Here is an 81,729-nt window from a genome sequence, read left to right on the forward strand (position 1 = left end):
CGCCGGCCAGCAGGCAGCGGGCCTCTTCCAGCGACACCCGTAAGGTCAACGCGACCTGGTCGGGTAGCCAGCGGCCCACCGGTGTGACCGCCCGGGGGTCGGCGCCCGGTGGTGCGGCGCTGCTGCCGGGTGGGTGCCGGTCGGCGAACGCTGCCAGCATCCGGGTCCGCAACGCCGAGGCCCATCGCTCGATCCGTTCGGCGCCCTCGACGACGTCGAGCACCTGGGCGTCACTCAACAGCTCAGGGCTGTCGCCGGCGAGTTGGCAGTCCAGTGCCAGTGCGAACCCCACCGGCAGGGTCGGATCCACCACCACGACCGGCTCGCTGTTCTCGTCTCCGCACAGCAGGGCGCACAGGTCGCGGGTCATGCCGTGCGGGCAGGGATCGGCGGCGACCGCCTCGGGGCTGAGCAGCGCACCGTCGATATCGACCATGTGTTCGATTCTATCGGGTTGGGCTGGTTGTTCTCTAGAAGAAAGTCCGAGAAAAATCCACTCAGGACGGCATCCGTGGACCTCATCGGAAGGCAGCTCCGAAGTGGATCCCGGCGATGGCACGACGAGGAGGCCGGACCGGCGCCGGTGACTCCTCCGCCGCGCCGCCGGGATGCCGCCGCCCGGACCGCGGACCCACCGCGTGCGCACACCCGATGACGACCGGACGGCATCCGCGCCGAGGGGCACGAAGCGGGGTAGCCGGGGCACCCCGCCACCGCCCGACCCGGCACCGGGCACTACGCCGCCGCCCGACGCGCCGGCGGGTCACCGCGCCGCCACCGACCCTCCACCGGGCCGCCGGACCACCACCCGGACCACCGACCCACCACCGGAGGCAGCGGAGCTGAACCCCCGGAGCCAGCGGAGCAGACCCCACCCGAGCCAGCGGAGCAGACCCGCCGACGGCCCGGAACAGCCGGACCGACGCGACCCGACCGGAGCCCCGGACCACCCCGCGGTCACACCCGGGCCACCGGCGGCTCGACCCCCACCCCCCGACGACCGGGCGCCGACGCGGCCAGCACCCCCACGACGACCACCACCCCGGCGACCAGCTCCGGCAACGACGGCCGCTCCCCCAGCAGCAGGACGGCGAGCCCCATCCCGACGACCGGCACCAGCAGCGAGTGCGGCGCCACGACGCCTGCCGGGTAGCGGCGCATCAGGACCGTCCAGATCCCGCTCCCGACGACCGTCGCGACCACCGAGAGGTACAGCAGCGCGACCAGGCCGGGCAGCCCGTCCCGGGTGAACACCTCGGCCGTCGCCAGCCAGCCGGTCGCCGGACCCTCGACCACCGCCGACGCGGCGAGCAGCGGGATCGGCGGGACCACCGTCATCCACAGGGTCAAATGCAGCGGATCGACCGCCTCGCCGTCGCGCTGGGCCAGCCGGTTGCACAGGTTCCCGGCGGCCCAGCCGAGCGCGCCGAGCAGGGTGAGCGCGACCGGGAGCAGCGCGGCCGTCTGTGCCCGCAGCAGCGCGATCGTCGCCAGTCCGGCGACCGCGACGCCGATCCCGATCCACTGCCGCCGCCGGACCCGCTCCCGCAGCAGCACCGCGCCCAGTACCAGGGTGAACGGCCCGGACGCCTGCAGCACCAGCGAGGCGAGCCCGGCCGGCATCCCGGCGTACATCCCGAGGAACAGGAACAGGAACTGCAGGGTGCCGAAGCCGAGCCCGTAACCGATCAGCCAGCGCAGCGGCACCGCGGGCCGCGGGATCAGCAGCACCGCGGGCACGGCGAGCACGAGCATCCGCAGACCCGCGAGGAAGACCGGCGGGAAGTGCTCGAGGCCGACGTGGATGGCGATGAAGTTCGCACCCCACAGCACGGCGACGACGACGGCGAGGCCACGGTCCCGGACGGTCATGCCCTCGACCCTCCGTCACCGGCGACCGTGCAGTCCAACGCCGAAATATGAAATGACCTTGTAGCATTGCTTCATGGACGTCCGGCGCCTGCGGATCCTGCGCGAGCTCGCCGACCGGGGCTCGGTCACCGCCGTCGCGGCGGCCCTGAACTACACCCCGTCCGCGGTCTCCCAGCAGCTCAAGGTGCTGTCCCGGGAGGCCGGGATCGCCCTGACCGTGCCGGACGGGCGCGGGCTGCGGCTCACCGAGGCGGGCACGGCCGTGGTCGCCGGCGCCGAGGACGTCCTGGCCGCGCTCGGCCGCCTCGACGAGACCCTGGCCGGGCTCCGCGAGCGCCCGCTCGGGACGGTCCGGGTCGTGCTGTTCCCGTCCGCCGCCCGGCTGCTGCTGCCCGGCCTGCTCCGCCGCGCCGCCGCGCACGAGGGCCTGTCGCTGTCCTGCCGCGATCTCGACCTGCGCCCGGAGGAGGTGCCGGCCGCCGCAGCCGGCGTCGACGTGGTCGTGACCCACCACGACGAGCGGCTCGATCCGTTCACCGGCGGGCGGCTGCGGGTCCGGCCGCTGCTGCGCGAGCCGCTGGACGTCGCGCTGCCGATCCGGCATCCGCTGGCCGCCCGGGCCGAGGTCGGCCTGGACGACCTGGTCGACGAGGGCTGGATCGGGGTCGGCGTGGGCTGGCCGGTCGACGACGTGCTGCGCTCGGTCGGGCTGGTCACCGGCACCACCCCGCAGGTGGTGCAGCGGATCAACGACTTCTCGGTCACCGAGGAGCTGGTCGCCGACGGGCACGGCGTCGCGCTGCTCCCCCGCTACTCGACCGACCACCGGGACGGCACCCGGCTGGCCCTGCGCCCGCTGGCCGGGGTGCGGGCGGCCCGGCTGGTGCACGCGGTCGCCCGTGCCGACGCCGTCGAACGTCCGGCCGTCCGGCTGGTGCTCGACGAGCTGGCCGCCGAGGCCGACGCGGTCCGGGCCCGCGCGGGCTGAGTCCCAGCCGGCCGAGCCCGAGCAAGCCGGGCCCGGGCCGGGTACGTCCGGGCCGAACCCCGGCAGGCCGGGTCCGAGCAATCCGAGCCCGAGCCGAACCCCGGCAGGCCGGGTCCGAGCAATCCGAGCCCGGGCCGAACCCCGGCAGGCCGGGTCCGAGCAGGCCGGGCCCGGGCCGAACCCCGGCAGGCCGGGCCCGGGCCGGGTACCGCCGGGACGGGTCCCAGCAGGCCGGCGCGAGCGGTCCGCACGCGCTCAGAGCAGCCGGGTCACCTTGTTCAGGCCGTTGTAGCGGACCGGCGTGATCCGGACCGACGCGCCCGAGTACGGCGCCTCGATCATCATCCCGTCACCCAGGTACATCGCGATGTGGTGGGTGCGGCCGTTGCGCGCCCAGGACAGCATGTCCCCGCGGCGCATGTCCGAGATCGGGACGAGCCGCCCGGCGTTGGCCTGGTTCCCGCTGTAGCGGGGCAGGTCGATGCCGACCCCGGCGAAGGCGTAGAGCATCAGACCCGAGCAGTCGAAGCCGACCTTGCGGAAGTCGCCGTGCGAGTCGGCGACGCCGCCGTCCCGGATGCCACGCGTCGGGCCGCGCGCGTTGCCGCCGCCCCAGGCGTAGATGGTGCCGATCCGCGACGTCGCCCGGTCGATCACGGTCTCGATCGCCGCCGAGCCCGATCGCGGCCCGGGCGCCGGGCCGGCCGACGGGCCCCGGTCGGGTGCGGTCTGCGCGCGGCGGGACTCCTCCTCCTGGGCGACCCGGGCGCGGGCCTCGTCGCGGGCCCGCTGCTCGGCCTCGGCCCGCAGCCGTTCCTGCTCGGCCTGCCAGGCCAGGTACCGCTGGCGCTGGGCGCGCAGACCGGCGTCGGAGTTCGCCGCCTCGTCCAGCCGGGCCTGCACGTCGGCACGCTCGGCGCGGACCGCGTCCAGCCTGCCCTGCTGCTCGTCCGCGGCGGCCGCGGCGGACACCAGCGCCTGGTCGGCGGCGGCGGACGCCTCCTCGGCGGCGGCCCGGCGGCGGTCGGCCTCCTCCTGGGCGGCGCGGGCCAGCGAGTCGGCGTTGGCCTGCGCGATCCGGGCCTGCTGCAGTTGCTCCAGCACCGACGCCTGGTCCTCGCTCAGCGCATCGGTCAGCCGCGCCCGGTCCATCAGGTCCTGCGGGTCGGTCGCCCGGGACAGCAGGCCGAGCGGGCCGAGATCGAGACCGTGCGTGTAGACGTCGCCGACGAACTCGTCGAGCCGGGTGCGGGCGTCGTCGACGGCCCGACCGGCCTCCTCGGTCGCCGCCCGGGCCTCCAGCGCGCGGGCGGCGGCCGCGTCGGCCTCCCGGCCGGCGGCGTCGGCGGTGTCGCGCGCCTCGAGGGCCTCCTGCCCGCGCGCGGCGACCTCGATCTGCAGCTCGTCGAGCTGCGCGTCGAGCTCGGCGAGCCGCGCGGTCAGCCGTCCGACCTCGGCGGACCGGTCCTGCACGCTCTGCCGGCTGCGTTCGAGCTCGTCGTCGTCGGGGTTCGGCGGCGGCGGGGGCGGCTGCGCGGGCAGCGACCCGGCGCCGGCGGCCCCGCCCGCCGTGGGCGCCACGGCCGCGGCGCCGACCGCCGGGGTTCCCAGCAGCAGTGCGGTCAGCAGCACCAGCACACCGGCGGCGAGCGGGGTCCGGCGACGGGGCCCGCGGGCGGGCCGGAGCACCGACGGCTCGCGCGTCACGGTTCGTCCTCCCGGGGAGCGGGTGCCGCGCCCGGCGGGGAGCGGTGCGGTCGGCGGAAGCCTGCCACTCCCGTCACGCGAACACCGTGCGACACACCGGACCCGCACCCGACGGTCCGCCTCCCGGGGGACCCCGGGCCCCGGGAGGGACGACGACCACACCCGCCTCGCGCTCTTTATAGGACAGGCGTACTATTTGGGACAGCAGGGTCCACGCTGCCGCGGACGAGGCGGTGCGCGAGACTCGGACACACGCCGGTGAGCCCCCCGACCTGCGAGCGGGCCGACGCTCACCGCACCGGACGCAGAACGCCCACCACCACGGGAGGACCATCAAGTGGCCAGCACCGACAGCTTCGGCGCCAGAGGACAGCTCGACGTCGGCGGCACCGGTTACGAGATCTTCCGGCTCTCCGCGGTGGAGGGCTCGAAGCGCCTGCCGTTCAGCCTCAAGGTCCTGCTCGAGAACCTGCTCCGCACCGAGGACGGCGCGAACGTCACGGCGGACCACATCAACGCCCTGGCGAACTGGGACCCGCAGGCCGAGCCGGACACCGAGATCCAGTTCACCCCGGCCCGGGTGATCATGCAGGACTTCACCGGCGTCCCCTGCGTCGTCGACCTGGCGACCATGCGCGAGGCGGTGACCGAGATGGGCGGCGACCCCGCCAAGGTCAACCCGCTCGCCCCCGCCGAGCTGGTCATCGACCACTCGGTGATGATCGACTTCTTCGGCACCGCCGACGCCTTCGAGAAGAACATCGAGTTCGAGTACGGCCGCAACAAGGAGCGCTACCAGTTCCTGCGCTGGGGCCAGGGCGCCTTCGACGAGTTCAAGGTCGTCCCGCCCGGCACCGGCATCGTGCACCAGGTCAACATCGAGAACCTGGCCCGCGTCGTCATGCCGCGCAACGGCCAGGCCTACCCGGACACCCTGGTCGGCACCGACTCGCACACCACGATGGTCAACGGCATCGGCGTGCTCGGCTGGGGCGTCGGCGGCATCGAGGCCGAGGCCGCGATGCTCGGCCAGCCGGTCTCCATGCTGATTCCGAAGGTGCTGGGCTTCAAGCTGACCGGCGAGATCCCGACCGGCGTGACCGCCACCGACGTGGTGCTGACGATCACCGAGATGCTGCGCCGCCAGGGCGTCGTCGGCAAGTTCGTCGAGTTCTACGGCGCCGGCGTCGGCGCCGTGCCGCTGGCCAACCGCGCCACCATCGGCAACATGAGCCCGGAGTTCGGCTCCACCGCCGCGATCTTCCCGATCGACGACGAGACCGTCCGCTACCTCAAGCTGACCGGTCGCTCCGAGGAGCAGATCGCCCTGGTCGAGGCCTACGCCAAGGAGCAGGGCCTCTGGCACGACCCGGACCACGAGCCGGTCTACTCCGAGACGATGGAGCTGGACCTGTCCACGGTGGTCCCCTCGATCGCCGGCCCGAAGCGCCCGCAGGACCGGATCGAGCTGTCCGCCGCGAAGCCGGCGTTCCGCAAGGCCGTGCAGGACTACACCAACGACGACGTCGCGCCGCTGACCGGCGTCGACGAGTCCAGCGACGAGTCGTTCCCGGCCAGCGACGCGCCGGCGCACACCTTCGCCGACGGCGAGCCCGCCCCGGTCGTCCAGTCCGCCGCGACCGGCTGTGAGGGCCGTCCGTCCAAGCCGGTCACCGTCCGCTCGGAGACCCGCGGCGAGTTCGTGCTCGACCACGGCGCCGTGGTGATCGCCTCGATCACCTCCTGCACCAACACGTCGAACCCGAGCGTGATGCTGGGCGCCGCGCTGCTGGCGAAGAACGCGGTGGAGAAGGGCCTGGCCGTCAAGCCGTGGGTGAAGACCTCGATGGCGCCCGGCTCGCAGGTCGTCACCGACTACTACGAGAAGGCCGGCCTCTGGCCCTACCTCGACAAGCTCGGCTACAACCTGGTCGGCTACGGCTGCACCACCTGCATCGGCAACTCCGGCCCGCTGCCGGAGGAGGTGTCGGCCGCGGTCAACGAGAACGACCTGACCGTCGCGTCGGTGCTGTCGGGCAACCGGAACTTCGAGGGCCGGATCAACCCGGACGTCAAGATGAACTACCTGGCGTCTCCGCCGCTGGTCATCGCCTACGCGCTGGCCGGGACGATGGACTTCGACTTCGAGGCCCAGCCGCTCGGCCGGGACTCCGAGGGCAACGACGTCTTCCTGCGCGACATCTGGCCCTCCACCGACGACATCAACGCGGTCGTCGACTCCTCGATCACCTCGGAGATGTTCACCAAGAGCTACTCCGACGTGTTCCGCGGCGACGACCGCTGGCGGGCGCTGCCCACCCCCGAGGGCCGGACCTTCGAGTGGGACCAGCAGTCCACCTACGTGCGCAAGCCCCCGTACTTCGAGGGCATGACGACCGATCCGGAGCCGGTCACCGACATCTCCGGCGCCCGGGTGCTCGCCCTGCTCGGCGACTCGGTCACCACCGACCACATCTCGCCGGCCGGTGCGATCAAGCCGGGCACCCCGGCCGCGGTCTACCTGGACGAGAACGGCGTCGAGAAGAAGGACTACAACTCCTTCGGCTCCCGGCGCGGCAACCACGAGGTGATGATCCGCGGCACGTTCGCGAACATCCGGCTGCGCAACCAGCTGCTGGACGCGATCGTCGACGGCGGGGTCAGCGGCGGCTACACCCGGGACTTCACCCAGGACGGCGGCCCGCAGGCGTTCATCTACGACGCCGCGCAGAACTACGCCGCGCAGGGCACCCCGCTGGTCGTGCTGGGCGGCAAGGAGTACGGCTCCGGCTCGTCGCGCGACTGGGCGGCCAAGGGCACCGCGCTGCTCGGCGTGAAGGCCGTCATCGTCGAGTCGTTCGAGCGGATCCACCGGTCGAACCTGATCGGCATGGGCGTCGTCCCGCTGCAGTTCCCCGAGGGCGAGTCCGCCTCGAGCCTGGGCCTGGACGGCACCGAGACCTTCGACATCGCCGGCATCACCGAGCTGAACGACGGGAAGACCCCGAAGACGGTGCAGGTGACCGCGACGAAGGAGTCCGGCGAGACCGTGGTGTTCGACGCCAAGGTGCGCATCGACACCCCCGGTGAGGCGGACTACTACCGCAACGGCGGCATCCTGCAGTACGTCCTGCGGGGCATGCTGAAGAGCTGACGCGCTCGACCACCACCGCGGAGCCCGTCGTCCCCCGTGGGGCGGCGGGCTCCGTGCATCCGGCAGTGCGTCCGGTAGCGCTACGGATCCGGACGATCCGCCGACGGACGACCCTTCCCGGCATGTCCACCTCGCTCCCGGGTCCGTGGCGGCGCCTCCTCGACGAGGCCCGCGCCTACCCGTCGCCGCACAACTCCCAGCCGATCGTCGTCCGGGTGCTCGACGCCGGCCGCGCCGAGCTCCTCTACGACCTGGAACGCGGGCTGCCCGCGGAGAACTTCGGGATCCCGTTCGGCCAGGTGTGCGCCGGCGTCTACGTCGAGTCGCTGGCGACCGTCGCCGCCGGGCACGGCTGGTCGGTGGCCGCCGAGCTGCGCGACGACGGGCTCGACTTCGACGCCGCCGCCCGCCATCAGCCGCTCGGCACCCTGGAGCTGGGTCGGGCCGCGATCACCCCACGGGCGGAGGCCGACCTGGCCGCGTTCCGGCGGCGGCGCACCTCGCGCCGGCCCTACCAGGACCTGCCGGTCGATCCGGCGGTGCTCGCCGAGGCCGGCGCGCTCGCCGCGGCCGCCGGCCACGACTTCGGGCACACCGCGCAGCGGGGGCTGGTGGACCGGCTGGTCCGGATCAACCAGGAGACCCTGTTCGACGACCTGCGCAACGACGCCGTGCACGCCGAGATCCTGGCCTGGATCCGCACCTCGGACCGCAGCGCCGAGGCGACCCGCGACGGACTGTCCGCGCGCACCCTGCTGCTGCCCGGCCCGCTGCTCGGCTTCGCGATGCGGCACCGCGGGATGTGGGACCTGCCGCTGGCCGGGCCGCTGCTGCGCCGGATCTACCTGAACACGATGCGCGGGGTGCGCGAGCTCGGCTGGCTCACCGGCCCGTTCGGCTCCCCGCTCGACCACGTCGCGGCCGGCCGGCTGTTCCTGCGGATCTGGCTCGCGTTCACCAGGGCGGACGTGTACCTGCACCCGTTCGGCACGGTGATCACCAACCCGCGCTCGCACGCCGCCTTCACCGACGCCGCCGGGATCGTCGAGGACGGGGCCGGCGGCGAGCACCTGGCCTGGATGCTCTTCCGCTACGGGCACAGCGCGGAACCACCGCGGGCGCTGCGCCGCGAGCTGCCCGAGATGCTCCTCGACCGGGACGGGAGCACGTCGTGGGACCGCTGACCTGGCTGCAGGAGACCGTCGTCGACCTGCTGGCCCGCCGGCCGGGCACGCACCGGCTGCTGCTGGCACCGGGGTTCGAGCCGCTGCGCAGGCGGCTCGGCGAGCGCCGGGCGTACCGCACCTTCGAGCGCAGCGCCCGGCTGGTCCCGGCCTACCGGAGCTTCCTGGCCGCACACGGCGCGCCGCGCCGGCTCCCCCGGGACCGGCGCCGGGCGGCCGCGGCGTTCGCCGCACTGCCGGTGACGGACAAGGACTCCTACATCCGGCCCTACTCCATCGCGGACCGCTGCGTGCGCGGCCGGATCCCGCGCCGGGGCGTCGTCGTCGACGAGTCGTCGGGTTCGTCGGGGGTGCCGACCAGCTGGGTGCGCGGCCCGGTGGAGCGGCGCGCCTCCCGGGAGCTGCTGCGGGTCGGGTTCCAGCGCACCGCCGCCGGGCTGCGCACGCCGCCGTTCGTGATCAACGCCTTCTCCCTGGGCGCCTGGGCGACCGGGATGAACGTGTCCGCGGCGCTGACCGGCGTCGCCGTCGTCAAGTCGGTCGGGCCGGACCCCGACAAGATCATCAACACGATGCGCGAGTTCGGCCCGGACTTCACCTACGTGATCACCGGGTACCCGCCGTTCCTGAAGGGACTGTTCGACGACGACCGGCTCGACTGGTCCGCCTACGACATCGTCTGCGCGTTCGGCGGCGAGGGCATCAGCGAGGGCATGCGGGACCGCATCCTGCGCACCGCGCACTCGGTGATCGGCGCCTACGGGGCGAGCGACCTGGAGATCTCGATCGCCACCGAGACCGGGTTCACGATCGCGCTGCGCCGGGCGATCGCCGCCGATCCGGCGCTGTCGGCGGAGCTGACCCGCCAGGACGAGTACGGCGTGCTCCCGAACATCTTCCAGTACAACCCCTACGCCTACCTGATCGAGACCAGCGACGACGGCGAGCTGCTGATCACCCTCACCCGGCCGCAGAACCTCAGCCCGCGGATCCGCTACAACATCCACGACCGCGGGCACGTGGCGCGGATGCGGGACGTGCTGCCGGTGCTCCGCCGGCACGGCCTGCGTGAGGTGCTCGACGCCCGGCTGCTCGACCTGCCGCTGCTGTTCCAGTACGGCCGCAGCGACTCCTCGGTGGACTTCAACGGCGCGGTGGTCCCGCCGGACGGGCTGCGCGACGCGGTCAGCGCCGATCCGGAGCTCCTGGACGCGATCGAGAACCACCGGCTGGTGTCCTACGAGGACGACGCGGGCGACCGGCGGCTGCACCTGGCCCTGCAGCTCGCGCCCGGCCGCGAGCTCGCCGACCGGACCGGCGCCGCCCGCCGGGTGGTCCGCGCGCTGCGCCGGTCCAACGCCGACCTGCACAACGCGATCCGCACCTGCGCGCCCGGGACGGAGCCGACGGTCGGCTTCTACCCGCACCGGACCGGCGTGTTCGCCGACGACGGGGCCACCCTGAAGAACAGCTACGTCCGGTTCCTCGACGCCGCCGGGGCCCGCGCCGCAGGGATCGACGTGCAGTGGACCGCCGAGCGCGCGGGCTGACGCCGGGCCACGCCGGACCCGCCGAACGCGCGGGCTGACGCCGGGCCACGCCGGACCCGCCGAACGCGCGGGCTGACGCCGGACCCGCCGGCGCCGGGTCGCTCAGATCCGGGCGCCCAGCTCGCGGGAGATCCGGCGGGCGGCGTCGACGGCGGCCCGGCCGTGGTCGTCGAACACCGCCTCGGTCATCCGGACGGTCGGCCCGGACACCGACAGCGCCCCGGCCGGGCGGCCGTCGGCACCGAGGATCGCGGCGCCGACCGCCGCGATCCCCTCGCTGAGCCCCTCCGGATTGACCGACCAGCCCCGGGCCCGGATCTCGGCGATCCGGGCCCGCAGGGTGCCGGCGTCGGTGACCGTCCACGGCGTGCTCGGCGCCAGCTCGCCGCCGGACAGGTACGCCTCGACGACGGCGTCGGTGCACGCCGCGAGATAGGCCTGGCCGGTGGCCGAGGCGTTGAGCGGGATCCGGTGCCCGAGCGGCAGGAACGCGCGCAGCCGGTGTGCGGTGTCCAGGCGCTCGACCAGCACCAGCTCGCGGCCGTCGGGCGCGGCCAGGTGCACCGTCTCCCCCGAGGTCAGCTGCAGCTCGTGCAGCACCGGGAGCGCGCGTTCGCGCAGCTCGCCCGAGTCGCGGGCCTGGTTCCCGACGGCGAACGCGCGGTAGGTCAGCGACCAGCGCGAGGTCTCGTCGGCCCGGCACCAGCCGACCTCCGCCAGGGTCAGCAGGGTGCGCTGCACGGTGCTCTTGGGGAGACCCACTCCCCGTGCGAGCTCGGACAATCCGACCGGTTGCTGCTCCCCCACCGCCTCCAGCACCCGGATCGCCGAGACCACGCTGTTGGTCGCCGCCATCCCTTGACCCCCTCGAACGAGCGACATACCGTCCTGGCTCAACGGTCCACTGTGCAGACCACTGTGCCACCTGGTGGACCGATCGACAAGGCTACCAACGGAGGTAACCCCATGGCGGTGCAGATCATCGCGCTGCTGACGTTCGTGGCGGTGTTCGTCATCGCGGAGCTGCGGCGCTCGCACATCGGCATCGTCATGTTCGCGGCGGCGGCCGGGATGGGCCTGCTCGTCGCCGGGCTGGCGCTCGACGACATCGTCGCCGGCTTCCCGATCGACATCCTGATCCTGCTGGTCGGCGTGACCTACTTCTTCGGGATCGCCAAGGCCAACGGCACCATCGGCCGGCTCGTCGACCGGGCGCTGGTCCTCGTCGGCAGCAACACCGCCGCCCTGCCGCTGACGTTCTTCCTGCTCACCGCGGCGGTGTCGGCGATGGGCTCCCCGCTGGGCGGCCTGGTCATGGCCCCGATCGGCATGTCCGTGGCGCACCGGCGCCGGATCGACCCGATGCTGATGGGCCTGGCGATCGGCACCGGGCTCTCGGCCGGGGCGTTCGCACCGACCTCGCTGTTCGGCATCGTCACCTGGGGCACCGCCAACACCGCCGGGATCGCACTGAACCCGCTCACCCTGTTCGCGGTCGCGGTGATCGTGAACCTGGTCCTGCTGGCCGCGGCCTACCTGATGTTCGGCTCGCGCAGCCGCGCCCGCACCACCGTGAGCACCGCCGCCGGGGGTGCTGTCGCCACCGGCGGCGAGGACGAGCCGGAGGCCGGCGAGGAGCGGCCCGCCCGTGAGCCGTTCGAGACCATCCACCTGGTCACCGTGGTCGCCATGCTCGGCCTGATCGCGGCCGTCGTCGTGCTCGCGATCGTCGGCAACAACCCGGACGTCGGCGTGCTCGCCTTCGCCTTCGGCGCCGCGCTCACCCTGATCGACCCGGACAACGGGCGCAAGGCGCTCAAGGAGATCGACTGGTCGACCGTGCTGCTGGTCGGCGGCATCATCACCTACGTCGGCGTGCTGCAGGAGATCGGCGCGGTCGACCTGCTCGGCGACCTCGCCGCGATGATGACCGTCCCGCTGCTCGCCGCCCTGGTCATCTGCGCGGTGGGCGGGCTGGTCTCGGCGTTCGCGTCCACCACCGGCATCCTCGCCGCGCTCGTCCCGCTGGCCATCCCGCTGATCGAGCAGGGCGGCGTCGCGGGCTGGGCGCTGATCTGTGCGCTCGGCGTGTGCTCGTCCATCGTGGACGTCTCGCCGTTCTCCACGGTGGGTGCGACCCTGGTGGCGACCACCGTCGATCCCGACCAGCGGCCGCGGATGACCGCCCTGCTCACCCGCTGGGGCCTGTCCATGGTCGTGATCGGCCCGGTCGTGCTGGTCGGCACGCTGGTGCTGCCCGCGATGGCGTTCCAGTGACAGGGCCTGCCAGTGCCAGGGCCTGCCGGTAACAGGGCCTTCCAGTGACCTACCCAGACCGTACGGAACCGGAGAGATCGTTGCTGCTCACCTCACTCACCGCCGCCGAGGACCTCGAGCGCGCCGTCACCGTCGGCGAGGAGACGCTGTCCCGGGCCGAGCTGGTCGACCGGGCCGGCCGGTTCGCCGCCGGCATCCCGGACGACGGCCCGGTCGCGGTGCACGCGACGGCGTCGGCGGACACCGTCGTCGCGATCACCGGCTGCCTGCTCGCCGGGGTGCCGGTGGTGCCGGTCCCGCCGGACTCCGGGCCCGCCGAGCTGCGGCACGTGCTGCGCGACTCGGGCGCCACGTCCTGGTCGGGCGCGCGGCCGGACGGGGTCGATCTCCCGGTGGTCGTCCCGGGCGGCGGCGCTGTGCCGCCGCGCGAGACCGATCCCGAGGCGACCGCGATGCTGCTCTACACCTCCGGGACGACGGGTGCGCCGAAGGGCGCGCAGCTCTCCGGCCGGGCGATCGCGGCCGGGCTGGACGGACTGATCGAGGTCTGGGACTGGACCCCGGACGACACCGTCGCGCACGGCCTGCCGCTGTTCCACGTGCACGGGCTGATCCTCGGCGTGCTCGGCTCGCTGCGGCTGGGCTCGCGGGTGGTGCACACGGTGAAGCCGCAGCCCGCCCGGTACGCCGCGGCGGACGCGTCGATGTACTTCGGCGTGCCGACCGTGTGGAACCGGATCGTCGAGGACCCGGCGTCGGCGCGGGCGCTCGGCGGCGCCCGGCTGCTGGTGTCGGGCAGCGCGCCGCTGCCGGCGTCGCTGTTCGAGCGGATCGCTGGGCTCACCGGGCAGGCACCGGTCGAGCGCTACGGCATGACCGAGACCATGATCACGCTCAGCGCACACGCCGCCGGCGAGCGCCGGGCCGGCTGGGTGGGCCTGCCGGTCCCCGGCGCCGAGACCCGGCTGCGGCCCGCCGACGACGACGCGGGCAGCACCGTCCCGGACGACGGCGAGACCGTCGGCCGCCTCGAGGTCCGCGGGCCGATGCTGTTCTCCGGCTACCTGAACCGGCCGGACGCGAACGCCGAGACCAGCGCCGGCGACGGCTGGTTCCGCACCGGCGATCTCGCCGTCCGCGACGCGGGCGGGTTCCACCGGATCGTCGGCCGGGAGTCCACCGACCTGATCAAGTCCGGCGGCTACCGGATCGGCTCCGGCGAGATCGAGGCGGTGCTGATGGACCACCCGGCCGTCGCCGAGTGCGCGGTCGTCGGGGCGGCCGATCCGGACCTCGGGCAGAAGATCGTCGCCTACGTCGTCGGCGAGGGTCCTGGCCAGGCGCTGATCGACCACGTCGCCTCCCAGCTGTCCTGGCACAAGCGCCCGCGCGAGGTGGTGTTCGTCGAGGCGCTGCCGCGCAACCCGATGGGCAAGGTGCAGAAGAAGCTGCTGGGCGGATGAGTGCGGTGCCGGCTCAGTAGCTGCGCGGGAGGCCGAGGACCTGGGTGCCGATGTGGGCGAGCACCAGCTCCTCGGCCACCGGGATGTTGCGGGCGATCCGGGCGTCCCGGAACAGCCGCTCCACCGGGTACTCCTTCGAGTACGCCATCCCGCCGAAGGTCTGGAACGCCCGCTCCGCGGCCTCCCAGCCGACCTGCGCGCCGGTCAGCTTGGCGATGTTGGTCTCGGCGTGGCAGGGCAGGTCGTTGTCGAACAGCCAGGCCGCCTTGTAGGTCATCAGCCTGCCCAGCTCGGCCTTCGCCCTGATCTGCGCCAGCGGGAACTGGATGGCCTGGTTGGCGCCGATCGGGCGGCCGAACACCACCCGCTCCTTCGCGTACCGGACGGCGACGTCCAGCGCGGCGTCCGCGGTGCCCACCCCGCCGGCCGCGGCCAGGATCCGCTCCGGGTTGAGCACGTCCCACAGCACGGCGAAGCCGTGGTCGATCTCGCCGATCACGTTCGCGGCGGGCACCCGGACGCCGTCGAGGAAGACCTGGCTGGAGGTCACCACGTTCGAGCCCATCTTCGGGATCGGTGTCCAGCGCAGCGTGCCGGCCTCGGCGGCCTGCCGCACGTCGACCAGGAACAGGGTGAAACCGGCGGTGCGCGGCGTCGCCTCCCCGGCCGGCACGGTCCGGGTCACCGCGATCATCCAGTCCGCGTTCTCCAGGCCGGAGATCCAGATCTTCTGCCCGTCGAGCACGAAGTCGTCGCCGTCGCGGACGGCCCGGGTGCGGATCGACAGCGCGTCGCTGCCGGCGTCGGGCTCGGTGAGACCGAGGCAGAACTGCACCTCGCCGGCCGCCAGCCCGGGCAGCAGCGCCCGCTTCTGCTCCTCGGTGCCGTGCCGGGTCAGCGTGGTCGCGCCGAAGCCGGGGGTCAGGATGTAGAGGAAGATCCCGCCGGTGCCGCCCGAGGCGGCCAGCGTCTCGCAGGCGACGGCCAGCTCCAGCATCCCCTGCCCGCCGCCGCCGTACTCCTCGGGCACGGTCAGGCCCAGCCAGCCGCCGTCGGCGAGATCGCGCCACGCCTCCCAGGGGAACCGGTGCTCCTCCTCCAGCCGGGACCAGTAGGTGTGGTCGTAGCGCGCGCCGATCGCGCGCACCCCCTCCTGCACGGCCTGCGCGGTGTCGGGGAGCGTGAAGTCCATCGTGGCGGTTCCTCTCGGGCCGGCGGGCGGCGCGCCGGTCGTCGTCGGGCCTGGGCGGGCCCAGCATGCTCCGGATCGGCCCGTGCCGGAAACCGGTGGTGCACCGGGCCGGCGGTCCCTGCTCGCCGCGCGGCACTGCAGGGTCTAGCTTTCGCGCCATGCCCGGTGCGCACTCGCCCTCGGAGGATCGTGGCCACGACCGCGGGATCGGGGTCAACCCGGTCTTCGCCGCGGAGCCGGTCGACATCCCGCGGTTCACGATCCCCGACGGCGGCCTCGATCCCGAGATCGCCTACCAGGTGGTGCACGACGAGCTGATGCTCGACGGCAACGCGCGGCTCAACCTGGCCACCTTCGTCACCACCTGGGCCGAGCCGCAGGCGGAGCGGCTGATGGCCGAGTCGCTGGACAAGAACATGATCGACAAGGACGAGTACCCGCGCACCGCCGACCTGGAGCAGCGGTGTGTGCGGATGCTCGCCGATCTCTGGCACGCGCCCGATCCCGGTCGTGCGGTCGGCTGCTCGACCACCGGGTCGTCGGAGGCGTGCATGCTCGGCGGGCTGGCGCTCAAGCGGCGCTGGCAGCACCGCCGCCGTGCGGCCGGGCTGCCCGCGGACCGGCCGAACATCGTGATGGGGATCGACGTCCAGATCTGCTGGGACAAGTTCGCGAACTACTTCGAGGTCGAGCCGCGCCTGGTGCCGATGTCCGGCGACCGGCTGCACCTGGGCGCCGACGAGGCGCTGGCCCGCTGCGACGAGAACACGATCGGCGTGGTCGCCGTCCTCGGGTCCACCTTCGACGGCAGCTACGAGCCGGTCGAGGAGCTGTGCGCCGCACTCGACGACCTGCAGGCCCGGACCGGGCTCGACGTCCCGGTGCACGTCGACGGCGCCTCCGGCGCGATGGTCGCCCCGTTCTGCGATCCGGACCTGGTGTGGGACTTCCGGTTGCCCCGGGTGGCGTCGGTCAACACCTCCGGGCACAAGTACGGCCTGGTGCATCCCGGCGTCGGCTGGGCGGTCTGGCGGGACACCGACGCGCTGCCCGAGGACCTGGTGTTCCGGGTGAACTACCTGGGCGGGGACATGCCGACCTTCGCGCTGAACTTCTCCCGCCCGGGCGGCCAGGTGATCGCGCAGTACTACCAGTTCCTGCGGCTGGGCCGGGACGGCTACGCCCGGGTGCAGGGCACCTGCCGGGAGATCGCGACCGGGTTGGCCCGCCGGATCGAGGAGACCGGCGCGTTCCGGCTGCTCACCGACGGCTCGCAGCTGCCGGTGTTCGCCTTCACCGTCGCCGACGGCGAGCCGTTCTCGGTGTTCGACGTATCGGCGGCGCTGCGCGAGAGCGGCTGGCTGGTCCCCGCCTACACCTTCCCGGCCGACCGGCAGGATCTCGCCGCGCTGCGGATCGTGGTGCGCAACGGGTTCAGCCACGACCTGGCCGGGCTGCTGCTCGACGACCTGGAGCGGGCGCTGGAGCGGCTGCGCCGCCAGTCCGCGCCGGTGCGCGGCGCCGACGGGGCCGGGTTCGCGCACGGAACGCGTTCGTCACCGGCCTGAGCCGCTGCTAGCGTGCCGGGTGCGCCCCCGATGGGCCCAGCGGAAGGAGCACGAACCCCGCCGACGCCACGCGTCGGCCACCCGCACGGGCCCGCGGGCGCAGCGCTCCTTCACGTCTCCCCCGTGGTGCCCGCACCCACCTCGTGAGGAGAGCCATGCCCTGCACGTTCAACCACACCATCGTCGCCGCCCGGGACCGCGCGGAGTCGGCGGCCTTCTTCCGTCGCGTGTTCGAGGCGGCGGACGCCCCGTCCTGGGGGCCGTTCACCAATCTCGCGCTGGACGGCGGCGTGCTGATCCAGTTCGCCGATCTGCCGGCCGACGCGTTCCCGCAGATCCAGCCGCAGCACTACGCCTTCCTGGTCGACGACGCGCTGTTCGACCGGGCGTACGCCCGGCTGGTCGCCGACGGCGTCGAGCACTGGGCCGACCCGCAGATGCAGCGGACCGGCGAGATCAACCACGGGCACGGCGGGCGCGGGGTCTACTTCCGCGACCCGGCCGGGCACTTCCTGGAGATGATCACCAGCCCGTACCTCTGAGGCGCGGCGGGCCGTCCGCGGCTGCCCGGGGCCGCTCAGCGGCGGCCCTGTTTCGCCTGCTGCACCAGCTCGTACACCTGCCCGCGCAGCTCGGCGAAGCGTGCCGCACCCCGGGTGGTGAGCTGGTCGCGCTCGGCGGGCAGGTCGACCGGCACGTCGGCCAGCACCACGGTCGGCGCGTGCGAGAGCACCAGCACCCGCTGGCCGAGGTAGACGGCCTCGTCGATGTCGTGGGTCACGAACAGCACGGTGACGCCGAGCCGCTTCCAGAGGTCACGGACCAGGTCCTCCAGCTCGGCCCGGGTCTGCGCGTCGACCGCGGCGAACGGCTCGTCCATGATCAGCAGTCGCGGCTCGTAGGCGATCGCGCGGGCGATCGCGACCCGCTGCTGCATGCCGCCGGACAGCTCGTAGGGGTGCTTCTCCCCCGCCGCGCCGAGCCCGACGGCCTCCAGCGAGGTGTCGACCAGCCGGGTCCGCTCCGCCTTCGGCAGACCCTTCTCGCGGAGCGGGAGGTCCACGTTCTGCCGGACGGTCAGCCAGGGGAACAGGCTGCGCCCGTACTCCTGGAACACCACGGCCATCCCGGGCGGCGGCTCGGTGACCCGGGTGCCCTCCAGCAGGACGTCGCCGGAGGTGGCGCCGAGCAGCCCGGCGATGCACTTGAGCAGCGTCGTCTTGCCCGCGCCGGAGGGCCCGACGATGCAGAGCAGCTCCCCCGGTGCGATGTCGAAGGTCAGGTCCCGGATCGCCTCGGTCTCCCGGCCGGCCCCGTAGTAGATCTTGCGCAGCCCGTGCACGGCCAGGATCGGCTCGGTCAGCTGTGCTGCGGAGGTCGTGGAGGTCATGCTCAGCCCTTCTCCCGGTCGGCCCGGCGCGCCCCGTCGTACCACGCGAGCGCGCGGGACTCGACGAGACGGAAGATCATCGACAGCAGCACCCCGATCAGGCCGAGCAGGATGATCCCGCTCCACATCTCGGGGATCGCGAACTGCCGCTGGAACTGCACGATAGTGAAGCCGAGGCCGTTGCTGGCCGCGAACATCTCGGAGATGACCATCAGGATGATGGCGATCGACAGCGACTGCCGCGCGCCGGCCGCGATCTGCGGGCTCGCCGCGGGCAGGATCAGCCGGCGCAGCCGGGTCAGCGGCCGCAGCCGGTAGACCCGGGCCGTGTCGCGCTGCACCTCGTCCACCCCGCGCACGCCCTCGACGGTGTTCAGCAGCACCGGCCAGAGCGCACCGGACACGATGACGACGATCTTCATCCCGTCGCCGATGCCGGCGAACAGGATGATGATCGGCACCAGGATCGGCGGCGGCAGGGCGCGGAAGAACTCCAGGGCCGGTTCGAGCAGCAGCCGCAGCCGCCGGAACGAGCCGATCGCGATCCCGGCGCCGATGCCGATCACCAGGGCGAGCGCGTAGCCGACGGCGAGCCGGCCCAGGCTGGGCAGCACGTCCTGGGCGAACCGGCCGTCGAACCAGGTGCCGGGGAACGCGGTGAGGATGGACTGCAGCGAGGGCCAGTAGAAGCTGCTGCTGTTCGCGGTCGCGATCCACCAGATCGCGACCAGGACGAGCGGGAGGCCGAGCACCCGCAGCGTGGAGCGCAGTGCGCCGGTCATGCCGCCACCTCCCGCCGGACGGACGGGTGCCAGCGCAGCGCGCGCCGCTCGACGAGCCGGGCGCCGAGATTGACCAGCACCCCGATCGCGCCGGTGACCAGCACCAGCGCGTACATGACCTCGACCGCGCCGGAGCTCTGCGCCACCGCGATCTCGCGGCCCAGCCCGGGCGAGCCGATGATCAGCTCGCCGGTGACCTCCAGGATCAGGGCGACCGCGGCCGCCAGCCGGAAGCCGGTCATCACGTAGGGCAGGGCGGTCGGCCAGACCACGGTGCGGACCCGGGTCCAGGGCCGGAACCGGTAGGACCGAGCGGTCTCCCGGGCGACCGGGTCGACGTCGGCGACGCCGTAGAGCACCTGGACGAGCACCTGCCAGAACGCGGCGTACACCACGAGCAGCAGGGTGGACCGCATGTCGGTGCCGAACAGCAGCACGGCCAGCGGGATCAGCGCGACCGAGGGGATCGGGCGCAGGAACTCGATGGTCGAGCCGGTCACCGCCCGCAGCACCGGGGTGGTCCCGATGACGATGCCGACGGCGGTCCCGGCGAGCAGCGCGATGGCCAGGCCGGTGCCCCAGCCGAGCAGGGTCGATCCGAGCGCCGACCAGAACGCGGGCTCGGCCGCCTGCCTGCCGAGCTCGGCCAGCATCGCGCTGATCGGCGGCAGGTAGCGGGAGTCGACCAGCCCGGTGCGCGGGAGCAGCTCGGCCACCGCGACCAGACCGGCGATGCCGACGAGGCCGAGCAGCGGATCGATCCGCAGGCCCCGGCGGGGCCGTGGCGCGGGCGCGGCCGTCCCGGTGCCGGGTGGCGGGAGGCCGGTGACCGAGCTGGTCACGACTGCGGCAGGACCATCGAGGCCGCGTCGAACGGCGCGTCGATGATCTGGAAGCGGTGCATCAGATCGGCGATCCGCTGCACCTGGTCGGTGTCGAGCTCGATCTCGAAGCGGGGCATCTCGATCTCGGCGACGACCTCGGCGGGCACCTGGGTGTAGGTCGGGACGAGCTCGACCAGGGTGTCCCGGTCGTCCTGCAGCGCCTCGGCGGACGCGGTCAGGGCCCGGCGGAAGCTCGCGATCGCCTCCGGGTTCTCCTGGGCGTACTGCTCGGTGGTCAGCCAGCCGGCCACCGGCATGTCCGCGGACGCGCCGGAGAACAGCGGGAACAGCTCGCGGGCGCCGCCGGCCAGCGCGCTCGCCCGGAACGGCTCGACCTGCCAGATCGCGTCGACGTCGCCGCGGTCCAGGGCGGCCTGCATGTCCGGCAGCGGCAGCTCGACGAACCGGATGCTCGCCGGATCGACGCCGACGCCCTCCAGGTGGGTCTGCACGCCGACGGTGCCGATGTTCTCCAGGTTGTTCACCGCGACCGAGCCGCCGGCCAGGTCGGCCGCCTCCTGCATCGGCGAGTCCTGCGCGACCATGATGCCGTGGTCGGTGTTGCCGATGTCGTTGCCCGCCACGAACCGGACCGGGAGGCCCTGCTGGGCGGCGAGGATCGCCGAGGTGTAGTTGCCGTAGGTGATGTCGTACTCCCCCGCCATCAGCGACGGGATGGCCTGCGCGCCACCGGCGGTCTGCATCAGCTCGACCTGCATGCCCTCGGCGTCGAAGGCGCCGCTCTGCTCGGCGTGGACGACCGATGCGGTGTGCACGAGCGGGAAGTAGCCGATCCGGACCGGGTCGTCGGCACCGCCCGTCCCGGAACCTCCGGTGCCGCAGGCGGAGACCGCGAGCGCGGTGGCCGCGGTGAGCGCGAGGGCGCCAAGACCGCGGCGTGAGAGACGGTGAAGCAAGGTCGTGTCCCCTTTTCGACGTCGTCGTCGGGACGGCGCCGGCGGAGTGCGCCCGGCCGTCCGTGGTGGTGCCGGGGAGCATGGTCGACTCGGCTCCGCGGTCGACACAGAACTTTCAATCAATGAGATTGATACTGAGTTGTCTCACGTGTCGGTTTCGGCGTGCGCGCGCCGCAGGACGAGCCCGATCTCCATCGCGACGGCGCGCAACGCGGGGAGGAAGCCGAAGACCCGGTCGTCGTTGGGCACGATCACCGACAGCGCGGCGACCGGTGAGCCGTCGGCCTCGCGCACCGGCACGGCGAGACCGCAGGCGACGTGCTCGACCCAGCCGGGCGAGGTGACGAAGCCGTTGCGGCGGGCCTCGGCCAGCGCGGACCGCAGCCGGTCCGGATCGCCGATCGTCCGGCGGGTGTAGGTCGGCAGCGGCCCGGCGAGCGCCTCCTCCTGGCGTTCCGGATCGGCGTGCGCGAGCAGCAGGACGCCGGGGGCGGTCGCGGTGGCGGGCATCCGGCCGGCCACCCGGGACAGGTTGACCACCGCGCCCGGGGCGGAGAGCCGCTCCAGGAACAGGATGTCCATCCCCTCCAGCACGCTGAGCTGCGCGTGATGGCCGACCAGGTTCGTGAGGTCCTTGAGGAACGGCAGCGCGACCTGGCGCAGGGTCAGCGTCGGCGACGCCCGCAGGCCCAGCTCCCACAGCCGCAGGCCGATCTGCACGGTCCGCCCCGGGCCACGGGAGAGCAGGCCGTGCCCGGTCAGCTCGGCGACCAGCCGGGACGTCGTCGAGATGTGCAGCCCGGCCCGCCGGGAGATCTCCGAGACGCTCAGCGTCGTCTCGCCCGGCGAGAAGGCCTCGAAGATCCGGACGGCGCGGGCGAGCACCGACTCCCCCGTCGGAGTGCGTGACACGCCGGGATTCTGACACGGGCATTCCCGTCGAATGAAACTCCGCTGTTCGGGCCGGTGGCCCGCCACGCACCATCGCCGGGGAACGGCGAACGGTCGACGAGGCGGGGAGTGACCAGGTGGGATCGGACGAGCAGGTGGCCGGGGCGATCGGGCGCAGGCTGGCGGAACTCGGCGTGACCGACGTGTTCGGGGTGGTCGGGAGCGGCAACTTCCACGTGACGAACGCGCTGGTCGCCGGGGGTGCGAGCTTCGTGGCCGCGCGGCACGAGGCCGGCGCGACGGTGATGGCCGACGCGCACTCGCGGGTCACCGGCAGGCCGGCCGTGGTCTCGGTGCACCAGGGCCCCGGGCTGACCAACGCGGTCACCGGGATCGTCGAGGCGGCGAAGAGCCGGACCCCGCTGCTGGTGCTCACCGGCGCGACCGCGCTGCCCGACGTCACGAGCAACTTCGTGCTGGACCAGACCGCCCTGCTGCGCGCGGCGGGCGCCGTCGTGGAGACGGCCACGACGCCGGCCACCGCGGTGCAGGAGGCGGTGCGCGCCTACCGGCGGGCCCGGGACGGGAACACGGTGGTGCTCCAGCTCCCGCTGGACGTGCAGGACGCGCCGTGCCCGCCGGCCGCGGCCGCGCCCGGGCCGCCCGAGGTGCTGGTCGAGTCGGAGCCCTCGGCCGAGGCGGTCACCCGGCTCGCCGATCTGCTCGCCGGTGCCCGGCGGCCGGTGCTGCTCGGCGGGCGCGGCGCGCGGAACGCGCGCGGCCCGATCGAGGAGCTGGCCGACGCGACCGGTGCGCTGCTCGCCACCTCGGCGGTGGCCCGCGGGCTGTTCGCGGGCAACCCGTGGAGCGTCGACGTGTCCGGCGGGTTCGCCACGCCGACCGCGGCCGAGCTGCTCGGCGGGGCCGATCTGCTGGTGTCGTTCGGCGCCTCGCTGAACCAGTGGACCACCCGGGGCGGCTCGCTGCCCGGGCCGGGGACGACCGTCGTCCAGGTCGACCGGGACCCGGCGGCGATCGGCGTGCACCGCGGCGTCGAGCTCGGGGTGGTCGGCGACACCGGGCGCACCGCCCGCGCGCTGCTCACCGAGCTGGCCCGGCGCGGCGGCCCACCGTCGGCGCAGCGCACCCCCGAGCTGAAGGCCCGGATCGCCGGCGGCCGCTGGCGCGACGTGCCCTACCCCGACACGGGGACGGACACCCTGATCGACCCGCGGACCGTGACGATCGCGCTGGACGACCTGTTGCCGGCCGACCGGACGCTCGCCGTGGACGGCGGCAACTTCGTCGGCTACCCGAGCATGTTCCTCGACGTCGGGCAGGACGGCTTCGTCATGCCGCTGGCCTTCCAGTCGATCGGCCTCGGGCTGGCCGCCGGGATCGGCGCCGCCGTCGCGCGGCCGGACCGGGTGACCGTCGCCGCGGTCGGCGACGGCGGCTTCATGATGAGCCTGGTCGAGCTGGACACCGCCGTCCGCGCCCGGTTGCCGCTGGTCGTCCTGGTCTACGACGACGCCGCCTACGGCGCGGAGGTCCAGCACTTCGGCCCGTCCGGGCACCCGACGGACCTGGTCGAGTTCCCGGACACCGATCTCGCGGCGATCGCCCGCGGCTTCGGCTGCGACGCCGCCGTGGTGCGCTCGGTGCCGGACGTGACCGCGGCCGTGACCGGTTGGCTGGCCGGCCCGCGGGACCGCCCGCTGGTGCTCGACGCGAAGATCACCGCGTTCCCCAGCTGGGTGCTCGCGCACTCGTTCGAGGATCACTGATCCCGGTCCGCGGGCGCGCGCCCGGCGCTCAGCGTGCGGCCGATCCCCCGGGCGGCGGCGAGCAGCACCGGCACGTGCCCGTGCGCCCGGCCGTCGTTCGGGACGATCACCGACAGGGCCGCGACCACCTCGTTCAGCGCACCCCGGACCGGCACGGCGACGCCGGCCGCGTCCGGGTGCAGGTGGCCGGGCAGCACCGCGTAGCCGGTCCGCCGGACCGCGGCCAGCGCCTCGCGCAGCGCCTCCGGGGTGCCGACGCTGTGCGGCGTGTAGCGCTCCAGCGGCCCGGCCAGGATCCGGGCCTGCAGCTCGCGCGGCGCGTGCGCGAGCAGCACCTGCCCGGACGACGACAGGTGCAGCGGGATCCGGCCGGCGATCCGGCTGTAGTTGATGATCGCGTCCCGCGCCGAGAGCCGTTCGACGAACAGCACGTCGGTGCCGTCCAGCACGCCCAGCTGGGTGTGCTGGCCGACGACGGCGTGCACGTCCTCCAGGTAGGGCAGGGCGGCGTCGCGCAGCGACATGGTCGGCGACGCGCGGGCCGCCAGCTCCCACAGCCGGACGCCGACCCGCACCTCGCGGTGCGGCCCACGCTCCAGCAGGCCGTGCGTGACCAGCTCGGCGACCAGCCGGGACGCGGTCGCCACGTGCAGCCCGCTGCGGCGGGCGATCTCGGAGACCCGCAGCTCCGGCTCGTCGGGGGTGAAGGCCGCGATCACCCGCACCGCGCGGGCCAGCGACGACTCCCCGGTGGCGGCTCTGGACACGACGCGATCCTGCCAGCTCTCTCGTCCATTGAGAAGTTGCTACTCCGGCGGCCGGTCGTCGGCGGAACCTGATGACGACGACGAGGAGGTCGGGTGAGCGATACCCAGGTGTTCGAGACCGGATCGGCCGGGCCGGCGGCGCGGAGCGACGCGGAGGCCACCACCCTGCGGGTCGCGGCGAAGCGTCCGCGGGCCGACGGCGTGGTGGAGCTGGAGCTGGTCCCGCCCGCCGGACGGCGGTTGCGGGACTGGGCGCCCGGCGCGCACATCGACCTGCAGCTGCCGAACGGCATGACCCGCCAGTACTCGCTGTGCGGGGACCGCTGGGACCCGCACCGCTACCGGGTGGCGGTGCTGCGCGAGCCGGACGGCCGCGGCGGTTCGGCCGCCGTGCACGACGAGCTCGCGGTGGGCGACGAGATCGGCGTCGGCGGGCCGCGGAACAACTTCCCGCTGGTGCCCTCGGAGCAGTACCTGTTCGTGGCCGGCGGGATCGGGATCACCCCGCTGCTGCCGATGGTCGTGCAGGCCGATCTGCTCGACGCCGACTGGCGGCTGCTCTACGGCGGCCGGAGCCGCAGCTCGATGGCGTTCCTGGACGAGCTGGCCGGCTACGGCGACCGGGTCGTCGTCGCCCCGCAGGACGAGACCGGGCTGCTCGACCTGCCCGGGTTCCTCGGCCGGCCGCGGCCCGGCGTCCGGGTGTACGCCTGCGGGCCGGCGCCGCTGCTCGCCGCGACCGAGGCGGCCTGCGCGGACTGGCCGGAGCACACCCTGCGCACCGAGCGGTTCGTCGCCGCGGAGCCGGCCGCACCGGCCCGCCGCACACCGTTCGAGATCGAGCTGGCCCGCACCGGCGTGACCGTGCAGGTCACCCCGGAGCGGACGGTGCTCGACGCGGTCGCCGAGGCCGGGGTGGACGTGCTGTCGTCCTGCCGCCGCGGGGTCTGCGGCACCTGCGAGACCGAGGTCCTGGCCGGCGAGCCGGACCACCGCGACGCCCTGCTCACCGATCACGAGCGGCAGGCGGGCGACTGCATGTTCATCTGCGTGTCCCGCTCCCGCAGCGACCGGCTCGTGCTCGATCTCTGATCTCCCGACCCGCGGAGGCACCATCGTGACCACCACCAAGACCACCACAAAGACCAGCACACCGACCGGCACACCGGCCGGCGCGTCCGCCGTGGCCGGGGGCGCCGTGCCGCCCACCGACGACACCGACCCGTTCTCGCACGAGGTGCTGGAGGACCCGATCCCGCTGCACACCGCGCTGCGCGACGCCGGCCCGGTGGTGCACCTGACCCGGCACGACGTGTACGCGTTCGCCCGCTACGAGCAGGTGCACGCCGCGCTCGTCGACTGGCAGGGCTTCCAGTCGGCGGCCGGGGTCGGCCTGTCCAACTTCCGCTACGAGAAGCCGTGGCGGCCGCCGAGCCTGCTGCTGGAGGCGGACCCGCCGCGGCACGACGCGCCCCGCCGGGTGCTCGGCGCCGTGCTCGGCCCGCGCGAGCTGCGCCGGCTGCGCGCGGGCTGGCTCGCCGACGCCGAGGCGCTGCTCGACGAGGTGCTGGCCGGCGGCGACGAGTTCGACGGCGTCCGCTCGCTCGCCGAGGCGTTCCCGCTGCGGGTGTTCCCGGACGCCGTCGGGATCGGGAAGGACGGCCGGGAGAACCTGCTGCCCTACGGCGACTTCCTGTTCAACGCCTTCGGCCCGCACAACGACCTGGTCGCCGCCGGCGCGCCGCGGGCGGGCGAGCTCGCGGCCTGGGTGAACGCCCAGTGCGCCCGGGACGCGCTGAGCGACGACGGCTTCGGCGCCCGGATCTGGGCCGCCGCCGATCGCGGCGAGATCACCCACGAGCAGGCCCCGCTGGTGGTCCGCTCGCTGCTCTCGGCGGGCGTCGACACCACCGTGCACGCGCTGTCCGCGGTGCTCTACGCGTTCGCCACCTCCCCCGGGCAGTGGGAGCGGCTGCGCGAGCGGCCCTCGCTCGCCCGGGTCGCCTTCGACGAGGCGATCCGCTGGGAGTCGCCGGTGCAGACCTTCTTCCGGACCGCGACCACCGACGTCCGGGTCGGCGACCACGTGATCCCGGAGGGCAGGAAGATCCTGATGTTCCTCGGGTCCGCCAACCGGGACCCGCGCCGCTGGACCGACCCGGACGTCTTCGACCTGTCCCGGGATCCGTCCGGGCACGTCGGGTTCGGGATGGGTCTGCACCAGTGCGTCGGGCAGCACGTCGCCCGGCTGGAGGCGGAGGCGCTGCTCACCGCGCTGGCGTCGCGGGTGCGCGGCATCGAGCTCGCCGGCCCGACCGTGCGCCACCACAACAACACCCTGCGGGCCTGGGAGTCGATGCCGCTGCGCATCCGGCGGTGAGGCGGGCGGGCCGGGCGGGATCGCGTCAGATCGCGCCCAGCCCGACCGCGGCGAGCGTGCCCGCCGCGCCCAGGCCCAGGACCAGCCCGATCACCGCGTTCGCCCGGCGGGCGGCGCCACCGGCGTCGTCCCACCCGCGCCAGTGCGCCATCGCCACCCCGAGGCCCGCGCCGAAGGCCAGGCAGCCGAGCATCCAGGGCACGACCAGCCACCAGGACACCCCGCCGCTCATGAAGGCGATGGCCAGGAAGAACAGCCCGCTCCCCGCGGTGCCGGCGAACTCGACCCGGTTCACCCGGCGCCGGTGCCCGGGCCGGCCGCCGAGCGCACCGAACAGCGTGGTCAGGCCGCCGAGCAGCGGGAGCAGCGTGCCGACGACGATCGGGAGCCCGTCCCGGACGAGCCCCGCCGTGCCGCCGCCGGAGCCGGGGAACGGCGAGGGAGCCTCGAGCAGCCGCACGGCGAGCGCGTCCACCGGGCGCCCGGAGTTGCCGAACACCACGACCGCGTCGCCGGTGGCCGGCTCGGCGAGCACGGTCGTCCAGGTGCCGGAGACGCCGCCGTTCTTCCACAGCAGGGTGCGCCCGCCGGCGTCGAGCACCTCCCAGCCGTAGCCGATCCGGCCGAGATCGGAGTCGGCGCGCGGCTGCGCGGCGAGCGCCACCGGTGACGACGGGTCGCCGGTCGCGGCGGCGTAGCGGACCAGGTCGTCGACGGTGGACCAGACGCCGATGCCGGCGGGCGCGTCGCCCGCGCCGAGCCAGACCGGCTGCGGGCGGCCGGCGAGATCGTGCGAGCGGGCCGCACCGGGCGGCGGCGCGTCGAGCACCGCGGTCCCGGTCATGCCGAGCGGGCCGGCGACGATCTCGTCGACCAGCTGCGGGTACGGCGTCCCGGCGCGTTCGGCGAGCGCGTGACCGAGCAGCGCGCTGCCCAGGTTGGAGTAGTGGTGCTCGCCGCGCCCGGACAGCTCGGCCCGGTCGGCGGCGGCCAGGATGTCCGCGACGTCGTTGCCGTAGGGGTTCGCGCCGACGGCGCCGCGGGCGAACTCGGCGAGCCCGCCCGGGGTCCGCGGCAGCCCGGCGTGGTGGGTCGCGAGCTCGGCGAGCGTGACGTCGCCCGCGCCGCCGGGCCGCCACGGGTGGCCGGGCAGCACGTCCCGGACCCGCTCGTCGGACCGCAGCTCACCGCGCCGCTCCAGCTCGGCGAGCACCGCCCCGGTGACGGTCTTGGTCACCGAGCCGATCTCGAACGGGGTGGCCGCGCCGACCGGCTCGCCGCGGCCGTCGTCGCCGATCCCGGCGACGGTGACCCGCCCGTCCCGGACGACGGCGGCGACCAGCCCGTGCCGGCCGGCCCCCGCCTCGGCCCGCAGCCGCTCGGCCAGCGCCGGATCGCCGGTGGTCTGCGGGCCGGGCGTGCTCGGCGCCGGTGCGAGCAGCCAGCCGAGCAGCCCGGCGACCAGTGCTCCGGCCGCCGCGGCGGCGAGCGCCCGCCGGGGGCGGACGGCGGGCGGGGACGGAGGACCGGCGGCGACCATGCCCCTACGTTATTCCGTAATTACGTCTGAGCCAAGTCAGATGGCGGTGAGCAGGCTCAGCGCGAACCGCCGGTCCGGGTCGATCCAGCGCCGGGTCGGCTCGAAGCCGGCCGCCGTGACGAACTCGTCGACCACCTCGGTGCGGAACTTGGCGGAGATCTCGGTGGCCATCTCCTCCCCCGCCAGGAAGCGCACGTCCAGGTCCAGCGCCCGCACCCGGACGTGCATGTCCCGGGAGGCGCGCAGCCGCATCTCGATCCACTCGTTGGCGGCGTCCCACAGCGCGACGTGCTCGAACGCGTCCACCTCGAAGTTCGCGCCCAGCTCGCGGTTCAGCACGTAGAGCACGTTGCGGTTGAACTCGGCGGTGATCCCGGCCGCGTCGTCGTAGGCGGGCACCATCACCGCCGGGTCGGTGGCCAGGCCGGTGCCGAGCAGCAGCTGCTCGCCGGGCGCCAGGACGCCGCGCACGTGGGTCAGGAACTCGTGCCGCGGCCCGGGCAGCAGGTTCCCGATGGTCCCGCCCAGGAACGCGATCATGCGCTTGCCGCCGGGATCGGCGCCGGGCAGCCGATCGAGGTCGCGGGTGAAGTCCCCGACGACGCCGTGCAGCGCCAGCGACGGGTAGTCCCGGTGCAGCTCGTCGACGGCGCCGCGCAGCGCCGACTCGCTGACGTCCTGCGGCACGTAGCGGCGCAGCGTCCCGGCCGCGGCGAACGCGTCGAGCAGCAACCGGGTCTTCGTCGAGGACCCCGATCCGAGCTCGACGACGGTGTCCGCCCCCGAGGAGCGGGCGATGTCGGCGACCGAGTCGGTGAGCAGCGCCCGTTCGGTGCGGAACGGGTAGTACTCCGGCAGCTCGGTGATCTTCTCGAACAGCTCGGAGCCGCGGGCGTCGTAGAACCACTTCGGCGGCAGCTCCTTGGGCCGCGCGGTCAGGCCGCGGGCCACGTCGGCGCGCAGCGCGGCGTCGGCGTCGGCATCGGTGAGGTGGACGTCGAGCTGGATCAGTCCGGGAGTGGACACACTGCTCCTCTTGTCGGTCACCCGCGGGCTCGTGGCCCGGTCAGCGGGTACAGGTCGTGGTGCCCGGGCCGGGCCACCACCAGGTGCCGGTCGGGCACCTGCGTCCAGTCGGGGAACTCGTGGGTGGGCTCGGACGCGACCGTGGTCGCGCCGTCGTGGCCGCGCACGGCCAGCGCGTGCCGCCAGGCCGTCGCCCAGATCGTCGCGCCGTCGGTGAGCAGCAGGTTCAGCCGCGAACCCGGCGCGTCCCGGTCGACGGCCGCGCAGGTGCCGGCGAGCACGTCGGCCGGATCGTCCCCGGCCCGCAGCCGGGCCCGGACCAGCGCCCACAGCACCGCCGAGTCGGTGGGCGCGTCCAGGGTCATCAGGTCGGTCACCGGCAGCCGGGCGGCGGCACCGGCCAGCGAACCCGGCCAGTCCCGGACGACGCCGTTGTGGCTGAACAGCCAGCGCCCGTCGGTGAACGGCGCGGCGGCCGTCTCCACCACCGGCATGCCGACGGTGGCCGAGCGGATCGCGGCCAGCGCGGCACCGGTGCTGGTCGCCCCGGCCAGCGCGGCGAACGAGGTGTCCCCCCACAGCGGGCGGGCGGACCGGACCCGGGCCGGTGCGGCGGAACCCGCCGGGTACCAGCCCGCGCCGAAGCCGTCGGCGTTGATCGTGCCGCCGCCGCGCATGTCGGCCGGCGCGTAGGACTGCCGGAGCAGCCCGTGCTCGGGTTCCAGCAGGATCTCTGCCAGGGTGCGCGGCGGGCCCAGGTACGCCAGGTGCCTGCACACCGTCAGAGATCGGGGCCGGCGTCGCGGGCGAGCCGGAACCCGGAGAAGATCTGGCGGCGCACCGGGTGGTCCCAGTTGCGGAAGGTGGCCCGGATCGCGGACGGATCGGTGCCGAACGAGCCGCCGCGCAGCACCGCGTAGTCGCCGCCGAAGAACACCTCGGAGTACTCCGGGTACGGGAACATCCGGAACCCGGGGTACGGGTGCCAGCCCGAGTCGCACCACTCCCAGACGTCGCCGAGCAGCTGGTGCACGCCCAGCGCCGAGGCGCCCGCCGGGTACGCCCCGGCCGGGGCCGGCCGCAGGTGCCGCTGGCCCAGGTTGGCGTGCGCGTCGGTCGGCCCGTCGTCGCCCCACGGGAAGCGCCGCGACCGGCCGGTCGCCGGGTCGTACCGGGCGGCCTTCTCCCACTCGGCCTCGGTCGGCAGCCGCTTCCCGGCCCACCGGGCGAACGCCTGCGCCTCGTGGAAGGTCACGTGCACGACCGGCTCGTCGGCCGGGACCGGCTCGACGACGCCGAACCGGCGCCGCCACCACGTGCCGTCGGCGTCCCGGGACCAGAACCGGGGCGCGGTGAGGTCCTCGGCGATCCGGTGCGCCCAGCCGGCGTCGGTCCACCAGCGCGGGTCGTCGTAGCCGCCGGCGTCGACGAACGCGGTGTAGCGGCCGTTGGTGACCGGATAGGCGTCGATCACGAAGGCGGGCAGGTCGACGGTGTGCGCCGGCCGCTCGTTGTCCAGCGCCCACGGCTCGGCCGAGGTGCCCATCTCGAACGGGCCTGCCGGGACGGCCACCTCGGCGGTGTCGTCGACCGGCGCGGCCGGGCGCGGCGGCGGCGGGGCGTCGAGCACCGGGGCGCCGGCCCGGAGCTGGTGGGTGGCGAGCATCGTCTCGTCGTGCTGCTGCTCGTGCGCGACGATCATCCCGAAGGCGAAGCCGTCGTGTTCCAGCGGCCGGCCGCGCAGCGGGCTGCGGTGCAGCGCGTCGAGCGCCTTGTCCCGGACCTCGCCGACGTACCGGCGGGCCTCGGCCGGGGTCAGCAGCGGCAGTTCCACCCGGGACGAGCGGGAGTGCTGGAAGGCGTCGTAGAGGCCGTCGATCTCGGGGCGCAGCGGTTCCCGGCCGCCGACGTCGCGGACCAGCCAGAGCTCCTCCTGGGAGCCGATGTGCGCGAGGTCCCAGACCAGCGGCGACATCAGCGGGGAGTGCTGTGCCTGCAGCTCACCGTCGTCGAGATCGGTGAGCCGGGTGCTGCGCTCACGGGACCGGTCCAGCAGCGCGGCCACCCGCTCGCGGAGCAGTTCGGGGGTCTCCCCCGGCCCGGCGGGACCGGTGACGTGTGCGGGCCGGGCCCGCTCCGGCGGTGCCGGGTCCGGCCGGGCGGTTTCCGTGCGGGTCACGTCGGACTGGGTCACCTCACACCTTCCTGGATGCGTGCGGGATTCCGGGCCGGGTCGCCGGACGCGTCCGGTGGGACGTCGCCCAGGTACAGCCCCGGGGGGAACGGCACGGCGGTGGTCGCCGCGCCGTCGATCGTGTTCTCCAGCGGGTAGATGTCGTCGGCCGGGCAGCGGCCGCGCAGCACCCGGTGCTCGGTCACCTCGCGCAGCCGCGACAGCAGCGGCCCGGGGGCGTCGACCAGCGGATGCCCGCCGGCCGAGAGCACGTCGTGGGCGAGCGGGAACAGCGCCGCCGCGGCGGCGCCCAGCGCCGGATCGGCGAGCGCGTCGCGGGCGGCGGGCACCCACGCGTCCCGGACCGGCGCGCAGATCTCCCGCACCCGGTCGACCACAGCGTCCGACGAGGTCAGCGCCAGCAGCACGGCGGTCGGCAGCGCCCAGTCGTCGCCGGGCTGGCCGTCGACGTAGCGCACCTCCAGATGCCCGTGCGGCCGGACCGGCGGGAACAGCGTCGAGATGTGGTAATCGAGATCGGCCTCGGTCGGCGGCCGCTCCAGGACACCCTCGGCGACCCGGCCGGACACCCAGTCGGCGAACGTGACCCCGGACGGGACCGCCCAGGTGCCAGTGCCGCGCACGCACAGCAGCGGGGTGTCCAGCACCCGCCGCGCCCAGGTCGCGGCCGGATCCGGGTCGGTCACCGGCGGCGGCGCGGTGCGGCCCGGATCGAGGCTCAGCCAGCACGCCTGCCGGGACGACTTCCAGCCGGTGCGCCTGCCGTGCTGGACCGGCGAGTTCGCGAACGCCGCGACCAGCACCGGGCCGAGCTCGTGCAGCACCGCCCAGCGCTGCGCGATCCGGTCGGCGGGACCGGCGTCCAGGCAGACCTGGACCGCGGCGGTCGAGCACATGCCGCTGCGGCCGTGCGGGCCGACCCGGTCGAACACCGACTCCATCGCGGCGTACCGCGGGAGATCGAGCAGGCGCTGCGCCGGGCGGACCGGATCGGCGGCGCGGTCGTGCGGCGCCAGTCCGTGCCGGGCGAGCAGGTGATGGAGGTGCGCCGCGTCCGCGGTGACGTCTCCCACCAGCGGGAACAGCCCGTCCGACGGCGGGCTGGAGATCTCGATCTGGCCACCGGGCTCGACGGTGACGATGCCCCCGGCCGGCAGCGGCCTGCCGTGCGAGGACGGGTTCAGGGCGGGTGGGGTGTGCGCGCCGAGCGCCGCGCGCAGGAGGTCCAGGTCGACCGGCTCACCGGGCCGGTCCGGGTGGTGGAGCATCCACTCGATCTCGACTCCGACCAGGGCCGGGGGCCCGTGCTTGAAGCACACCGATGCCACGTAGGCCTCGGCCGCGGCTCTGCTGCGGAGCCGGCCGTCCCCCCGTGCGACGCTCTCGTCGTCCGCTGTCACCACGACGACGCTACCCCCGCCGGGTGACGGTCGCAGGTCGCCGAGAGGGTAAGCGACGCCACGTCGCGTCACTCCCCGGCAAGCCGGACAAGCGTACGGAATACTGGGGTCATGCCCCGCGTCAGCACGGACCAGCTCGCCGCCCGGCGCAGGCAGATCCTGGACGGTGCCCGGACCTGTTTCGCCGACCACGGCTACGAGGGCGCCACCGTCCGCCGTCTGGAGCAGTACACCCGGCTGTCCCGCGGAGCGATCTTCCACTACTTCCGGGACAAGGAGGCGCTGTTCCTGGCGCTCGCCGAGCAGGACGCCACCCGGATGGCCGACGTCGTTGCCGAGCAGGGCCTGGTGCAGGTCATGCGCGACCTGCTCGACGCCGACTCCGACCGCAGCTGGCTCGGCACCCGGCTCGAGGTCTCCCGGCGGCTGCGCACCGAGCCGGAGTTCCGGGCCCGCTGGCAGGAGCACTCGGTGGCGCTCACCGCGGCCACCCGGGCCCGGCTGGAACGGCAGGCCGCCGCCGGCGCGCTGCGCGACGACGTGCCGGTCCCGGTGCTCGCGCAGTACCTGGAGCTGGTCCTGGAGGGGCTGGTGTCGCACCTGGCGATGGGCCTGCCCACCGACGACCTCGACGCCGTCCTGGACGTCGTCGAGAACGGGGTCCGGGCGGTCACCCGCACTCCCTGATGCGGCCCGGCGGCACCGCCAGCATGATCGGGTGCATGCCGTTCCCGTTCCATCCCGCCGGCGACGACCCGGTCCCGGCCGCCGTCCGCGGCTTCGCCAGGGCACATCCCGACCTGGTCGAGCTGCACACCGATCCCGTCCACCTGGTCGCCCGCAGGCGGTCCCCGCAGCGCCGGGTCGGGCTGGTGTCCGGCGGCGGTTCCGGGCACGAGCCGCTGCACGCCGGGTTCCTCGGCCGCGGCATGCTCGACGCCGTCGCCCCCGGCGCCGTGTTCACCTCCCCGCACAACAAGGCGGTGCTGCACGCCTCCCGGGCGGCCGCCGGCCCCGACGGCGTGGTGCACGTGGTCAAGAACTACACCGGGGACCGGATCAACTTCGGGATCGCCGCCGAGCGGCTGCGGATGGAGGGCATCGACGTCCGCCGGGTGCTGGTCGACGACGATCTCGCCACCGACGGGCTGGACACCGCCACCGGCCGTCGCGGGACCGGCGCCACCGTCGTCGTGGAGAAGATCCTCGGCGCGGCCGCCGACACCGGCACCGGCCTGGACCCGCTCGCCGAGCTGGGTACCGCCGTGGTGGCCGCGTCGCGCAGCCTGGCCGTCGCCTCCCGCGCGCAGAGCTCGGCCCGCACCGGCGAGCCGGCGTTCGCGCTCGACGGCGAGCTCGACTACGGCGTGGGCATCCACGGCGAGCGGGCCCGGCGGTCGATCCCGCGGCCGCCGACCGAGGAGCTCGTCGGCCGGATGCTGGACGAGATCGTCGGCGGCCTGCCGGACGGGGACCCGGCCGCGGTGCTGGTCGTCAACGGGATGGGCGGGACCTCCCTGCTGGAGCTGTACGTGCTGGCCGAGCTGGCGTCGGCCGGCCTGGCCGAACGCGGGCTGGAGCCGGCCGGGCTGCTGGTCGGCACCTTCGTCCCGGCCCTGGACATGGCCGGGTTCTCGCTGACCGTGACCCGCCTGCGGCCGGACTGGATCCCGCTCTGGGCCGCCCCCGCCGAGACCCCCGCCTTCCCGCGCGCCACCACGGAGGACCAGTGAGCCGACTCGACCAGGACGCCGTCCTCGACCGTTTCGCCCGCGCCGTCGAGGACGGCCACGCCGCGCTCACCGATCTCGACCAGCACTCCGGCGACGGCGACTTCGGCGACAACCTGCGGGCCGGGGTACGGCAGGCGGTGCGGCTCGCCGAGGGCCGCCGGCGCGGGTTCGCCGCGCTCGGCGAGGTGTTCCTCGACGAGGTCGGCGGCACCAGCGGGCCACTGCTCGGGCTGCTGTTCACCGAGATCGCGCGGGCGCTGGGGACCGTGCAGTCGGCCGGCGGCGATCTCGCCGCGCTGACCTCCGGCGCCCGGGACGGGCTGACCGCGATCCAGCGGGTCGGCGAGGCCCGCGAGGGGGACCGGACGCTGGTCGACGCGCTCGCGCCCGCGGTGAGCGCGCTCGGTCACGGCTACGCTGCCGCGGCGACGGCGGCCCGGGAGGGCGCCGAGCGGACCGCCGACCTGACCGCGCGGCACGGCCGGGCGTCGTACCTGGGTGAGCGGGCGCGGGGCAGGCCGGATCCGGGCGCGGTCGGGGTGGCCCTGCTGTTCTGGGCGGTCGCGACGGTCGCCGAGCCGGACGCGGCGGCGCCGAACCCGCTGGACGGCGTCTGAGGCCCGGGCCCGGGTCAGCGGGTCGTCGGCGCCGTCTCCGGCGCGAACTGGGTCCGGTGCAGGGTGGCGTACCGGCCGCCCGCGGCCAGCAGCTCGTCGTGGGTGCCGGTCTCGACGACCCGGCCGGCCTCCAGCACCGCGATCCGGTCGGCGGCCCGGACGGTGGACAGCCGGTGCGCGATCACGATCGCGGTCCGCCCGACGAGCGCCTCGGCGAGCGCCTCCTGCACGGCGACCTCGGACTCCGAGTCCAGGTGCGCGGTGGCCTCGTCGAGGATCACCACCCGCGGCCGGGCCAGCAGCAGCCGGGCGATCGTCAGCCGCTGGCGCTCGCCGCCGGAGAGCCGGTAGCCCCGCTCGCCGACGACGGTGTCCAGGCCGTCCGGCAGCGCGGCCATCAGGTCACCGAGCCGGGCCCTGCGCAGCGCGTCGAGCATCTCCTCGTCGGTGGCCTCCGGGGCGGCGTAGCGCAGGTTCCCGCCGATCGTGTCGTGGAACAGGTGCCCGTCCTGGGTCACCATCCCGACGGTGCGGCGCAGCGTCGCGAAGCCGAGGTCCCGGACGTCGACACCGGACAGCTCGACGGCGCCGGAGTCGACGTCGTAGAGCCGCGGGACCAGGCCGGCCAGCGTGGACTTGCCCGCCCCGGAGGTCCCGACCAGTGCGAGCAGCCCGCCGCCGTGCACGTGCAGGTCGATGCCGTGCAGCACCTCGGTGTTGATCCGCCGGTCGAGGACCGCGACCTCCTCCAGCGACGCCAGGGACACGTCGGCGGCGTTCGGGTAGGTGAACCGGACGTCGCGCAGCCGTACGTCCACCGGCCCGTCCGGCAGGGTCCGCGGGCGCTGCGGCTCGGTGATCGACGGGACCAGGTCGAGCACCTCGAAGACCCGCTCGAACGCGACGAGCGCGGTCATCACGTCCACCCGGGCGTTCGCCAGCGCCGTCATCGGCGTGTAGAGCCGGGTGAGCAGCAGCCCGAGCGCGACGACCGTGCCGGCCGGGATCTGCCCGGTCACCGCCAGGTAGCCGCCGAGCCCGTAGATCAGCGCCTGGGCCAGCGCGGACACCAGCTGCAGCGCGGTCACGAACAGCCGGGACACCATCGCCGACCGGACGCCGATCTCGCGGACCCGGGCGACCTGCCCGCGGAACACCCCCGCCTCCTCGGCCGGGTCGCCGAACAGCTTCACCAGCGTCGCGCCGGGGGCGGAGAACCGCTCGGTCATCTGGTTGCCCATGGTGGCGTTGAGCTCGGCCGCCTCCCGGCGCAGCTCGGCCAGCCAGATGCCCATCCGGCGGGCGGGCAGCACGAACACCGGCAGCAGCAGCATCGCGAGCAGCGTGACCTGCCAGGCCAGGCCGAGCATCACGGCGATCGCCAGCACCAGCTGGATGGTGTTGGCCAGCACCGTGGACAGGGTGCTGGTGATCGCCGTCTGGGCGCCGATGACGTCGTTGTTGAGCCGGCTGACCAGCGCCCCGGTGCGGGTGCGCGCGAAGAACGCCAGCGGCATCGCCTGCACGTGCCGGAACACCGCGACCCGCAGGTCGGCGATCAGGCTCTCGCCGAGCCGGGCCGAGAACCAGCGGCCGGCGAGCCCGACCACCGCCTCCAGGACCGCCATCCCGGCGATCGCACCGGCGATCACGATGATCACCCGGGCGGCGTCCGGGATGTCGTTGGCGGCGACGATCGTGTTGACCACCCGCCCGGCCAGCAGCGGGGTGAGCACGCCGATCACCGCGGTGACCGTGGTCAGGGCCAGGTAGCCGGCCAGCCAGCGCCGGTAGGGCCGGACGAAACCCCAGATGCGGGGCCAGGTGCCCTGCGCGATGGAGCCGCGGCGGATGGACTGTGAGTCCGCTCCCCGGATGACCCCGCGCATCAGGGTGAGCGGGCGATCCAACGATGTTCCCCTTCGCCGGTGGTGGACGGCGAGGGTTCACGTTACGACGGGGATGATCCGCCGGCGCGCCGGCTGTGCCCGGTCCGGCCGTCGGGCCGGGTCCCGGCGTGCGACGACGCCGTACCGGGGCCGTGTCGGGCCCGGTCGGCGTCGCCGGTGGTCGTGTGCGTCCGTACGGTCCGCCCGCTGCTCGACGGACCGGTGGACGGCTACTTCTTCTTGGTGCGGGTGGCCCCGCCGCGACCGCGCAGGGTCACCCCGGTCTCGGAGAGGACGCGGTGCACGAATCCGTAGGACCGGCCGGTCTGCTCGGCGAGCGACCGGATACTGGCGCCCTTCTCGTACTTCTTCTTCAGATCGGCCGCGAGTTTCCCCCGCTGCGTCCCGGTGATCCGGGCGCCCTTCTTCAGCTCGGCCATGGGCCCTCCTCATCCCCACCGCGGATGCCCCCGCGGACCGCCGCATCCGGCGCGACGATCAGGCCATGATGATCCAGATGATGATTTCTGGCCAGAACGCGGAAAACGCGATCGGTGAGCGGTTACCCCGAATGGCGCACACGCTTCGGTGACCAGTCGGGAGTTCGTCCACCCACCAGCAGAATGGTGTCACCCGTTGGAATCCATCTCGCACCATTCCGGCCGTTGCCGGTCACGGAGCCTCATCAAGATCGACGATCTTGGTGCTCCGGACGGGTGATCACGGGCCCGTGCGACGACCGGTCGGCCGACGCGCCGGTTCAGGCGAGCTGGACGAGCTCCAGGTAGTCGGCCGACCAGTGGTCCTCGGTCCCGTCCGGCAGCACGATCACCCGGTCCGGCTCCAGCGCCTCCACCGCGCCCGGGTCGTGCGTCACCAGCACGACGGCGCCCTCGAACCGGCGCAGCGCGTCGAGCACCTGCTCGCGGCTCGCCGGGTCCAGGTTGTTCGTGGGCTCGTCGAGCAGCAGCACGTTCGCCGCCGACGACACCAGCCCGGCCAGCGCGAGCCGGGTCCGCTCGCCACCGGACAGCGTGCCCGCCGGCTGGTCGAGCTGCTCGCCGGAGAACATGAACGAGCCGAGCAGGGTGCGCAGCTGCTGCTCGGGCGAGTCCGGCGAGGCGTGCCGGATGTTGTCCCAGACCGACGCGTCCATGTCGAGGGTGTCGTGCTCCTGGGCGAAGTAGCCGGTCCGCAGCCCGTGCCCGGGCACGACCTCGCCGGAGTCGGCCGCCTCGGTGCCCGCGAGCAGCCGCAGCAGGGTCGTCTTGCCCGCGCCGTTGAGGCCGAGCACGACCACCTTGGTGCCGCGGTCCACCGCCAGGTCGACGCCGGTGAACACCTCCAGCGAGCCGTACGCCTTGGTCAGCCCCTCCGCGGTGAGCGGGGTCCGGCCGCACGGGGCCGGGGTGGGGAACCGGATCCTCGCCACCCGGTCGGCCTGGCGCTCGTCGTCCAGCCCGGCGAGCAGCTGGTCGGCGCGCCGCGCCATGTTCTTCGCGGCGACCGCCTTGGTGGCCTTCGCGCCCATCTTCGCGGCCTGCGCGTGCAGCGCCGACGCCTTCTTCTCCGCGTTGGCGCGCTCCCGGCGGCGGCGCTTCTCGTCGGTCGAGCGGGCCTCCAGGTAGCGCTTCCAGTCCATGTTGTACTGGTCGGCCTCGCCGCGGGTGGCGTCGAGGAACCACACCTTGTTGACGACCGCGGCCAGCAGGTCGGTGTCGTGGCTGATCACCACCAGGCCGCCCTCGTGGTTCTGCAGGAACGAGCGCAGCCAGGTGATCGAGTCGGCGTCGAGGTGGTTGGTCGGCTCGTCGAGCAGCAGCGTGGTCGCCGACTGCGAGCCGCCGTCGGAGGCGGCGAACAGGATGCGGGACAGCTCCACCCGGCGCCGCTGCCCGCCGGACAGCGTCCGCATCGGCTGGGCGAGCACCCGGTCCGGCAGGCCGAGGTGGGTGCAGATCCGGGCGGCCTCCGACTCCGCGGCGTACCCGCCGAGCGCCGAGAACCGCTCCTCCAGCCGCCCGTACTCGCGGACCGCCTTCTCGTTCTCCGGGCCGTCGACCAGCTCGGCCATCGCCGTCTGGGCCTTCTCCATCTTCGCCAGCAGCGTGTCCAGGCCGCGGGCGGACAGCACCCGGTCCTTCGCGGTGATCGACAGGTCGCCCTCGCGCGGGTCCTGCGGCAGGTAGCCGATCGGCGAGTTGGAGCGGACGTCGCCGGAGTAGGGCTCGCCCTCCCCCGCCAGCACCCGCATCGAGGTCGTCTTCCCGGCGCCGTTGCGGCCGACCAAGCCGATCCGGTCGCCGGGCTGGACCCGCAGATCCGCCCCGGAGAGCAGGATCCGCGATCCGGCGCGGAGTTCGAGGGCGTTCGCGGTGATCACGTGGAAGGGCTCCAGACGGAGTCGTCGGGGTGGGCGCTGAGAGTTCGGGAGCGACGGGGCGGGCACACGGGTGCCCGGCGACACCGGCTACTCGATCAGGACCACTCCGCCAGGCTACCGGCCCGGGCGACCCGTTTCCCCACGTAGGGTCGGCTCCCATGACCGATCTCACCTTGTCCGGGCGGACCGCCCTGGTCACCGGCGGCTCGCGCGGCATCGGGTACGGCATCGCGGCGGGCCTGCTGGCCCGCGGCGCGTCGGTGACGATCACCGGCCGGCGCGAGCCCGAGCTGGACGCGGCCGCCGCGGCGCTCGCCGACGGGATCGGCGGCGACCGGTCGCGGGTGCTCGCCGTGCCGGGCAACGCCGGCGACGAGGACCACCGCGCCGAGGTCGCCGACCGGACCGTCGCGACGTTCGGGTCGCTCGACATCCTGGTCAACAACGCCGGGATCAACCCGCAGTACGGCCCGCTGGTCGACGCCGACCTGGCCGCGGTGCGGAAGATCTTCGAGGTGAACGTGGTGGCCGCGCTGGGCTTCGTGCAGCAGGCGCACCGGGCCTGGATGGGCGGGCACGGCGGGTCGGTGGTCAACGTGGCCTCGGTCGGCGGGCTGCGGCCGACCGGCGTGATCGGCGCCTACGGCGCGTCCAAGGCCGCGCTGATCACGCTGACCGAGGAGCTGGCCGGGCAGCTCGGGCCCGGGATCCGGGTGAACGCGGTCGCCCCGGCGGTGGTGAAGACCCGCTTCGCCGAGGCGCTCTACGCGCACGACGAGGAGGGCCTCGCCGCCGGCTACCCGATGAAGCGGCTCGGGGTGCCCGCCGACGTCGCCGAGGCCGTCGCCTTCCTGGTCTCCGACGCCGCGTCCTGGATCACCGGCGAGACACTGCGGATCGACGGTGGCAGCCTGGTCTCCGGACGGCACGTCTGACGGGAGGGTTCGGGGTGCGCACCGAGGCGGGTGACGGGGCCGGGACCGGCCCGGTTCTCGACGTGCTCGTGCTGGGCGGCGGGCCGGCCGGGCGGGCGCTCGCCGGGGCGTGTGCCGGGCACGGCCTGCGGACCGCGCTCGCCGATCCCGCACCGGACCGGCCGTGGGACGCCACCTACTGCGCCTGGCCCGAGGAGCTGCCCGCCGACCTGCCCGGATCGGCGGTGGCGGCCCGGCCGCGGGCCCGCGCGGTGCTGCCCGGTGGCACCGCGCGCGACCTGGGCGCCTACGCCGTGCTCGACACCGCCGGCCTGCGCGACCACCTGGACTCCCGGCTCGGCGCGGTCACCGTGCTGACCGGGCGGGCCGACGCCGGGGACGTGCGCCGCACCGGCGACCGGTACCGGATCGCGCTCCGGTCGGCGGGCGGCGGGTCCGGTGGCCCGGCGGGCGGCGGCAGGGGAAACGCGGGCCCGGCGGGCGCCGGCAGCGGCAGCGCGGCGGGCACCGGCAGCGGCAGCGCGGACCCGGCGGGTACCGGCAGCGGCGGTGCAGCGGCCACCGGCAGCGCGGGCGCGGCGGCGCCCGTCGTCGATGCCGCACTGGTCGTCGACGCGACCGGCGCCCCGTCCCGGCTGCGCCCCCCGCCCGGCCCGGCGACCGAGCAGACCGCCTACGGCGTCGTCGTCGGCGAGGACGCCGCCCGGCCGGTCGTCGCACCGGGCGAGGCGGTGTTCATGGACTGGCGCTCCCCCGCCCCCGCACCCGCACCCGGCTGGACCGACTGGCCGACGTTCCTCTACGCCGTGCCCTACGGCGACGGGACGGTCCTGCTGGAGGAGACCTCGCTCGCCCGCCGGCCCGGCCTCCCGCTCGCCGAGCTGCGCGAACGGCTGGCCGCCCGGCTGGCCGGGCTCGGCGTCCCGGTCCCCGGCGACGCCCCGGTGGAGCGGGTCCGGTTCCCGGTCGACTCGCCGCGGGCCGCGGCGCATCCGGTGCCGTTCGGCGCGGCGACCCCGCTGGTGCACCCGGCGACCGGGTTCAGCGTCGCCCCGGCGCTGCAGCTGGCCCCCGCGGTGGCCGCGGTGCTGGCCCGCCGGCTGCCGGACGGCCCGGACGCGGCGGCGGCCGCCGTCGCGGCGCTGCTGTGGTCACCGTCGGCGCGGATGGTGCACCGGCTGCGCCGGCACGGCCTGCGGACCGTGCTCGACCTGCCCGCCCGGCTGGTGCCCGGCTTCTTCGACGCGTTCTTCGCCGGGCGCAGCGGCCGCGCGTTCCTCACCGGCCGCGACGACCTCGGCGGGACGCTGGCCGGGATGGCGGGCGTGTTCCGGGCCGCGCCCGCGCCGGTCAAGGGACACATGCTTCGTTCGGCCGTACGGTTTCACCCGGTCGGGTGATGACCGGCGGCCGTGCCGATCGGTTGAGCGGGGTACCGGTAGTAACATCGGGGTACTCAGCGTCGAGGGGCCGCCCGCACCGGGCGGGTGCGGTCCCGCTCCCCATCGGAGGCTGCCCATGCCCGCATACAAGACCATCGTCGTCGGGACCGACGGCTCGTCGACCTCGTTCGCGGCCGTCGAGCGTGCGGCCGGGGTCGCCGCCGACAGCGGCGCCACCCTGGTCATCGTCTCCGCCTACACCCCGGCCAGCCGGGAGGACACCGCCGCCGCCGAGGACGCGCTGAAGGACGAGGCGTACCTGGTCACCGGCTGGACACCGGCCGAGGAGGCGCTGCGCGAGGCCGCCGACCGGGCGGCCGCGGCCGGCGCCCGGAACGTGACCACGCACGCCGAGGACGGCGCCCCGGTCGACGTGCTCCGCAAGGCCGTCAAGGACCACCACGCGGACCTGCTGGTGGTCGGCAACCGCGGGCTCAACACGTTCTCCGGGCGGCTGCTCGGGTCCGTCCCCGCCGACGCCACCCGGCGCGCCGGGGTGGACGTGCTCGTCGTGCACACCACCTGATCCGTGTCCGACGAGCGTCCCCCCGAGCGCAGGCCGCTGCCCGATCCCGCGCAGATCGACTGGAGCGAGATCGAGGCACCCGTCCTCGACGAGTTCATCCTCGGCGCCCCGCGCGAGTTCACCCGGGACGAGCTCGTCGAGGCCACCGGGCTCGACCCGGAGGAGTCCGGCCGGCTGTGGCGGGCGCTCGGCTTCCCCGATCCGGACCCGGACGACCGCGTGTTCACCCGGGTCGACCTGGAGGCGGCGCGCAAGGTCGTCGACCTGACCCGCGAGTGGCTGCCCGAGCACGGCCCCCGGGAGGCCGTCGCCCGGGCGATCGCCCAGTCGCTGTCCCGGCTCGCGGAGTGGCAGGTCGGGATGCTCGCGCAGGTGGCCGCCGCGCACGTCGGCGAGCTGACCCCACGCGACGCCGCCCGGCTCGCCGCCGAGGTCCTCCCCGAGCTGGAGAGCCTGCAGTCCTACGTCTGGCGGCGGCACCTCGCGGCGACCGCGGTCCGGTGGACGGCGGGCGCCCAGCGCTCCGACACCGAGCTTATCTCCGCCGACACCTGGCCGCTGTCGGTCGGGTTCGCCGACATGGTCGGCTTCACCCGCACCACCCGCCGCCGGTCGATGGCCGAGCTCGGCGAGATGATCGAGCGGTTCGGCGCCGTCACCAACGAGGTCATCGCGAACGGCCGCGGCCGGATCATCAAGACCGTCGGCGACGAGGTGCTGTTCGCGACCGAGCATCCCGCCGACGCCGCGGCGATCGCGCTCGGGCTGCGCGACCGGGTGCGGACCGAGCCGTCGCTGCCGTTGCTGCGGATCGGGATCGCGCACGGGATGGTGCTGGCCCGCTACGGCGACGTCTACGGCGAGGTCGTCAACGTCGCCGCCCGGCTGACCTCCGAGGCCCGCCCGGACACCGTGCTGGTGGACCGGGAGATGCACGAGTCCCTGCGCGACGATCCCCGCTTCGACCTGCGGCGGATCGCCACCCTGCACACCCGCGGCTACACCCACCTGCGCGCCTGGGCGCTGCGCGGTGCCCGGGAGCGCTGAGGTCACCCGTCGGGGACCGCAGTTGACCTCAACCCCGGTTCAGCAGACAGGGTCGCCGGTATGACCAGCACCCCGGCGGTCCGGCCGGCCGCATCCGGCACATCCACGACGAGCCCGGCGCGCGCACCTGACGGCCCGCCTGCCGACGAGCTGCCCCCGGACGTGGTCGCGTACCTGGACCGGATCGGTGTCGCACCGGGCCCGCCCGACGTCGCACTGCTGAGCCGGATCGTCCGGGCCCACGTCGCGACGATCCCGTTCGAGAACCTCGATCCGTTCACCGGCACCGAGCCGCCGGTCGAGCGGGCCGGCATCGTCGCGAAGCTGGTGCACGGCCGCCGCGGCGGCTGGTGCTTCGAGCACAACCGGCTGCTGCACGACGTGCTCGGCGACCTCGGGTACCGGGTCACCCCGCTGGTCGGCCGGGTCCGGCTGGGCCTGCCCGACGGCGCACCGCCGACGATGCGCACGCACCGGCTCACCCTGATCGAGATCACAGCGACCGCAGGAGACACAGGGGGCACCTTCGTCGCCGACGTCGGTTTCGGCGGCACCGTTCCCTCGGAGCCGCTGCGACTGGTCAGCGGCACCGCCCAGCCGACGGCGCACGCCGAGCACCGCTTCCGGACCGACGGCGCGGGCACCTGGACCCAGCAGCGGCGCGGCGGCGGGGAGTGGCTCACCCAGTACACCTTCGACCTGACCCCGGTACCGGACATCGACTACGCGATGGGCTCCTGGTACCTGACCCACCATCCGGGGTCGCACTTCCGGACCGGGCTGGTCGCCGCGTACTCCGGCGCCGACCGGCGCGCCACGCTGGCCGGGACCCGCTACACGCTGCGCCGGACGGACGGCCGCACCGAGGAGCGGGAGCTCACCACATCGGCCGAGGTGATCCGGGTGCTGGAGGCCGAGTTCGGCATCGACACCTCGGGGGTCGCCGGACTGGAGCAGCGGATCCGCACCGCCCACCTCGGCTGAGCCCGCTCATGCCACGAGCGGGCCACCCGCGGCGGTGATCGCCACGGGAGGCCCGCTCGTCGGGGGGTGCTGCGGGTCAGACCCGGAAGCCGAGGGCGCGCAGCTGCTCGCGGCCGTCCTCGGTGATCTTCTCCGGGCCCCACGGCGGCATCCAGACCCAGTTGATCCGGATGTCGGAGACCAGCCCGCCGTCCGGACCGGCGGTGAGCGCGGAGCGGGTCTGCTCCTCGATCACGTCGGTCAGCGGGCAGGCGGCGGAGGTCAGCGTCATGTCGATGACCGCCGTGTCGCCGTCCCGGTCGATGCCGTAGACGAGACCCAGATCGACGACGTTGATGCCGAGCTCGGGATCAACGACGTCCTTCATCGCCTCCTCCAGCTGGTCCTGGGTGGCGCCCTCGGCCGGGGCCGCAGGCGGCTCGGGCATCCCGGCCGCCCCGCGGACGACGTCGGTGTCCTGCTCGGTGGTCTGCTGCTCGGTCGTGTCGCTCATGCCGGAGATCCCTCCGTCGTTGATGCCGCCGCGTCGGCGGTGTCGATCGTCGCGTCGGTGCGGGAGACCGCGTCCTTGAACGCCATCCAGCCCAGGAGAGCACACTTCACCCGGGCCGGGTACCGGGCGACGCCGGCGAAGGCGACGCCGTCGCCGATGACGTCCTCGTCCGGCTCGACCTTGCCGCGGCCCTGCGCCATCTCCTGGAACGCCGCCATGACCTTCCACGCCTCGCCGACCGGCCGGCCGACGACGAGATCGTGCAGCACCGAGACCGATGCCTGGCTGATCGAGCAGCCGAGGCTCTCGTAGGACACGTCCCGGACCACCGTCGCCGTGTCGTCCAGGGTGACCCGCAACGTCACCTCGTCCCCGCAGGTCGGGTTCACGTGGTGGGTCTCGGCGTCGTAGGGGTCGCGCAGACCGGACCCGTGCGGGTCGCGGTAGTGGTCCAGGATGATCTCCTGGTACATCTGCTGCAGCTGCACGTCGGTCACACCGTCCCGAAGAACTTCTGGGCGGCCCGGACCCCGTCGGCCAGCGCCTCGACCTCGTCGAGCGTGTTGTACACGGCGAACGACGCGCGGGCGGTGGCCACGATCCCGTAGCGCCGGTGCAGCGGCCACGCGCAGTGGTGCCCCACCCGGATCGCGATCCCGCGGTCGTCGAGCACCTGGGACAGGTCGTGCGCGTGGATGCCGTCCACCACGAACGACACCGCTCCCCCGCGCCCCTGCACCGAGGTGGGTCCGACGATCCGCACACCGTCGATCGCGGACAGCCGGTCGAGTGCGGCGGCGGTGAGCTCCGCCTCGTGCGCGGCGACCGCGTCCATCCCGATGCTCTCGAGATAGTCGACGGCCGCGCCGAGCCCGACCGCCTGCGACGTCATCGGCACGCCGGCCTCGAACCGCTGCGGCGGTGCCGCGTAGGTGGAGCCCTCCATCCGCACCATCTCGATCATCGACCCGCCGGTGAGGAACGGCGGCAGCTCCGCCAGGAGCTCGCGCCGGCCGTACAGCACGCCGACGCCGGACGGGCCGAGCATCTTGTGCCCGGAGAACACCGCGAAGTCGACGTCGAGCGCGTGCAGGTCGACCGGCATGTGCGGCACCGACTGGCAGGCGTCGAGCACGGTCAGCGCGCCGACCGCGCGGGCCCGGCGGACCAGCTCGGCCACCGGGGACACCGCCCCGGTCACGTTCGACTGGTGGGTGAAGGCGACGACCTTCGTGCGCTCGGACAGCTCGAGGCCGTCGAGGTCGATCCGGCCGTCGTCGGTCACCGGGTACCAGCGCAGGGTCGCCCCGGTCCGCCGGCACAGCTCCTGCCAGGGCACCAGGTTCGCGTGGTGCTCCAGCTCGGTGGTGACGACCTCGTCGCCGGGGCCGAGCGCGAACCGCTCCGACTCCGGGCCGAGACCCTCCCGGACCGAGGCGTTGCCCATGCCGTAGGCGACCAGGTTGATGCCCTCGGTCGCGTTCTTCACGAACACGACCTCGTCGTCGTCCGCTCCGACGAACGCCGCGATACGCGCGCGGGCGGACTCGTAGGCGTCGGTGGCCTCCTCGGCGAGCTGGTGCGCGCCCCGGTGGACGGCCGCGTTGTGCCGTTCCAGGAACGCCCGCTCGGCGTCGAGCACCTGGCGCGGACGCTGCGACGTCGCGCCGGAGTCGAGGTAGACCAGCGGCCTCTCCTCGCGCACGGTGCGCGCGAGGATCGGGAAGTCCGCCCGGATCCGGGCCACGGTGTCGGCGTCCAGGCCGCCCGTGGTCCCGGTTCCGTGGGTGAGGGTCATGATCAGACCGCCGCGGCCTTGGTGAACCGCTCGTAGCCGCTGCGCTCGAGCTCGTCGGCCAGCTCGGGACCGCCGGACTCGACGATCCGGCCGCCGGCGAACACGTGCACGTGGTCGGGCCGGATGTGGTTCAGGATCCGGGTGTAGTGCGTGATCAGCAGGACGCCGGTCTCGCCGCCCTCCCGGTACCGGTTCACGCCCTCGGAGACGACGCGCAGGGCGTCGACGTCCAGGCCGGAGTCGGTCTCGTCCAGGATGGCGATCTTCGGGTGCAGCAGGCCGAGCTGCAGCACCTCGTGCCGCTTCTTCTCGCCGCCGGAGAAGCCCTCGTTCACCGAGCGGTCGGCGAACTCGGCGGAGATGTCCAGGTCGGACATCGCCTCCTTGACCTCCTTGACCCAGGTGCGCAGCTTCGGCGCCTCGCCGCGCACCGCGGTGGCCGCGCTGCGCAGGAAGTTCGCCATCGACACGCCCGGGACCTCGACCGGGTACTGCATGGCGAGGAACAGGCCCGCCCGGGCCCGCTCGTCGACCGCCATGTCCAGGACGTTCTCGCCGTCCAGGAGCACCTCGCCCGAGGTGATCGTGTACTTCGGGTGCCCGGCGACCGCGTAGGCCAGTGTGGACTTGCCCGAGCCGTTCGGGCCCATGATCGCGTGCGTCTCGCCCGCGCGGACGGTGAGGTTCACCCCGCGCAGGATCTCCTTCGGACCGTCCTCGGTCTCGACCGAGGCGTGCAGGTCCTTGATCTCCAGAGTGGACATCTGTGGGTGGCTCCGTACTTGGTGTGGTGGTCAGGCGCCGGTCAGGGCGAGCTCGGCCTCGACGGCCGCCTCGAGCCGCTCGCGCAGCTCGGGAAGGGTGATCTTGTTCAGGACCTCGCCGAAGAAGCCGCGGACGACCAGGCGCCGGGCCTGGTCCTCCGGGATGCCGCGGCTGCGCAGGTAGAACAGCTGCTCGTCGTCGAACCGGCCGGTGGCGCTGGCGTGCCCGGCGCTCACGATCTCGCCGGTCTCGATCTCCAGGTTCGGCACCGAGTCGGCCCTGGCGTGCTCGGTGAGCACCAGGTTCCGGTTGAACTCGAACGTCTCGGTGTTCTCCGCGGCGGCCCGGATCAGCACGTCGCCGATCCACACCACGTGCGCGGAGTCGCGCGAGTCGCTCTGCAGCGCGTTCTTGTAGAGCACGTTCGACTTGCAGTTCGGCACCGAGTGGTCGACCAGCAGCCGCTGCTCCAGGTGCTGGCCGGCGTCGGCGAAGCCGAGGCCGAGCAGCTCGGCGTCACCGCCGGGGCCGGCGTAGCCGACCGTCGACGAGACACGCACCAGGTCGCCGCCGAGCTGCACCGTGGTCGCGCGCAGCGTGGCGTCGCGGCCGATGCTGAAGTGCTCGGAGCCGACGTGCACGGCGTCGTCGTTCCACTCCTCGGTGACCACCAGGGTCAGCTGGGAGCCGTCGGCCAGCACCACCTCGGTGTTGTCCGCGAGCACCCCCGAACCCCGGTGCTCGACGACGACCGTCGCCCGGGTGTGCGGGGTGGTGCGGATGTGCAGGTGGCCGGCCGCGGTGGCGCCCTCGCCGGGGCCCTCCACGACGACGGTCACCGGCTCCGGCTCGCCGTCCAGGGTCACCAGGGTGGCCTCGCCGAAGGCCGACCAGGCGGCTGCGGCGACCCGGTCGAACGGGACACCGCCCTCGCCGATCCGGGCGTCGTCGCGCCCGACCTTCTGCACGGTGACGCCCGCGGTCTCGGTGACCGTGACCGGCGCGACCGCCTCGAACGCGGCCGAGCCGTCGTGCAGGCCCTTCAGCCTGCGCAGCGGGGTGAACCGCCAGTTCTCCTCGCGGCCACCGGGGACCTCGAAGGCGTCGACGTCGAACGACCGGAACCGCTCGCCCGCCGAGGCGATCGGCACCTCGCCCTGGCCCTCCTTGGCGCCCTTCAGCTCGGGCGCGAGGCCGGCGACATCGCCGCTGACAACTTCACTGGCCGTCATCCGACGGAACCCTCCATCTGCAGCTCGATCAGCCGGTTCAGTTCCAGCGCGTACTCCATCGGCAGCTCGCGGGCGATCGGCTCGACGAACCCGCGCACCACCATGGCCATCGCCTCGTCCTCGGTCAGACCGCGGCTCATCAGGTAGAAGAGCTGGTCGTCCGAGACCTTCGAGACCGTGGCCTCGTGGCCCATCGACACGTCGTCGTTGCGGATGTCGACGTAGGGGTAGGTGTCCGACCGGGAGATCGTGTCCACCAGCAGCGCGTCGCACTTCACCGTCGAGCGGGAGTTCTTCGCCCGCGGGTTGACCTGGACCAGGCCGCGGTAGGACGTGCGGCCGCCGCCGCGGGCGACCGACTTCGACACGATCGTGGACGACGTGTTCGGCGCCAGGTGCACCATCTTGGCGCCCGCGTCCTGGTGCTGGCCCTCGCCCGCGAAGGCGATCGAGAGGACCTCGCCCTTGGCGTGCTCGCCCATCAGCCACACGGCCGGGTACTTCATGGTCACCTTGGAGCCGAGGTTGCCGTCGACCCACTCCATGGTCGCGCCCTCCTCGGCCTTGGCGCGCTTGGTGACCAGGTTGTAGACGTTGTTCGACCAGTTCTGGATCGTGGTGTAGCGGCAGCGGCCGCCCTTCTTGACCACGATCTCCACCACGGCCGAGTGCAGCGAGTCGGTCTTGTAGATCGGCGCGGTGCAGCCCTCGACGTAGTGCACGTAGGCACCCTCGTCGACGATGATAAGCGTCCGCTCGAACTGGCCCATGTTCTCGGTGTTGATCCGGAAGTAGGCCTGCAGCGGGATGTCGACGTGCACGCCCGGCGGGACGTAGATGAACGATCCGCCCGACCAGACCGCCGAGTTCAGCGCGGAGAACTTGTTGTCCCCGGACGGGATGACCGAGCCGAAGTACTCCCGGAACAGCTCCGGGTGCTCCTTCAGCGCGGTGTCGGTGTCCAGGAAGATGACGCCCTGCTGCTCGAGGTCCTCGCGGATCGAGTGGTAGACGACCTCGGACTCGTACTGCGCCGCGACACCGGAGACCAGCCGGGCCTTCTCCGCCTCCGGGATGCCCAGCTTGTCGTAGGTGTTCTTGATGTCCTCGGGCAGGTCCTCCCAGGTGGCGGCCTGCTTCTCCGAGGAGCGGACGAAGTACTTGATGTTGTCGAAGTCGATCCCGGACAGGTCGGAGCCCCACCGCGGCATCGGCTTCTTGCCGAAGATGTCGAGCGCCTTCTGCCGGAACTCGAGCATCCACTCGGGCTCGCTCTTCAGGCGGGAGATGTCGGCGACGACCTCGGAGGACAGGCCACGCTTCGCGATGGAGCCCGCCTCGTCGGAGTCGGCCCAGCCGAAGTCGTACCGGCCGAGCGCCGCGATCGTCTCCTCCTGGGTGAGCTCGGTGCGCACATCAGGAGTGGTCGTCATACGGACTGCCTCCCTTTCGGGGACCGTGGTGGGAGGAGGTCCCGCCGTCGGCGGGGTCTCCTTCTTCGTGCGCCTGCCGCACCTGCGCCGTGGGTTGCCGATCCACGGTGGCCGGGCGGTGGGCCTGTTGCTGCACCGGCCGGTCGCGCTGCTCGGGGGGCCGTGGGTCCCCCGCCGCGGGCCGGCGCCTGTCGTGGTGCGTCGCCCGCCCGAGGTGTTCGGGATCCTCGAGCGGGACGTGTGTGGTGCACGCGGCGTCGCCGCGCGCGATCGTCGCCAGCCGCTGCACGTGGGTACCCAGGAGATCGGCGAAGGCACGCGTCTCGGCCTCGCAGAGTTCCGGGAACTCGGTGGCGACGTGCGCCACCGGGCAGTGGTGCTGGCAGAGCTGCACGCCGAGCCCGCCGCGGCGGGTCTGTGCAGCGTAGCCGCGGGCGCTCAGCACCCGGGCCAGCGCCTCGGCGCGGTCCTGCGGTGCGGCGGGTGCGGTGACCGAGTCCATGTCGGCCCCGAGCAGGTCCCGCACCCGGCGGCGGGCGAACGCGTCGACCGCCTGCTCGCCCGCCGTCTCGGCGAGGAACCGCAGCGCCGAGGTGGCCAGGTCGTCGTAGCCGTGCCCGAAGCGGACCCGGCCGGTGTCGGTGAGCAGGTACTCCCGGGCCGGACGGCCGCGCCCGCGCGGGCGGGCCGATCGCGCCGGCGCCCGGACCTCCGCCTCGCCGTCGGCGATCAGCGCGTCCAGGTGCCGCCGCACGGCGGCCTCGGTCAGGGTGAGCTCGCCGGCCACGACCGCGGCCGTGACCGGACCCTGCTCCATCAGCACCCGCGCCACCGCGGCCCGGGTGCCGGTACCGGACCCGGGCAGCACCGCGTCGGACCCGTGCCCGCAGGCCGGGTCCTGGCGCGTCTGCGCGGTCCGGTTCGTTTTCACAACACCAGTGTTGCGGATATACCCGCAGTCGGCAAAACCGCCCCCGCTCCGGGTGACCGGGCTCACCCCTCCGTCCGGTCGCGGCCGGTGAGGACCGGTACCCGGTGCCGGGAGGTGCCCCCATTAACCTTCGTGGTCATGGTGACGCCCGAGGTCGCCCCACCCGGGCGCGACGACTCCCCCAGGAGCGCGGAGCCGTCGGCCGATCCGGACGGGCCCCGCTCCCGGAAGCGACCGGCGACCCGGCGCGGACTGCGTGACCAGGCCCGGATCGCGCGGCGGCTCGGCCTGACCGGCGCGATCCTGATGGGCATCAGCGCGCTGGGCTCCGGCGCGTTCCCGGTGCCGAACCCGCTGCACGGCCTGCGGGTGATCGGGCTGCCCGCCCGCAACGTCACCCTCGCGATCGCCGTCACCTACGCCGGCCTGCTGATGGTCGTCACGGCCTGGCTCTGGATCGCCCGGATGCTCACCGCCCGCGGCGCCCGGCACCCGGCCCCGGAGCGGCGCGAGCTGGGCCGCACCGCGCTGCTGTGGGGGCTGCCGCTGGCGCTGGCGCCGCCGATGTTCTCCAAGGACATCTACAGCTACCTGGCGCAGAGCGCGACGCTGGCCCGCGGGATCGACCCGTACTCGATCGGCCCGGCGCAGGCGCTGGGCATCGACGATCCGCTGACCCGCGGGATCCCGACGATCTGGCGGGACACCCCGGCCCCCTACGGCCCGCTGTTCCTCGGGCTGGGCCGGATCATCACCGCGCTGTCCGGCGAGAACGTGGTGCTCGGGATCATCGAGCACCGGATCCTCGCGCTGCTCGGCGTCGCCCTGCTGGTCTGGGTGCTGCCCCGGCTGGCCGCCCGGTTCGATCTCGACGCCGGGCTGGTGCTGTGGCTCGGCGCCGCGAACCCGCTGGTGCTGTTCCACCTGGTCAGCGGGATCCACAACGAGTCGATCATGATCCCGCTGATGCTGCTCGGGCTCTACGTGATGCTCGGCCGCGACGACACGGTGCAACCCTGGTGGAAGATCACGCTGGGGGCGGCGCTGCTGGTCGCGGCGGCGTCGGTCAAGCTCCCGGCGCTGGTCGCACTCGGCTTCGTCGGCGTCTACCTGATCCGGCGGCGCGGCGGGCGCCTCGTCGACTGGGTGGTGATGACCAGCTGGCTGACCGCCGTCGCGGCGGTGGTGTTCTCGTTCTTCAGCTTCGCCACCGGGCTGGGCTTCAACTGGCTGCGCGGGCTGTCCGCGCCCAGCGAGATCCTCAGCTGGATGTCGGTCAGCACCGACGTCGGCCTGCTCGCCGGGCAGGTCGGCCGGCTGGCCGGGCTCGGCGACCACACGACCGCCACGCTGACCCTGGCCCGCGGGCTGTTCGCGATCCCGATCGCGGTCATCGTCGTCGTACTGCTGCTCGCCTGCCTGCGCGGGCGGGTCGATCCGGTCACCGCGACCGGGGCCGCGCTCGGCGCCGTCGTGCTGCTCGGCCCGGTCGTGCACCCCTGGTACCTGTTCTGGGCGCTGCTGCCGCTGGTCGCGACCCGCGCGATGCCGCACTACCGGCGCGCGATGCTGCTGCTGTCGGCGTTCCTCGCGCTGGTGGTGCCGCCGACCGGGGCCGACTTCATCTTCCGCGGGTTCCAGCTGCCGCTCGCGGTGATCGCCGGGCTGGTCATGTTCGCGCTGTCGCTGCTGGTGGTGCGGCACGTGCTGCGCGCCCCGGCCGGTACGGCCGCCGCACCGGAACCGGAACCGGCCCGGTGAGCGCCGCGCTCGAGGTACGCGACCTGGTCGTCCGCTACGGCCCGGTCACCGCGGTCGACCGGGTCGACCTCGATCTGGCCCGCGGCGAGGTGCTCGCGCTGCTCGGCCCGAACGGGGCCGGGAAGTCCAGCACGGTCGAGGTCTGCACCGGCTTCCGCCGGGCCGACGCCGGTACCGTCACGGTGCTCGGGCGCGACCCGGGCGACGAGGCCGTCCGGCCGCGGGTCGGGGTGATGCCGCAGGGCGGCGGTGCCTACCCGGCCGTGCGCACCGGCGAGATGCTGCACCTGGTCGCCGCCTGCGCGGCGCACCCGATCGATCCCGACCACCTGATCGACGTCCTCGGGCTGCGGCCGCGGGCCGGCACGCCGTTCAAGCGGCTCTCCGGCGGGGAGCAGCAGCGGCTCGCACTCGCCTGCGCCGTCGTCGGGCGGCCGGAGCTGGTGTTCCTCGACGAGCCGACCGCCGGGCTGGACCCGCAGGCCCGGCACCTGGTCTGGGAGCTGGTCCGCGCGCTGCGCCGGGACGGGGTGGGCGTCCTGCTGACCACCCACCTGATGGACGAGGCCGAGCAGCTCGCCGACGACGTCGTCATCCTGGACAGCGGCCGGATCGTCGCGCACGGCTCCCCCGCCCAGCTCACCGCGGGCGACCAGACCGAGCTGCGGTTCCGGGCCCGCCCCGGGATGGACACCGCGGGCCTGGATCTCCGGCTCCCGCACGGCTACGCGACCAGCGAGACCGCGCCCGGCCGCTACCGGGTGCAGGGCCGGATCGATCCCGCCGCGCTGGCCGCGATCACCGCCTGGTGCGCCGACCAGGGGGTGCTCGCCGACGACGTGCAGGTGGTGCGGCGCAGCCTGGAGGACGTCTTCCTCGACCTCACCGGACGGGAGCTGCGCTCGTGACCGAACGGTTCCCCGCCGGGACCTTCGCCCCCGATCCGGGCCGCGGCGACACGCTGACGATGCTCCGCGCGCAGGGCGGCCTGGAGACCCGGCTGGCCCTGCGCAACGCCGAGCAGGTGCTGCTCACCCTGCTGATCCCGGCCGCGCTGCTGGTCGGGCTCACCCTGATCCCCGCGCTGCCCTCGCCGGAGCCCCGGATCAGCTGGTTCCTGGCCTCGATGCTCGCGCTCGCGGTGATGAGCTCGGCGTTCACCAGCCAGGCGATCGCGCTCGGCTTCGACCGCCGCTACGGGGCGCTGCGCAGGCTCGCCGCGACCGCGCTGCCGCGCTGGCTGCTGGTCTGCGGCCGGCTGGTCGCGGTCGCCGTGGTGGTGCTGCTGCAGGTGCTGATGCTGACGGCGCTGGCCGCCGCCCTCGGCTGGACGCCCGCCGGTGCCCGGATCGACGGCGTGCTGGTCGCGGTGCTGCTGGGCGCCGCGGCGTTCGGCGCGCTGGGCATCCTGCTCGGCGGGACGCTGCGTGCCGACATCGTGCTCGCGGTCGCCAATGTCGTGTGGTTCGTGCTGCTGCTGGCCGGCGGGATCCTGGTCCCGGTGGCCGACCTGCCCGGCCCGCTGTCCGCGGTGGCGCCCTGGCTGCCGTCGGGCGCGCTGGCCGACGCGCTGCGGGCCGCACTCGGCGAGGGCCGGTTCCCGGCGATCGGGTCGCTGCTGGTGCTCGCCGGCTGGGCGGTCGCCGCCGGTCTCGCCGCGGCCCGGCTGGTCCGCTGGCGCTGATCCTCCCCGCGCCGGAAGAGGGGTCGTCGATCGACCTCGGTCGGCCGCGGTCGTGACTTCCGGGGGATCCGGTTCGTCCGGTTCACCGTCATGATCGGGTCCGGCCGGGGCCGTCCACCGCCCGGCCGGACGACGAGGAGGCACCCGGCCATGACCCACGAGACCGAGCGCGCGCCGCGGCCGGCGACCGGCCGGCTGCTCGCGCCGGACCTGGCGCGGGGCGCGATGCTGCTGCTCATCGCGATGGCCTACGCCGGGGTGTACGCCGCGGTGCCGTTCGGCACCGCGACCGCGGGTGCGGCGCCGGTCGACCGGATCGCGGCCGTGCTGACCACGCTGCTGCTGGACAACCGGGCGTTCCCGATGTTCGCGATCCTGTTCGGCTACGGCCTGGCCTGGTCGGTGGCCCGGCAGCAGCGCGGCCGGGGCGGCCGCGAGGTCCCCGGGCCGGAGATCAGGCGGTCGGTCCGCCGCCGGGGCCTGTTCCTGGTGCTGTTCGGGCTGGTGCACGCGATCCTGGTGTTCCCCGGCGAGATCCTCGCCTCCTACGGCCTCGCCGCGCTGCTCACCGGATGGCTGCTGTTCCGGCCGGACCGGACCGTCCGCCGGGCCGCGCTGTGGTTCGCCGCCGGCTACGCGGTGACCGTGCCGCTCGGCATGATCGGCCTCTGGTCGATGACCGCCTCCGGCGCCGCCGCGGAGGTGATCCCGGGCTACACCACGGCCGGTGACTGGATCGCCCGGATCGTCGGCGCCCCCGTCACACCGCTCTACGTCGGGTTCGCCTATCCCCTGCTGCTGCTGGTCGTGCTCGGCTACCTGGCCGCCCGGGCCGGCCTGCTCGACGACCCGGCGGCGCACCGCCGCACGCTGGGCCGGATCGCCGTGGGCGGTGTCACGGTGTCCGTGCTGGGCGCGGTGCCGGCCGTCCTGATTACCACCGGGGTGCTCGTCCCGGGCGGGGTGACCGGCGGCCTGCTGCTCGCCCTGCAGGTGCTGACCGGGGTCGCCGGTGGGGCCGGGTACGCGGCGGCGTTCGCGCTGCTCGGGCTGCGCCTGCAGGACCGGCCGGGCCCGCTGGCCGGCGCGGTCGCCGCGATGGGCCGCCGCTCGCTGACCTTCTACCTGCTCAACTCGGTGCTGGTGGCGGTCGTGCTGCATCCCGATCTCGGCGGCCTCGGCCGGTACGTCGGCAACGCCGGTGCACTGCTCGCCGCGGTCGCGGTGTGGCTGGTGTCGCTGCTGGTCGCGGCCCGGCTGGAGGCCGCGGGCCGGCCGGGACCCGCGGACGCCCTGCTGCGCCGGCTGGTGTCCCGGTAACCGGACGCGGCAGCCGTTCTTCTACCATTCGTAGTGTGTCCAGCGTGACCGGTCTCCTCCGCCGTGTGCCGTCCACCCCGCCGGTGCTGATGCGCCGGCTGTCGATCGCGAACCTGGTCGCCCAGATCGGGATCGGGGTGACCGGCTCGGTCGTGCGGGTCACCGGTTCCGGGCTGGGCTGCTCGACCTGGCCGCAGTGCGAGCCGGGCAGCATGGTGCCGGTCTCGCACGCCGAGATCGCGCCGCTGCACATGTGGATCGAGTTCGGGAACCGGCTGCTCGGCATCCTCGTGGTGCTCACCGCCGGGGCGACCCTGCTCGCGGCGCTCTGCACCCGGCCGCGCCGGCGCCGGCTGACCGCGCTCGCGCTGGCCATGCCGATCGGCGTCGTCGCCCAGGCGGTGATCGGCGGGATCACCGTGCTCGCCGGGCTGGCCTGGTGGACGGTGATGCTGCACTTCCTCGCGTCCATGGTGCTGGTCTGGTTCGCGGTGCTGCTGGTCACCGCCACCACCGAGGACGACGGCCCGGTCACGTTCACCGTCCCCGCCGCCGGTCGCGGCCTGGTGCTGTTCTCCACCGCGGTGCTCGCCGTGCTGCTGGTCGCCGGCACCCTGGTCACCGCGGCCGGTCCGCACGGCGGCGACCCGGACACCCCGCGGCTGGCCGTCGACATCCCGCTGCTCACCCAGATCCACGTCGACGCGCTGTTCCTCTACCTCGGCGTCCTGGTCGGCATCGGCTTCCTGTTCCGCGCGGTCGGTGCGCCGGCCGCGCTGAACCGGCGGTACGCGACGCTGATCGCCGTCGTGCTCGCCCAGGGGGTGCTCGGCAGCGTCCAGTACGCGCTCGGGGTGCCGGAGCTGCTGGTGTCGCTGCACGTGCTGGGTGCCGGTCTGGTCACCGCGGCCGCGGCCTGGATGTGGGCCGGCACGGCCACCCGCCCGGCGCCGCCCGCCCCGCTCCCGCGCACCGCGGATCCCGCCCCCGGCGGCCGCCCGCTCGCCGGGGCCTCGGCCGACGCGCCCTGACCCGTCCCGGCCGCGCGCCGCTGCGCGCTGCGCACCGGTCCGGCACGGGCCCTGCACGGCCCTGCACGGCCCTGCACGATGCTCCCGTCGTACGGCACCCTGGTGACATGACGTCCGATCCCCCGGCCGATCCCCCGGGCCGCCGGCTGCGCCGCGGCGGGATCGCCGCCGCGCTCACCGCGGCGGTGGCCGTCGCGCTCACCGCGGGCCTGGTCACCGCCCGCGCCGCGGCCGCGCCCGAGCTGCCGCCGGTGACCGCCGAGGAGCTGGTCGCCTCCGTCATCGGGGCGGAGCCGGTCGCGCTCGCCGCGACCGTCTCGGTCGACAACCGGCTCGGCCTGCCCGCGCTGCCCGGCGCCGGATCGGACCTGCTCGCCGAGGGCACCTCGACCGCCCGGGTCTGGTCGGACGGCGCGGGCGGCGGCCGGGTGGCGCTGCCCCGTCCGGACAGCGAGCGCACCTACGTCCGCGGCGGCGGCACGACCTGGGTCTACGACTCCGCCGACCGGGTCGCCACCCGGATCCCGGCGCACGCCGACCGCCCGGAGCGCGCCGGGACCGATCCGCAGGCCGCCGCCCGGGAGATCGTGGCGGCGCTGCGCGACACCAGCACCGTCGCCGTCGACGGCACCACCGAGATCGCCGGCCGCCCGGCCTACACCCTCGTCCTCACCCCGCAGCCGGGCGAGCGGACGGTGCTGCGCGAGGTGCGGGCGGCGGTCGACGCGCAGACCCGCACCCCGCTGGAGCTGACCGTGCTCGGCGCGGGCACCGATCCGGTGCTCCGGATCGGCGTCGACGAGATCGGGTTCGGCCCGCAGGATCCGGCGCTGTTCACCTTCACCCCGCCACCCGGCGCGCAGATCGAGGACGCGCCACCGCCCGCCCCGGCCCCGGCACCGCCCGAGGGTGCCGCACCGGCGGTCGTCGGCGACGGCTGGGACACCGTCGTCGTGTGGACGGGCCCGCTGCCGGAGGACGCGAGCGCCACGATCGCCGGGATCGGCACCCCGGTGTCCGGGCCGTGGGGCACCGGCCACCAGGTCACCACGAACGCGGGCTCCGCGATCGTCACCGACGACGGCCGGTTCGCCGCCGGGGCGGTCGGCACCGACGTCCTCGGCGCCGCGCTCGACCGGTGAGCGGCGGTCGATGAGCGCGGTCCCGTCCCCCGCCCCGGACGGGCCCGCCGCCCGGGTCCGGGAGCTGCGCAAGGTGTTCGGCCGGGTCACCGCGGTGGACGGCGTCGATCTCGACGTGCCCGCCGGGTCGGTGTTCGGCATGCTCGGCCCGAACGGCTCGGGCAAGACCACGCTGATCCGGATGCTGCTCGGCCTCACCCGGCCCACCTCGGGCACCGTGCAGCTGCTCGGCCGCCCGGTGCCCGGCGGGCTGCCCGCCGCGCTGCCCGACGTCGGCGCGCTCGTCGAGGGGCCCGGGTTCCATCCGTTCCTGTCCGGCCGGGAGAACCTGCGCCGGGTCGCGGCGCTCGAACCGCGGCTGACCGGCCCGGCGATCCGGCCCGCGGTGGACGCCGCGCTGGAGCGGGTCGGGCTCGCCGGGGCGGCCGGGCGCCGCTACCGCGGCTACTCGCTGGGCATGAAGCAGCGGCTCGGGCTGGCCGCCGCACTGGTGGTGCCGCGCCGGCTGGTCGTGCTCGACGAACCGACCAACGGGCTCGACCCGGCGGGCACCCGGGAGATCCGGGCGGTGGTCGCCGACCTGCGGCGCTCCGGGGTCACCGTGCTGCTGTCCTCGCACCTGCTGTCGGAGGTGGAGGCGGTGTGCACGCACGTCGCCGTGCTCAAGCGGGGCGCGCTGGTCGCCTCCGGCGAGCTGCACCGGCTGCTCGACGCGGTCGCCGGCGGCTGGGAGATCGGCACCACCGACGTCGGCGGCGCGCTGCGGGTGCTGCGCGGGGCCGGGGCGAGCGCGCGGGCCGACGACGGCGGGGTGGTCGTCGACGACGGGCCGCCGGCGCCGGAGCTGTTCGCAGCGCTGGTGCGGGCCGAGGTCCCGGTGCACGGGCTGCGCAGGCAGCGCCCCGACCTGGAGACGCTGTTCACCCGGATCACCGAGGGGGACGGGTGAGCGGCGCGGTGCCGGTCCGCCCGGTCCCCTGGTCGCGGCTGCTCGGCGCCGAGCTGCGCTGGGTGCTGCGGCGGCCCCGGACGCTGGTCGGGCTGGGCCTGTTCGCGCTGGTCCCGGTGCTGATGGCGGTCGGCATCGCGCTGTCCGACGGCCCGTCGCGCAGCCTGCTGTCCCAGGTGACGGGCAACGGGCTGACCCTGCCGGTGGCCGCGCTGTCGGCGCTGCTCACGCTGCTGCTGCCGCTCGCCGTGGCGGTCGCCGCGGCCGACGCGATCGCCGGCGAGTCGCAGCACGGCACCCTGCGCGGGCTGCTGCTCGCCCCGGTCGGGCGGCTGCGGCTGGTCGTCATGAAGGCGTTCGGGGTGCTGGTGGTGGCGGTGCTGGCGGTCGCCGCGGTCGTCGTGTCCGGCACGGTCGCCGGCTGGGTGCTGATCGGGCCGCCGGTGGTGCCGCTCGTCGCGGGTGACGGGGGTGCGCTGGTCAGCCTGTCCGGATCGGTGCTGCCGCTCTCCGACGCCGCCCAGCGGATCGGGCTCGCCGCGCTGTGGACGCTGGGCCAGCTGGCCGCGATCGGCGCCGTCGCGCTCGCCGTGTCGGCCTGCACCGAGCATCCGCTGGTGGTGCTGTCGTCGGTGCTGGGCGGGCTGATCCTGACCGGGGTGCTCGCCGCGATCCCGGCGCTGGAGCCGCTGCGCCCCTACCTGATCACCACCGGCTGGGACGCCGTCGCCGACGTGCTGCGCGATCCGCTGCCCTACCGCGGGCTGGCCGCGAGCACCCTGGTCGCACTCGGCCACCTGCTGGTGGGGGCGGTGGTGCTGACCGTGCGGATGCGGCGCCGGGACGCCTGAGGGCATGATCGTCGGCAGCCACCGACCACGACGACGAGGAGGAGTGCGCATGCGAGCGGTACGGGTGACCAGGGCCGGCGGACCGGACGTGCTGGAGGTCGCCGACGTCGAGCCGCCGGCTCCCGGACCGGGTGAGGTGCTGGTCGAGGTGGGCGCCGCCGGCGTCAACTACATCGACACCTACCAGCGTGAGGGCATCTACCCGATCGAGACCCCGTACGTGCCCGGCCTGGAGGGCAGCGGCCGGGTGACCGCGCTCGGCGAGGGCGTCGAGGGGGTCGCGGTGGGCGACCGGATCGCCTGGGCGGAGACGCTGGGCAGCTACGCCGAGCAGACCGTCGTCCCGTGGGCGAAGGCCGTGCCGGTGCCGGAGTCGATCGCCGACGACGTCGCGGTCGGGGCGCTGCTGCAGGGCATGACCGCGCACTTCCTGGTCAACGACTGCCGCCCGCTGACCGGTGGCGAGACGGTGCTGGTGCACGCCGCCGCCGGCGGGGTCGGGCTGTTGCTCACCCAGCTGGCGACCGCCAAGGGCGCCCGGGTGATCGCGACGACGTCCAGCGCGGAGAAGGCCGAGCTGGCCCGCGGCGCCGGTGCCGCCGAGGTGATCGACTACACCCGGGTGGACGATCTCGCCGCCGAGGTCCGCGGGCTGACCGGCGGGACCGGCGTCGACGTCGTGTTCGACAGCGTCGGCCGGACCACCTTCGACGCGAGCCTGGCCGCGCTGCGCAGGCGCGGCACGCTGGTGCTCTACGGCGCCGCGTCCGGCCCGGTCCCGCCGGTCGACCCGCAGCGGCTCAACTCGGGCGGCTCGCTGCACCTGACCCGGCCGAAGCTGTTCGACTACGTCGAGACCACCGAGATCCTGCGGGCCCGGGCGGCCGCCGTCTACGCCGAGGTCGCGGCCGGCCGGCTGGACGTGCGGATCGGGCACCGCTACCCGCTCACCGAGGCCAGGACCGCGCACGAGGACCTGCAGGGGCGGCGCACCACCGGGAAACTCCTGCTGCTGCCCTCCTGATCGGCGGATCGGCCGGGAGCGGGGGCACCCGGGATGCTATGAACCGGGGGTGCCGACGGACGACGCCCCGAAGACCCCGTTCCACGATCTCGACGCCTACGTCGCGCTGCCCCGCCTCGGCGGGCTGGCGCTCTCGCCCGACGGCTCCCGGCTGGTGACCGGCGTCGCCGAGCTGGAGTCCGACGCGACCCGCTACCGGACGGCGCTGTGGGAGGTCGACCCGGACGGCGGGACACCCGCCCGGCGGCTGACCCGGGGCGCCGCCGGCGAGTCGGGTCCGGTGTTCACCCCGGCCGGTGACCTGCTGTTCCGGTCGTCGCGCCCGGACCTGGACGCCGGCCAGGAGACCGATCCGGCCACCGCGCTGTGGCTGCTCCCGGCCGGCGGTGGCGAGGCCCGCCAGATCGGCGGCCGGCCGGGCGGGATCGCCGACGTCGCGGTCGCCACCGGCGCCGGGACCCTGGTGGCGTCGTCGCCGACGCTGCCCGGCGCGGTGACCGCGGCCGACGACGAGCAGCGGCGGTCGGCCCGCTCCGACGCGAAGGTCACCGCGATCCTGCACACCGGCTACCCGGTGCGGCACTGGGACCACGATCTCGGCCCGGCCGGGAACCGGCTGCTGGTGGCCCCGGCGGACGGCGACGGGCCCGGCGAGTCCGGCTGGACCGATCTCACCCCGGCGCCGGGCCGGGCGCTCGACGAGACCGCGTTCGACGTCTCCCCGGACGGCTCGACCGTCGTCACCGGCTGGCACCGGGCGCACGGCCACGGCAGCTGGCGGCCCGGGATCGTCGCGATCGACACCGTCACCGGCGAGCACCGCGATCTGCTGTCCGACGACGGCCACGAGTACGGCGACCCGCGGATCAGCCCGGACGGCCGGACGGTCGTCGTGCGGCGGGAGCGGGTCTCCACCCCGCAGGTGGCGCCGCGCACCGATCTGGTGCTGGTGCCGCTGGCCGGTGGCGCGGCCCGCCCGGTCGCCGAGGGCTGGGACCGCTGGCCGACCTCGGTGCGCTGGACCGCGGACTCGTCGGCGCTGATCGTCACCGCCGACGACGGCGGCCGCGGCCCGCTGTTCCGGATCGACCTGGCGCCCGGCGCCGACACGGTGACCCGGCTGACCGGCGACCACGGCTGCTACACCGATCCCTGCCCGTCGCCGGACGGCCGCTGGGTGTACGCGCTGCGCAACGCCGTCGACGCGGCACCCGCGCCGGTCCGGGTGGACGCGACCGCCCGCGACGGCGCACCGGTGCAGCTGCGCGGCCCGGTGCCCGCGGTGCAGCTGCCCGGCGGGCTCACCGAGGTGGAGACGACCGCACCGGACGGCACCCGGCTGCGCAGCTGGCTGGTGCTGCCCGACGGCGCCGGGCCGGACCGGCCGGCGCCGCTGCTGCTGTGGATCCACGGCGGCCCGCTGGCCAGCTGGAACGCCTGGGCGTGGCGGTGGAACCCGTGGCTGCTCGCCGCCCGCGGCTACGCGGTGCTGCTGCCCGATCCGGCGCTGTCCACCGGCTACGGGCAGGACTTCGTGCAGCGCGGCTGGGGCCGGTGGGGCGGGCCGCCCTACGAGGACCTGATGACCGCCACCGACGCCGCGCTGGCCCGCCCGGACGTCGACGACACCCGGGTCGCCGTGATGGGCGGCTCGTTCGGCGGGTACATGGCGAACTGGATCGCCGGGCACACCGACCGGTTCGCCGCGATCGTCACGCACGCCAGCCTGTGGGCGCTCGACCAGTTCGGCCCGACCACCGACCACGCCGAGTACTGGCTGACCGAGATGACGCCGGAGATGGCGGAGGCGAACAGCCCGCACCGGCACGCGGACGCGATCGTCACCCCGATGCTGGTGATCCACGGCGACAAGGACTACCGGGTGCCGATCGGCGAGGGCCTGCGGCTGTGGTGGGACCTGGTGTCCCGGCAGCCGGATCCGGCGGCGAACCCGCACCGGTTCCTGTACTTCCCGGACGAGAACCACTGGGTGCTCTCGCCGAACCACTCGATCCTCTGGTACCGCACGGTGTACGCGTTCCTCGGCGAGCACGTGCTCGGCGAGCCGTGGGAGACGCCCGAGCTGCTGCGGTGAACGGCCGGGCACGCGGGGAGCAGCCGGGCCGGGCCGGATCGGCGGTGGCCGCGCTGGTCGACGTGCTGATCGAGTACGTCGCCCCCGGCGACGGGACCGTGTGGCACGCGACGCTGGTGGACGTGCTGGGCACCCTCGGCCACTCCCCCGCCGCGGTCCGGCAGGCGGTGTCGCGCACCGTGCGCGAGGGCGGGCTCACCACCGCGCGGCACGGCAGGCACTCGCAGGTCCGCATCACCCCGCAGCTGCGGGAGACCCTGCTGCAGGGCTCCGTCGATCTCGCCCCGGACGCCCCGGGCGGGCCCGGTGACGGCTCCTGGGACGTGGTCGTCGTCGGCCCGCACGCCGACCGGCGGGCCCGGGACCGCTCGCGCTCGGCGCTGCTGCTGGCCGGCTGGGGCCGGCTCGGCGACGGCGTGTGGCTCGCGCCGCGCAGCCGCTACCTGGATCTGGTGCTGGCCGCGCTGGAGTCCGAGGGGGCCGCCGTCACCGCGCTGCGCTCGCAGATCGTGCACCCGGACGCAGCGGCGGTGGTCGCCGGGGCCTGGGATCTCGACGCGGTCGCCCGGCACTACGACGCGCTGCTCGCCGGGTTCGCCGATCGCACCGCGGACGGGCCGGCCGGCTGCTTCGCCGCCTGGACCGCGCTGAGCCGGGCCTGGCGGGACTGCGCGCTGGCCGATCCGGGACTGCCGGAGGACGCGCTGCCCGCGGACTGGCCCCGGGAGCGGGCCCGGGAGCTGGTGCTGCGGTGCCGGTCGGCGTGGCGGCCGGCCGCGCACGGCCACTTCGCCGACCGGGCCCGCCGGACCGGCCCCGGGGACGGCTGACCGGCTGCATCACCGTCATGTGACACGTTAAGCGTCTAACGACTATCCTGATGTCACACCAGCGACATCGGGAGCGCCCATGACCACCCTCGCCGACGCACCGTCCGCGGTCCGCCACTGGATCTCCGCCGAACGGTCCCCGGAGGCGGCCGGCGGCCGCCGCGACCTGCTCGCCGACACCGCCGTCCTGGAGTTCGGCGCGCACCGCGTGCAGGGCGCGGATCCGGTGCTGGAACGGATCGGCCTGATGATCCCGCCGGGCTGGCTGGGCGACGCGGAGTGGAGCCTGGTCTCCGCCACCGGCGCGGAGGCCACCGTCCGGGCGACCGGCCCGGCCGGCGCCCCGCTGCCCAGCCCGGGCGGCCCGATGAGCGCCTTCGACATCCGGTTCGTGCTCGACGACGACGGCCGGATCGCGCTCATCGCGCCGCAGCCGCACCATCCCGAGCCGCCCGGGCTGGCCGCCGCGCCGGAGCCCGGCGACGTCGCACCCGGGCTGGTCCTGCCCAGCACCGACGGGACCGAGACGGTCCTGGACCCGGCCGCCGCGACGGCCACCGTGGTCGTCTTCACCTGCAACCACTGCCCGTGGGCGCTCGGCTGGCACGACCGGCTGCAGCAGGTCGCCCGGGACACCGCCGCGCGCGGCGTCCGCTTCCTGCAGGTCAACGCGAACGACCCGGCGGTCAACCCGCGCGACGGGCTCGACGTCTCCCGGGAGCGGGTCGCCGCAGGCGAGTTCGCCGGCCCCTACCTGGTCGACGCCGACCAGTCGGTCGCCCGCAGCTGGGGCGCCCGCAACACCCCCGACGTCGTCGTCCTCGATCCGGCGGGCGTCGTCGCCTACCACGGCGCCCCGGACGCCGACGCCACCGATCCGGCGCTCGACGCGGCCTGGCTGCGCGCCGCGATCGACGCCGTGCTCGACGGCCGCACCCCCGATCCCGCCCGCACCCCGGTCGTCGGGTGCTCGATCAACTGGAGCCGTCCGTGACCGCACCCGCCGCCGCACCCGAGGCCGTCCGCGGCTGGATCGACGCCGACACCGCCGCCGACCCGGCCGCCGCCCGCCGTCCGCTGCTCGCACCGGAGGTGGTGTTCGAGTTCCCGCCCACCCCCTCGGTCGGGCCGGACGCGGTGCTCGCCCAGTCCTCGATGGTGATGCCGCCCGGCTGGCTCGGCGACGACGTCGAGTGGGCCCTCCCCGAGCCCGGCGCCGATCCGGTCGTGCTGCGCGCCACCGGCCCGGGCGGCGGCCCGGTGCACGTGCGGGTGCCCGGGCTACCGGTGCCGCCGGAGCCGATGGCCGCGATGGACCTGCTGTTCTCCCTCGACGGCACGGGCCGGATCGCCCGCATCACCGGCCGGGCACACCACGTGCACCCGCAGGGCACCGCCCGCGCGCTGCGACCCGGCGACCCGGCGCCCGGCTTCGTGCTGCCCGACGTGCACGGCACGCCGGTCCCGCTGCGCAGCGGCACCTCCGCCGGGCCCGCCACCGTGGTGATCTTCACCTGCAACCACTGCCCCTACTCGCTGGGCTGGCACGACCGGCTGCAGCAGGTCGCCCGGGACCACGCGGACCGTGGCGTGCGGTTCCTGCAGATCAACGCGAACGACCCGGCCGCGGGCACCGTGCTCGACGGCGTCGAGCGCTCCCGGGAACGGGTCGCCGCGGGCGAGTTCGCCGGGCCCTACCTGGTCGACGCCGACCAGTCGGTCGCCCGCAGCTGGGGCGCCCGGTACACCCCGGAGGTGTTCGTGCTCGACGCCGCCGGCACCGTCGCGTACCACGGCGCGCCGGACGCCGACGTCGGCGAACCGGACCTGGCCGCGGACCTGCTGCGCGACGCGCTCGCCGCGGTGCTCGACGGCCGCGCCCCCGACCGGCCGGAGACCGACGTCCTCGGCTGCTCGATCAAGTGGTCGTCGTGAACGGCGCACCGGTGGTGGAGCTGCTGTGGTGGCCGGGCTGCCCGTCGCACCCGCGGGCGCTGGAGCTGCTGGGCGCGGAGATGACCGCGCTCGGCCTCGATCCGGCGACCGTAGAGTCCCGCCCGGTGCTCACCGACGACGAGGCGGCCCGGGAACACTTCACCGGCTCACCGACGATCCGGGTGGACGGCGCCGACATCGATCCGCCACCGGACACCACGCCGCCCGCGCTGACCTGCCGCCTCTACCTGCTCCCGGACGGCCGCCCCAGCCCGCTGCCGGACCGCGGCCGGATCCGGGAGGCGCTGGCCCGCGCGGTGTCGTGAACGCCGGCCGGCCGGTCAGCCGCCGGCGGCACGGGTCGCGTCGTCCAGGACGTGCGCGGCGGAGAAGTACCCGCGGTGCACCCACGTCCCACGGTCGACGACGTGCGCCCGCCCCTGCACGACGGCGTCCAGCCGGCTCCAGAGCGGGTCCCGCCGGGCTTCGGCGTCGTCCTCCCCCTCCATCACCCGGACCATCAGGAAGAGCGTGTCCCCGGCGACCGCGGCGAGCTGCTCCCGGCTGACGTCGAGGTAGCCGTCGGCGTTCCACTGCGCGCCCGCGGGCGCGTCCGTCATGGCCGCCCCGGCCTCGCGGAGCAGCGAGCCGGCGAACGAGTCCGGCCCGTAGGAGCGCACCCGGTCGCTGTCGACCTGCAGCACCGAGCAGGTCCCGGGGAGCGCGGCGAGCACCTCCCGGGCGGCGTCGACCCGCCCGGCGTGCTCGGACTCCACAGCGGGCAGCGCCCCGGTGCCGTCCAGCGCCCCGGCGACCGCGGCGACGTACTCCTTCCAGCGCCCGGCGGGCTGCGGGAGGGTGATCTCGACGGTGCGGGCGACCCGGCGCAGGCCCTCCACCTCGTTGCCCTCCCCGGCCTGGGTCAGGATCAGGTCCGGCCGGGCCGCGACCACCCGCTCGACATCGACACCGAGCATCCCGTTCATCAGCTCGATCCGATCGGCGCGGCCGTCCAGATGCGCCGGCGGGTCGGTGCCGACGACCGCGGCGAGCACCGGCACCGTGCCGACCGCGAGCGCCGCGTCGAGCAGCGCCGGGACCATCGTCACCACCCGCGGGCCGCCGCCGTCGGCCGGTGGCAACGGTGCCCGGGTGCCGCACGCACCGAGCAGGACGGACGCGCCGAGCGCCCCCAGCACCGTCCGCCGGGGAACCGCGGGCCCCCTCACCGGGCCGCTCCGCCGGCCAGGGCGGGCACGATCGTGACCGCGCGTGGATCGGGCCTGCCCCACTCCCCCGCCGTGCACGACGTCAGCCGCTCCGCCGACGGCGCCGGGCGGACCCGCACGGTGTCCGTGCCACCCGGATGCCGGACCGGCACGATCACACCGTCACCGTCACCGGAACCGGGGCCGGGGCGCACCGCCAGCGGGGTGACGTCGTCGATCCCGGTCAGTCCCCGCGCGTCGCGGACCGCGTGCTCGGCCACCTGCTGCTCGGGCAGATCGCAGGAACGGCCCCGCAGGTGCCGCAGCGAGAGCAGGCCGTCGTCGAAGGACCGGGCGAGCGCACCGGCGTCCGCAGGGTCGACGTGGCCGTAGTAGACCCCGTGCGGCAGACACACCATCGCCGGGGCGAACCGGTCGCCGCCGAGATGGGTCGACTCCCACACGCGTCCACCGGCGGCCAGCGCGCGGGCCACCGGACGGCCGAACACGGCGCAGCAGGCGTCCTTGCGGCCGTGCGTGCAGACCAGGAACCGGGGCCGGGCGACCCGCCGACCGAGACCCGGGGGCACCGGGGACAGCGTCACCGCGGGATCGAGGCCGGCGAGCTCGTCCAGGCCCGTCACCCGCAGCTCCTCCAGCCACTCCCCGGCGCGCCCGGAGTGGGCGAGCTGCACCCGGAACGGGCCCTGCTCCCGGGACCGGCCGGGCTCGCGGACCAGCACCACGCGGACACCCGCCGCCTCGCAGCGCGCCTCGATCGCCACCCCCGGACCGGCACCGGCCCGGTCCAGCCCGCCGTCGCCCCAGGCGCCCCGGTGCTCCACCAGCAGCCATCCCCGGGTGACCGCGGCGGTGCCGCGCAACGGTTCGCGGAGCCGGCGCGAGATGGCCGCGCAGGCCGGTGGAGCGGTCGGGAGGTCCGTGATCATCACGCTCGACACGGTAGGAGTGTGGGCAGCCTTGCCTGTGCTCATAATCGGACACATGTTGTCCCGTTCCCGATACCGGTGCCTGACCGTCGGCGTGCACGTCAAGGCGGAGCGACCGGACCGTCCCGGGGACCGGGTGTGGACACGGCCGGTGGACCCGCTGCCCGGCCCGGTCCGGGTGCGCGAGCACCAGCACCCGTGCCACGAGCTGATCTGGGGCACCACCGGCCCGCGCACGGTGGAGGTCGACCGCGACATGTGGGTCGTCCCGGTCGGGGCCGGCATCTGGATCCCGGCCGGCACCCCGCACCGCGGGGTGATCTCGGGGAGCACCGGCTACCGGTGCACCTTCGTCGAGCCCGGGCCGTCGGTCCCGCTGCGCGGGCACGCACTCGTCCGGCTCGGCCCGGCGTGGACCGGCCTGATCTCCCACCTCGGGCGCACCGATCTGACACCGCAGGCCCGGCGGCGCGCGGAGGAGGTCGCGCTGGACTCGGTCGAACCGGCCGACGGCGGGCCGCCGGACCTGCCGATGCCGGCGGACCCGCGGCTGTGCGAGGTCGCCAGGGCGATCGTCGAGGCCCCGCAGGAGACGCACGGTGCCGAGCAGTGGAGCAGGCGGATCGGCTGGAGCAGCCGCACCCTGCTGCGCCGGTTCCGGGCCGAGACCGGGCTCAGCTACGTGCAGTGGCGGACGCACGCCAGGATCCGGGCCGGTGTCCGGATCCTGGCGGGCGGCGCGAACGTCACCGAGACCGCGCACGCCGTCGGCTACCGGACGACGAGCGCCTTCGTCCGCGCGTTCCGCGAGACCACCGGCCGGACGCCGGGCCGGTACAGCGGGACCGGGAGCTCCTAGAACAGGACCGGCAGGCCCAGCGCCGCGTCCACGGCGATCGCCGCGAACAGCACGCACAGGTAGATGTTCGACAGGTGGAACAGCGGCATCGGCGACACCTCGCCGCCCGCGCGGACCTGGGCGTGCAGCCGGTGCGCCCGGAACACGAAGTACGCCCCGCCGAGCAGCGCGACCGCCAGGTACACCCAGGAGGTCACCGGCAGCAGCAGCAGGCTCCAGGCCACCATCACCCAGCTGTAGACGACGATCCGCACCGAGACCGCGGGCGCCGGCGCGACCACCGGCAGCATCGGCACCCCGGCCGCGGCGTAGTCCTCGCGGTAGCGCATCGCCAGCGCCCAGAAGTGCGGCGGCGTCCAGAAGAAGATCACGCCGAACATCACCAGCGCCGGCCACTCGACGGTGCCGGTCACCGCGGCCCAGCCGATCACCACCGGCATGCAGCCTGCGGCGCCGCCCCAGACGATGTTCTGCGCGGTCCGCCGCTTCAGGACCAGCGTGTAGACCAGCACGTAGAACGCGATCGCGGCCAGCGACAGCGCCGCGGCCAACCAGTTCGTGGTGAACCCGAGCCACACCGAGCTGGCGGCGGCGAGCACCAGGCCGAAGACCAGCGCGTTGCGGGTGGGCACCTGCCCCCGCGCCAGCGGGCGGCGCGCGGTGCGCTGCATCTTCTTGTCGATGTCGGCGTCGACGACGCAGTTCAGCGCGTGCGCCGCCGCAGCGGCCATCGCCCCGCCGACCAGGGTGGCCACGATCAGCCAGAGCGAGGGGATCCCGCGCTGGGCGAGGAACATCGCGGGCACCGTGACCACGAGCAGCTGCTCGATGATCCGCGTCTTGGTCAGGCCCAGGTAGGCCAGCACGGTGGCCCGGATCCGGGCCACCCGTCCGGTGGGGGCGGCGGCCGGGGCCTCGGCTCCCGGGCGGTCCGCGGCGGGCGCGACGATCCGGTCCTGCGGGACGGGCTCGACGGTCCGGCTCGGCCGCGACGCGGGTGCGCTCACCTGTTCGTACCTCGCTCGGCTCGGTGTTCGGGCTGGGCTCTAGAGCCGAGGTGCTCGCGGTAGCAGGGCGCCACGTTCTACAGCGCGTCGATGCTAACCGGTGGCATGCCGTGCGGGGCGCCGGGGTACACCCGTGTCGGGTGACCGGGCCCGGTGCCGCGACGGTCGGCAAACCCGCAGGCCCGGCGTCCGCAGTAGGGTGTGCCGGGCCGGGGGTGGCGACGATGCCACCGGGTGATCCGGGTCGCAGTGCACCGGGCCCGAACGGGGCCGGCACGCGGCGGCGTCCTCCGACGGCGTCGCCGGACGCGCTCCCCCGCCGACCAGCCGCCCACGGCAGCACCGTCAGATGCCGACGCGAGTACAGGAGCCACCGCCTTGTCCGAGACCGCCACGTCCCCCCACGCCGGGGACAGCGCCGTCGCCGCGCTCACCCGCGCGCACGTGCCCGACGACTGGACCGACCTGGACCGCAAGGCCGTGGACACCATCCGGGTCCTGGCCGCGGACGCGGTCCAGAAGTGCGGCAGTGGTCACCCGGGCACCGCGATGAGCCTGGCCCCGCTGGCCTACACCCTGTTCCAGCGCGTGATGCAGCACGACCCGGCCGATCCCGAGTGGCTCGGCCGGGACCGGTTCGTGCTCTCCGCCGGGCACTCCAGCCTCACCCTCTACATCCAGCTCTACCTGGCCGGCTACGGCCTGGAGCGGGAGGACCTCGAGCAGCTCCGGCAGTGGGGCTCGCTCACCCCGGGGCACCCGGAGTACGGGCACACCCGCGGGGTCGAGATGACCACCGGCCCGCTCGGCCAGGGCCTGTCGTCGGCGGTCGGGATGGCGATCGCCGCCCGCCGCGAGCGCGGCCTGTTCGACCCGGACGCCCCCGAGGGCGCCAGCCCGTTCGACCACCAGATCTACGTGATCGCCTCGGACGGCGACATCGAGGAGGGCGTCACCTCGGAGGCGTCCTCGCTGGCCGGCCGGCAGGAGCTCGGCAACCTCACGGTGATCTACGACGCCAACGAGATCTCGATCGAGGACGACACCAACATCGCCCTCAACGAGGACACCGCCAAGCGGTACGAGTCCTACGGCTGGCACGTGCAGGTCGTCGAGGGCGGCGAGAACGTCAGCGGCATCCTGGCCGCGCTGGAGGCCGCGAAGGCGGAGACCTCCCGGCCGTCGTTCATCGTGCTCCGCACGGTCATCGGCTACCCGTCGCCGAACAAGATGAACACCGGCGCCGCACACGGCTCCGCGCTCGGCGACGACGAGGTCCGGGCCGTCAAGGAGGTCCTCGGGTTCGACCCGGACAAGGAGTTCGACGTCGACGAGGCGGTGCTCGCGCACACCCGCTCGGTCGGCGAGCGCTCCCGCGCCGCGCACGACACCTGGCAGGGCACCTTCGACGAGTGGGCGCAGCGCGAGCCGGAGCGCAAGCAGCTGCTGGACCGGCTGCTGGCGAAGCGGCTCCCGGAGGGCTGGGCCGACGTCCTGCCGCACTGGGACACCGATGAGAAGGGCCTGGCCACCCGCAAGGCGTCCGGTGCCGTGCTGGCCGCGGTCGCCGACGTCCTGCCGGAGCTGTGGGGCGGCTCGGCCGACCTGGCGGAGTCGAACAACACCTCGATGAAGGGCGCCGACTCGTTCGGCCCGAAGTCGGCCACCACCAGCACCTGGAACGCCCAGCCCTACGGCCGCACGCTGCACTTCGGTGTCCGCGAGCACGCCATGGGCGCGGTGCTGAACGGCATCGCGCTGCACGGCCCGACCCGCGCCTACGGCGGCACCTTCCTGGTCTTCTCCGACTACATGCGGCCCGCCGTCCGGCTCGCCGCGCTGATGAAGACCAACCCGCTGTACGTGTGGACGCACGACTCGATCGGCCTCGGCGAGGACGGGCCGACCCACCAGCCGATCGAGCACCTCGCGGCGCTGCGGGCGATCCCGGGCCTGTCGGTCGTGCGGCCCGGCGACGCGAACGAGACCGCCTACGCGTGGAAGGCCGCCCTGGAGCGGCCGTCCGACGGCCCGATCGGGTTCGCGCTGACCCGGCAGAACGTGCCGACGCTGAGCGGCACCTCCGCCGAGGGCGTCGCCCGCGGCGGCTACGTGCTGGAGGAGGCGTCGTCCGGCGTCCCGCAGGTTGTGATCATCGCCACCGGGTCGGAGCTGCACCTCGCGGTCGCCGCGCGGAAGATCCTGGAGGCCGACGGCGTCGGAACCCGTGTGGTCTCCATGCCGTGTGTCGAGTGGTTCACCGCGCAGGACGCCGGGTACCGCGAGTCGGTCCTGCCGCCTGCGGTGCGGGCCCGCGTCTCGGTCGAGGCGGGCATCGCGATGCCGTGGCGGGACTACGTCGGCGACGCCGGCCGCTCGGTCTCGATCGAGCACTTCGGTGCCAGCGCCGACCAGGCCACCCTGTTCGAGAAGTTCGGCTTCACCGGCGAGACCGTCGCCGCCGCCGCGCGGGACTCGCTCGCCGCGGTGGAGAAGTCGTCCTGAGCCACTCCTGAGCCACAAGGAGACAACCATGAGCAACGATCGTCTCGCCGCGCTCTCCGCGGCGGGTGTGTCCATCTGGCTCGACGACCTGTCCCGGGAGCGGCTGACCAGCGGGAACCTCGCGGAGCTGATCGAGGACAAGCACGTCGTCGGGGTCACCACCAATCCGACGATCTTCGCGGGCGCGCTGTCCGACGGCGCCGCCTACGACGAGCAGGTCCGCGAGCTCGCGGCCCGCGGCGCGGACGTCGACTCGGCGATCCGCGAGATCACCGTCGCCGACGTGCAGCAGGCCTGCGACGTGTTCTCCGGGGTCTGGGAGCGCACCGGCGGCGTCGACGGACGGGTCTCGCTCGAGGTCGACCCGCGCCTGGCGCACGACACCGAGAAGACCGTCGCCCAGGCGCTGGACCTGTGGAAGGCGGTCGACCGGCCGAACCTGCTGGTGAAGATCCCGGCGACCGAGGCGGGCCTGCCCGCGATCACCCGGGCCACCGCGGAGGGGATCAGCGTCAACGTCACGCTGATCTTCTCGGTGGAGCGGTACAAGGCCGTCATGGACGCGTACCTGACCGGGCTGGAGCAGGCCGTCGGGAACGGCCAGGACCTGGCCTCGATCCACTCGGTGGGCTCGTTCTTCGTGTCCCGGGTGGACTCCGAGATCGACGGCAGGCTGGAGGCGGCCGGCGGCGACGAGGCGCTGGCGCTGCGCGGGAAGGCGGCGGTCGCGAACTCCCGGCTGGCCTACGCGGCCTACCGGGACGCGTTCTCCGGCGCCCGCTGGGACGCGCTCGCGGCGAAGGGCGCGCACGCGCAGCGTCCGCTGTGGGCGTCCACCGGGGTGAAGAACCCGGACTACCCGGACACCCTCTACGTCTCCGAGCTGGTGGTGGACAACACCGTCAACACGATGCCGGAGAAGACCCTGGAGGCGTTCGCCGACCACGGTGAGGTCGACGGCGACAAGGTGACCGACACCGCCGGTGCCGCGCAGCAGGTCTTCACCGACCTGGAGGGCGTCGGCATCGACCTCGACGACGTCTACCTCGTCCTGGAGAACGAGGGCGTGGACAAGTTCGAGAAGTCGTGGACCGAGCTGCAGGACACGGTCCGCTCGCAGCTCGACGCCGCCAGGTAGCCGGTGGCCGACACGCCCGGCGGCGACGGGGCCGATCTCGGCTCCGCCGCCGCCGGCGGTTCCGTACCGGCACCGGCCGCCCCGGTCCGGGTGGTGCTGGCCGGGGAGCCGTTCTCGACCGCGGCCCGCCGGATCGCCGGCGACCTGGCGGAGGAGACGGTCGCGTCCCGGGTGGCCGACGGCGATCCGAGTGTGTGGCCGGCCGTGCCCGGCTCCGGCACCGGCTGGACCGGGCTGGCCCGGGCGTCCCGCCCGCTGACCGGGCAGATCGCGGCGCTGCGCGAGCGGTTCGCGGTCCTCGGCGCGCACCGGGTGCTGCTGGTCGGCACGCCGGACGCGGTCGCGGTGGCCCGGCTGGTCGCCGCGGGCTCCCCGGACACCACCCGGCTGACCGCGCTGGACTCCGCCGATCCGGTGCAGGTCGCCGAGGCGCTGTCCCGGGAGCCTGCGGAGACGGTGCTCGTGGTCGCCGATCCGGCCGGTGACGATCCGGTGGTCGGCGCCGTCCGGCACGCGGTGGTGTCGGTGCTCGCCGACGAGATCGGCGCGGACGCCCTCACCGGCCGCACCGTGCACCTCACCGAACCCGGTTCGCCGCTGGACACGCCCGGCGCCGGCGTCACGGTGGTGACCCTGGACGCGGACGTCCCGGCCCGGTTCGGCGCGCTGGGCCCGCTCGGGCTGGTCCCGGCCGGTCTGGCCGGTGCCGACGTCGCCGGGCTGCTGGCGACGGCCGTCCCGGCGGCCGCCACGCTCGGCGAGGACGACCCGGAGAACCCGGCACTGCTGCTCGCCGGGGCGCTCGCCGCGGCCGGCGGTTCGGTGCTGGCGCTGCGCGACGACGACCGCTCGCCCGCGCTGACCGCGTGGCTCGCGCCGCTGCTCACCGCGGCCGGGCTGGCCGCCGTCCCGACCGGTCCCGACGCGCCCGTCCCGGCCCCGCAGGTCGCCGATCCGGCCGCGCCGCCGCCGGTGGTCGACGTGCACGCCGACGGCACCGGCCCGGCGCCCTCGCCCGGGCGCGGGGCGGTCCGCACCGACGCCCCGCCCGGCGCCACGATCGTGCTGTGGCAGGTCGCGGCGGCGCTGGCGGCGCGGGCGCGGCGGACCGACCCGTTCGCGCCGGGCCTGCCCGCCCCCGATCCGGGCGAGCCGGAGGACCCGCCGGCGTTCGTCGACGGCGGGATCGCGGTGCACGCCGACGGCTGGCTGCCGTCCGGTGTGGACACCGTCGCCGGTGCGCTGGACGCGCTGGCCGCGGTCGCGGACGACGGCGGTCACCTGGCGGTGTCCGCCTGGCTGGATCCGGAGTCCGACGCGTCGGTCGCGGTGCTGCGCGGCCCGCTCGCGGGGCGGACCGGGCTGCCGGTCGCGTTCGGCTGGGCCCCGGGCTGCCGCAGCGGCGACACCGGCGGGCCGGACCGGGCGGTGCACTGCCACCTCACCGGCGGCGGGCTCGATCCCGACGGATCGGGTGCTGCTCCGGATGACCCGTTCGGCGCGGGTACCGCGCCGGAACCGTCCGGACTGGATAGCCTGCACGCGGCACAGGCCCGAGCGGTCGTCCGCGAGCAGCGCAGCCGGGGGCGCCCCGTACTGCGGCTGCACCTGACCGACCGGCTGACCGGCCTCGTCACGCTCGCCCGTGCCGTCGAGACCCGGCCGGACCACTGATCCCGACCAGCCCGGCGACCAGCCGTCGAGTACCCACATCAGGAGGGGCGATGCCCACCGCGAACGGCGGCCGTACCAACCCGCTGCGCGATCCCCGCGACAAGCGCCTCCCCCGGATCGCCGGCCCCTGCGGCCTGGTGATCTTCGGGGTGACCGGGGACCTGTCCCGCAAGAAGCTGATGCCCGCGATCTACGACCTGGCGAACCGCGGCCTGCTCCCGCCGGGTTTCGCGCTCACCGGGTTCGCCCGGCGGGACTGGGACACCGAGGACTTCGGGCGGGTCGTGCACGACGCGGTCCGCCAGCACGCGCGCACCCCGTTCCGGCAGGAGGTCTGGGACCGCCTCGCCGAGGGGCTGCGGTTCGTGCAGGGTTCCTTCGACGACGACGCCGCGTTCGACGAGCTCGAACGCACCGTCCGCGAGCTGGACGAGAAGCGCGGCACCGGCGGCAACCACGCGTTCTACCTGTCGATCCCGCCGAGCGCGTTCCCGGTGGTGTGCAAGCAGCTGGCCCGCTCCGGGCTGTCCGCGCAGGAGGACCCGGACGTGTGGCGCCGGGTGGTGATCGAGAAGCCGTTCGGGCACGACCTGGCGTCGGCCAAGGAGCTGAACGCGATCGTCAACGAGGTGTTCCCCGAGGACTCGGTCTTCCGGATCGACCACTACCTCGGCAAGGAGACCGTGCAGAACGTGCTGGCGCTGCGCTTCGCCAACCAGCTGTTCGAGCCGATCTGGAACGCCAACTACGTCGACCACGTGCAGATCACGATGGCCGAGGACATCGGGCTGGGCGGGCGCGCCGGCTACTACGACGGGATCGGCGCGGCCCGCGACGTCATCCAGAACCACCTGCTGCAGCTGCTCGCCTTCACCGCGATGGAGGAGCCGACGTCGTTCTCGTCGGACGAGCTGCGGGCCGAGAAGATCAAGGTGCTGAAGGCGGTCAAGCTGGCGCTGCCGCTGGAGGAGACCACCGCCCGCGGCCAGTACGAGGGCGGCTGGCAGGGCGGCGAGCAGGTGCCGGGGCTGAAGGAGGAGGAGGGCTTCGATCCGAGGTCCACCACCGAGACGTTCGCCGCGATCACCTACGAGGTGGAGAACCGGCGCTGGGCCGGGGTGCCGTTCTACCTGCGCACCGGCAAGCGGCTGGGCCGCCGGGTCACCGAGATCGCGGTGGTGTTCAAGCGCGCGCCGCACCTGCCGTTCGACGCCACGATGACCGAGGAGCTCGGGCAGAACGCCCTGGTGATCCGGGTGCAGCCGGACGAGGGGGTGACGATGCGGTTCGGCTCGAAGGTGCCGGGCAACCAGATGGAGGTCCGCGACGTCACGATGGACTTCGGCTACGGCAACGCCTTCACCGAGTCGTCCCCGGAGGCCTACGAGCGGCTGATCCTGGACGTGCTGCTCGGCGAGCCGTCGCTGTTCCCGGTGAACGAGGAGGTCGAGCGGTCCTGGGAGATCCTCGACCCGGTGATCGAGTTCTGGGCGGACTCCGCGGAGGGGCCGGACGGCTACCCGGCCGGGTCCTGGGGCCCGGACTCGTCGGCGGAGATGCTGGCGCGGACCGGCCGACACTGGCGCCGGCCGTGAGCCCGCGAACGGCCGCATCAGCACAGCCCGTGAGCCCGCGAACAGCCGCATCAGCACAGCCCGTGAGCCCGCGAACGACCGCATCAGCACAGCCCGTGAGCCCGCGAACAGCCGCATCAGCACAGCCCGTGAGCCCGCGAACGGCCGCATCGGCACAGCCCGTCTCCCACCCACGAGGGGTCTCGTCATGATCATCGATCTGCCGTCGAGCAACACCTCGGCGGTGAACCGCAAGCTCGTCGAGCTGCGCGAGTCCGGCGGGGTGTTCGCGCTCGGCCGGGTGCTCACGCTGGTCGTCGTGACCGACGACGGGCCGAGCCTGGAGCGGGCGGTCGACGCCGCGAACTCGGCGAGCCGGGAGCACCCGTGCCGGGTGATCGTGCTGGCCCGCGGCCAGCGCCGGGCGGCGGCCCGGCTGGACGCCCAGATCCGGGTCGGCGGCGACGCCGGCGCGAGCGAGGTGATCGTGCTGCGCGGCTACGGCGCGCTGGCCGCGGAGGACGCGGGCGCCGGCATGGTGATGCCGCTGCTGCTGCCCGACGCGCCGGTGGTGGCGTGGTGGCCGGGTGAGGCGCCGGCCAGCCCGTCGGAGGACGCGGTGGGCAGGCTGGCCCAGCGCCGGATCACCGACGCGCTGTCGTCGAAGAACCCGACGAAGGCGTTCGAGCAGCGCCGCCGGGACCACGCGCCCGGGGACACCGACCTGACCTGGACCCGGCTGACGCACTGGCGGGCGCAGCTGGCGGCGGCGCTGGACGTCCCGCCGCACGACGAGGTGACGGGTGCGGTGGTCGCCGGGGAGGCGGTGTCGCCGTCGACCGAGCTGATGGCGGGCTGGCTGGCGTCGGCGCTCGGGGTGAAGGTGAAGCGGTCCCCGTCGGCGCAGGAGAACGGCCTGTCGCTGATCCGGCTGAACCGGCCGTCGGGTGACGTGGAGCTGGCCCGGCCGGACGGCCGCACCGCCCGGCTGACCCAGCCCGGCCAGCCGGAGCGGCTGATCGCGCTGGCCCGCCGCGAGGTGTCGGACTGCCTGGCCGAGGAGCTGCGCCGGCTCGATCCGGACGAGGTGTACCAGGAAGCCCTGGCCGGTGTGTCCCTGGTGACGCGCGGCCGAACCCCCGTGAAGGTCTGAGATGCCGGCAGGTGCGAGCGTGTCCCCGAGCGAGAAGATCCAGGTCGTCGTCCATCCGGACGCGGCGGTGCTGGCAGCGGCGACCGCGGCCCGGTTGCTGACGGCGCTGGCCGACGTCCAGTCCCGCGGGACCGTGCCGCGGGTCGTGCTGACCGGCGGCGGGGTCGGCATCCAGCTGTTGCGGGAGGTCGCCGCGTCCCCCGGGCGGGACGCCGTCGACTGGTCGGCGGTGGACGTGTTCTGGGGTGACGAGCGGTTCGTGCCCGCCGACGATCCGGAGCGCAACGAGCTCCAGGCCCGGGAGGCGCTGCTCGACGGGGTGGCGCTGGACCCGGCCCGGGTGCATCCGATGCCGGCCGCGCCGGCCGGTGGCGGTTCGGCCGACGACGCGGTGCGGGCGGCCGCCGACTACGCGCGGCTGCTCGCGGACCTGGCCCGCCCGGAGGAGGACGGCATCCCGGCGTTCGACGTGACGCTGGTCGGCATGGGCGAGGAGGGGCACACGCTGTCGGTGTTCCCGGACTCCCCGGCGGTGCACGAGCAGGCCGCCACCGTCGTCGGGGTGTTCGACTGCCCGAAGCCGCCGCCGACCCGGATCTCGCTGACCCTGGCCGCGGCCCGGCGGTCCCGCGAGGTGTGGGTGGTCGCGGCGGGCGCCGGGAAGGCTCCCGCGGTGGCGGGTGCGCTGACCGGGACCCCGGAGACCGAGCTGCCGGTCGGCGGGGCCCGCGGGACCGAGCGGACCCGCTGGCTGCTCGACGCCGCGGCGGCCGGGAAGCTGCCGGACGGGTTCCTGCCGCGGGTCTCCTGATCCGGCGCGGCTGCCGGCCGCTGGATGAACCGGACGTGTGACCTCGCGCCCGTTCCCTGGCGGCGCGCCGGACGACCCCGGTTAGGGTCCGGAGCCATGCGTATCGGCACCCCGCTCGGCCCGGATCCCACCCGCGTGCTGCTGCTCGGCTCGGGTGAGCTCGGCAAGGAGGTGGCGATCGCCTTCCAGCGGCTCGGTGTCGAGGTCGTCGCCGTCGACCGCTACCCGCACGCCCCCGCGCACCAGGTCGCGCACCGCTGGCACGCGATCGACATGACCGACCCGGTCACCCTGGCGACGCTGATCGAGCAGGAGGCGCCGGACCTGGTCATCCCGGAGATCGAGGCGATCGCGACGAACGCGCTGGTCGAGATCGAGGCCGCCGGGACGACCGTGGTGCCGACGGCGCGGGCGGCGAAGCTGACCATGGACCGGGAGGGCATCCGGCGGCTCGCCGCCGAGGAGCTGGGGCTGCCGACGTCGCCGTACGCGTTCGCCGACACCCTGGACGAGGTCCGGGCGGCGATCGGCCGGGTCGGGCTGCCGTGCGTGCTCAAGCCGGTGATGTCGTCGTCGGGCAAGGGCCAGTCGGTGCTCAAGGACGCCGGCGACGCCGAGGCCGCCTGGGAGCACGCCCGCACCGCCGGCCGGGTGTCGAACCCGCGGGTGATCGTCGAGGGCTTCGTCGAGTTCGACTACGAGATCACCCTGCTCACCGTGCGGCACGCCGGCGGCACCGCGTTCTGCGAGCCGGTCGGGCACCGCCAGGAGAACGGCGACTACGTCGAGTCGTGGCAGCCGCAGCCGATGTCGCCCGCCGCGCTGGCGGCCGCGCAGGACGTCGCCGGCCGGATCACCGAGGCGCTGGGCGGGCGCGGCCTGTTCGGGGTGGAGCTGTTCGTCCGCGGCGACGAGGTGCTGTTCTCCGAGGTCAGCCCGCGGCCGCACGACACCGGCCTGGTCACCCTCGCGACCCAGCGGCTCAGCGAGTTCGAGCTGCACGCGCGCGCCGTGCTCGGGCTGCCGGTGGACACCTCGCTGCGCTCCCCCGGCGCGTCCGCGGTCGTCTACGGCGGGCAGGAGCTGACCGCGCCGGACTACGAGGGCGTCGCCGAGGCGCTCGCCGTCCCGGGCGCCGACCTGCGGCTGTTCGGGAAGCCGACGGCCGGCGAGCGACGCCGGATGGGCGTCGCGGTCGCCGCCGCCGACGACGTCGCCACCGCCCGCGACCGGGCCACCGCGGCGGCCGCGCACGTCCGCCCGGTGCCGCGCGCCGGGGATCCGGGGCCGGCCGGCCGATGAGTTCCCGGGCCGCCCCCGGTCGGTGACGGTACGGGGCGCCGGCGGTCGGCGCCCCCGGCCGAAGGGACGCGCGATGCGGACGATCACACCCTGCCTCTGGTTCGACGGACGGGCCGAGGAGGCCGCCCGGTTCTACACGTCGGTGTTCCCGGACTCCGGCATCGACGAGATCACCCACTACGGCCCCGAGATCCCGGAGCGGGAGGGGCAGGTGCTCACCGTGTCGTTCCGGCTGGGCGGGCAGCAGTACACCGCGCTCGACGGCGGTCCCGAGTTCACCTTCAGCGAGGCGGTCTCGCTGGAGGTGCACTGCGACACCGCCGACGAGGTGGACCACTTCTACGACTCGCTGGTGCAGGGCGGCACGACGCAGCCCTGCGGCTGGCTGAAGGACCGCTTCGGCTTCTCCTGGCAGATCGTGCCGCCGGGCCTGCTGGGCTGGCTGAACGGCCCGGACCCCGACGCCGCGGGGCGCGTCGCGAAGGTCCTCTACGCCACCCACGGCAAGCTGGACACGGCCGCGCTGCGGGCCGCCTACGAGGGGTGACCCGCGGGTAACCTGGCTTCGGGGGCCGAGGCGAGGGGGCGCGTGATGGCGGGACGGACCGGGCTGGTGGTGGCCGGCGCCGGCGCCCGCGGCGCCTACGAGGCGGGGGCGCTCACCGAGCTGCTGCCCCGGCTGGAGCGGGCATGGTCGGCGCCGTCGGTGCTGGTCGGGACGAGTGCCGGGGCGCTCAACGTGGCCGCGCTGGCCGGTCTGGCCGGGACCCGGCCCGACGCCGCGGCGGCGGAGCTGGTCGCCCGCTGGGAGTCGGTGCGGACGGGTGACGTGGTCGCGTTGCCGTCGTCGGCGCTGGAGGCCGGTGTCGCCTACGCCGGGGACCTGCTGGGCGTCCCGTCCGCGCTGCGCCGCGCCGTCGGGCTGCCGGAGCGGGTGACCCGGCTGCTCGACGCGGACCGGCTGCGCCCGGTCGTCGAGCGGGTCGTCGACTGGGACCGGCTGCACCACGCCGTCGCCGGTGGGCTCGTCGACGCCGTCGGGGTCGCCTGCACCGCGGCCGGGACCGGCGGGACGGTCGTGTTCGTCGAGCACGGGCCGGACGTCGCGCTCCCGCCCTACGATCCGGGCCGCGACATCCGCTACGTCGGCACCCGGCTGACCCCGGACCATCTGCTCGCGTCGGCGGCGGTGCCGGTGCTGTTCGCGCCGCGCTGGATCGACGGCCCGGGCGCCGGCTGGTACGTCGACGGCGGGGTCCGGCTGAACACCCCGCTGAAGCCGGCGCTGCGGCTGGGCGCCGACCGGATCGGGGTGGTCGCGACGACGCCGGCGGCGCCGTGCCCGGACGTGGCGCCGCCGCCGGACCGGGTGCCCGACGTGTACGCGGTCGCGGCGCTCGCGCTGCGGATCGTGCTGGGCGCCGGGGTCACCGAGGACCTGCGCACGCTGCGCGCGGTGAACGCCGAGATCGACCGGGGCGCCGACGGCAGGCACGCCCGGATCGGCGCCTGGTTCGCCGGGCCGCCCGCGGACCGGGCCACCGAGCTGGCCGAGCTGGCCGCCGAGATCCGCCGCCGTGAGTACGGCGGGCTGCGGGCGCTGCGCAACCCGCCGCTGCTGGTGCTGGAACGGCTGGTGGGCGGGGCCGTGCCGGACACCGATCTCACGCACGGCGCCGAGCTGCTCAGCTTCCTGTTCTTCGATCCCGCCTTCGCCGCGGCCGCCGCGGACCTCGGGGCGGCGGTCGCCGCCCGGTCGTCGGCACCGGGCACCGGCCGCCCGGCCGCCGCGCGACGGCGGGCCC

The 81,729-nt window shown here is 74.7% G+C and carries 72 protein-coding genes; 43 read left to right on the forward strand and 29 right to left on the reverse strand.

Translation table 11 applies throughout. The features are described 5' to 3' along the window. Both ABD160_RS31840 and ABD160_RS31845 read right to left on the reverse strand, forming a co-directional pair. The coding region (locus tag ABD160_RS31840; protein WP_344029997.1) for a hypothetical protein at window positions 1-436 on the reverse strand (436 nt) is incomplete at its 3' end. Window positions 437-957: 521 nt separating this feature from the next. Next, entirely contained in the window at window positions 958-1,872 is a 915-nt protein-coding gene (locus ABD160_RS31845) for an EamA family transporter (RefSeq protein WP_344030000.1), read from the reverse strand. Between the two features lie 73 nt (window positions 1,873-1,945). Here ABD160_RS31845 and ABD160_RS31850 point away from each other — a divergent pair, with 73 nt between their 5' ends. Next, on the forward strand, window positions 1,946-2,860 hold the full coding sequence (locus ABD160_RS31850) for a LysR family transcriptional regulator (protein WP_344030002.1): 915 nt from the start codon (window positions 1,946-1,948) through the stop codon (window positions 2,858-2,860). Window positions 2,861-3,115: 255 nt separating this feature from the next. Here the strand turns inward: ABD160_RS31850 and ABD160_RS31855 are convergent, their stop codons facing one another. Next, on the reverse strand, window positions 3,116-4,567 hold the full coding sequence (locus ABD160_RS31855; protein WP_344030005.1) for an NlpC/P60 family protein: 1,452 nt from the start codon (window positions 4,565-4,567) through the stop codon (window positions 3,116-3,118). Between the two features lie 337 nt (window positions 4,568-4,904). On the opposite strand from ABD160_RS31855, the gene acnA reads away from it, so the two are divergent. The 3 genes from acnA (at window position 4,905) to ABD160_RS31870 (ending at window position 10,455) form a co-directional block, all read left to right on the forward strand. Continuing rightward, entirely contained in the window at window positions 4,905-7,721 is a 2,817-nt protein-coding gene (gene acnA, locus ABD160_RS31860) for an aconitate hydratase AcnA (protein WP_344030007.1), read from the forward strand. A gap of 122 nt (window positions 7,722-7,843) precedes the next feature. Beyond that, entirely contained in the window at window positions 7,844-8,905 is a 1,062-nt protein-coding gene (locus ABD160_RS31865) for a hypothetical protein (RefSeq protein ID WP_344030010.1), read from the forward strand. Then, window positions 8,893-10,455 (forward strand): phenylacetate--CoA ligase family protein, encoded by a 1,563-nt coding sequence (locus ABD160_RS31870; RefSeq protein ID WP_344030013.1) that lies wholly within the window; start codon window positions 8,893-8,895, stop codon window positions 10,453-10,455. The genes ABD160_RS31865 and ABD160_RS31870 overlap by 13 nt, the downstream gene beginning before the upstream one ends. Window positions 10,456-10,557: 102 nt before the next feature. Here ABD160_RS31870 and ABD160_RS31875 read toward each other — a convergent pair whose 3' ends face one another. Further along, entirely contained in the window at window positions 10,558-11,310 is a 753-nt protein-coding gene (locus ABD160_RS31875; protein WP_344030016.1) for an IclR family transcriptional regulator, read from the reverse strand. Window positions 11,311-11,421: 111 nt separating this feature from the next. On the opposite strand from ABD160_RS31875, the gene ABD160_RS31880 reads away from it, so the two are divergent. After that, window positions 11,422-12,732: an SLC13 family permease gene (locus tag ABD160_RS31880; RefSeq protein ID WP_344030019.1), complete on the forward strand. Its 1,311-nt coding sequence runs from the start codon at window positions 11,422-11,424 to the stop codon at window positions 12,730-12,732. Window positions 12,733-12,812: 80 nt separating this feature from the next. Continuing rightward, on the forward strand, window positions 12,813-14,195 hold the full coding sequence (locus ABD160_RS31885; RefSeq protein ID WP_344030021.1) for an acyl-CoA synthetase: 1,383 nt from the start codon (window positions 12,813-12,815) through the stop codon (window positions 14,193-14,195). Window positions 14,196-14,208: 13 nt separating this feature from the next. Here the strand turns inward: ABD160_RS31885 and ABD160_RS31890 are convergent, their stop codons facing one another. Next, window positions 14,209-15,387 (reverse strand): acyl-CoA dehydrogenase family protein, encoded by a 1,179-nt coding sequence (locus ABD160_RS31890; RefSeq protein ID WP_344030023.1) that lies wholly within the window; start codon window positions 15,385-15,387, stop codon window positions 14,209-14,211. Between the two features lie 158 nt (window positions 15,388-15,545). Between ABD160_RS31890 and gad the strand changes: the two genes are divergently transcribed. Then, on the forward strand, window positions 15,546-16,955 hold the full coding sequence (gene gad, locus ABD160_RS31895) for a glutamate decarboxylase (protein ID WP_344030026.1): 1,410 nt from the start codon (window positions 15,546-15,548) through the stop codon (window positions 16,953-16,955). Window positions 16,956-17,110: 155 nt separating this feature from the next. Next, entirely contained in the window at window positions 17,111-17,497 is a 387-nt protein-coding gene (locus tag ABD160_RS31900) for a VOC family protein (protein WP_344030029.1), read from the forward strand. A 35-nt stretch (window positions 17,498-17,532) separates the two neighbouring features. On the opposite strand, the gene ABD160_RS31905 is transcribed toward ABD160_RS31900, so the two are convergent. From ABD160_RS31905 to ABD160_RS31925, 5 genes are all read right to left on the reverse strand, one after another. Next, on the reverse strand, window positions 17,533-18,345 hold the full coding sequence (locus tag ABD160_RS31905; protein WP_344030033.1) for an ABC transporter ATP-binding protein: 813 nt from the start codon (window positions 18,343-18,345) through the stop codon (window positions 17,533-17,535). 2 nt (window positions 18,346-18,347) lie between these two features. Further along, window positions 18,348-19,127 carry an ABC transporter permease gene (locus ABD160_RS31910; RefSeq protein WP_344030036.1) on the reverse strand — a complete coding sequence of 260 codons (780 nt, stop codon included), beginning with the start codon at window positions 19,125-19,127 and terminating at the stop codon, window positions 18,348-18,350. Next, on the reverse strand, window positions 19,124-19,969 hold the full coding sequence (locus ABD160_RS31915; protein WP_344030039.1) for an ABC transporter permease: 846 nt from the start codon (window positions 19,967-19,969) through the stop codon (window positions 19,124-19,126). Before ABD160_RS31915 ends, ABD160_RS31910 begins: the two co-directional genes overlap by 4 nt. Continuing rightward, window positions 19,966-20,928 carry an ABC transporter substrate-binding protein gene (locus tag ABD160_RS31920; protein ID WP_344030042.1) on the reverse strand — a complete coding sequence of 321 codons (963 nt, stop codon included), beginning with the start codon at window positions 20,926-20,928 and terminating at the stop codon, window positions 19,966-19,968. Before ABD160_RS31920 ends, ABD160_RS31915 begins: the two co-directional genes overlap by 4 nt. A 144-nt stretch (window positions 20,929-21,072) precedes the next feature. Then, the gene (locus ABD160_RS31925; RefSeq protein WP_344030045.1) at window positions 21,073-21,840 is read right to left on the reverse strand and encodes an IclR family transcriptional regulator; all 768 of its coding nucleotides are present in this window, start codon (window positions 21,838-21,840) and stop codon (window positions 21,073-21,075) included. A 116-nt stretch (window positions 21,841-21,956) separates the two neighbouring features. On the opposite strand from ABD160_RS31925, the gene ABD160_RS31930 reads away from it, so the two are divergent. Next, window positions 21,957-23,606, forward strand: a complete 1,650-nt coding sequence (locus ABD160_RS31930; protein WP_344030047.1) for a thiamine pyrophosphate-binding protein — start codon at window positions 21,957-21,959, stop codon at window positions 23,604-23,606. Here the strand turns inward: ABD160_RS31930 and ABD160_RS31935 are convergent. Further along, window positions 23,600-24,373, reverse strand: a complete 774-nt coding sequence (locus ABD160_RS31935) for an IclR family transcriptional regulator (protein WP_344030049.1) — start codon at window positions 24,371-24,373, stop codon at window positions 23,600-23,602. The genes ABD160_RS31930 and ABD160_RS31935 overlap by 7 nt on opposite strands. 165 nt (window positions 24,374-24,538) lie before the next feature. Between ABD160_RS31935 and ABD160_RS31940 the strand changes: the two genes are divergently transcribed. Continuing rightward, window positions 24,539-25,465: a PDR/VanB family oxidoreductase gene (locus ABD160_RS31940; protein WP_344030160.1), complete on the forward strand. Its 927-nt coding sequence runs from the start codon at window positions 24,539-24,541 to the stop codon at window positions 25,463-25,465. A 25-nt stretch (window positions 25,466-25,490) separates the two neighbouring features. Continuing rightward, a complete protein-coding gene (locus tag ABD160_RS31945) occupies window positions 25,491-26,753 on the forward strand; it encodes a cytochrome P450 (protein ID WP_425563696.1) in 1,263 nt (420 codons plus the stop codon). Between the two features lie 25 nt (window positions 26,754-26,778). On the opposite strand, the gene ABD160_RS31950 is transcribed toward ABD160_RS31945, so the two are convergent. From ABD160_RS31950 to egtA, 5 genes are all read right to left on the reverse strand, one after another. Beyond that, a complete protein-coding gene (locus ABD160_RS31950) occupies window positions 26,779-28,293 on the reverse strand; it encodes a serine hydrolase domain-containing protein (RefSeq protein WP_344030052.1) in 1,515 nt (504 codons plus the stop codon). A gap of 36 nt (window positions 28,294-28,329) precedes the next feature. Beyond that, window positions 28,330-29,319, reverse strand: a complete 990-nt coding sequence (gene egtD / locus ABD160_RS31955) for an L-histidine N(alpha)-methyltransferase (RefSeq protein WP_344030055.1) — start codon at window positions 29,317-29,319, stop codon at window positions 28,330-28,332. A gap of 17 nt (window positions 29,320-29,336) precedes the next feature. Continuing rightward, entirely contained in the window at window positions 29,337-30,098 is a 762-nt protein-coding gene (gene egtC, locus ABD160_RS31960) for an ergothioneine biosynthesis protein EgtC (RefSeq protein WP_344030058.1), read from the reverse strand. 2 nt (window positions 30,099-30,100) lie between these two features. After that, window positions 30,101-31,399 (reverse strand): ergothioneine biosynthesis protein EgtB, encoded by a 1,299-nt coding sequence (gene egtB / locus ABD160_RS31965; protein ID WP_344030167.1) that lies wholly within the window; start codon window positions 31,397-31,399, stop codon window positions 30,101-30,103. 110 nt (window positions 31,400-31,509) lie between these two features. After that, window positions 31,510-32,913 carry an ergothioneine biosynthesis glutamate--cysteine ligase EgtA gene (gene egtA / locus ABD160_RS31970; protein ID WP_344030061.1) on the reverse strand — a complete coding sequence of 468 codons (1,404 nt, stop codon included), beginning with the start codon at window positions 32,911-32,913 and terminating at the stop codon, window positions 31,510-31,512. A 111-nt stretch (window positions 32,914-33,024) separates the two neighbouring features. Here egtA and ABD160_RS31975 point away from each other — a divergent pair, with 111 nt between their 5' ends. From ABD160_RS31975 to ABD160_RS31985, 3 genes are read left to right on the forward strand one after another with little or no spacing between them, the layout of a single operon-like run. Beyond that, window positions 33,025-33,600, forward strand: a complete 576-nt coding sequence (locus ABD160_RS31975) for a TetR/AcrR family transcriptional regulator (RefSeq protein ID WP_344030064.1) — start codon at window positions 33,025-33,027, stop codon at window positions 33,598-33,600. Window positions 33,601-33,635: 35 nt separating this feature from the next. Further along, a complete protein-coding gene (locus tag ABD160_RS31980) occupies window positions 33,636-34,646 on the forward strand; it encodes a dihydroxyacetone kinase subunit DhaK (RefSeq protein ID WP_344030067.1) in 1,011 nt (336 codons plus the stop codon). Continuing rightward, window positions 34,643-35,263: a DAK2 domain-containing protein gene (locus ABD160_RS31985; protein WP_344030069.1), complete on the forward strand. Its 621-nt coding sequence runs from the start codon at window positions 34,643-34,645 to the stop codon at window positions 35,261-35,263. The genes ABD160_RS31980 and ABD160_RS31985 overlap by 4 nt, the downstream gene beginning before the upstream one ends. 14 nt (window positions 35,264-35,277) lie before the next feature. Here the strand turns inward: ABD160_RS31985 and ABD160_RS31990 are convergent, their stop codons facing one another. From ABD160_RS31990 to ABD160_RS32000, 3 genes are all read right to left on the reverse strand, one after another. Beyond that, window positions 35,278-37,173 (reverse strand): ABC transporter ATP-binding protein, encoded by a 1,896-nt coding sequence (locus tag ABD160_RS31990; RefSeq protein ID WP_425563697.1) that lies wholly within the window; start codon window positions 37,171-37,173, stop codon window positions 35,278-35,280. Between the two features lie 209 nt (window positions 37,174-37,382). Next, window positions 37,383-37,592, reverse strand: a complete 210-nt coding sequence (locus ABD160_RS31995) for a helix-turn-helix domain-containing protein (RefSeq protein ID WP_010240451.1) — start codon at window positions 37,590-37,592, stop codon at window positions 37,383-37,385. Window positions 37,593-37,912: 320 nt separating this feature from the next. After that, a complete protein-coding gene (locus tag ABD160_RS32000) occupies window positions 37,913-39,535 on the reverse strand; it encodes an ABC-F family ATP-binding cassette domain-containing protein (RefSeq protein ID WP_344030072.1) in 1,623 nt (540 codons plus the stop codon). Window positions 39,536-39,693: 158 nt separating this feature from the next. Between ABD160_RS32000 and ABD160_RS32005 the strand changes: the two genes are divergently transcribed. The 5 genes from ABD160_RS32005 (at window position 39,694) to ABD160_RS32025 (ending at window position 44,469) form a co-directional block, all read left to right on the forward strand. Further along, entirely contained in the window at window positions 39,694-40,470 is a 777-nt protein-coding gene (locus ABD160_RS32005) for an SDR family oxidoreductase (RefSeq protein WP_344030074.1), read from the forward strand. Window positions 40,471-40,484: 14 nt separating this feature from the next. Then, complete coding sequence (locus tag ABD160_RS32010) at window positions 40,485-41,870, forward strand: lycopene cyclase family protein (RefSeq protein WP_344030076.1); 1,386 nt, start codon at window positions 40,485-40,487, stop codon at window positions 41,868-41,870. 118 nt (window positions 41,871-41,988) lie between these two features. Then, the gene (locus ABD160_RS32015) at window positions 41,989-42,438 is read left to right on the forward strand and encodes a universal stress protein (protein WP_344030078.1); all 450 of its coding nucleotides are present in this window, start codon (window positions 41,989-41,991) and stop codon (window positions 42,436-42,438) included. A 3-nt stretch (window positions 42,439-42,441) separates the two neighbouring features. After that, window positions 42,442-43,485, forward strand: a complete 1,044-nt coding sequence (locus ABD160_RS32020; protein ID WP_344030080.1) for an adenylate/guanylate cyclase domain-containing protein — start codon at window positions 42,442-42,444, stop codon at window positions 43,483-43,485. Between the two features lie 60 nt (window positions 43,486-43,545). Then, window positions 43,546-44,469 carry an arylamine N-acetyltransferase family protein gene (locus tag ABD160_RS32025; protein WP_344030083.1) on the forward strand — a complete coding sequence of 308 codons (924 nt, stop codon included), beginning with the start codon at window positions 43,546-43,548 and terminating at the stop codon, window positions 44,467-44,469. Between the two features lie 76 nt (window positions 44,470-44,545). Here ABD160_RS32025 and ABD160_RS32030 read toward each other — a convergent pair whose 3' ends face one another. Genes ABD160_RS32030 through ABD160_RS32060 form a run of 7 tightly spaced genes read right to left on the reverse strand, consistent with a single transcriptional unit; the run spans window position 44,546 to window position 51,121 of the window. Beyond that, entirely contained in the window at window positions 44,546-44,962 is a 417-nt protein-coding gene (locus ABD160_RS32030) for a metal-sulfur cluster assembly factor (protein ID WP_344030085.1), read from the reverse strand. Next, window positions 44,959-45,450: a Fe-S cluster assembly sulfur transfer protein SufU gene (gene sufU / locus ABD160_RS32035; protein WP_344030173.1), complete on the reverse strand. Its 492-nt coding sequence runs from the start codon at window positions 45,448-45,450 to the stop codon at window positions 44,959-44,961. The genes ABD160_RS32030 and sufU overlap by 4 nt, the downstream gene beginning before the upstream one ends. 5 nt (window positions 45,451-45,455) lie before the next feature. Beyond that, entirely contained in the window at window positions 45,456-46,760 is a 1,305-nt protein-coding gene (locus ABD160_RS32040; protein ID WP_344030088.1) for a cysteine desulfurase, read from the reverse strand. A gap of 2 nt (window positions 46,761-46,762) precedes the next feature. Beyond that, a complete protein-coding gene (gene sufC, locus ABD160_RS32045; RefSeq protein WP_344030091.1) occupies window positions 46,763-47,524 on the reverse strand; it encodes a Fe-S cluster assembly ATPase SufC in 762 nt (253 codons plus the stop codon). 30 nt (window positions 47,525-47,554) lie between these two features. Further along, complete coding sequence (gene sufD / locus ABD160_RS32050) at window positions 47,555-48,757, reverse strand: Fe-S cluster assembly protein SufD (protein WP_425563698.1); 1,203 nt, start codon at window positions 48,755-48,757, stop codon at window positions 47,555-47,557. Then, a complete protein-coding gene (gene sufB / locus ABD160_RS32055; protein WP_344030094.1) occupies window positions 48,754-50,190 on the reverse strand; it encodes a Fe-S cluster assembly protein SufB in 1,437 nt (478 codons plus the stop codon). Before sufB ends, sufD begins: the two co-directional genes overlap by 4 nt. Continuing rightward, window positions 50,174-51,121, reverse strand: a complete 948-nt coding sequence (locus ABD160_RS32060) for a helix-turn-helix transcriptional regulator (protein ID WP_425563699.1) — start codon at window positions 51,119-51,121, stop codon at window positions 50,174-50,176. Before ABD160_RS32060 ends, sufB begins: the two co-directional genes overlap by 17 nt. 138 nt (window positions 51,122-51,259) lie before the next feature. On the opposite strand from ABD160_RS32060, the gene mptB reads away from it, so the two are divergent. From mptB to ABD160_RS32130, 14 genes are all read left to right on the forward strand, one after another. Further along, window positions 51,260-52,882, forward strand: a complete 1,623-nt coding sequence (mptB, locus tag ABD160_RS32065; RefSeq protein WP_344030097.1) for a polyprenol phosphomannose-dependent alpha 1,6 mannosyltransferase MptB — start codon at window positions 51,260-51,262, stop codon at window positions 52,880-52,882. Continuing rightward, window positions 52,879-53,790, forward strand: coding sequence for an ABC transporter ATP-binding protein (locus tag ABD160_RS32070; protein ID WP_344030100.1), 912 nt, complete (start codon window positions 52,879-52,881; stop codon window positions 53,788-53,790). Before mptB ends, ABD160_RS32070 begins: the two co-directional genes overlap by 4 nt. Beyond that, complete coding sequence (locus tag ABD160_RS32075) at window positions 53,787-54,566, forward strand: ABC transporter permease (protein WP_344030102.1); 780 nt, start codon at window positions 53,787-53,789, stop codon at window positions 54,564-54,566. Before ABD160_RS32070 ends, ABD160_RS32075 begins: the two co-directional genes overlap by 4 nt. Before the next feature lie 150 nt (window positions 54,567-54,716). Continuing rightward, window positions 54,717-55,886: a DUF418 domain-containing protein gene (locus tag ABD160_RS32080; protein ID WP_344030104.1), complete on the forward strand. Its 1,170-nt coding sequence runs from the start codon at window positions 54,717-54,719 to the stop codon at window positions 55,884-55,886. A gap of 44 nt (window positions 55,887-55,930) precedes the next feature. Beyond that, complete coding sequence (locus ABD160_RS32085; RefSeq protein WP_344030106.1) at window positions 55,931-56,917, forward strand: COX15/CtaA family protein; 987 nt, start codon at window positions 55,931-55,933, stop codon at window positions 56,915-56,917. A 107-nt stretch (window positions 56,918-57,024) separates the two neighbouring features. Next, window positions 57,025-58,059, forward strand: a complete 1,035-nt coding sequence (locus ABD160_RS32090) for a LolA family protein (RefSeq protein WP_344030109.1) — start codon at window positions 57,025-57,027, stop codon at window positions 58,057-58,059. 10 nt (window positions 58,060-58,069) lie between these two features. Beyond that, window positions 58,070-59,008, forward strand: coding sequence for an ABC transporter ATP-binding protein (locus ABD160_RS32095; protein WP_344030112.1), 939 nt, complete (start codon window positions 58,070-58,072; stop codon window positions 59,006-59,008). Beyond that, on the forward strand, window positions 59,005-59,859 hold the full coding sequence (locus tag ABD160_RS32100) for an ABC transporter permease (RefSeq protein WP_344030115.1): 855 nt from the start codon (window positions 59,005-59,007) through the stop codon (window positions 59,857-59,859). Before ABD160_RS32095 ends, ABD160_RS32100 begins: the two co-directional genes overlap by 4 nt. Before the next feature lie 49 nt (window positions 59,860-59,908). After that, window positions 59,909-60,883, forward strand: coding sequence for a quinone oxidoreductase family protein (locus tag ABD160_RS32105; RefSeq protein ID WP_344030118.1), 975 nt, complete (start codon window positions 59,909-59,911; stop codon window positions 60,881-60,883). Window positions 60,884-60,932: 49 nt separating this feature from the next. Continuing rightward, the gene (locus ABD160_RS32110) at window positions 60,933-62,978 is read left to right on the forward strand and encodes a S9 family peptidase (RefSeq protein WP_344030121.1); all 2,046 of its coding nucleotides are present in this window, start codon (window positions 60,933-60,935) and stop codon (window positions 62,976-62,978) included. Further along, window positions 62,975-63,808: a PaaX family transcriptional regulator C-terminal domain-containing protein gene (locus ABD160_RS32115; RefSeq protein ID WP_344030123.1), complete on the forward strand. Its 834-nt coding sequence runs from the start codon at window positions 62,975-62,977 to the stop codon at window positions 63,806-63,808. Before ABD160_RS32110 ends, ABD160_RS32115 begins: the two co-directional genes overlap by 4 nt. A 79-nt stretch (window positions 63,809-63,887) precedes the next feature. Next, entirely contained in the window at window positions 63,888-64,802 is a 915-nt protein-coding gene (locus ABD160_RS32120) for a redoxin domain-containing protein (RefSeq protein WP_344030126.1), read from the forward strand. After that, window positions 64,799-65,743: a thioredoxin family protein gene (locus ABD160_RS32125; protein ID WP_344030128.1), complete on the forward strand. Its 945-nt coding sequence runs from the start codon at window positions 64,799-64,801 to the stop codon at window positions 65,741-65,743. The genes ABD160_RS32120 and ABD160_RS32125 overlap by 4 nt, the downstream gene beginning before the upstream one ends. Continuing rightward, window positions 65,740-66,069, forward strand: a complete 330-nt coding sequence (locus ABD160_RS32130) for a DF family (seleno)protein (RefSeq protein ID WP_344030130.1) — start codon at window positions 65,740-65,742, stop codon at window positions 66,067-66,069. The genes ABD160_RS32125 and ABD160_RS32130 overlap by 4 nt, the downstream gene beginning before the upstream one ends. A gap of 15 nt (window positions 66,070-66,084) precedes the next feature. Here ABD160_RS32130 and ABD160_RS32135 read toward each other — a convergent pair whose 3' ends face one another. Continuing rightward, window positions 66,085-66,972 (reverse strand): ABC transporter substrate-binding protein, encoded by an 888-nt coding sequence (locus ABD160_RS32135; protein WP_344030132.1) that lies wholly within the window; start codon window positions 66,970-66,972, stop codon window positions 66,085-66,087. Next, a complete protein-coding gene (locus ABD160_RS32140; protein WP_344030181.1) occupies window positions 66,969-67,901 on the reverse strand; it encodes a ferredoxin family protein in 933 nt (310 codons plus the stop codon). The genes ABD160_RS32135 and ABD160_RS32140 overlap by 4 nt, the downstream gene beginning before the upstream one ends. A gap of 55 nt (window positions 67,902-67,956) precedes the next feature. Between ABD160_RS32140 and ABD160_RS32145 the strand changes: the two genes are divergently transcribed. Continuing rightward, the gene (locus ABD160_RS32145; protein ID WP_344030135.1) at window positions 67,957-68,760 is read left to right on the forward strand and encodes a helix-turn-helix domain-containing protein; all 804 of its coding nucleotides are present in this window, start codon (window positions 67,957-67,959) and stop codon (window positions 68,758-68,760) included. Here ABD160_RS32145 and ABD160_RS32150 read toward each other — a convergent pair. Beyond that, on the reverse strand, window positions 68,757-69,647 hold the full coding sequence (locus tag ABD160_RS32150) for a heme o synthase (protein WP_344030184.1): 891 nt from the start codon (window positions 69,645-69,647) through the stop codon (window positions 68,757-68,759). The genes ABD160_RS32145 and ABD160_RS32150 overlap by 4 nt on opposite strands. A gap of 498 nt (window positions 69,648-70,145) precedes the next feature. On the opposite strand from ABD160_RS32150, the gene tkt reads away from it, so the two are divergent. The 9 genes from tkt to ABD160_RS32195 form a co-directional block, all read left to right on the forward strand. Next, window positions 70,146-72,272 carry a transketolase gene (gene tkt, locus ABD160_RS32155; protein WP_344030138.1) on the forward strand — a complete coding sequence of 709 codons (2,127 nt, stop codon included), beginning with the start codon at window positions 70,146-70,148 and terminating at the stop codon, window positions 72,270-72,272. Between the two features lie 28 nt (window positions 72,273-72,300). Next, window positions 72,301-73,410 carry a transaldolase gene (tal, locus tag ABD160_RS32160; RefSeq protein ID WP_344030141.1) on the forward strand — a complete coding sequence of 370 codons (1,110 nt, stop codon included), beginning with the start codon at window positions 72,301-72,303 and terminating at the stop codon, window positions 73,408-73,410. Between the two features lie 3 nt (window positions 73,411-73,413). Beyond that, entirely contained in the window at window positions 73,414-75,084 is a 1,671-nt protein-coding gene (locus ABD160_RS32165) for a hypothetical protein (protein WP_344030144.1), read from the forward strand. A gap of 50 nt (window positions 75,085-75,134) precedes the next feature. Further along, window positions 75,135-76,679, forward strand: coding sequence for a glucose-6-phosphate dehydrogenase (gene zwf / locus ABD160_RS32170; protein ID WP_344030147.1), 1,545 nt, complete (start codon window positions 75,135-75,137; stop codon window positions 76,677-76,679). 187 nt (window positions 76,680-76,866) lie between these two features. Further along, window positions 76,867-77,811: a glucose-6-phosphate dehydrogenase assembly protein OpcA gene (opcA, locus tag ABD160_RS32175; RefSeq protein ID WP_344030149.1), complete on the forward strand. Its 945-nt coding sequence runs from the start codon at window positions 76,867-76,869 to the stop codon at window positions 77,809-77,811. A 1-nt stretch (window position 77,812) separates the two neighbouring features. Beyond that, the gene (gene pgl, locus ABD160_RS32180; protein ID WP_425563700.1) at window positions 77,813-78,622 is read left to right on the forward strand and encodes a 6-phosphogluconolactonase; all 810 of its coding nucleotides are present in this window, start codon (window positions 77,813-77,815) and stop codon (window positions 78,620-78,622) included. Window positions 78,623-78,718: 96 nt separating this feature from the next. Next, window positions 78,719-79,924, forward strand: a complete 1,206-nt coding sequence (gene purT, locus ABD160_RS32185; RefSeq protein WP_344030153.1) for a formate-dependent phosphoribosylglycinamide formyltransferase — start codon at window positions 78,719-78,721, stop codon at window positions 79,922-79,924. Between the two features lie 73 nt (window positions 79,925-79,997). Next, window positions 79,998-80,471 carry a VOC family protein gene (locus ABD160_RS32190; protein ID WP_344030155.1) on the forward strand — a complete coding sequence of 158 codons (474 nt, stop codon included), beginning with the start codon at window positions 79,998-80,000 and terminating at the stop codon, window positions 80,469-80,471. 45 nt (window positions 80,472-80,516) lie between these two features. Continuing rightward, the coding region (locus ABD160_RS32195; RefSeq protein WP_344030157.1) for a patatin-like phospholipase family protein at window positions 80,517-81,729 on the forward strand (1,213 nt) is incomplete at its 3' end.

Origin of the sequence: Pseudonocardia kongjuensis (assembly GCF_039526905.1) — a bacterium.
GTDB classification, from domain to species: Bacteria; Actinomycetota; Actinomycetes; order Mycobacteriales; family Pseudonocardiaceae; genus Pseudonocardia; species Pseudonocardia kongjuensis.

What these genes read in the sequence shown, in the direction of transcription:
- purT (WP_344030153.1), top strand. Translation starts at nt 78,719, where the DNA reads ATGCGTATCGGCACCCCGCTCGGCCCGGATCCCACCCGCGTGCTGCTG.
- ABD160_RS32140 (WP_344030181.1), bottom strand. Translation starts at nt 67,901, where the DNA reads ATGATCACGGACCTCCCGACCGCTCCACCGGCCTGCGCGGCCATCTCG.
- sufC (WP_344030091.1), bottom strand. Translation starts at nt 47,524, where the DNA reads ATGTCCACTCTGGAGATCAAGGACCTGCACGCCTCGGTCGAGACCGAG.
- mptB (WP_344030097.1), top strand. Translation starts at nt 51,260, where the DNA reads ATGGTGACGCCCGAGGTCGCCCCACCCGGGCGCGACGACTCCCCCAGG.
- ABD160_RS31950 (WP_344030052.1), bottom strand. Translation starts at nt 28,293, where the DNA reads ATGGTCGCCGCCGGTCCTCCGTCCCCGCCCGCCGTCCGCCCCCGGCGG.
- ABD160_RS31980 (WP_344030067.1), top strand. Translation starts at nt 33,636, where the DNA reads ATGCCGTTCCCGTTCCATCCCGCCGGCGACGACCCGGTCCCGGCCGCC.
- ABD160_RS31900 (WP_344030029.1), top strand. Translation starts at nt 17,111, where the DNA reads ATGCCCTGCACGTTCAACCACACCATCGTCGCCGCCCGGGACCGCGCG.
- ABD160_RS32025 (WP_344030083.1), top strand. Translation starts at nt 43,546, where the DNA reads ATGACCAGCACCCCGGCGGTCCGGCCGGCCGCATCCGGCACATCCACG.
- opcA (WP_344030149.1), top strand. Translation starts at nt 76,867, where the DNA reads ATGATCATCGATCTGCCGTCGAGCAACACCTCGGCGGTGAACCGCAAG.
- ABD160_RS31850 (WP_344030002.1), top strand. Translation starts at nt 1,946, where the DNA reads ATGGACGTCCGGCGCCTGCGGATCCTGCGCGAGCTCGCCGACCGGGGC.
- ABD160_RS31995 (WP_010240451.1), bottom strand. Translation starts at nt 37,592, where the DNA reads ATGGCCGAGCTGAAGAAGGGCGCCCGGATCACCGGGACGCAGCGGGGG.
- ABD160_RS32090 (WP_344030109.1), top strand. Translation starts at nt 57,025, where the DNA reads ATGACGTCCGATCCCCCGGCCGATCCCCCGGGCCGCCGGCTGCGCCGC.
- ABD160_RS32040 (WP_344030088.1), bottom strand. Translation starts at nt 46,760, where the DNA reads ATGACCCTCACCCACGGAACCGGGACCACGGGCGGCCTGGACGCCGAC.
- ABD160_RS31905 (WP_344030033.1), bottom strand. Translation starts at nt 18,345, where the DNA reads ATGACCTCCACGACCTCCGCAGCACAGCTGACCGAGCCGATCCTGGCC.
- ABD160_RS32120 (WP_344030126.1), top strand. Translation starts at nt 63,888, where the DNA reads ATGACCACCCTCGCCGACGCACCGTCCGCGGTCCGCCACTGGATCTCC.
- pgl (WP_425563700.1), top strand. Translation starts at nt 77,813, where the DNA reads ATGCCGGCAGGTGCGAGCGTGTCCCCGAGCGAGAAGATCCAGGTCGTC.
- ABD160_RS31910 (WP_344030036.1), bottom strand. Translation starts at nt 19,127, where the DNA reads ATGACCGGCGCACTGCGCTCCACGCTGCGGGTGCTCGGCCTCCCGCTC.
- ABD160_RS31875 (WP_344030016.1), bottom strand. Translation starts at nt 11,310, where the DNA reads ATGGCGGCGACCAACAGCGTGGTCTCGGCGATCCGGGTGCTGGAGGCG.
- ABD160_RS31975 (WP_344030064.1), top strand. Translation starts at nt 33,025, where the DNA reads ATGCCCCGCGTCAGCACGGACCAGCTCGCCGCCCGGCGCAGGCAGATC.
- ABD160_RS32190 (WP_344030155.1), top strand. Translation starts at nt 79,998, where the DNA reads ATGCGGACGATCACACCCTGCCTCTGGTTCGACGGACGGGCCGAGGAG.
- ABD160_RS31865 (WP_344030010.1), top strand. Translation starts at nt 7,844, where the DNA reads ATGTCCACCTCGCTCCCGGGTCCGTGGCGGCGCCTCCTCGACGAGGCC.
- sufD (WP_425563698.1), bottom strand. Translation starts at nt 48,757, where the DNA reads ATGACGGCCAGTGAAGTTGTCAGCGGCGATGTCGCCGGCCTCGCGCCC.
- ABD160_RS31890 (WP_344030023.1), bottom strand. Translation starts at nt 15,387, where the DNA reads ATGGACTTCACGCTCCCCGACACCGCGCAGGCCGTGCAGGAGGGGGTG.
- ABD160_RS32095 (WP_344030112.1), top strand. Translation starts at nt 58,070, where the DNA reads ATGAGCGCGGTCCCGTCCCCCGCCCCGGACGGGCCCGCCGCCCGGGTC.
- ABD160_RS31880 (WP_344030019.1), top strand. Translation starts at nt 11,422, where the DNA reads ATGGCGGTGCAGATCATCGCGCTGCTGACGTTCGTGGCGGTGTTCGTC.
- ABD160_RS32145 (WP_344030135.1), top strand. Translation starts at nt 67,957, where the DNA reads ATGTTGTCCCGTTCCCGATACCGGTGCCTGACCGTCGGCGTGCACGTC.
- ABD160_RS32030 (WP_344030085.1), bottom strand. Translation starts at nt 44,962, where the DNA reads ATGAGCGACACGACCGAGCAGCAGACCACCGAGCAGGACACCGACGTC.
- ABD160_RS32015 (WP_344030078.1), top strand. Translation starts at nt 41,989, where the DNA reads ATGCCCGCATACAAGACCATCGTCGTCGGGACCGACGGCTCGTCGACC.
- zwf (WP_344030147.1), top strand. Translation starts at nt 75,135, where the DNA reads ATGCCCACCGCGAACGGCGGCCGTACCAACCCGCTGCGCGATCCCCGC.
- ABD160_RS31845 (WP_344030000.1), bottom strand. Translation starts at nt 1,872, where the DNA reads ATGACCGTCCGGGACCGTGGCCTCGCCGTCGTCGTCGCCGTGCTGTGG.
- ABD160_RS32105 (WP_344030118.1), top strand. Translation starts at nt 59,909, where the DNA reads ATGCGAGCGGTACGGGTGACCAGGGCCGGCGGACCGGACGTGCTGGAG.
- ABD160_RS32080 (WP_344030104.1), top strand. Translation starts at nt 54,717, where the DNA reads ATGACCCACGAGACCGAGCGCGCGCCGCGGCCGGCGACCGGCCGGCTG.
- ABD160_RS32005 (WP_344030074.1), top strand. Translation starts at nt 39,694, where the DNA reads ATGACCGATCTCACCTTGTCCGGGCGGACCGCCCTGGTCACCGGCGGC.
- gad (WP_344030026.1), top strand. Translation starts at nt 15,546, where the DNA reads ATGCCCGGTGCGCACTCGCCCTCGGAGGATCGTGGCCACGACCGCGGG.
- sufB (WP_344030094.1), bottom strand. Translation starts at nt 50,190, where the DNA reads ATGACGACCACTCCTGATGTGCGCACCGAGCTCACCCAGGAGGAGACG.
- tal (WP_344030141.1), top strand. Translation starts at nt 72,301, where the DNA reads ATGAGCAACGATCGTCTCGCCGCGCTCTCCGCGGCGGGTGTGTCCATC.